This window comes from Fibrella forsythiae (assembly GCF_017353175.1).
GTDB lineage: Bacteria > Bacteroidota > Bacteroidia > Cytophagales > Spirosomataceae > Fibrella > Fibrella forsythiae.
This window is the reverse complement of the sequence record NZ_JAFMYW010000002.1, coordinates 115,344-230,686: the sequence shown is the minus strand read 5'-3', so window position 1 is coordinate 230,686 and position 115,343 is coordinate 115,344. Positions and strand designations below refer to the sequence as shown.

Here is a 115,343-nt window from a genome sequence, read left to right as displayed (position 1 = left end):
GCAGGTCATCGGTCAGGTAATCGTTGGTCACGTAGATATCTTTCCAGCCATCCCGGTTCATATCCACAATATTCAGTCCCAGCCCATAACCATCATGCCGGATTCCCGCCTGCTTTGAGACATCAGTAAACACCGGATGGCCCAGTGCCGGGTTAGGGTCATTGCGGTACAGCCGGTCGGTATTCAGTGAAGAACCATCGTCGACCTTTGCCCGATATACGTTCGGGTAATCGTCGATGCGGTCGGTTAATAAGTAAAGGTCCAGATCGCCATCGTTGTCATAATCGAAAAAGGCGGCGTGCGTAGTATGACTGTTATCGGCGATACCATAGTCATGGGCCATTTCCTTAAATACCGGCTTCCCGTCGCGTACACCCTGATTTACATACAGCAGATTCTCACGCTGTTTGTCGCTCTTGCTCAGCGTGGCGCTCACGTAAATATCCAGCCAGCCATCATTATTGATATCGACCAGCGACGTACCTGAGCACCATTTGCCGTTGCCCGTTACGCCCGCCGACTGGGTAATGTCATCGAACTTCAGGCTACCCTTATTCAGGAAAAGCCGGTTAGCCACCATGTTGCCCGTGAAGAAGACATCGGGCAGGCTATCATTATTGAAATCGCCCAGCGCCACGCCGCCTCCATTGTAGAAATATTCTACATCGAGAATGCTCATCGAGTCAGACTCAGAAATCCGATTGGCAAAGGTGATGCCTGTCTCCTCTGCCGGAAGTAGTGAAAATAAACTGGACGATGAGGACTGACAGGCAGTTAAGAAACCACCGAAGGATAACAGGAAAGCAATTGACAGGGTACGGTGCAACATGGTATATCACAATAATTAAATAACAAAGTACAGTAATTAATTCTTAAAACTCAATTAAAATAATTGAGGTACTCAGTAATTATACAAGAAAATAGATTCAAATAAGGATTTTTCTAAGTATATAATTCTTTTATTGATTAAGTAATAATCTATTATTTTATGAGTAAAAATTTTTTTTGCAAACCAATATAAACCAACAATTTACTTTAAATAAATAAATTTATTTTCACTGACACTAGTTTATCGTAAATACCTGTAATACAGAATGTTACATAAATATTTTCCGAATAATTTTATGTATTTTCAAATTTTAATGTCAGAACTAAGTTAAAAAAAATCAAAATATACTTTAACCTAAAGACGTATCAATATACATTGATTCATTTTCACAATTTAATGGTCTCAACCATATGAACACAAAATTTTACAATACCTTCCGGTATATATTACTGGGGGCATTCGTATTACTCTGGGGCACTAGTGCTATGGCGCAGGACCGGCGGATTACGGGTACGGTTACCAGTAATACCGATCCGGTTCCTGGAGCTACCGTTGTTGTTAAGGGCACAACGATCGGCACAACGACCGATGCCAACGGGGCATTTACACTTACACTTCGCGGTTCAGCTGATGTAATTACGGTATCGGCTATCGGGTATAAGTCGACAGACGTTACGGTAGGCACGCGTACTACTGTTGCGGTTCAACTTCAGGAAGAAGCCTCAACCCTGAACGAGGTGATTGTAACGGGTTACTCGACAGACAGCAAACGCGATAATACGGGTGCTGTATCAACGGTGAAATCACGTGATCTGGCGGCAGTTCCGTCGGCCAACGTTGAAACGCAGTTACAGGGTCGGATTGCCGGGGTAACGGTTATTGCCAGCGGGCAGCCGGGTGCTAACAATACCATTCGGGTACGTGGTTTTGGCGCCTTTGGTGGTAACCAGCCGCTTTATGTTGTCGACGGTGTGCCTACGGGCGGTATCGGTAACCTCAGCCCTGACGATATCGAATCGACGTCGGTTCTGAAAGATGCGGCTGCAGCTTCTATCTATGGAGCGCGGGCGGCCAACGGTGTTATTGTTATTACAACGAAGAAAGGCCAGCGCAAGGCGCAGCGACTAACTGTTTCCTACGACGGTCTGTATGGTATCACCGATCCAGGTGTTGCTCCCGCCGTATTGAATCCGCAGGAACAGGCCGACTGGACCTGGAACGCCGTGCGTAACCGGATTCTGGCCAATGGCGGTACTATTGGACCCAACAGCTTCACGGGTATTGCCAGCGGCCAGTACGGTCAGGGCTTGACACCTGTGCTGCCTGAGTACCTACAGGTTGGTAATCGCTTTGGTGTAACGGGTGGCGTAGACCTCGCCGCAGAACGGGCCAAGTACAACATTGACCCATCGCTGGGTGGCATTTATCAGGTTACGCGCGCCAATCAGGCCGGTACAAACTGGTATAAAGCCATCACCCGGACAGCACCTTTGATGCGCCACACACTGGGTTTCTCGGGCGGTAGCGAAAGCAGCCGGTACTACATCAGCGTTAGCCAGCAAACGCAGGCGGGTATTCTGTTGAACAACAACTTCAGCCGGTACGTATTCCGCGCCAATTCTGAATTTGACATCCTGAAAAGCAAAAAGCTGCGTTTCGGCGAGAACCTACAGGCTACCTACATCGACAACTCTGGTCAGGTAGGTGGTAATGCAGGGCAAAACCTGTCGCAGGAAGAAAGCGAGATCCTGACGGCTTTCCGGATGGCGCCAATCATTCCGGTGTATGATGTATTCGGTGGTTACGCTGGTACGGCGGCAAAAGGGTTTAACAACCCAGCCAACCCGGTTGCCTCACGAGATGGCGCCAAGAACAACCGGAACTTCAACATCGGTTTCTTCGGCAATGCCTACCTGGAGTATGACATCATTCCCGACCTGACTATCCGCAGCAGCATTGGTGGTGCTTTGTCAAACTACTACAACAAAACGACGTCGCGCAATACGTACGAAAACGCCGAAGGTAACAACGGTGGTTTCCGGATCAACGAAGGTGCCGGTTACAGCATCGCCTGGACGTTCACGAACACGGCGCAGTATAAGCGCAAATTTGGTATTCATAGCGTCGACGTGTTAGTGGGTCTGGAGGCCCTGAACACTGGTTTTGGTCGTAACCTGAGCGGTTCGGGCCTGAACCCCTTCTCTACTGATCCGAACTACGCCAACATCACTACATCTTCAGCGTCTGGTCGGCAATCGAACAGTGACCTGTTCAGCGGTGTAAACTTCTATTCGCAGTTTGCCCGGGTCAATTACAGCCTGCTGGATAAGTACATCGTTACCGGTGTGATCCGTCGCGATGGTTCATCGCGGTTTGGTGCTACCAACCGGTATGGCGTATTCCCGGCCATCTCGGCGGCGTGGCGCTTATCGGCCGAGCCGTTCATGAAAGATATTCCGTTTGTTACCGACCTGAAGGTTCGCGGTGGCTGGGGACAGATGGGTAACTCAAACAACGTAGACCCAAACAACCAGTATAGCCTCTACCAGTCGAACGTAGCCAATTCGTATGACATCAGCGGGGGGAACTCGGGCGTAGATCCGGGCTTCTACCGGAGCCGGATTGGTAACCCCAATGCCAAATGGGAAACCAGCACAACAACGAACATCGGTATCGACGGGTCGTTCTTCAACGGTAAGCTCGACGTTGTACTTGATATCTGGCGGAAAGACACCAAAGATCTGTTGTTTCAGGTACCAATTGCCGGTGTAATTGGTCAGCGGGCAACGGCACCATCGGTAAACATTGCCAGCATGCGTAACGAAGGTATTGATCTTCAGATCATTACGCGTGGCAAGGTAGCCAGCAGTGATGTTGGGTATGAAGTAAACGTAACGGGTAGCATTCTGAACAACAAAATTCAGTCATTGGCCCCCGGTGTTCCTTACTTCGACGTAGCCCCGGGAACAAACCGGCTGTCGTTACCAGAAACGCGCAACCAGCCTGGTCAGCCGCTGGCTTCGTTCTTCGGTTATCAGGTAGTGGGTCTGTTCCAGACAAGAGAAGAAGTGACGGCTGCTCCTACGCAGGAAGGCGCAGGTGTAGGTCGGTTCCGCTATGCTGACGTCAATGGTGATGGTCGGATCAACAATGATGACCGCACCTTCATTGGTAGCCCGATTCCGAAATTCACCGGCGGTCTGAATCTCCGGTTCACGTACAAAGGCTTCGACGTGGCAACGTACCTGTATTCATCGCTGGGGAACAAGATCTTCAACATGTCGAAATGGTTCACTGATTTCTATCCATCGTTCTCAGGAGCAGCCATCAGCGCACGGGTGAAAGATTCATGGACGCCTACAAATACGAGCACGATGCAGCCAATTTTTGAAGATGTTGGCAACTTCAGCACTAATACGGTGCCTAACTCATTCTACGTAGAGAACGGCTCGTACCTACGGATGCAGAACGTAACCATCGGATACACACTACCTGCTGAACTAGTTGGCAAATTGGGTCTGAGCCGGGTACGTTTCTCGCTGGCTGCCAACAACGTATTCACCATCACGGGCTACAAAGGCCTCGATCCAGGTGTTGGCGGTGCGGCTGATAGCAACTTCGGTATCGACGTGGGTAACTACCCGATCACACGGAGCTACAACGCTGGCCTGAGCATCGGTTTCTAAACAACCTTTTTGATTGAGAAGCCTGATTATCAAGCTTCTCAATCAAAATACACACGATCTAATCTATTTAAAAATATAGAAAATGAGAAAGACACTCGCAAAAGGGGCCGGTACATTACTACTCCTGACTGTAATTTCAATAGCCTGTAAGGATACGTTTCTCGACGTAACTCCTGCTGGCCAGTTGCTTAATACAGCCCTGACCACGAATAACGGTTTACAGGGACTATTGATCAGTACCTACGCTCAGTTGAATGGCCGTGGCTACTCACAAACGGCCAGCCCCACCAACTGGGTATATGGCAGTATCATGGGAGGCGACGCCAACAAGGGCTCTGACCCGGCTGACTTTAATGCCATTACGCCGTTTGAAACGTACCTGATCAATGCCTCGAGCGCTGAATTAAATTCTCGCTGGCAGGCGCTTTACGAAGGGGTGAGCCGCGCCAACTCGGTACTTCGGCTACTTCCATCAGCCGATCCTACGGTAACAGCCGCCCTCAAGCAGCAGTTATCGGGCGAGTCGCGTTTCCTGCGTGGCCTGTACTATTTCGATCTGAAGCGCACGTTCAACATGGTGCCTTATATCGACGAGACGGTTGATTACGGCTCTGATTTTGGTGCTACGATCAAGGCGATCCCGAACAATACCGATATCTGGCCTAAGATTGAGGCTGATTTCAAGTATGCCTACGACAACCTGGCTGAGACGAACACGCAGGCTGGCCGGGCCAACAAATGGGCGGCGGCGGCTTATCTGGCCAGAACATACATGTATCAAAGGAAGTACGCAGAAGCGAAGGCACTGTATGACCTGATCATTGCCAATGGCAAAACAACCAATGGTAAAAAGTTTGGTCTGGTTCCTCAGTATGCACAGGTATTCAACTCGGCCAACGAGAACAGCGAGGAGGCCATTTTCTCAACGCAGAACGTAGCAAACGCCGGTAGCTCAGACGCAGCCTCAGGTGACCTGAATCTGAACTACCCCTACAGTGCGGGTATCGGTGCCACTTGCTGCGACTTCTTCAAGCCTAGCTTTGACTTGGCTAACTCGTTCCGTACCAACGCCAACGGATTACCAGTAGATAATGCACTTGCCAACGGAGCTTATAATAGCGGCACGAATGAGATAAAAACAGACATGGGCTTGCTACCGGGTGATGCCTTTACACCAGACGCCGGAAACATCGACCCACGTTTAGACCATACGGTTGGCCGTCGAGGTATCCCTTATCTGGATTACGGCGACTTCACCAGCGCCTGGACGCGTAACCAGGCATTTGGCGGCCCTTATTCGACTAAAAAATACGTTTTCTACCTGGCTCAACAAGGCAAAGTAGCTGACGTATCGAACTGGACGAAAGGCTGGTCGGCCACAAACATCGTGTTGATGCGCTATTCTGATGTTCTGTTAATGGCCGCTGAAGCTGAAGTGGAAGTAGGAAGCCTGACTACGGCAATGAGTTACGTGAACCAGGTACGTAACCGGGCGGCCAACCCCGCTGGTTTCGTTCTGACAACGGCTGGTCAGCCAGCGGCGAAGTATGTCATCAGCCCATATCCTGCCTCGGCATTTGCATCGCAGGCGGTGGCTCGTCAAACGGTGCGGTTCGAGCGTAAACTGGAACTGGCCGAAGAAGGCCAACGGTTCTTTGATCTGGTTCGTTGGGGCGTGGCCGAGCCAACACTCAACGCCTTCCTTGCCTACGAGAAGACGAAGTTGTCCAATGCCTACAGTGGTGCTGTGTTTACCGCAAGTAAGAACGAATACCTGCCCCTGCCGCAAACACAGATCGATTTGCAAGGCTCAAGCGTGCTGAAACAGAATCCTGGTTACTAAGCTGTTCAGATATATTAAAAAGGCCAGCCTCGTGAGAGGCTGGCCTTTTTAATTGAGCGATACGTAGCGTCTTTGCCGTGAGTTAAGGCTGAGTGCAACAGCTAACTGTTCTTAGTAAATTGTACGTCAGACTATTCACTGAGCTGTCTGATTTGTGCCCTTTTGGACCAAGGCTAACCGAAAGTGTGAAATTCAATCAGCCTGGTTTTAGTCAACTGGATAAAGACTGTGGTGTAGCAAAGCAGATTATGCTTTAACCATAAGCTTCTGACAAAAAAAGTGGGCTGGTTGTTACACCAGCCCACTTTTTTTGTCACCTTATAGTCGGTCACTGGTTAGTATCCTGCGTTCTGCTTCAGAATATCTTTACCCTGGATATCGATCTGAGCCTGTGGAACAGGCAGGATCTCATCCTGACCAGCTGTAAACGTAGCGCCACCCAGCGTTGTTGGGAGCCGCTCTTTGGCTCCCTCATATTGTAGGTAAGCATTGATTGTTGTTGCGGCAATACCCCAACGAACCAGGTCGAAGAAGCGGTGACCTTCATCACCCAGTTCCAGACGGCGCTCGAAGCGAACCGCTGCTGTAGCTGATGCTTTTGACGCAAACACAGAAGCCGGATATAGGCTGATCGTGTATTTCGCAGCAGGTGCACCAGCTTTGGTTACGAAACCAGCAGGGTTAGCTGCACGGGCACGAACCAGGTTGGTGTATTCCAACGCTTTGGTCAGGCTACCCACTTCGATCTCACACTCAGCCGCCATCAGCAGTACGTCAGCATACCGGATGATAGGCACGTTGAGCGCCGTATAACCAGGTGTCCATGAGCTGTTGTCCTGTAGTGAACCAACGTCCGACTTGTAATACGTGAACTTCTTAGGTGAGTAAGGGCCACCGTTTGGCTGGTTACGAATCCAGTCGGCACCGGGGTGATCCTGCCAGTCGAGGTAAGGAATACCACGACGACCGATCGTGTGGTCTAACCGTGGGTCTACGTTACCAGCATCAGGCGTGAAGTCTGCCTTCGACAGGATACCCATATCCGTCTTCAGGGCGTTGGTTGCTGAGTTATACGAACCATCGAGCAATGGCAGGCCATTCGCATCCGTACGGAATGAGTTAGCGTATTCGAAGCTAGGCTGGTTAAAGCCGCAGCAGTTACCCGGACCATTAGGACCCGTATTATATGGGTAGTTCAGGTCAAATTCAGGGTTAGCGTTGTTCACGTTACCTGTGTTGGCAGCTGCCTGAATGGCGAATATCGACTCTTCATTGTTATCGTTCGATGCTTTGAAGAGATCGGCATATTTCGGTACCAGACCGTATTTCTTGCCGTTTGACGTTTTACCGCTCGCAATGATCAGATCAAACAAGCCTTTTGCTTCCGTGTATTTCTTCTGATAAAGGTACACTTTAGCCAACTGAGCCGCCGCCGCCCATTTGTTTACCCGGCCAGCTGCTGCCTGTGTTTCGGGCAGGTTCTCGTAAGCGAACTTAGCATCAGCCTCGATTTTTGGCCACAGGTTTACACCGTTGGCTACTTTTTCGATGCCAGTACCGTAATCGACCGTTTCGTCGATGTAGGGCGCACCATCACCGTAGATACGCTTCAGGTCGAAATAATATAGCCCACGCAGGAAGCGAGCTTCGGCACCAACACGCTTCCGATCATCGGCCGACATATCAGCCGGTGCGTTTTTCAGCAGATTTAGCGTTGTATTGGCGCGGCTGATACCCTCGTATTTACGCTGCCATGTCTGACCTACCTGGTCGCCCGAGGGTATAGTCTCGAAGCGCTGAATCGGGTTAATTGTCGAGAAGTCACCTGGGTCAGTGCCTTTGTTGGCGTCACCACCACGAATACCACCCCATACCCAGTTGTTGAACGAGGCAAGGCGTTCGCCCCGGCCGTTCAGAATCGAATAAGCGGCAATCAGTGAACCTTCGATACCTGCTTTTGAACTAAGCTGAGCACCAGCCAACTGTCCGGTAACGGGCACCTCCAGGAAAGTGTCTTTACACGAAACAGTCACTAAGCCCAGGGTAGTAGTAACCCCTAGGATTAAGAGTTTTATATTGTTTCTCATTGTATGATTTAGTTTGATCGGGAAAAAGTCCCTTGTTATTAAAATGCCAGCGATACGCCACCCAGTACGCTACGTGTGATGGGGTAGTTACCCACGTCGATACCGAAGTTCGTATCAGCGTTACCACCTACGCTTGGGTCAAGACCCTGGTATTTTGTGATGGTGAACAGGTTGTTCGTAGAAACGAATACGCGCACACGCTGAAGCTTAACCTTGTTCAGCAGGCTGCTTGGCAGGTTATAACCGAATGACAGGTTTTGCATCCGGAAGTAAGAGCCATCTTCTACGTAGTATGAGTTTGACTGCGTGTTGGTACTGAAGTTAGACGCCGATTCGAAAATGGGCACCGTACCACCTGGGTTTTCAGTCGACCACGAGTTTTTCACGCGAGCGCTGATAGCTGCACCGGCAAATGATGGATAGAAATCAGTGAACCACTTCGACACGTTGAAGATCTTGTTACCGATCGACGTGTAACCATACATTTCGATATCAAACGCTTTGTATGTGAACTTCAGGTTCAAACCACCGGTGAATTTTGGAACAGGGCTACCCAGGTACGTCCGGTCATCAGCGTTTATTACCTTATCGCCATTGATGTCGGCATAGCGGAAACGACCCGGAGCAGCACCATCCTGTTTTGGAGCCGCATCTACTTCAGCTTTGTTTTGGAACAGACCTAGTGTCTGGTAACCGTAGAAAGCAGAGAGTGAGTAACCCAGTTGGTTTCGAATTGGGTTGATACCCCGGAAGCCAGGGTTTACCGTTGTCAGGTACGTGATACCAGGAGCCAGCGAAACGATCTTGTTGCTCAGGAAGCTAGCCGTTACGTTGGCTTCGTAACCAATTTCGGAAGCGATTTTGCCGCGACCAATTACCTGAATATCAATACCTTCATTGCGCATTTCGCCGATGTTTACGGCAGGAGCTGAAGCATACGTACCAATTACGTCGGGGATAGGCACCTGGAACAGCAGGTCTTTGGTGTCCTTACGCCATACGTCTAAGATAACTTCCAGGCGGTTGTTGAAGAATGAACCATCGAAACCAATGTTGCTGGTGATCGAGGTCTCCCACTTTGCATCAGGGTTACCGATCCGTGAGCGGTAGTATCCGTCAACAGTGCTTGAGTTAGAGCCATTAATATCATAGGCCGAGTTACCCAGGTTGGCCGCATATAGGCTGTACTGGTTGTTGGGGTCTACGTTGTTCGAGTTACCCATCAGACCATAACCACCACGAATTTTCAGATCAGTTACCCATGGCAGGTTTTTCATGAATGGCTCTGCTGACATACGCCAGGCTACCGATGCAGCTGGGAATACACCATACCGGTTGTTGGCACCGAAGCGTGACGAACCGTCGCGACGAATCACACCCGTAACGATGTACTTGTCATTGTAGACATAGTTCACCCGACCAAACAATGAGTAGAAGTTTACGCCTTTGAACTGACCGCTACCAACTGTACGTCCGGTAGAGGATACCGTGTTCAGCGTGATGTAGTTTGGGTCAATTGAGAAGGGGTTCTGACCATTACCATTGATGTTTCTGCCAGCACCCGTGTTCAACGCTTCCTGACCAACAATTACGTCAACAGCGTGCATACCAAACTTACGTTTGTAGGAAGCCGTGTTGGTCAACGTCCAGCCAAACGAATAGCCTCCTCCTTCAGAATAGCCAAAAGCTGAGTTATTTTCTGAGTTCTCGTACTGTAAGCGGGTAAAGTTGTAGTTGTAGAAGTTATTGTACTGCCCACCAACCGTGCTACGCAGCGTCAAAAACTCAATTGGTTCAACTTCCAGATAGATGTTACCAAACGCGTTGGTGTTGAAACCCCGGTTGTCAGCCTGTCCTGCCCGGTTAGCGACTGGGTTACGTGGGTTGTTGAAGCCTTTTGCCGCAGTACCCGCGTAGCCACCAAATTCATCATATACTGGAATGATCGATGGCATACGGAACGCCTGCAACACGTCATTCTCGTCAGCAGCTACACCTTGACCACCGCTGCCACCACCCTGACCTAATACAGACAGGTACGTTAACTGAATGTTTTCGCCAATCCGCACTTTCTTGCTGAGATCAAACTCCGTGTTTGCCCGGAATGTATACCGCTTGAAATCGTTATTCAGGAGAATACCCTGCTGATCCTGTGCGCTGAAACCAACATAGTAACGAGCTGATTCGCCGCTACCTGAGAAGCCAACACCGTGCCGCTGAACAGGAGCTACACGCGTGATCTCTTTGTACCAGTCTGTGCCCTGCTTATTAGCTTTAACTACCTGATAGATAGAACCGGCACTAGGGTTGATGTTGTATTTCAGTTTAGCAGCAGCCAGGTCAACTGAACCGATTACGCCAGCAGCACCACCTACATTGATATAGTCAGGAATAACGGGTGTTGAGCCTGTTCCAAACTGAGGGTGGCTATAGGCTGGTGTTGTTCCGTTCTGAAACGCCGTGTTTCTGAACTGACGCCAGGTCCAGTCGGCAAATTCAGTTGGGTTTAGCATTTCCTGCCCTTTACCGGGATCAGTCACACCGTATTGGCCATCATATGTGACCTGCATTTTACGAGGTGTCTTCGAGCCTTTACGGGTTGTAATAACGATTACACCGTTGGCAGCACGGGCACCATAAATAGAAGCGGCAGCAGCATCTTTCAGAACAGTCGTTGTTTCAACATCATCAGGAGCTACAATGTTGACCGAACCTACAGGCACCCCATCAACCACATAAAGCGGTTCGTTTCCGCCGAAGGCACCGAAGCCCCGAACACGAACTTGGCTGCTTGTACCAGGTTGGCCGTTCGAAATAACCGTCACACCAGAAACACGTCCCTGCAACTGCTGCTCAACATTACCGGATGGTACCGCCTGAAGAGCCCGCGCCTTTACGGTTGATACAGCACCCGTTACGTTCCGGCGATCATCGGTGGTGTACCCCGTAACAACTACTTCATTAAGTACCGAAGCGTCTTCGGCCAGTGTCACGTCGATAGACGTGCGATTGCCAACAGTCAGCTCCTGCGATTTGAAGCCAATACCTGAATAAATCAGTACATCACTGTTACCACGTAGGTTTAGGGTATACCCGCCGTTTGCATCCGTAGATGTACCGGTTGAGGTTCCTTTGATTACCACGTTAATACCCGGAATCCCGCCATCGGGGCCGGTCACGCGCCCACTGACGCGCCGCGCCTGAGCAAAAGCACCAATCCCAACTAGGAAAAAGGCTATGCTAAGACAAGTAATTTGTAGAAGCTTGCTTCTCATGTAAGTAATAGGTTTAAAAGATTAATGTACATTATGAGTATATCCCTGAAAAAGGCAAAAAATATACTCGGTGCTTTATAGCAGACGTAAGCAAGCCCATACTTCCTTCTACTCTATTTAATTCTTTAATAATACAATTTTGATGCAGCTTGCGATAAAATAAGACGTATAAATGCCTGTTTAAGCCTATTTTTGACAGAAAATAAATGATCAGTATAACGTTTCATCATCTATTCAGAAACAACCCGTGATTACGAAAATAAACCTACGTAATAGCCTTATAGGCCAGGTTATCTGTCTGGGTGTAGGCCTTACCTTTAATGCCTGTCAACTCGGCCAAAAGCCTTTATTTACGTCATTAGCGGCCTCTGATACGGGAATTGACTTCGCTAACCGAATCATCGATAACGATTCGCTCAACATCATCGATTTTGAGTATATCTACAATGGTGGCGGGGTTGCCCTCGGCGATTTTGATAATGACGGGCGGACCGACGTTTTTTTTACCGGTAATCAGGTACCCAACCGACTTTTTCTCAATCAGACGGAGCCCGGTTCACACGATCTGCATTTTCGCGACATAACCACGGCCTCGGGTGTGGATGGCGCCGGTAAATGGTGCTCGGGCGTAGCGATGGTAGACATCAATAACGATGGGCAGATGGATCTGTACGTAGGTGCCACCGTGAGTAAAGACTCGGTGAAGCGGGAAAATCTGCTGTATGTTAACCAGGGGGTACGAAACGGGGTACCCATTTTTAAAGAACTAGCCCGCGAGTATGGTGTCGCTGATAATGGACACACTACCAATGCCGCCTTCTTCGACTATGATAATGATGGCGATCTGGACCTGTATGTGCTGACCAACACAACCGAAGACCGGAGTCCGGGTACGTATCATGACAAAATCGCGAATGGTGCCTCTAAAACAACGGATCGATTATATCGGAACGACTTTAACCCGAAACTGGGCCATCCGGTATTTACGAACGTATCGAAGCAGGAAGGTATTCAGATGGAAGGCTACGGGCTGGGGCTGAATATTACCGACCTGAACCGGGATGGCTGGCGCGATGTGTATGTAACGAATGATTACCTGACCGATGATCTGTTATGGATCAACCAGCACAGCGCCGACAAACACACAGGCTTTCGTGACGAGGCTGGCCAGTATTTCAAGCACACCAGCAGTTCGGCCATGGGTAATGATGTGGCAGACGTAAACAACGACGGACTGTTGGACATCGTGGCCGTTGATATGCTCCCGCGCGATAACTTCCGCAAGAAGATGCTGGTGGGTCCAAACAATTACCAGGCTTACCTGAACAACGATCAGTTTGGGTTCAACTACCAATATGTTCGAAACACACTTCAACTGAACCAAGGGCCACGACTCGGAACGATGGGCCTTTCCAGCAGCCAGCCACGATTGGCCAACGGGCAGTTAGCCCCCGTTCAACGCGTCGAAAAAGGAGCACCCCTGTTTAGTGAGGTAAGTTTACTGGCCGATGTGGCCGAAACAGACTGGAGCTGGTCCCCTTTGCTGGTTGATTTCGACCACGACGGCCACCGGGATTTACTGGTCACCAATGGCTTCCCGAAGGATGTGACCGACCGCGACTTCATTTCATTTCGGGAACAAAGCGCCACCGTAACCACGAAGCGGTTTCTCCTTGACCAGATTCCGGTAGTTAAGATTCCAAACTACGCGTTCCGAAACCTGGGGGGCAACGTACCTACGTTTGCCGATGTAACGGAACAATGGGGCCTGAAAACACCCAGTTTCTCCAATGGCGCCGCCTATGGTGACCTCGACAACGATGGCGATCTGGATTACGTGGTCAGCAACATCAACGATTCGGCCTTTGTTTACCGCAACAACCTGATGGAGCAGAAAGGCGCATCGGCAACGTACCTGCGCCTGCGTTTCGACGGGCCTGCCCGTAATCGAATGGGGCTGGGCGCGTTCGTCACGATCAGGTACGATACCCGCGATGGCCAGAAAAACCAGCAACAGGTTTATGAACATAGTCCTTATCGGGGATATCTATCGACGGTTGAACCGGTTGGCCATTTTGGGTTGGGTGCGGTCGATGTTGTTCAGGAACTACGCGTGGTTTGGCCCGCCCATGACGGCCAGCCCGCCCGGCAGCAGACCATACGCAATGTGAAGCCCAATCAGGTACTAACAGTTCGCCAGGCCGATGCGCAGGAAGAGCTCACCCCAGACAGCTTCGCTCCGCCCCTGCTTCACGACGTGACCGATTCGCTGGGGTTAGCGTTGATGCATACCGAACCGGAATTTATCGACTTCAATTCGCAAAAATTATTACCCCACAAATTATCGCAGTTTGGGCCAGCCGCGTCTGTAGGCGATATCAACGGAGATGGGCTCGACGATGTGTTTGTCGGAGGTTCGCGGAAGCAGCAGGGGCACTTTCTGATTCAGACGAAAACGGGCGCATTCATCGAGAAGGCAGGTTTACCCGTTTTGCCAAACCCGGCCGACAAACAACAGGAAGACATGGGTACGTTGCTCTTCGATGCCGACGCCGACGGAGACCTGGATTTGTATATTGCCAGTGGCAGTGTAGAAAACCCGGCCGATAGCCCCGCTTACCAGGACCGGTTGTATGTAAACGCTGGATCAGGTACGTTCTCGCTCGCTCCGCCAGGTACGTTGCCAGTGAATACAACGAGCAAATCGTGCGTGAAAGCCGCCGACTTTGATCAGGATGGCGACCTGGATCTGTTTGTCGGCGGTCGTGTCATTCCTGATCAATACCCGAAAGCACCATCGAGTCTGTTGCTACGGAATGACAGCAAGCCCGGTCAGCCTCGTTTCACCGACGTAACCGGGCAGGTGGCACCCACACTGAAAGACATTGGCCTGATCTGCGACGCGCTCTGGACCGATCCGGACAATGATGGCGACCCAGACCTGATACTGGCCGGTGAGTGGATGCCTGTAATGCTTCTGGAAAACCGGCAAGGCAAACTGGCCGCTGTACCCACCCAGTTCAGCACAGCACGCGGGTGGTGGAATTCGCTTACACCCGGCGACTTCGATAATGATGGCGATATTGACTATGTAGCGGGCAACCTGGGCTTGAACGCCCGGATGCGGGCTTCTGAGCAGCATCCAGCCCGGCTGTATGCCGGGGATTTCGACAATAACGGCTTCTACGATGCTATTCCTACCATCTATATTCCTGATGAGAAGGGCCAGCAACGGGAATTTACCTTCCACGGGCGCGACGACCTGATTAAGCAGATGATCGTGTTGCGCGGGCGGTTTCAGCAGTACAGCGATTTCACCCAGGCCAGCATCGACAAATTGCTGAAGCCCGACGAAATGAAGCAGGCTACCGTTCTGGAGGTAAACGAACTTCGGTCGATGTACATTGAAAATAAAGGGCCGGGGCCGGGTGGCGTACCGCAGTTTGCGATGCATCCATTACCAATGCAGGCTCAGTTGGCCCCTCTGTTTGGTATGGTGGCCAGCGACGTTGACCTGGATGGCAATCTGGACCTGCTGGCAGTGGGCAACGACTTTAGCGGTGAGGTACACGTTGGCCGTTACGACGCGCTGAATGGTCTTTATCTACGGGGCGATGGAACGGGCAACTTCACCGCTCAGCCCATGCAAAAAAGCGGACTTTGCGTTACGGGCAACGCCAAAGGACTGGTACAACTAACTGGCGCCAGGGGTAACACCCTATTTCTGGCAACTCAGAATCGTGGGCCACTTTGTGTCTTCCAACGCAACGTACCCGGCCGGCAACTCAGGCCCAAAAATACAGACATAGCCGCTCTGGTCACACTTACCAACGGCAAAACGCAGCGGATCGAGCTTCCTTTTGGCAGTTCCTATCTGTCGCAGTCGGGCAGAGCGCTATGGCTGCAACCGGTTGTAAAGTCGGTGGTATGGATCGATTACAAGGGCCACAAACGAGACGAACCGATCCGATCATTGCAGTGATATGCGGTTAAGGAGTCAGGGGTATAGAGCACAGCCGTCGTTCACGCTGTGCTCTTTTTTTAATAGATAAAATCCACGATTCGTCATACTACCAGCTACACCCAATTGCCTGTTATCAAGCTGCTAACAACAATAATCAAGAATGACGGCCCAGTTTCCCCCATTTAACTGATGAATAATTGCTAATCGCCTTTTAATACTGGTAGTCTATCGAGAACTTTGTTAATTCCCGACTTGGGGAAATACCTTTCTCATCTCAAACAATCATTCATCATGGAGCAATCGCTACGTAGATGCCTGTTGTTCTGGTTGTGCCTAAGCCTGTCTATATCGGCAGCTTTGGCACAAAGCCGCGACATCAGAGGAAAAGTAACGTCATCAGAAGACAACAAGCCAATTCCAGGGGCCAGTGTCATTGTGCTCGGCACGGCCCGCGGAACCACTGCCGACGCTGACGGCAATTACCGTATTCAGGCCAATGTGGGCCAAACGCTACGCTTCAGTTTCATTGGCAATAAACTGCGCGATGTCGTTGTTGGCAACGCCGAAGTGATCGACGTAACCATGCAGGCCGATGACAACCAACTCAACGAAGTAGTTGTAACGGCCCTTGGTGTAAAGCAGGAAAAACGGGCGCTGGGCTATTCGGTTCAGGAAGTGAAAGGGAACGTGATTGCTGAAACACAGCGCGACAACTTCCTGAACGCCCTGAACGGACGGGTGGCGGGGGCCTCAATCACACCCACCAGTGGCAACCCCGGGGCGTCGACCTCAATTACCCTGCGCGGTATCAGTTCAATTGGCGGTAATAACCAGCCGCTGTTCGTAGTAGATGGTCTGCCGATCGACAACCGGACGTTCAACCAGGGTGCGTTGGTATCTGACTCGCCAAACCGCAACAACGATTACCAGAACCGGGGCGCCGATATCAATCCAAACGATATTGAAACGCTGACGATCCTGAAAGGGCCGGAAGCATCAGCCCTTTACGGCCTTGATGCCGCCTCGGGTGCAATCGTTATTACGACAAAGAAGGGAAGTGGAGCAGCCGGTCGCGGCCGAATTACCTATGATAATGCCTTCCGTTTTGAAGACGTATATCGCTTTCCGGCTTACCAGAAAACATACGGTCCCGGTGACAATGGCACCTTCAGTACGCCAACCCGCCTGTATTTCGGCCCCAAGTACGCGTCAGACGTACCGCTGTACGACAACCTGAACAACTTTTTCCAGACGGGCTACACCAGCCGCCACAACCTGGGTCTGGAAGGGGGTAACGATAGGTCGTCGTATCGTCTCAGCGTAGGCTACACGGGCCAGCAGGGCGTTGTTCCAACAACCGATTACAAACGGCTATCGGTCCGGCTGGCAGGAAATAGCAAGATCACCAACAAACTGGAAGCCAGCACCACGTTTAACTACATCAACACCAGCAACACAAAAGCGGGTAAGGGTGCGGGTAGCACGTTGCTAGCCCTGCTATCATGGCCTCAGACTGATGATGCGCGTAATTACACGAACAACGATGGAACACGCCGCCGTCTGAACCCAAACAGCGACACACAGGACATTGACAACCCGTTTTTCGACGTTTATAAGAACAAGAACAAAGACCAGACGAACCGCGTGCTGGGCAACGTAACGCTGACGTATGATCCGCTGTCGTGGCTGAAAGTACAGGGCCTTGTTGGCGCCGATATTTACTCGACAACGGGTAACCTGCTGTTCCACCCCCAATCGAACCGGGCTATTGCCACGCGGGGAAGCATTGAAAACTACACCGAGATCAGCCAGTTGCTGAATGGTCAATTGCTGGTTACGGGCAAGAAAGACTTCGGCAAAATCAGCACGTCGTTGCTGCTGGGTACGTCGTTTGATGATCGTCGGTATAATGTTGATGCGGTTCGGGGCGAACAATTCTACGAAGTGGATTTCAACGGTATCAATAACACGCTGCCAACCACACAACGCGCCAAAAACACGCTGAACCTGATTCGTCGTCAGGCGGTGTTCGGTCAGTTTACGGCCAGCTACGAAAGCATGCTGTACCTGACCGTGACGGGCCGCAATGACTGGTCGAGTACGTTGCCCGAGGCAAACAACTCATTCTTTTACCCATCGGTGAGCGGCAGTTTTGTGTTGACTGAACTACCTAACCTGCAAGGTGGCAAGCTGATTTCATTCGCCAAGCTGCGGGCGTCGTATGCCGAAGTAGGTAAAGATGCGCCGGTGCCTTACATCACACAGTCGAACTTGCTGGGTCAGGTAACAACGGGCGGTGGTCTGGCTTACAATGTGACGGGTGGTAACGGTATTCTGGTACCCGAACGTACGTCATCGTATGAAATTGGTGCCGATGTTCGGCTGTTTAACGGACGGCTGGGCATCGATGCGGCCTACTTCAATCGCAAAGCGGAGAATCAGATTTCAGCCCCGCGACTTAGCTATGCCACGGGTTTCATCCTGCAATACATCAACAGCGGCACCATCGAAAGCCGGGGACTTGAACTGCTGTTGACGGGTAACCCAATTCGTAAAGCCAATTTCAACTGGGACGTAACGGTCAACTTTACCCGCAACAACAGTGTAGTACAGAGCCTGCCGGCTGGCCAGTCAGAATTTTACCTGTCAGATACCTGGATGTATGCCAACGTTCGGAACAGCCTGTTCCCCGGTCGGCCAGCCACAGCTTTCGGCGGTAACGACTACCTGCGTAATACCAGGGGTGATATCCTGATCAACCCGGCAAACGGTTATCCTGTGAAGAACACGAGCTTTACCGAGATCGGCGACCGCAACCCGATGTTTACCATGGGTCTAACCAACTCGTTCCGATACAAGAACTTCACACTGTCGGCCCTGCTCGACATTCGTCGTGGTGGAGATGTGTTCAACGCCAACGAGTTATTCTTGTATGCCAACGGCTTAAGCACTAAAACACTTGATCGCGAAACCCCACGGATTGTGAAGGGCGTGTTGCGCGATGGGCTGGAGAACTCGGAGAAACCAACGGTGAATACCATTCAGGTTACGCCCAGCACTCGCAACGACTTCTATAACACGGCTTACGTAGAATCTGACTTTATTGAACATGACATCAACTGGCTGCGGCTACGCGATGTCACACTGCGGTACTCTTTCCCGAAAAGTTTACTGGGCGATAATAAAATTCTGCGCGGTGCCAGCGTTTTCTTCACCGGTACTGATCTGTTTCTGCTGACCAACTACACCGGTGCCGACCCATCAATCAACGGCCTGAACGCCTCAACGGGTGGTAGTGGTGCTGCTGGTTTCGACTACGGTACGGTGGCCGTGCCACGCGGTTATTCGTTCGGCGTTCAGATCCAATTGTAACATCAACAAAACTCATGAAAAGATACCTTTTAATCGTCGCGGCCCTGTTGTTGGGCACGAGCGGCTGTAAAGATTACCTGGACGTCAACACCAACCCGAGTACGCCACAGGTGGCTTCGTCGCCGGTAGTACTCCCGCCTATGTTTGCTCAGATGGCGCGGGGTGAACTGTTCGATAGCCGATATGCCGGTTCGTTCATCCAAAACTGGGCATTCACTACAGCATCAAACGTCTGGGATCGGCAGGGTTACGCCGCCAGTTCGGATGCAGGCGCGGAGAAATGGCGGTCACACTATTTCGGAAATGGGGCCAACCTGTTCCTGATCATGGACGATGCCGCCAAAACCAACCGGCCAACCTACGGTGGCATTGCCAAGGCCATATGGGCCTGGAGCCTGCAGTCAACTACCGACTGGCATGGCGATATGATTGTGAAGCAGGTGTTTGAGTTTGGCCGCTACTCATTCGATTTCGATCCGCAGGAAGTAGCATATGCCGAGGCAGTAACGCAGGCGAATGCCGCCCTGGCCGATCTGGCTAAAGAAGACCCGATTACACCCGGTACTGTTACCCGCGCCGATCTGGTTTACGGCGGCGACCGCGCCAAATGGACCAAGTTTGTGTATGCCGTATTGGCTCGTAATGCCAACCACATCAGCAACAAAGCCAGCTACAAACCCGATGATGTTATTGCGTTCGTGGATAAATCACTGGCCAGCAATGCCGACAACTTCCTGGTGCCGCATAACGGATCAAACTCCGACGACTCGAACTTCTTCGGCCCGTTGCGGAATAACCTCGGTTCTTACCGGCCAGCCCTCTTTGCAATGAACCTGATGAACGGTACGACGATGGGCGCTCCTGACCCTCGTCAGACGTTGCTCTTCAACCCCTCGGCCGATGGCGTCTATCGCGCTATTGCTCCGGGGCAGGGCGACCCGAATGCAGCGAATACGCCAGCCTTCATTCCAACGTTCTGGGGTGGCAACACCGTAGCACTGTCGGGCATTGGCCGGGGTATGTTCCGCGATAACGCCCCTTATCCGCTGATGACTTACGGTGAATTGCAGTTTATCAAAGCCGAAGCGGCTTTCCGAAAAGGTGACCGGGCTACTGCGCTAGTTGCTTATAGAAACGGCATCAATGCCAGCTTCGATCTGTTGAACAGCCTGGAAACAGACGCAACGAAACGTGTAACAGCTGCCCAGCGGGCAACGTACCTGGCCAGTAAAGCAGTGGCTCAAACCGCCGCCGACCTGACGCTGAGCAACATCATGCTCCAGAAATACATCGCCATGTATGGCCACGGTATGCTCGAAACCTGGGTTGATATGCGTCGCTTCCAGTACAGCCCGGACATCTATACCAGCTTTACTCCGCCAGCCAGCCTGTTCCCCGATAACAGTGGCAAAACGGTACAGCGGGTACGTCCCCGGTTCAACTCGGAATACATGTGGAATTCAGCTTCACTGGCCAAGATCGGTGCCGATAAGCCAGACTATCACACAGTTCCGATGTGGTTCTCTCAACCCTAAAAAAGGCAACGCACCGGCTGGCCAACGTACCATGCCGGTGCTGCCTAGTGGTTAAACCTTCTTTTAGAAACTAAGATGTTTAAGATAACAACCATATACCTCCTCGGCGGATTAGGTTTGCTTCTAAGTGCCTGCGGTACGAAAAGCGATATCCAGAGTAACCAGATTCCGGCTACCGGGGCACGGGTAAAATTCGTGCACGCTGTAGTTGACGGGCCAACGGTGAACGTGTTTGCCAACGATACGAAACTAAACGGTACAGCGCTCGCCTACGGCACTTCGTTCCCAACAGAGTATTCGGCGCTTATGCCAGGGCAAACGACCCTGAAAGTGTCAACGGTAGCCTCAGGTACCGTTGCAGAAACGGCTGTTCTGACCGCGCCCGTTGCCCTGGAAGCTGACAAGTACTACTCGGTAGTTGCTGCCGGTACTGCGGCAGCGCCAGTAGGTTTTATCATCGACGATGATCAAACGGTAGCCAACCCGAAGAAAAACTACATTCGGGTGTTGAATCTGCTTAGTACCGGCCAATCGGTAGACCTTGCCATCGCCTCGGGTACACCAGCAACGGTGACCACACCCGTAACCAATCTGGCCTATAAAGGGGTATCAGCCTATGTTGAGGTCGATCCCAACGCAGCTGCATCGCCGTACTCGTTACAGATCCGTAGCACCGGTACAACCACGGCTATCGGAACCGCGCTCAGTTTTAACACGCTGAATCAGGGTCGTAAATACACGTTGGTGGTTCGTGGTGCCGTTGGCCGCACCGGAACAGCCGCCCCTACACTGTTTACGTATACAGTGAAATAGAGTTGACGCTTGAATCAGAAAGGGCGTTGCTCAATCACTTTTAGTGATCGAGCAACGCCCTTTCTGATTTTTTAGGTACGTTGTATGACAGCTGTTACGATTCTGATAAAATGAATGCTTCACCGAAATTAATATACATTCACATTTCTGGTAACGTACCTGGAATTTAAGCCAGCCAGGCCAGCCATTGCATGGCGTTCTCTATCCAAAACAGAAACCGGGTAGCATACTTCGCTGATGGTGCCGCCGACGGGCTAACCGAATAGCTGTTATTTAACACATTCACATCCATAAATAGCTTCTGCTTTGGATCAACCTGTGCCCACACTACGCGGCCCTTTTTAGGTGCAGTAAACGTATGCGTGCGTGCTTTTCCATCCCAGAAAAGCGTTTCCTCCTGGCCATTTTCGTAATGAACCAGAACCTCAACAGGTAATTGCATATCACCCAGCCGATCTATGCGTAGCGTAGCAGGACTGTTGGTGCGGTTGGTTAGGCGGGCCAGTTTGTAGTCGCAGACCTGATCGCCAAAGAGCACCTGGTCAAAGAACCAGTTTAAATTCGGGCCATATTTTGGCCCAAGACGGCGCGGCACCACATCGTTTACTACATCGATAAAACTCTGGGCGTTAGGATGCTTAAACTGCCAGCGGTTAAAGTACGTCTGCATGATCTCATCCATTACCGAACGGCCTACCAGTCCGTCAAGCGTTCGCAGCCAGGTGGCCGTTTTTGAATACGTCAGCTCGCCATAATTGCTCGATGGTAGTTGCCATACATTGCCATACGACGGGCTGATGGCCGGGTTGTCCATATGAACGTACCCATCGCGCGATGCTTCCATATCGCCCATCCGAAAACCAAACCAATCAACCATACCGCGTTGGGGGCCGAACGTGGCATCCATGATCCGGCCTTCGTAATACTGGTTAAACCCTTCATCGAGCCAGGCTTCTTCAAACTCGTTGCTAGCCAAAAGCAGCATAAAATATTGGTGGCCAAACTCATGCACGGTTACCATCTCCGGGAAGCGAAGTCCGTTGGGAATGGCCCAGGACGTGCCTGCGGTAATGAACGTCGGGTACTCCATACCAGCAGCCCCCGAAGCCCGCAGTGGCGGGTCAACGATGGTCAGGGTCGAATACGGATACCGGCCCAGGTACGTGTCGAAATATGCCAACGCTGCTTTGGCCGCATCGAAATGGCGTTGCGCCTGATCGCTGTGTTCAGGCTGCATCATCAACCGAATCTTAACCGGCACGCCTGATTTTCCTTGCCACTGACTGTCAATCAGTTCGTAATGGGGCGATGCTGTCCAGGCGAAATCTATAACATCGTCGGCGTGCCAGCGGGTGGTTCTGTGGCCATCCTTCAGACTGGTTTCACCTGTTTGCCAACCCGTTGCGCCTATTTTAAATGCCTGTGGCGTGGTTATGGCTACGTCGTAGGTGCCATAGTCAGCGTAGAATTCCGAATGTGCATGAAACTGATGGCAGTTCCAACCACCAACGTTGCGCCCACGCATACCGGCCGGTTCGTACACACCGATTTTCGGAAACCACTGCCCGACCAGAAAAAAGTCTTTATCGAAACCAGTACGCGCGAAGATCTTGGGCAACTTGGCCTGAAACGCCATATCGAGCACGATTGTCTCACCGGGTGCAACGGGTCTGCTCAGCGGCACCCGAATCACTGTCCGATCGTCGGGATTGAACGTACCTGCGGCCCGATCATCGGGCTGAATAAACTGAACCTGGCCAATCAGGCTTTCGCCCGTTCGCTGATCGGTCAGCGCCGTCAGCTTTGTCCAGCCGAAATTCTGCGGTTTCGACTTATCCAGCGCATCACCCCGCAACTGCCCGCCCGACTCCCGCATGAACGTGGAATTGGCGTCTTTAAAGGCGTTCAGATACATGTGAAACTGCAACTCCCGAATCTGATCGGGCGATGTATTCCGCCAGGTCAACGTTTGCTTTCCATCCAGCCGCTTCGTATCTGTATTCAGCCGAACATCGATCCGGTAATTGGCATTGCGCGGGCTAAGCGGCGGCGCAAGGGCATTTGCCAGGCCGGGAAGCAGCAGAAGCAGCAAGTAGCATGGTCGCATGGGTGGTGGTAGTTATGTAGAGCCGCAACAGATTACGGTTCCACGTATTTTTCAATAAAGGCCTGCCATTCAGCAATTTGCCCTTTTTTCAACACACGCGGAAATTTGTGCTGGCCGCCCATTTTTCCACGCGCTTCCATCCAGTTGTAGAATGTATGCGTTGGCAACACAGTCAGAAACACATTCTTCAACGCATGTTTTCGTTCGGTAGCGTAGTCATCGTTCAGTTCCGACAGATGTGCATCAATCCGGTTGCGGAGTTGGTCAGCATCTACGTTTCCGTCGGTGCCGATGTACCAGTGATGCGCGAAAAGGGGATCGTGGTTAATTCCGGCCACCGTAAACTCCCGCACATCAACGCTCATCTCCCGCGCCGATAGCTCAACCGCTTTATTCATATTATCGACGGACAAATGCTCACCACACAGGCTCAGGAAAAACTTTGTGCGGCCGGTAATAACGATCTCCGCTTTTCTGACCGAGGTAAACCTGATGGTGTCACCAATCAAATAGCGCCATGTTCCCGCGCAGGTCGACAGCAGCAGGGCGTATTCTTTTCCTTCCTCAACCTCATCAATCATCAGTGTCTCCGGGTTGTCAACCATCACGCCATCAGACGAAAAATTGGTTTCGTTGAAGGGGACAAACTCATGAAAAATCCCGTTGTTCAGGACCAACTGCATCCCTTCAGCCTGCGGGTGGGTTTGGTAGGCAATAAACCCCTCCGACGCCAGGTACGTTTCAATATAGGTTATGGGATGCGCCAGCAGCTTTTCGAACCCTTGTTTGTAGGGTTCGAACGATACGCCACCGTGACAGAATACTTCCAGATTCGGCCAGATATCGTGGATCGTTTTTACCTTGTAATGGGCGATGATCTTCTCCATCAGCAATTGAATCCAGGCGGGCACACCAACCACGTACCCAATGTCCCAATCGGCCGCCTGCTCGGTAATTTCATCAAGTTTAACACCCCAGTCGCGTTCCTGAGCGATTTCGGGACCCGGCTTGTAAAACCGCTGAAACCAGAATGGAATCTTACCAGCCGTAATACCGCTCAGATCACCTTCAAAGTGCCCTTCCCGAGCATTTAGCTTAGTGCTACCGCCCAGCATCAGATAGCCCTTTTCGTAGAGAGACGCTGGCAAATGCTGGTATTTTCCGAGCGTCAGAATCTGGCGGATACTCGTTTTCTGGATAGCCTTACTCATGGCCTTCGTCACCGGAATGTACTTCGAAGCGGCTTCCGACGTACCCGAGCTTAGCGCGAAATAGTTCACACGACCCGGCCAGGTTATATTTTTTTCGCCTGCCAGTGACCGATGCCACCAGGCCCCAAAAAGAGAGTTGTAGTCGTAAACGGGTACATTCCGCTTATAGGCCTCATAGAAAGCCCGTTCACTACCAAAATGCCCCTCACGCAGCACCTCATCGAATTTATACTGCTGCCCAAATTCCGTATAGCGCGCTTTCTCGATCAGCTTTAACAGCGTCTTCTTCTGCGCCCGAAAAGGGTTCAACTTTTTACGACGTTGCACCACATTGGTCAGCCGTATACCGCGTTTCAGTAAGCTTCCAAGAATTGCCATACTATTGAGTTAAGGCGTTTGCTGCCTTCTGCTTCCGGCTGCCGTTTCTCCTGGGAGAAACGGCATTGGCCGGGCAACTGAAAACAAAAGACAGCAGACTGTAAACTTATAAATTCCACTCACTCATTGTTGCCATCGTATCGTAGGCGGTCAGATCGTATTGGCAGGGAACAACCGACACGTAATTCTGCGAGAGTGCATACTCGTCAGTGTCTTTACCAGGGTCGTTATTCACAAATTCGCCAGCCAGCCAGAAATAGCGTCGGCCATTCGGGTCGCGGCGTTCGTCGAAAATCTCCTGCCATTTTGCATCGGCCTGACGGCATATTTTCACCCCGTTCAGTGGTTCCGGGCTCCGCGCCGGGAAGTTTACATTCAGCGCCACACCTTTCTTGATTCCTTTTTCCAGAACGTTTCTGGCGATGGATAGAACGTACTCACGTGTATGCGAAAAATCGGGTTCCCGCGTGTAGTCGGCGAGCGAAAACCCAATTGCCGGAATGCCTTCTATAGCTGCTTCAATAGCCGCAGACATGGTTCCCGAATACAGAATGCTAATGGCTGAATTACTCCCGTGATTGATGCCACTAACCACCAGGTCGGGAGCATTATCTTTCAAAACGTGGTGTTTAGCCAGCTTTACGCAGTCGGCGGGCGTACCTGAACATTCGTAGGCAGGCAACTCAGGAAATACTGTTGTCGGATACAATCGTAACGGATTGGCAATGGTAATGGCGTGGCCCATTCCCGACTGTGGGCTATTGGGAGCCACTACCACCACATTGCCCAGCTCCTGCATGCAGTCGACTAAAAAGGCAATGCCCCTCGAGGTGATGCCATCATCATTGGTTACCAGAATCAGCGGTTTTTTCTCGCTCATAAGTTGCATTGTTTCGTAGGCCAAAGGTACAATGTCAGTGATGACAACAGGCACCCTATAAACAGGCACGCTTATTTCTTAACATCAATCCTGGTGTAAGCCTGTAATGGGCGTTTAGATTAACTGGTTAGAGCGAACAAGCGACAGAGCTTATTCGTTAGAAAAGAAAGGAATTCACCCCATGGAAACGAACGATAAACTTGACCGTATTGTGGAAGCTCGAATGAAGCTGAAACGTCGGTTTGAAGATAAAATAGCCCAAACCCCTTCGGTTGCGGATAGCCTGGAAGGGCCATTCAAACCACGGGGGAAAGGCCCGGCTAATCGGCACGGCATGCCACAGGTACCCATCGGGCAAACGGTTACCACCAAATGGCCTGTACTCGACCTCGGCTATCAGCCGAATATTCCGCTCGACAAATGGCAGTTAAACATAGACGGTGACGTGAACCACCCTGTTCGGCTGAAATGGACTGATTTCATGGAGTTGCCTCAGGTTGAAGATACCAGTGATTTTCATTGTGTTACTACCTGGTCGCGGCTCGATGTTCCCTGGGTTGGCGTTCGCTTCATGGACCTCGCCGCCCTGGTTGACCCTAAAGGTTCGGCAACACACGTGATGTGTTACGGCTACGATGGTTACTCGACCAACATTTCGCTGGAAGAAGCACTGAAGCCAGACGTCTTGTTGGTTCACACCGCCGACGGGCAGCCACTATCGCTTGAACATGGTGGACCAGTTCGTATGATTACGCCGCAGCTATACGCCTGGAAAGGCTCTAAATGGATCAAACGAATTGAATTCATGAATGGTAACCGCCTTGGTTTTTGGGAAGAGCGCGGCTATTCCGATACTGCCTACCCCTGGCGGAATGACCGCTATAGTTGAGCCTGAACTGTCGGGATCAGATAGTGTCCGTTTGCTTCGAGCTCAGGTTTTCACTGATCATGAAACAAACGGACATTTATTTTTCCGGCCTACTCAGCCACAAACGCCCGAATAGGAGCCACCAAGCTTGGTAATTGTCGCTCGATGTAGGCCCGTTCGTTAGGCGACCATTGGCGGGGCACACCAAACACACAGGGCTGAAGAATACCCCAGAGTTGCCCTTCTGCCTGCACATGCGCATGAATGAGGGCCCGATGACCAAACGTCCGCTGCTCAAACTCGCGATTTAGCACCTCAGGGCTGGCTTTATCTACGTCGTCAATATATACTGACGGCTGCATTTCCAGCCCAGCCCGAATGAGGGGATCGTCTTTGGGTAACTGCGTTGTATCAGGTTGCCAATCGGGTTGAATGGTATCGGGAATGGTTTCGTTTCGGCGCCATTGAAAGGCGGTTCGCCCGCGTTGCTGCTCGGGCTGGCGTACATACAGGAAACAGCGGTCGACGCCCAGATAGCGACCAATTTTTTCAACAGCCTTTTGTAACGTAATCTCGGCTGTTGTCTTCGACATGGGTGTATTCATACCCCCATAACGTAATAGGCTTACCAGAGTTGTGTTCACCAGCCCCCTAACTTACCGATTAGCTGGTTGTCGGGGAAAGCTGGTTGGTCAACTAGCACAGTATCAGCCAGCGTGTCAGCATGTCTATTTTATCCATCTTCAGAAGCCAGCCTCTCAGGTACGTTGCTATTTATCGTTGACAGGGCCGCTCTTTTGGGCAGATGCATCGACAACCATGTTTTCTCCTGCCGCTAAAAGCCATTTCCCTGAATCACGCTGTTTTACCAGAACGAGCGTTGCCATATTCTGCCCGGTTGCTATAGGTCGGCCGCCCGGTGTTACGTAAGCGCCTACATTGGTCAGATGATGTACCAAGGCCACATCGGGCGTAAGCGGGAGGATAAAAACGAAAAAACATAGGCTGGGTTACGTCGATATGAGCTCGTTCTACTCTAGCAATTAGAATATACTGATAATCCCTAAAATAGCCTTTATCGTGTTGTTTTAACCGTCTATATGGATTGATTCATCCATTAAAAAGTAGTATCTTGAACGTACCTGAAACCTCTTTTTACCCCCATGAAAACAATCTCGTTGCTGGTCTACGAAGATGCCGTGCTGGCCTCTATTTCCGGCGTTATCGACCTGTTGGCCGCCACAAATGGATACGCGCAACAAATTGGACAGCCAGTACCTTTTCGCCTTGAGTTAGTGAGTGAAAAGCTGAAAAATATTCAACTCAACGTACCTGCGCTGTTCATCTGTGCCAAAACCTTCGACGAAGTTACCGATACAGATTTGATCATCGTACCAGCTTTTTATGTAGAACCCGACGAAGCCATTGCTAAAAACAAGGCGCTGATCAACTGGATTGCCACGAAATATACCAATGGTACAGAGATAGCCAGTTTATGCCTTGGCAGCTATTTTCTGGCCGAAGCAGGCATCTTATCCGGCAAGTCGTGTGCCTCGCACTGGAAAGCGCTCGACGATATGCAGACCCGCTACCCCGACGTGCAGGTACTTACCGATACCGTCATGACCGACAAAGACCGGATTTACACCAGCGGCGGCGCCTTACTCTCCTGGAATCTGATTCTCTACCTGATCGAAAAATTCTGTGGCCGCGACATGTGTATCGGTATCAGCCGGATGTTCAACATCGATCTGGATCGGGTAAGCCAATCATATTTCGCTGTTTTCCAGGGGCAACGACAGCACGACGATCAGGATATTCTGAAAGCGCAGACGTTCATTGAAACGAATTTCCACTTACCCATTTCCGTCGAACAGATTGCTGATCAGGCTAATATGAGCAAGCGCAACTTCATCCGCCGGTTCAAAAGCGCCACCCAGAACACCCCACAGGAATACCTCCAACGCGTAAAGATCGAATCGGCGAAAAAAGCTCTCGAAAAAGACCGCAACGACGTTAGCGCTATCATGTATGATGTGGGCTATAACGACGTGAAGACCTTCCGAAAAGTCTTTAAACAGATTACTGGTCTAACCCCACAAGATTACCGCCGGAAGTACAACCGAGAGCTTGTAATTACCGCATAGCTAAACGCAAAAAGGCCAACCCGTTTCCAAGTTGGCCTTTCCTATTCGCTGATAACGCACCTGAACTAGACCGAGGTATACCACCAACTAGTTAAAATCGTTGAATGACCTCAGAAAGAGTAAGTACCTCGATTTTATCAATGGGGTTAAGTACCAGCAAATCATCATCACCAGTAATGATAAGTTGAGCCTTCGCTTCGATAGCCAAATTGATTATAAAATCATCTTTGGGGTCTCGACAATGCGAGTCAGCACTACTCACCTGAATCAGTTTAGCTTTTAACCAGATTAAATCAAACAGGCTTTGAGTACGTTCCTGAGTAAGGTATTTCTGTAAACGTCGTTTAGCGAGTGTTTCCGTTAGTTCATCGAGCAGTTCAACAGATATGTACAAGTCAATATCAGGCCGTTGAATAATCACCTGCATTTGCTCTGATACTACACGACTCCCCAGGGCCATACTCACCCATATATTCGTGTCGATTACTACGCCAATCGGCTCACTATTTATATCGTTTTGCTCTCACTTCTTTGATTTCCGCTAAAATGTCGGCGTCGGTTAGGTCAGGTTCTGTAAGTGGCAGCGTCTGAAGAAAACGAGCCATTTTAGCCTGAATCTGTTCTTTATCAGATGTGTCATCTATAGGTAATATGATCACCTCAAAACTCTTCTGCCGATACTCTTCGGGAATATCTATTGAAATCCGTCCATTTAACGGACTGACAATCTGACGTATAGCGTTCATAATCAATTCGGTTTATATCAAATATAAGCTTTTAACGTATCTATTTAGTCTGCAGTTTACGCTCGTGTAGGCAACGTACCCGACCAAACGCAAAAAGGCCAACCCGTTTCCGAGTTGGCCTTTTCTATTCGTTGGTAACGTACCTGAACTAGGCCGTTACTTTCTTCTTGCTCCGAGAGAATTGCTCGCGCGATTCGGTGATCGTATCGAGTTCCTCCTGCGAACCGACGATGGTGTTCAGGTACTTGCGTGTACCCGTACCAGCCGGAATCAGGTGACCAACGATTACGTTCTCTTTCAAACCTTCCAGGTTGTCTTGCTTACCCCGAATCGAGGCTTCGCTCAACACCTTGGTCGTTTCCTGGAACGAAGCCGCCGAGATGAAGCTGTCGGTACCCAGCGACGCCTGCGTAATACCTTGCAGGATTGGCTGAGATACGGCAGTCATCGCATCACGAACAGTTACGATCTTCATGTCACGACGTTTCAGGCTTGAGTTCTCATCGCGCAGACGACGGGCCGAAATGATCTGACCAGGCTTCAGGTTCTCTGAATCACCCGCGTCGGTTACCACTTTGGCGTCCATCATCTTGTCGTTTTCCTGACGGAACAACCACTTGTCAACAACCTGATTTTCGAGGAAGTTGGTATCACCCGAGTCAGTGATTTCAACTTTCTGCATCATCTGCCGAACAATCGACTCAATGTGCTTATCGTTGATTTTCACACCCTGCAAGCGGTATACTTCCTGAATCTCGTTCACGAGGTACTCCTGAACAGCCGTCGGGCCTTTGATCGACAGAATATCACTTGGCGTAATGGCTCCGTCAGACAGCGGTGAACCGGCTTTTACGAAGTCATTGTCCTGTACCAGGATAAACTTGGCCAGAGGCACCATGTACTTCTTGCGAGTACCATCTTTCGACTCGATGAAGATTTCGCGGTTACCACGCTTAATGGCACCATAGGTCACAACACCATCGATTTCCGATACAACCGCCGGGTTCGACGGGTTACGGGCTTCAAACAGTTCAGTTACCCGTGGCAGACCACCCGTAATGTCGCGGGTCTTACCCACGTTTCGCGGAATCTTCGCCAGCGGCTGACCAGCCACAATCGACTGACCTGACTTCACAACCAGACGTGAGCCAACGGGCAGGTTATAGCCTTTCTCGGTGGTATCGTCAAGCAGTGTGGTCGTGCCCGTTACGATGATCGACGGGTTTTTCGCTTTATCACGCGTTTCGATGATAACCATTTCCTGGAAGCCGGTTTGCTCATCAAATTCTTCGCGGTAAGTGATCGCCTCTTCAATGGCATCGAATGACACTTTACCAGTCAGTTCAGACAGGATGACGGCGTTGTAGGGGTCCCAGACGCACAACTCGGCGCCCTTCTTCACCACATCACCTTCTTTCACCCGCAGGAAGGCACCATATGGTACGTTGTTGCTGATGAAAACAATGTTCGGGTTGTTCGGATCTACGATTTTCACCTCACCTGAACGTCCCATCACCACCGTCTGCGGATTGCCTTCGTTGTCTTGTGAAGCTACCGTCCGCATTTCCTCAAACTGAACAACACCGTCAAACTTAGCCCGCAACGAGGCATCTACCGCGATGTTCGAAGCCGTACCACCTACGTGGAACGTACGTAGTGTAAGCTGCGTACCTGGCTCACCAATCGACTGAGAGGCAATAACGCCCACTGCTTCACCGATATCAACCATGCGGCCTGTTGCCAGGTTACGGCCATAGCATTTGGCGCAAACGCCCTGCTTGGCCTCACACGTCAATACCGAACGAATTTCTACGGTCTCGATGCTCGTTTCATCAATGATGGCAGCAATCTCTTCCGTGATCAGTTCACCGTTCGCGATAAGCAGCAGCGGTTCGCCATTTTCGTTTTTCTTCAGCGGATCGTAGATATCGTGTACCGAGGTACGTCCCAGAATCCGTTCCGACAGCGGTTCAACAACATCTTCGTTGTCTTTCAGCGCCGACGTTTGAATACCGCGCAGCGTTCCACAGTCAACCTCACTGATGATAACGTCCTGCGCAACGTCGTGCAGGCGACGTGTCAGATAGCCGGCATCAGCCGTTTTCAAGGCGGTATCGGCCAGACCTTTACGAGCACCGTGCGTTGAGATAAAGTACTCCAATACGTCGAGACCTTCTTTGAAGTTCGACAGAATCGGGTTTTCAATGATCTCACCAACTGAACCCTGCAGGTTTTTCTGTGGCTTGGCCATCAGACCCCGCATACCACCCAGCTGACGAATCTGCTCGCGAGAACCACGGGCTCCCGAGTGCATCATCATGTAAATAGAGTTGAAGCCCTGCTGATCTGCTTCCAATTGCTTCATCAGCGTCTCGGTCACGCGTGAGTTCACACGTGTCCAGATGTCGATGACCTGGTTGTAACGCTCATTTTCCGTGATCAGACCCATCAGGTAGTTATCCCAAACGGCCTGTACGTCTTTCTTCGCGTCATCAACAAGCGCCTGCTTTTCGTCAGGAATCTTGATGTCGCTCAAACCGATTGACAGACCACCTTTAAAGGCTTGCTGGAAACCAAGTTCTTTGATGTTATCAAGGAATTCTGCGGTTTTGGCAACACCCGAGATCTTGAAGATCAGGGCGATGATTTGCTGCAGTTTCTTCTTAGTCAGGAGTTCGTTGATGAACCCAACTTCAGTTGGTACAAACTGGTTGAAAATTACGCGACCCGCTACCGTTTCGATAATCTTCGATTCGAGTTCGCCCTCTTCGGTCCGTACGCTTACCCGGCACTTGATGTTGGCGTGCTTCGACAGCTTGCCTTCATTTACCGCGATAACAACTTCTTCAGCGCCATAGAAGGTCATGCCCTCGCCAGCAATCGGATAGTCTTCGGTGGTTTTCCGACCTTTTGTTACGTAATACAGACCCAATACCATGTCTTGCGACGGTACCGTAATCGGGGCGCCGTTGGCAGGGTTAAGGATATTGTGCGAGGCCAGCATCAGCAGCGAAGCTTCCAGAACAGCTTCCTGTCCCAGTGGAACGTGAACGGCCATTTGGTCACCGTCAAAGTCAGCGTTAAAGGCCGTCGTTACCAAGGGGTGCAACTGAATGGCTTTCCCTTCGATCAGCTTCGGCTGGAACGCCTGGATACCCAGACGGTGTAGCGTTGGAGCCCGGTTCAGCAGTACAGGGTGCCCTTTCAATACGTTTTCCAGAATATCCCAGATAACAGGGTCTTTCCGGTCAACGATCTTCTTGGCCGACTTCACCGTTTTCACGATACCGCGCTCGATGAGCTTACGGATAATGAACGGTTTGAATAGCTCAGCAGCCATGTCTTTCGGCAGACCACACTCGTGCATCTTCAGTTCAGGGCCTACCACGATCACCGAACGACCTGAATAGTCGACACGCTTACCAAGTAGGTTCTGACGGAAACGTCCCTGCTTGCCTTTCAGCATGTCAGAGAGTGATTTCAGCGCCCGGTTACCTTCTGAACGCACCGCGTTTACTTTACGCGAGTTATCGAACAGCGAGTCGACGGCTTCCTGAAGCATACGCTTCTCGTTACGCAGGATTACTTCTGGCGCTTTGATCTCTATCAGACGCTTCAGACGGTTATTCCGAATGATAACGCGACGATACAGATCGTTCAGGTCAGATGTTGCGAAACGACCGCCATCAAGGGGTACAAGCGGACGAAGTTCGGGTGGAATCACCGGTACCATGCGAATCACCATCCACTCGGGACGGTTCTCTACACGACCATTTGCCTCACGGAACGCCTCAACCACCTTCAACCGCTTCAGCGCTTCAGCCTTACGCTGTTGCGATGTATCGGTTGCGGCTGAGTGACGCAGGCTGAACGAAAGCTCATCCAACTGCACGCGTGAAAGCAGCATCTCCAGCGCATCAGCCCCCATCTTAGCGATGAACTTATTAGGGTCCTTATCGTCGAGGTGCTGGTTCGTTGCGGGCAATTTGTCGATGATATCGAGGTACTCATCTTCCGTTAAGAAGTCGAGTTCGTTGATACCGTCAGCAGCTTTTACGCCAGATTGAACAACAACGTACCGTTCGTAATAGATGATTTGATCCAGCTTCTTGGTCGACAGGCCAAGCAGGTAACCGATTTTGTTTGGAAGGCTACGGAAGTACCAGATGTGCGCTACAGGAACCACCAGTTCGATGTGCCCCATACGCTCACGACGTACCTTTTTCTCCGTTACTTCTACACCGCAACGATCGCAGATGATGCCTTTATAGCGAATCCGCTTGTATTTACCGCAGTGGCACTCCCAGTCTTTCACCGGACCGAAGATCCGCTCGCAGAACAACCCGCCCATTTCAGGCTTGTAGGTCCGGTAGTTGATCGTCTCAGGTTGGGTGACCTCACCGTATGAACTCTCCAGAATTGACTCGGGCGATGCCAGGCTGATCGTTACGCTCTGGAAGTCGCTGTTGAGTTTCTTGTTCTTCTTAAAAGACATCTGTTGGAGATTATATAGTTGAAAAGAGTTTCAAGAGTCAAGTTTCAAGTTTCAGGTTTCGAGGGCCGCTATCAACCTTTGATCAGCGAGCAGCGCCCCTTGAAACCTGAGACCTGAAACTTGAAACTGTCAACTTTACTCTAAAGTAATTTCAAGTGCCAGACCACGTAGTTCGTGGACGAGTACGTTGAATGATTCAGGAATATTCGGCTTCGGCATATTTTCGCCTTTTACAATAGCCTCGTATGCTTTAGCACGGCCTACCACGTCATCCGATTTAACGGTCAGGATCTCTTGCAGGATATTCGACGCCCCGAAGGCTTCCAACGCCCACACTTCCATCTCGCCAAACCGCTGACCACCGAACTGTGCTTTACCACCCAGCGGCTGCTGCGTAATAAGTGAGTAGGGGCCGATTGAACGGGCGTGCATCTTGTCATCAACAAGGTGACCGAGTTTCAGCATATAGATGATACCCACTGTTACTTTCTGGTCGAAACGCTCACCTGACAGACCATTGTATAGGTACGTCCGGCCAAACTCAGGCAGACCTGCCTCCGTCAGTTCGTCAGATACCTGCTGCTCTGTAGCACCGTCGAAAATCGGCGTTGCATACTTACGGTTCAGTTTCTGACCAGCCCAGGCCAATACTGTTTCATAGATCTGACCAATGTTCATCCGGGATGGTACACCCAGTGGGTTCAGAACGATGTCAACCGGCGTACCATCTTCAAGGAACGGCATGTCTTCATCACGAACGATTCGGGCAACTACCCCTTTGTTTCCGTGACGACCGGCCATCTTATCCCCTACTTTCAGCTTACGCTTCTTGGCGATATAGACTTTAGCCAGTTTGACGATGCCTGCTGGCAATTCATCGCCTACTTCAAGCGTGAAACGTTCCCGCTTGAAACGGCCAGAAATTTCGTTCCGGCGGGTGTTGTAGTTCTTGACCAGTTTCACCAGCAACGCGTTGGTTGCTTCGTCTTCTGTCCAGTTCTCCAACACCAGGTCAGCCATCAAGTTCACCTCTTCCGGTACCGAATAGCCACTTTCGTCGCGATACGGGTTTTTGTCCGGGAACAGGTTGTCCGTGATGTTTTTCCGATTGAACTTCGTACCCTTACTGATGATCTCATCACCAAACCGGTGCTTGACGCCCTGACTGGTTTTGCCATCCAGCAGTTCAACCAACTTGTCAATGCCGCGAGCACGGAACGCAACCAGGTCGCGACCATACTTCTTCATCAGCACTTTCAATTCCTCTTTGTGCTTACCACGATCTTCTTTCGAAGGACGTGAGAACAATTTGGTATCGATAACAACGCCTTTCAATGAAGGTGGTGCCTTTTTAGAAGCATCTTTCACATCACCAGCCTTGTCGCCGAAGATAGCGCGAAGCAGTTTTTCCTCCGGTGTCGGATCGCTTTCTCCTTTCGGTGTGATCTTACCGATCAGGATATCGCCTTCTTTCACCTCAGTACCAACTCGCACGATACCATTCTCATCAAGGTTACGAACAGTCTCTTCCGACACGTTCGGAATTTCTGAGGTCAATTCCTCTTCACCCCGTTTTGTATCACGTACTTCCAGTTCAAACTCTTCAATGTGGATCGACGTGAAGATATCTTCGCGCACAACACGCTCAGAGATCACGATGGCATCTTCGAAGTTATACCCCTGCCACGGCATGAAGGCAACCTTCATGTTACGACCCAGCGCCAGTTCACCTTTCTGCGTAGCATAGCCTTCGCAAAGCACATCACCTTTCTTCACCTTCTGGTTTTTCAACACAACAGGCTTAAGGTTGATGCAGGTATCCTGGTTAGTCCGGCGGAACTTGATCAGGTTGTACGTTTTAACGTCTTCGTCAAACGTTACCAGACCAGTGTCTTTATCCAGGTTATAGCGAACAATGATTTTGGTTGAATCAACAAAGTCGATTACACCATCTGTTTCGGCAATAACCAGGGCACGTGAGTCAACCGCAACACGCCCTTCCAGACCAGTACCCACGATTGGGGCTTCCGGACGAAGAAGTGGTACCGCCTGACGTTGCATGTTCGATCCCATCAGGGCCCGGTTAGCATCATCATGTTCCAGGAACGGAATCATCGACGCAGCCACCGATACGATCTGGTTAGGCGCAATATCCATGAACGACACGCTCGATGGCTCCGAAATTGGGAAGTCTCCTTCGAAACGGGCTTTCAGACGGTCTACTTTGAAATTACCCTTTGGATCAAGCGCCGAACTAGCCTGCGCGATGTAATGGGTATCTTCTTCTTCAGCCGTCAAATACATTACTGGCTTATCGGGCACCTTTCCGTTTTCTACAATCCGGTATGGTGTTTCGATGAAGCCCATGCTATTCACTTTCGCGAATACGCAAAGCGACGAGATCAGACCAATGTTAGGTCCTTCAGGGGTCTCAATCGTGCACAACCGACCGTAGTGCGTGTAGTGTACGTCACGTACTTCGAAACCTGCCCGTTCCCGCGACAGACCACCTGGCCCGAGTGCCGACATGCGACGCTTGTGCGTCACTTCGGCCAGCGGATTGGTCTGGTCCATGAACTGCGACAGCTGGTTCGTACCGAAGAACGAGTTGATTACCGAAGATAGCGTACGTGCGTTGATCAGATCAACAGGCTTGAAGTCTTCATTATCCCGTACATTCATCCGTTCTTTGATAGTCCGGGCCATACGAGCCAAACCAACGCCGAACTGGGCATATAACTGCTCACCTACGGTACGTACCCGACGGTTACTCAAATGGTCAATATCATCGACAACCGCCTTCGCATTGATCAGACCGATCAGGTATTTCACGATCGACACAATGTCCTGAGTGGTCAGTACTTTCGTATCGAGGGCTACGTCAAGGCCTAGCTTCTTGTTGATCCGATACCGACCTACGTCGCCGAGGTCATACCGTTTGTCAGAGAAGAACAGGCTTTGGATTACTTCACGGGCCGATTGCTCATCAGGCGCCTCAGTGTTCCGAAGCTGGCGATAAATCTGTTCTACGGCCTCCTTCTCTGAGTTCGAGCTATCTTTCTGAAGTGTATTGTAGATGATGTTGTAATCAGCCACGTTCATGTCTTCCTTATGCAGGATGACTGACTTCTGGCCCGATTCTGTGATCGTATCAATATCGTCGGCACCAATTACCGAATCCCGTTCCAGTAACACTTCGTTCCGGCTGATAGAAACCACCTCACCGGTATCTTCATCAACGAAATCTTCTGTCCAGGTACGTAACACCCGTGCTGCTAACCGGCGTCCAATCGCTTTTTTCAAGCTGGCGGGCGTCGCATTTATCTCTTCTGATAAACCGAACAAGTCGAGAATATCTTTATCAGAGCCAAAGCCAATTGCCCGCAACAGCGTAGTGACCGGGAATTTCTTCTTCCGGTCAATATACGCATACATGACATTGTTAACGTCCGTCGAAAACTCGATCCATGAGCCCTTAAACGGAATGATCCGAGCAGAATACAACTTCGTACCGTTCGTGTGCTTGCTCATTGAGAAGAACACACCCGGAGACCGGTGCAACTGCGAAACAATGACACGTTCAGCCCCGTTTATTACAAACGATGCTTTAGCGGTCATATATGGGATGTTCCCCAAAAACACTTCCTGCTCGATTGTCTCGAAATCCTCATTGTCGGGATCACTGTTCGACAGGCGCAGTTTAGCTTTAAGGGGCACTGAATAAGTTAATCCCCGATCTATACATTCATCAACCGAATATTTTGGGGGATCAACTGAATAATCAATAAATTCCAGCTTGAAATTCTCGCGGGAGTCAGAAATCGGGAAGTTCTCCTGAAACACCTTGTACAGACCTTCTTGCGAACGGCTGTCTGAAGGAGTATCCAACTGGAAAAAGTCGCGGAATGATTTCAGCTGAATATCCAGAAAATCGGGATAGTCAACTACGGGCTGAATCGTCGCAAAGTTTTTGCGTGTGTTGGTGTTTTTAGCGTTTGTAGCCAAGGCTCTTCTGCGTTTAGTTGAGCGACTGATTCTATACTAAAACACCCTTCTGCCTTACGAAATTTTGTAACGTAGTTAAAAGGGCGTAAAAAAGCAACACCGTCCGGTAAAAAATAGTTTTTACGGTCCGATGTATATAGATAAAAAGTCTCCAAGCGGAAAAAGACCTGACATGCAGCCAGGCCTCTTTCCGCTTGGAGTATCGTAGAACGACAGTATGCTTACTTAACTTCTACTTCAGCACCAGCTTCTTCCAGCTGCTTACGCAGGGCTTCAGCTTCGTCTTTGGCTACACCTTCTTTAACAGGCTTAGGAGCACCGTCTACCAGTTCTTTAGCTTCTTTCAAGCCAAGACCAGTCAGGTCTTTAACCAGTTTCACAACGGCCAGCTTGCTTGCACCTGCCGACTTAAGAATAACGTCGAACGACGTTTTCTCAACAGGAGCTGCAGCAGCTTCGCCACCACCGCCACCAGCTACCATTACTGGAGCTGCAGCAGCAGGTTCGATGCCGTACTCATCTTTCAGGATAGCAGCCAGCTCGTTTACTTCTTTAACCGTCAGGTTTACAAGCTGCTCAGCGAACGCTTTCAAATCTGCCATTTTTGTATTGGAAATTAAGTTGTTACAAGATTGATTGAAAAAATGATTGTCGGGCTTAGTTTTCTTCGCGCTCCGACAGCGTTTTCAGGATACCAGCCAGTTTGCCACCACCACTTGTGAGCGCAGATACCACGTTCTTGGCAGGGGATTGCAACAGACCAATAATATCGCCGATGAGTTCAGTACGGCTCTTCAGGTTGATGAGCGTATCTAGTTGATCAGCACCAACGAATAAGCTGTAGTCAACCGAAGCACCCTTCAATTGCAGTTTCTTGTTGGTTTTACGGAAATCTTTAATCAGTTGAGCTGCTGCTTTACCGTTCTCTGGGTGAAACATTACACCTGAGAATCCTTTAAGCACTTCATCAAATGACGTGTAATCCGCGTTTTCTACCGTTTCGAGCGCCTTTTTGATCAAGGTGTTCTTCACTACTACGTATTCAATTCCCCGCTCGAAGCAAAGGCGACGTAAATCGTTCGTCTCTGCTACCGACATGCCACTGGCATCGGTAATATAGAAATACGGAATAGACTGGAACTTCTGACTCAGGTCGTCAATGATCGCGCCTTTTTCTTCTCTTGTCATCGTTTACAGTCCGGCAACGGTTGCTTTATCAATACTAACACTAGGGCTCATTGTGCTTGACAAATAAATTGTCTGCACGTAAGTTCCTTTTGATGAAGAAGGCTTCAGACGTACCAACGTAGAAATTACTTCCTGCGCATTCTCAGCCAGTTTCTCCGGGCTGAATGATACTTTACCAATGCTGGTGTGAATGATACCGGTCTTATCGACTTTAAAATCGATTTTACCAGCTTTCACTTCCTTCACGGCTTTACCCACTTCCAGCGTAACCGTACCCGATTTTGGGTTCGGCATCAGACCACGTGGCCCCAGAACGCGACCCAGACGACCTACTTTAGCCATTACTGTCGGCATCGTGATAATCACGTCTACGTCAGTCCAGCCTTGTTCGATCTTCTGAATGTAATCGTCTAAGCCTACATAATCTGCACCGGCTTCTTTTGCTTCTGCTTCCTTGTCAGGAGAGCAAAGCACCAGAACCCGTACCGTTTTGCCTGTGCCGTGGGGTAGTGTTGCCACACCCCGAACCATTTGATCTGCTTTACGCGGATCAACGCCCAGACGAACGTCGATGTCTACAGAAGCGTCGAATTTGGTGTATGAAATCTCTTTCAGAATTTCAGCTGCCTTTTCGAGTGAATACACCTGCGTAGCATCATACTTCGCCTGCGCTTCTTTTTGTTTCTTTGTCAACTTTGCCATGATGTCGTTAAGATGCCTAAGGCAAGTTTGCTAATTATCCCAAGGGGCTACACCTGAAACTGTGATACCCATGCTGCGAGCCGTACCGGCGATCATCTTCATGGCTGATTCAACCGTGAAGCAATTCAGATCGGGCATTTTCGTCTCAGCGATGGTTTTCACCTGATTCCAGCTAACCGAACCAACTTTGTTCCGGTTTGGCTGTGCTGATCCACCTTTCAGTTTAGCAGCTTCCATCAGCATAATAGGTGCAGGCGGGGTCTTGATGACAAAGTCGAACGACTTGTCTTTGTAGTACGTAATCAGTACCGGCAAGACCATGCCCATCTTATCCTGCGTACGGCCATTAAACTGCTTGCAGAATTCCATGATATTCAAACCTTTGGAACCCAGCGCAGGACCGATCGGAGGTGATGGATTGGCTTGGCCACCCTTTACCTGCAACTTAACGTAGCCAGCTACTTCTTTTGCCATTGTTAATACTTATTTACAAGTCATTTGTAGTTAATTCCCTGCTAGATCAGTGTCATACCTGACGTATCTTTCATTAACTACCAGCGGACTGGTTGGGGTACCCGGTGTCTCGATGGGAAGCATCGACCCATGGGCATGAGCACTAACGATTTGTTAGTTCTCTTTATCTACTTGTGCGTAACTCAATTCAACAGGTGTACTCCGACCAAAAATCTTAACAACGACGTTAAGTTTCTTTCGATCATCAAATACCTCCTCCACTGTACCGATGAAACCACTGAATGGCCCATCAACTACTTTTACTGATTCGCCTTTCAGGTACGCGATGGTAGGCGTTGCTGCTTCCTGCGTTTCTTCTTCTACTTTACCTAAAATGCGGTTTACTTCGGCTTCCCGTAGTGGAACGGGAATCTTTGAGTTTCCAGAGCCAGTATTGCCCAAAAAACCAATTACGCCCGGCATAGTAGTAATAAGTGCCAGAGCGCGAGCATTAGATAGATCAGCTGATATCAGGATGTAGCCTGGGAAAAACGACTTCTCGCGAATCCGCTTTTTTCCGTTCCGCATCTCATACACCTTCTCAGATGGAATCAATACCTGGGGTATGATTTCCATGAGTTGTTGCCGATGGATTTCGTTATCCAGATACGATTTTATTTTTTTTTCCTGCCCTGAAACGGCTCGGATAACGTACCAATTGATACCGTTGACCATACGTAATAGCTGTTTGTCTGTTTGCTTATTTGTTTGTTCAACCTATCACAAACAAACGGCCAAACAACGAGTTAGAATGACTGGTAGAACAAATTCAGGCCGTTCTCGAACAAATAGTCGATTAAACCGACCATAAGCGCAAAGATCAGTGAAGCAATCAGCACCAGTGACGAACTGCCCTGCAAGTCGTTGAACTTAGGCCAAGTCACATTATGCTGAACTTCTTCCCAGGAATGCTTGAGGAAAGTGGTTACCTTTTCCATCGTTTGTTAAGATTGGCACGGGTGGAGAGATTCGAACTCCCATCAACGGTTTTGGAGACCGCTATTCTACCCTTGAACTACACCCGTGTATGTGTTTTGACGTTAGGCAACATGTATTAGATTCGACCTGTATGCTGACTCCTCTAATACTCCAAATTCAGCGCCCCTGTTTTCGGACTGCAAAGATCGTAAAAAGAGATCAAAAAACAAGTGCATCCCTTCGCAGAGATGCACTTGTTTAAAAATCAATCAATTAGTCAAGGATTTCAGTCACCTGACCGGCACCTACTGTACGACCACCTTCACGGATAGCGAAGCGAAGACCTTTCTCCATAGCAATTTTGCTGATCAGGGTCACCTCGATAGTGATGTTATCACCAGGCATTACCATCTCAACACCAGCTGGCAGAACGATTTCACCCGTTACGTCTGTGGTACGGAAGTAGAACTGAGGACGGTACTTGTTAAAGAATGGCGTATGACGGCCACCTTCTTCTTTCGACAGTACGTAAACCTCGGCTTTGAATTTAGCGTGTGGGGTTACTGAACCTGGCTTGCAAATAACCATACCACGACGGATATCAGTTTTTTCAATACCACGGAGCAGCAGACCTACGTTGTCACCAGCTTCGCCACGGTCCAGAATTTTCCGGAACATTTCAACACCAGTTACAACTGATTTCAGGTTTTCAGCACCCATACCCAGGATCTCAACAGGCTCGCCTGAGTTGATTACGCCACGCTCGATACGACCTGTAGCTACTGTGCCACGACCTGTGATCGAGAAAACGTCTTCCACCGGCATTAGGAATGGAAGATCCGTCATGCGAGGAGGCAGGGGAATGAATGAGTCAACGGCATCCATCAATTCTTCGATGGTACCAACCCATTTAGCGTCGCCATTCAAACCACCCAGAGCAGAACCCTGAATAACTGGGATATTGTCGCCATCAAATTGATAGAAGCTTAACAGTTCGCGGATCTCCATCTCAACGAGCTCAAGCAGTTCTGGGTCATCCACCATGTCGACTTTGTTCATAAAGACAACAAGTTGGGGTACGCCTACCTGACGAGCCAGCAGGATGTGCTCACGTGTCTGTGGCATTGGGCCATCAGTTGCAGCAACTACCAGGATAGCACCGTCCATCTGAGCGGCACCCGTTACCATGTTCTTCACATAGTCAGCGTGGCCTGGGCAGTCAACGTGTGCATAGTGACGGTTAGCCGTCGCATATTCTACGTGTGAGGTGTTGATCGTGATACCACGCTCTTTTTCCTCTGGGGCATTATCGATCGACGAGAAGTCCCGCATTGCAGCCAGACCTTTCCCGGCGAGTACTTTCGTAATTGCTGCCGTCAGCGTCGTCTTGCCGTGGTCAACGTGACCAATCGTACCGATGTTGACGTGCGGTTTCGAGCGGTCAAAATTCTCCTTTGCCATGTCTAAAAACGCTTTAGTTAACTATAGTTAGTGTAAGTTGATTTGCCCTTACGCAAAAAGTGCTCTTTGCAGAGCACCTTATCAAAGCCGCCTCAACAGAGCAACATCTGGCAGCTTAGAGCCTTCTATCGGATTTGAACCGACGGCCTCTTCCTTACCAAGGAAGTGCTCTACCACTGAGCTAAGAAGGCAAGTACAGTGTAATCGAATAAGAAATAGGTTTGGATCTGATTAACTGTATCAAACACAAGCCTATTTCCAGGTACGTCGTTGAGCGGGAGACGAGGTTCGAACTCGCGACCTATAGCTTGGAAGGCTATCGCTCTACCAGCTGAGCTACTCCCGCTTACTTTACTTAAATGGTGGGGAGTGGAGGATTCGAACCTCCGAAGGCGTACGCCAGCAGATTTACAGTCTGATCCATTTGGCCACTCTGGAAACTCCCCAAGTCAATCTAAAAAGAACAATTCCCGCCCTGCTTCTCAGTTTGGAGTTGCAAAATTACAAGGTTTTTGCGCGTTGTCAACAGTGTGGCTAAAAAATCTTTTCTCTTTCTCACGAGTAAGCCCCGTCAGGGACTTCTAACGGGGCTTACTCGTGAGCAGTTTTCCAAGCTAAATCGTTATCCCAAAGCTTAATGGATGTACAGCTGGCCCCCTCCCATCCTGAAAACTAGTGTTCAGATTATATTTTACAAAAAAGTTAAAATTTGCCAGACCTACAGTTCCCTGAACGCCGTATTGAAGATTATTCAGATAAAAGCCAGCGTGATCGTGGAATTTATCACCGTTATCCTGCTTGATCTTCGTATAGCTGTCAAGTCGGTACCCGACGAATCCACCTACCCCGATATTGAACGCTCGCTTTCTGCTGCTATTATAGAATGCAAACTGCGGCATGAGTGGCACTTCTATGTTACAAACAGTAAGCTTGCTCTTTGTAAGGTGGGTAGCGGAAGGATTAAACTGAATGCCATCTGGCCCCCGTTGCGCTATTACGCTTTCCTGAAACATGAAGTTATTCCAGGCAACCTGCAGTCCGTAACGCACACTCAGCTTAAATTTGCTGGTTTTAACGATAGCTGGGTTCTGAGTAGCACTTATTGCAAAGTAGCGTGAACCTAAGGGGTCAAGTTCATAGGAGTTTCCACCATACGTTTGTACACCCGGACCACCTGTCCAGGTATTTAGACCAATATGAAAATCGGTGCTGACTTTCCAATTGTTACGATTGCTGTTCGTTTCCCGTTTATTAATTCTAACGCGTCGTTCAGATTGGTAGGTCGTATCCGAATCATTACCCCTTACGGTAACAGTGATGGTACCCTTTGACTTTTGTACAACCACAAGTGTGTCTTTCAAATAGCGCTGGCCATTTGCGGCATCGATGGCATACACCTGACCCTCGGGTACAGAATCCAGTTTTGTAACCATGTCGCGCACTATGCGGTTAAGGTCATATTTGGTTATGCCCTTCAGTTGGTCTTTTGTGGGTGCATAGACCGCTATTTTCCCCTTTGAGCCGAATCGAATGATAAGTGAATCAGCTGGCGCACTCAGCGCAAACAACGAATTCAGTAGGAGGCAGATGGATAGGCTGAGCGTTTTCATTATTCTAGCGTTGTTTCATTTTTCAAACTTTCTTTCACTTCCGTGAAAACACGCCCAAGCCGTTTTTTCTGGGTCGAGTTGCTTTCACTAACCGGTGTGGCCTTAGCCATTACTTCGCCATTCTTTAATTGCTTAAGCTTACCAAATAGACCTGATAAGCCATTTGGTTGGTTTTGCGTATCTGGCTTTTGATAGTTGTTATTCGACGCTGCCAGTTCATTTTTGGTCTGAGGTTCATTAATGGTTAATAAGATTGTCCGCTCTGTAATCTGTTTTGGTTTAACAGTTGCCTGCTCAACCCGCTCAATACCAGGTTGAGATATAGCTAACTGTGGTGCCGCAGGAACAGACTTCTCGTTCTCGTTTGCTTTAATTACAGCAATTTGTTCTTCAACTTGTTGGGTCAAAACCAGTCTATGCTCTCTGGCAGATAGCTGGCTTTTAGGATTAGTAGGTTTTAGATCTGGGTACGTTGCCTTTGCAAGTTGCCCAGGCTTCCTGTGCTCCTTTGTAACCTTTTCAGTCTCTTCATCTATTGTCTGTAACCTAGTGGCAGACCCATTGAACCTATCTCTCCGTTTAGTTACTACCCTATTAACATCTGATTGCTCTGGCAATCGCTTTTGTGCGAAAGACTCTAATAGTTGTTTCTCAGGTTTGTTTGTCAGGTACAAGAAGCAGACAGCTACTAGTGCACAGGCTGCGCTAGCTACGTACCACCAAGCTCCTATTTTTCGACGAACAGGGAGTGGTTTAGTGCCCATTCGTTGTTGCATCCGATTAAACAAATCCGAGCTGACTGGTGCTTCAGCATCGTGTAGCTTACGAGCAAAGAGATCATCAACTGGCTGCTTTTCCATATTCCGGTGCCGACTTTACATCGGTTTCAAGCGTTTTAATTCTTTGTTGAAGTAATGCCCGGGCCCTTGACAATTGCGATTTTGACGTTCCCTCGCTAATGCCTGTCAGGCTGGCTATTTCAGCATGACTATACCCTTCGATTGCATACAGGTTGAAAATAGTCCGATACCCATCCGGTAATTGAGCTACCAACCGTAGCAGGTCATTAGCCTGTAGCGCTTCGTCGGCCCATTGATAGTCAGGCTCCTCTGTTACGCTTTCCAGGGATATTTCCTGCCGGAGCGATTTGTTCTTACGCAGAAACATCAAGGATTCGGTAACCATAATTCGTCTGATCCATCCTTCAAAGCTTCCCTCACTTCTGAACTGATTTACCCGTTCGAACACGCGCATAAATGATTCAATCAATACGTCTTCAGCATCGGCCTGATTGGCAACGTACCTGAGGCAGATTGCCATCATTCGGTTAGCATAACGCTCGTAGACAATCTTTTGAGCGCGCGCTTCTCCCCGTTGCAACGCAACTACCAACTGACTTTCCGACAGGTAGTATGGTATTGAGAGAGCCATTTTTTAGGTCATTTGATAGCAAGATGCAGCCATCTTTCAGGAGGTTGCATGTAAACTAAAAAATCCCGACCTGTTGAGATCGGGATTTTGTCAGACAACTATCTTACAAAGCTGGATTATACTGAATACCAGCCACGTAGTGTAGCCATATCACTCTCGATAAACGGAAATTTATAGCTGAAATAAGGATGACGGCTATTGAGATAATCAATGAATATACCCATCCTGGCGGATTATTAGCCAAATAGAACAGGGCAAATCCCAATATAAGTGCCAGACCACCTGAGAATGCATAGCTCACGTACATTGCGCCAATGAAATAGCCTGGTTCAACTTCAAAGCGCATGCCACAGTGCGGGCAGTACTCGTTCATTTTACCGAAACCAAGGGGACTATATAGCGGTGTACTGAAGATCTTACCCTGCCTACATTTAGGACATAGCCCCTCGGACACGGCTTGAAATTTTGATACGTTGGGCATGTTCTTTTTTACTGGCACGATACCAGAGATAACTGATTGTAGCCACGATTAAGTAGGGGGCTGCCAGGAGATATAAAATACCAAAATTCAAATCGGAAGCTACCACGCTACGCCCATTACTAACAGTGCTTTCCACCGTGGCGCGGCACATTGCACATTGGGCCAATACGTCTGTTCCGGCGCAGATGTACAACACCGCAACAAAAATCCATGTCCATTTATTCATGTATCATTTCCCTGTTTTAATGCGTGTAATACGGTTTGATCAGCAAATAAACAATTACCCCCGTAGTACTTACGTACAACCAGATGGGGAATGCCCAGCGTGTCATTTTCTTGTGCAACTCGAATTGCTTGGTTAACGCAAAATAGACAGCCCGTAAGACAAACCACAACACAACCACCGACAAGGCAATGTGCGAGATTAATAAAAAATAATATACGGGCCTAATCCACCCCTCGCCCCCAAATGAAGTCGATTCATTTGAAATATGGTAGAGGACATAACCAATCAGAAAAAGTGATCCCAGGGTGAAAGCGGCCAACATCACAGCTCGATGTGCGGCCACGTTCTTTTGACGAATGAAGTAATAACCAACTAACAATAATACTGAGGTCAGTGAATTTATAACACCGTTAATGTGCGGCAGGTACGTTGTCCAACTGCCTAGATCGAACTTCTGGCGTATGCCTAGTATCAAAGCCACAACAACCGGGATGACTATTGACACAACATTGATGACCCGGTTGGCATTCTTCTCTTTCCCAACAAGTGTGGTGACTTCCATCTGTTACGTTTGCTTGCTATAGATATCCAGTAATACCCGTATTTCAACAATGAGGCGTTCAACGTCTTTCTTGTCCGTTCCGTCATAGAATCCCCGGATAATTCCTTCCTTATCTACTAAAACCAACTTTTCGCTATGGATAAAAGTTTCGTCAGGCGCACCGTAGCTAACACCGTGATCAACAACGGGTAAAAAATAGCCCCGTTGTGCCAACTTATAAATCTGAGCCTTGTCGCCTGTCAGAAAATACCACATATCCGCCTTAGCTCCCACTTTGTTGGCATAGGCTTTCAGTTTCGCCGGCGTATCATTTTCCGGATCAACTGAATAAGACAGGAAGATCAGGTCATTGCGCTCTTTAAATATTTCCTGAACACGGCTAAGGCTTAGCTGTATCTTAGGGCATATCGTTCCACATCGGGTAAAGAAGAAGTCAGCAACATGGATTTTCCCCTTTATGATTGCCTGATCAACTGCCTGGCTATCCTGATCGATTAAGGAAAAGCCAGGTACGTGTCTGAACAATGTATCTTCTCTTTTCTGACCATTTTTATCTATTATAGTCTTCATAACTGGTTCGCCCCGTGTTGAGTCGATAACAGGGATATAACGTGGCAGCGCGTAATGGTTTTGCGTACAGGCTCTAAGCATTATGTACGCAAAAGCCGGGACTATCAACGTTAAGAGGAGAGTCCCGGCCTTGCGGTATGTATTCATTTGTTATCTCAATTGGAAAATCGAGCCACCTTCGTACATAAGGGCGATGAGTAACCAGATTATAAAAATGATTGGTAGCAAAATGGCCCAAATCAGGCTTTTCACTTCGTGTTTCAAGTGCATGAACTCAGCCACGATGTAGAATGCCTTGACGATTGTCATACCTACGAAAATAGCAACTCGTAGGTGGCCGGCAGGCATAGTGAAAGCAATTAAAAACTCAAATGCAGTTATGACGCAGAGAATGATGAATGTGCGCCAGATAAGTTTGGTATTGGCAGGTGGTGGAGCTACATCGGTTCCGCCGTGATTGTCGGTGTATGGTGTATTTGCCATTGTCGAAAGAGGAAAGAGCGATTAAACGAGGTAGAAGAATGTGAATACGAATACCCAGACCAGATCTACAAAGTGCCAGTAAAGACCTACTTTTTCTACCATTTCATAATGACCACGACGGTCATACATGCCCGTTGCCGTCCGATAAAATATGAGGATGTTCAATATCACCCCTGAGAATACGTGCGTTCCGTGGAAACCAGTAATGAAGAAGAACAAGTCAGCGAAAGCGGGTGGACCATACTGATTCTCTGTCAAGTTTGCCCCGAAGATAGTACGTTCCAGCCATTGACCTCCAACCAGTTCACGTACCGTATTTCCTTCCTCGGTGCCGTGAATAAAGTGTGACCATTCCCATGCTTGACTACTTAAGAAAGCTAACCCTCCCAAGATTGTCCATAGCATGTATTTCTCTACGTCCCGGCGGTCGCGGCGGTGTCCAGCTTCTACAGCTAATACCATCGTTACCGACGAAAATATCAGAATAAAGGTCATCAGCCCCACAAAGATCAGGGGCAGGTTAGAGCCGTGGAAAAAGGGAAAAGCGTTGAATACATGGTCTGGAATAGGCCAATATATATTTGAGAAGTGGAACGGAGTACCATGAATAGCTGGATCATACGCTGGATAGCTGTAGCGGATCAGGCCATACGTGACTAATAATGCAGAAAAGGTAAATGTATCTGAGATGAGGAAAAACCACATCATCAGTTTACCATAGCTGACATTCATGGGTTCGACGCCACCCATCCAGGCTTTCTTATCAAATACTACTGACTCGTCAGTTGTTGCTGTAGCCGCCATGCGTCCGTGAGCTGATTAATGGAAATAAAGTAAAAAGAAATACAGGTAGATCCAGAGTACGTCCAGAAAATGCCAATATGTCGATGCCACCTGAACCTGCTCAAGTGATTTCGCATGTATTCGTAATTTAAAAGCTGCCACAAGGGCAAACACTAACACTATTAAGCCAGAAATAAGGTGGAATGCATGCATGCCTGTGAAAACATATATGAACGATCCAGCTGGGTTACCAACGAAGTAGACGTTGTTTCGCACTAGCTCAACCCATCCCTGAAACTGCATGTACAGGAATATCATCCCAAGTGCAAAAGTAATAGATATAGCTATCCTTAGCGCGTTGAAATTGTCTTTTTTAGCAGCCAAGTAAGCCCAGTGCATTGTTAGACTACTCACAACTAACACAACTGTACTGTATCCGAAAATTGCCGGAACCGTAAACTCAAGCCAGTTACCTTCTGCACGCCGCACAAGGTATGCACTTGTGAATGAGGCAAACAGCATCAGAATACTTACAATAAACAGCCAGAGAATGAATTTCCGTGGATTTACGGATAGTGTCTCTTCAGGCTCCTCTTCGAGCCATTTTATTTCTTCGGTTTCTTCTTTCATGCTAAACACGATCTAAAACAAACGCGATTTGTACAACTGGTAGGTAGGCAAACGCGGCAAACATGAGACGTTTCGCCGTGGCTATCTCAGGCTTTCTGACTAAGCCTATATTGAGCCACAATAAGAGAAGCGCTGATACTACAGCAACACACGCTGATATGCTACCGATGTATCCCCAATAAAAAGGCATCGCTCCAAGTGGTAGTAGCCATACTGTGAAGCTCAAAATAACTAAAGCAGTCTGTGCCGTGGCAGGCCGTTTTAGAGGTAATAATTTGAATCCCGCCTTTGCATAATCATCATCCAGCACCCAGGCTACGGCCCAAAAATGAGTGAACTGCCAGATAAACTGAACAGCGAATAGCCATAAGGCTTCATTTGTAATGGTTCCCGTAACGGCTACCCAGCCAATTAGTGGTGGAAGTCCACCAGGTAAGGCGCCAACATAAACGGCGATTGACCCAACACGTTTCAAAGGAGTATATACGAATCCATAAAGCAGGAAAGAAACAAATGAGATGCCTGCCGTCAATGGATTAAACCAAAGTGTTTGAATAAATAGCCCTAGAAACAAGAGAACCGCAACGAAAAGAATAGCACGTTCTTTACTGATTCGTCCCGTTGGAAGCGGCCTGCTACCCGTACGCTTCATCAACCGGTCGAACTCGACCTCAAGAACTTGATTGACTGCATTTGCTGCCCCTGTTATAAATAGGCCACTCACAGTGAATAAAACAATCTGGCTAATTGAGTAAGGACGACTTGCTGCCATTAAATAGCCAAGTACAGCCGAGAACCCAACAAGTAATGATAATCTCAACTTGGTCAGAGCAAGATAGTCTCGCCATGACGCCCTATTGGGTTTACTGGCGGGCGTTGTAATAGGCTGCTCTATGGATGAATTCATAATGTGGTTACTGAACCAGACTTATCAAAAGGTAATGGTGATAGTTCCGGTATGCCTTTCATGAGCATATCCTTATATGAGAACAGGATTACTACAAATTGAATTCCTAATGACACTACTGCCAACGTAAGGTGAACAGGTTGCGCCCATGCTGGTATTGCAAAATAAGCCATGATAACCCCCGTAGCTATTTCAACCAGCAACAGACAACCTATTGCTGTTGCCAATCGCTTAACAAGTAAACTATTACCTGCCGCTTTCGCTATTGGTACAATCCATGCTAGTTGACTGACTAATACAACTAATGAAAAGCTGCGATGGATATAAAATCGAAGATCCAGTTGCGATACCCAGCGGAGTCTTTGTACATCACCAAGCCGGTCAGCAACCTCATCCACTGTCTCTCTTACTTGCGTTCCTAGAAGAATTTGAACGAGCAATAATCCTGAGCTTATCAGTAACCACCTGCTAGTGGCTTTAGATAACCGAAAAGGCTGGATTTTTTTTGATTGCACTTGGGTACGTGCCACTATATATAGTAACACGCCAACGATAACAATTGCCAGCAGCATATGCAATGTAATCAGCCAAGCAGCTAAAACGCTGGACACCACTTTTGCGCCTAACCAGCCCTGAAAACCAACAAGCAGTAGCGTTAAAAAACTATAGCCTACAATGGCGCGGTCACGCTGCCAGTAGGCTATAGCAGATGCTACAAATGTGAAGAATATGAGTACTCCTATTAAAGCCCCTAACAATCTGTTTAAGTACTCAGTCCAAGTTTTAACTACGTTGAACTCTGTATTAGCGTACCCACGATGACTATATATTTCCTGATAGTTCGCTGGCAGCTGAGATACATCAGTAGGCGGTACCCATTGTCCAAAACACTTCGGCCAATCTGGGCATCCCATCCCGGCGCCGGTACTCCTAACCACGCCTCCCACCAGTATCAGGAGAAAGACGGCAATAACTGTTAGAAGTGCCAGACGCCGAAATGAGCGCTCATTAATGAGGTTGCTTGAACTGATCATTGAAGTTTTGTGCTTCAATCGCTTGCTCCAGCGAAATCAACTCTTTCTCATGCGGAAGGTTGGATTCAGGAGTTTGCGAATAAGGTACGTTCTGTGGAATAAAATCGTCCTTGGCACCTGGCTTGCTGTAATCGTACGGCCAACGGTATACAGCAGGAATCTCACCCGGCCAGTTACCATGCCCCGGAATAACAGGCGTTGTCCATTCCAGTGTGTTCGACTGCCATGGATTTACAGTAGCGCGCTTACCCTTAATCAAACTGTGAATAAAGTTGTACAGGAATAAGAATTGAGCGGAGAACGTCACAATAGCAGCAAGACTAATGAACGCGTTCATGTCTTGAAAAATGTTGCTTGTGAAATCGTTACTTGTAAAGCTATAGTAACGACGAGGGAATCCAGCGATTCCAATGTAGTGCATTGGGAAGAACACCGAATAGATACCGATGAATGTTAGCCAGAAGTGAACGTACCCAAGCTTATCATTCATCATTCGGCCGAACATTTTGGGGAACCAGTGATAAACACCCGCTAATAATCCAAATGCTGAAGAAGCACCCATCACTAGGTGGAAGTGAGCTACAACGAAATAGGTATCATGTAGCTGAATATCAAGAGCAGCGTTGCCAAGGATCAAACCCGTTACGCCACCTGATATAAAAAATGACACAAGACCAATTGAGAACAACATGGCTGGTGTGAACCGGATGTTGCCACGCCAGAGCGTTGTAATGTAGTTGAACGCCTTCACCGCCGACGGTACAGCAATAATAAGCGTCAAGAACATAAATACGGACCCAAGGAATGGATTCATACCTGTTACAAACATGTGGTGGGCCCACACGATGAACGCCAAGAAAGCAATACCCATCATTGATGCAATCATAGCACGGTAACCAAAAATGGGCTTCCGTGAATTGGTTGCAATAATCTCTGAAGTAATACCCAAGGCAGGCAGCATCACGATATATACTTCAGGGTGGCCAAGGAACCAGAACAAGTGCTGGAAAAGAATGGGGCTACCACCTACGTTAGGTAGTGCCTCTCCAGCAATGTATATGTCTGATAAGAAGAAGCTGGTGCCGAAGCTCCGGTCAAATATCAGTAGAAGGGCTGCAGATAACAGAACCGGGAAAGAAATCAGGCCTAGTACTGCTGTCAGAAAGAACGCCCAAATCGTCAGTGGTAATTTACTAAATGACATACCACGTGTACGCAGATTGATTACTGTAGTGATATAGTTAATGCCACCCAATAATTGCGACACAATGAATAATGCCATGCTGCTCAACCATAGCGTCATTCCCAATTCTGACCCTTTGTGCGCCTGTGGCAAAGCACTAAGTGGCGGGTATACAACCCATCCACCTGCAGCTGGACCTGTTTCAAGGAAAATTGAAACGAACATGAGCAAGCTGGCCATAAAAAAGAACCAGTATGACAACATGTTCATGAAGCCGGATGCCATATCACGTGCTCCAACCTGAAGAGGGATAAGAAAATTACTAAATGTTCCGCTCAGACCAGCTGTTAATACAAAGAATACCATTATGGTACCATGCATTGTTACAAGGGCCAGATAAAAATCTGGGCTAAGTTTCCCACTTTCCTCAATCCAATTCCCGATGATCGGACGTAACCACTCAAGCTTCATTTGTGGGAAACCCAACTGAAGTCTGAAGATTACGGAGAAACTGATACCAATGATTGCCCAGAAAATACCTGTAATCAGATACTGCTTAGCAATGGTTTTGTGATCTTCTGCGAAAACATATTTCCGCCAGAAATTCAATTCATAATGCTCATGGTGATCATGCTCAGCCACATGAACACTAGCAGTTGAAGTTGCGTCTGTAGTTGCCATTATTAGCGATTTGTTGATCTAAAGGATTAACGTAATGAAGCACTACCTGAACTAGCAACCCCACCTGTTGATGCAGTTGACGTAGTATCTGCGCCAACGGTTGGCAGGTATTTTGCCGCTTTGGCTTTCAAGCTTGCAGGAATACGCGAGGCATATTCAGGAAATGATGAGAGCAACGGTTTTTGCTCTGCACACCACTTGTTCCAAGATTCCTGATCCTCCACAACGAGATTCATCTTCATTGAGAAGTGGCCACGACCGCAAATCTCAGTACAAGCAATTTCGTATTTAAAATTCTGATTGCCTGTCTCATTACGCATCTGCTCAGTCGTTTTATCCGGATGAAACCAAAAACGAGTTGGCATGCCCGGTACGGCATCCATTTTCACGCGCATGTGAGGAATAAAAACGCTGTGAAGTACATCACGAGCCCTGATCCGAATCAGTACGGGTTTGCCCACTGGAATGTGAAGTTCTGGAGCTGTAAAATCGTCAAACGCTGCTTCATCTGAATAATCGATACCAACCTCATTATTGTTATCGATCAACTTGTAATTGAAAGCACCCAGCTTATTATTATCAACTCCTGGATAACGAGCAATCCAGTTGAACTGCTTACCTACCAACTCCACTTCCTGTGCCCCCTCGGGCGCTTCAGACATGATGTCTCTCCATGCTTTCCAACCCGTGAATACCATGATAGCCATAACAACTGCTGGCACCACTGTCCAGAGTAATTCCAGCTTATGATTCTCAGGGTAATAGGTAGCACGTTTTCCGTCCTTATACTGATACTTATAAGCGAAGTAGAACAACAAAATATTTGTCAATAGAGCAGAGGCTGTAACAATAGCCATAGATCCCCAAAACAACCCGTCTGTACGGCGACCGTGAATTGACGATGCCTCCGGAAGGAAGTACTGAGTTGAGTGAATGAATGACCAGGTTGCAGCGATGGTACCTAAGATTAAGAACACCATAAACATGGCACCATTAATCTTGTTACTGGTACCTCCGTATGTTTCTTGCTCCCCTGACGTACCTACACTTTTCATCACGCTGGTCAGACGACCGAAAACCATAAAGGCAAGCGCGAGGAAAACGAGCGACAATAATCCTACGATGTAAACCATACTTGTGTGATTTAGATAAAGTCTAAATGTCGTGATGCAATGCTTCTTCTAATAATGGGTGATTCTTGGCAATCAAATTGGCTTTCGTCAATTGAGTCGACACCGACCAGATAAACGCACAGGCGAAAATCAAAATCATACCAAACTCAATAGGTCCGAAACCAGCATGATCACCTACTGTACCTGGCATGATGTTCATATAAAAATCGAAGTAATGACCGATCAGAACACCCCAACAGGCGACCTTCAACAAGATAGTTGTACGCTTCGCATCCCGTGTCATTAGAACGAGGAACGGGAAGACAAAGTTTAATACAACATTCACCCAAAATGGGGCTAAGAATATTCCACCATGACCACTGAAACGCTCGCGGTAATAAATCGTTTCTTCGGGAAGGTTTGCATAATAAATCAGCATAAACTGAGCAAACCATACATACGTCCAGAAAATGCTGAATGCAAAAACAAATTTACCAAGATCGTGCAAGTGACTGTGATTCACAGCTTTCAAGTAACCCTGCTCTTTGAGCATTACAACCGTTAGTGTCATCGTAGCCAGACCGGCAACATGCCAGCTAGCCAAGGTATACCAGCCAAACATGGTGCTAAACCAATGTGTATCGATTGACATGATCAGGTCCCAAGCGGCGGTTGACGAGGTAACAGCAAACACAATCAGGAAAGCTGTACCATATTTCATGCTTTTATAGTAATACTCGGTACCACCATATAAGTCTTCCTGAAGTGACAGATTCCGAAGTACACGCCAGAGCATGTACCACGATATAAAATAGAAAGCCATCCGAACCAGGAAAAATGGGGTATTCAGAAAGCTGTGCTTGCCCGCAATGATCGGATCATATTCAGGACTAGCCTTATCGTAAAGTCCTTCGTGCGTCCAGTGAAATAAATCATGACCAGCGATTAAGAAGACACCCAACATGATGATGCCCGTTACAGGCAAGAAAGCTGGCATTGCCTCAGGTACACGTTTAATTACTGACGACCAGCCAGCTTGAGCCAAATAGTTGTACGACATGAAAAACATGCCTGCCACAGCGATACCCGTAAAGTAAATGCTGTTAACCCAAATATTAGCCCATAACCGGGTAGTCCATTTGTAGTGTTCATGGGCACCTTCATGCCCTTCACTTAAGCCATGGCCCTGAACTGCTTCATGTGCGTGTTCGCCGACACCCGCTGATAGCAGAACGGCGCCGAGAACAACTAACGCTACGCCAACGGCTCCGCCGATGAGCAAACGCCGTTTTGACTCTGCAGTAAATTCGAACTGCTCATCCAGGGAAGGTATTGCGTGTACTGATGCCATTATTAACTCTATTATTGGTATAACCACTATGCCCGTTTATGAACATGGTAGCTTATCTGATTCAGAATTATCCTTGCTGAAGTTTATGAACATACATGACAATTTTCCAGCGTTCTTCTGGTGTCATCTGTGAACCATGTGGCCACATTCGTCCCTTACCATGAGTGATGACATGGAAAATATGTCCGTCGTTCATCGTTTGATAAGCGCCCGACGAATAGTTAGGCACGCCTTTATATTCTTTGCCAACTAATCCATCGCCTTTACCACCCTCACCATGGCAGTGCGTACAGTAGCGACCATACAAAACTTCGCCTTCTTTCAGACTAGCCTCTGTTTTAGGAATTGGATTTAGTAAAGTTCGCTCAGCAATGCCGATACTGTCCTTCGGTATATTATACACCATTAGGTCCGTTACTGCACTATCGCCTTTTCCAAAAGTGGTATGATAATTCCGGCGAGATACGGTCCCCCGGGCAGGGTCACGCATATTTAGGCCGTTTGCAGTAAATGGGTTGGCTTTAGTCTGCTTGTAAGGCTCATAACCAACGGGCTCATACATCTGAGGTGCAAATTGAGTTCCAGTACTGTTTCGGCTATCGCCACAGGAACTCAAGAAGAACACAGATGCAAGTCCAATTGATGAAAGCACTATATGCTTAAATTTCATAATCGGTCTATTAGAACTGCTTAACATTTACTTCAGCTGCCCCTGACTTTCGCAGGATAGTCTCAATCTCTGACTCTTGAAGCTTGTTGTTTTCCATGTCGATTGCCATAGCAAACTTATTGTCAGTTGTCCGTAGATCGAACATAAGAGGCTTCACCGTTGGTCCGAGTCCATTAGAGATAATGAACGTCGAAACCATGCCGAGCGCAGTGAAAAGTACTGTTAACTCAAATGCGATTGGAACATAGATTGGGTAAGAGAATGAGTCTTTACCACCCACAATCATTGGCCAGTCAAACTTCTCAGTATACGACATCAGTGAAGCTGCAGTCAGAAGGCCGGTTAGGCCAAACAAGAATGCAGCAATACCTAACCGTGACCGAGGATGTCCCAACGCAACATCAAGGCCGTGCACCGGAAACGGCGTATATACCTCGTGAATACGTACACCTGATTCACGGACTTCTCTTACGGCTTTCATCACGACGTCATCGTCATCAAAAATGCCTACTAAAAATCGACTGTTAACTGGCGAAGCCATACAGATACTTATAAAGGTGAATTAGTCAGCGTTCTTATTAAAAGTAGGCGCAGTAACACGCTCCCCTTTCGCAACGCCCGAAACTGATTTTGGTAACTGAGCTGATGATGACTTGATGATCGCTTTTACTTCAGCCATGTTAACAACCGGCAGGAATTTGGCAAACAACAGAAACAACGTAAAAAACAGACCAAATGAGAAGAGGTAATCACTGATGTCAAACAGAGTTGGGTGAAACATCGCCCAGCTTGATGGCAAGTAGTCGCGGTGTAAAGATGTTACAATGATCACAAAGCGCTCAAACCACATACCAATGTTCACGATTACTGACAGAACAAATGTCCAGACAACAGAAGTGCGTATGGTTTTAGACCAGAATAACTGAGGTGAAATTACGTTACAGGTCATCATAGCCCAGTAAGCCCACCAATATGGACCAGTGCCCCGGTTAATGAAGGCGTAACTTTCAAATTCAACACCTGAATACCAAGCAATGAAAAACTCCGTGATGTATGCTACACCTACAATTGAACCTGTAAGTGTAATAATTTTATTCATCGACTCGATATGCTCAACCGTAATGTAATCTTCCAGTTTGAATACCACACGGATGATCAGCATCAGGTTTTGCACCATAGCAAAACCTGAAAAGATAGCTCCTGCTACGAAATAAGGAGGGAAGATAGTTGTATGCCAGCCAGGAATAACTGACGTTGCAAAGTCCATACTCACGATTGTGTGTACTGACAAAACAAGTGGCGTAGAGATACCAGCCAAAATAAGGCTCATGTATTCATAACGAGCCCATGTTTTTGCTGAGCCGTTCCATCCAAGAGAGAATGCACCGTATACATAGCGGCTCACTTTGCTACGAGCTCGGTCACGAATTGTAGCCAAATCAGGAACCAGACCCATATACCAGAATACAAGCGATACGGTAAAGTAGGTGCTGATGGCAAACACGTCCCACACGAGGGGCGATTTGAAGTTTACCCAAAGTGAACCAAATGTATTCGGTAATGGTAAAGCCCAATATGCCAACCATGGACGACCCATGTGCATAAAAATGAAGGTGGCAGCGCAGATTACGGCGAAAATTGTCATTGCTTCCGCTGCTCTGTTGATTGATGTCCGCCATTTCTGACGGAACAGCAGCAGAATGGCTGAAATCAACGTACCTGCGTGGCCAATACCTACCCACCATACGAAGTTGGTAATATCCCAGGCCCAGCCTACAGTTTTATTAAGACCCCAAACGCCCAGACCTTCCCACCATGTGTAGAATACACAGGCTGTTCCATAGACCAAAACTAGGGCAGAGATCGTAAATGCAATCGTCCATTCACGGGTTGGACGGCCTTCTACCTGCTTACAAACGTCTTCCGTAACGTCTGCGTAGGTTTTTCCATTAGATACTAATGGCGTGCGTACGGCTGAAGTGATATGCATCGTTTTTAAATTTTCAATTAGTACGTTGACCTACGCGTGTGTTTCTTGTGTAGTTTCCTGCTTAGGACCTTCTTCTTTATTCCGGATTTTGGTCAGGTAAGCAATTTGCGGGCGAACGTTAATCTCTTCCAGAACGTGGAAAGCGCGTTCATTCAACTCAGTTGACAGTACCTTCGAAATAGTGCTTTCTGGGTTGTTCATATCGCCGAAGATAATAGCATCCGTTGGGCAGGCCTGAGCACAAGCGGATTGAATTTCATCAGGCAATGGTCGACGGCGTTCTTTTTTAGCTGTCAACTTACCCTCCTGGATACGCTGAACGCAGAATGAACACTTCTCGATGACCCCACGCGCACGAACTGTAACGTCAGGGTTAATGACCATTTTACCGAGGTCATTGTTGAATTGGTAGTCAAATTTGTCCTCGTCGTGATACTTGAACCAGTTGAAACGACGCACTTTGTATGGGCAGTTGTTAGCGCAGTAACGTGTGCCAATGCAACGGTTATACGTCATTTGATTCAAGCCTTCTGTGCTGTGAGTCGTCGCTAACACTGGGCAAACGGTCTCACAAGGCGCATTGCTACAGTGCTGGCACAACATTGGCTGGAACGTTACCTCGGGATTTGCAGACGCTACTTCCAACGCACGATAACCTTCAATAGCACCCATGCTTTCAAAGTCGGCGTCGCTGCTATAATAGCGGTCGATCCGCATCCAGTGCATCTCACGACGAGCCAATACTTCATCGCGGCCTACTGTTGGCGTGTTATTTTCGGAAATACAGCCTACTACGCAAGCACCACAACCAATACATGAATTCAGGTCAATAACCATACCCCACGAATGGTTAGGCTTACCATAGCCATGCCACAACGTGATATCTGTTGGCGTTACAGCACCTTCTGAAGTTTCCACCTTCGGTTCGTAGCGGCCTTCTTTCGGATTTTTCTTGTAACGAGCTAGAATGCCTTCCTGTAACACGGCCCGACGACCCATCACAGTCTCGTGTGTTTGCGTTTGGGCAATTTCATGACGGCCACCTGCCTTAGAGACGGCGGCATTTACGGCAGCCATACTTACAGTGCCCCCTATTACGGAAGCTAACGGATAAGCATTTTGGCCAACACCGTTAGCGCATTTACCTGACTTAGACCGGCCATAACCGATAGCAATAGCCACTGTCTGGTCTGCCTGCCCTGGTTGAACTAATACAGGAAGCTCAACCGATTTACCAGCAACTTCAATCTTAAGTGTTTCGTTTTGTTCAACACCAAGATCAGTCGCTGTTTTCTGAGAGACAGCAGCGTAGTTATCCCAACAAGCTTTCGATACAGGATCTGGAAACTCCTGTATCCATGGATTATTAGCTTGTGAGCCAGTACCCATACCTACTTTCTCGTAGAGAGCAACTTCAATACCGGTCGTTGGCTTATAGCGTTGGCTGATACCTGTAGAAGCAGCGGCGACATTACCAGCAAACGTAGCACCGCCAGCAGCTACTGTTGCTGAAGCTGGTTCGAATACGCCGTCATGCAATGACTTGATCCAAAACTCATCAAACGTTGTAAAGCCAGTTGCCTTCGGGAATAGATTGGTGCGCCAGTAACTGCGAACATATTCCTGGAAATCGTTGCTTTTACCTGCCCATGTCAACAAGCTCGACTGCATCTGACGAGTTTTGAAGATGTGTGTAATGGCAGGTTGGGTTAAGCTGTAGAAGCCAGCCTTAGGTTCAGTATCATTCCAGCACTCCAAGAAGTGAGGGGCTGGGGTCATATACTTGACAAGTGAACCAGTTTCATCAGCACGATCACCAAATGATAACGACAAGCCAACTTTAGGCAGTGCATCAGCAATTTCAGCGCCACGAGGATGATCATACACAGGATTCGCCATGTAGAACATAACTGCCTGTACGCGACCACCTTTCAGCTCATCAATGAAGGCATTCATCTGCTGATCATTCCCCTGGCGATAATTTACCGGCACATTGAGGTTGATCGTTGATGAATAGCTCCCTAGTAAGCTGTTTAGCGCATTGACAAGAATCTGAACGTTCGGATCGTTTGAGCCAGAAACAACCACTGCCGCGCCACGTGAAGCAATCAGATCGGCGGCAGCCTTATCAAGATACTGTACTGTTACGGGAGAAACGTTGACTGCAGTACCTCCCAGTTTAGCGGCCACCTTATTATATAGGTTAGCAACTACAAGTCCTTCCTGGGATGGCTTGTATGTACCCCGGTAATCAGCGTTGGCACCAGTCATCGACAGAATAGTCTCAAACTGGTAATGACGAGACATTTCCTTGTTTCCACCGCCTACAGCACCAATCTTACGCGTTTTAGCATAAGGTTTCGCGTGATCAAGAGGCGCAACCCACGTACCCAGAAAATCAGCTCCAATACTGACAATTGTTTTGGCTTTGCTGAAATCGTAAGAAGGAACGACAGCTTTTCCAAAAGAGGCTTGGTTTGCCTGAATAATACCTGATGCAGAATTAGCATCGTATACAATATGACGAGCGGAAGGGTACTTAGCCACGAAATCAGCAATAACTGCTTTTGTGGATGGGCTGGCAATTGTCGACGAAACAATTCGAATAGCCCCTCCACGAGCAGCGATTGTCGACAATTGACTGATGATCTCCTTATCTGCAGTTGCCCAATCAATATCCGTCTCACCTCTCTTCGGCCCTTTCAGTTTCTCGTTGTCATATAACGATAACAAAGACGCCTGAACCCGTGCAGTAGTGCCACCTCTTGATAAGCTTGAGAGGGGATTCCCCTCTATTTTAATGGGTCGGCCTTCACGCGTTTCTACTATAATGCTGGCGTGATCACCACCATCTGTAAATGTTGATGCATAATAGTCAGAAATAGTAGGGAATGTGCCTTCGGGTTTATTCAGGTACGGAATTGCTTTCCGTACAGGTGCTTCGCAGGCTGCCAGTGACACGGCTGCCATACCAAAACCCAATGTTTTTAAGAAATCGCGGCGGGGAGCATTCGTACCATCGATCAGACTTTGCAGATCGCTTCCTGATGGCTCGGCAAATTCAGATTGTGCGTTCTTAACGTATGTAGCGTCATTACGCAATTCCTCAACACCCTTCCAATACCGTTTGGTTACTTGTTCCATATACTTAATCCAGTCAGAGATGCTCTGTTTGGCTGAGTTGAGAAATTAATAGTGGCACTTTGAACATTCTAAGCCACCAATATTGGCAACTTTCAATGGCTCTTTAGTCTCTTTACGGTGCAATGCAACTAGTTTGTCATAGTAAGCATTGTCTTTCGTATTTACCTCTGTCTTCCGGTGACAGTCGATACACCAGCCCATCGTTAATGATGAACGCTGCTCAACTACCTCCATCTTCTGGATTTCACCGTGGCAGGTCTGGCATTGTACATTACCCACATTTACGTGTTGTGAATGATTGAAATAGGCCAGATCAGGCAGGTTATGTACCCGAATCCATTCAATTGGCTTATTCTGCTCAATAGCAGCGTAAATTTTCTGAATCTCTGGTGACTCCTTCTTGATGACACCATGACAGTTCATACAGATGTTGGCTGAAGGAATATGAGCAGACTTGCCTTTATTCACACCTGTATGGCAGTAGTTACAATCTATTTTGTATTGACCTGCATGCAATTTGTGTGAGTAAGCGATAGGTTGCTTCGGCGCATAACCCTGTTGAATACCGATTGAGTATAATCCATCGATCGACATTTTCGTAGCCACGAACAAGAATAGCCAGATAGCTACTGTACGAACAGTTGAGTTATTTACCGTGCCAACTAATCCATTACGAATGCGCTGTACAAGCGGTGTAGTTTGTGTACCAACAAGGGCATCGCCTGTTTGGGGGGCAACTGCTTTAGATAGAATAGTTACGATAACAAGCAGAACGCCTAATACCAGCAACATAACGACCAAAAGAGCAACCAATACGAAAGTGAACAGTTCCGATGGACCAGATGAAGCAGCGGTTGTTGCTACATTTCCTCCACCTGCCGGAGCTGGCGTGCCAGGTACTGCAGCAGCTTTGGGCGCACTTTCAGAATCAATGTAATCCAGAATGCTTTTAATATCACCATCTGACAGATTGGTGAATGAGGTCATCTGGGTCTTATTAAACTGGTTAAAGATCTTAACAGCATAAGCATCGCCTGTAGCGATCAACGCTGATGAGTTCTTTATCCACTTCTGCAACCAAGCATCACCAGGGGTACGTTGCCGAACGCCCGCCAGACCAGGACCAACTAATGCTTCGGCAGTTACATTGTGGCAAGTTTTACAGTTGTTCTCGAACAACTCCTTGCCCTTAGCTACATCTCCACCTCCTCCAGCAGCGGCTGCTGGAGTTGCTGCTGCAGGGCCACCGCCCCCTTGAGCTGCTGTAGAGTCCTGCGCGTTCATCTGCCCACCGTGAAATAACAGTAAAGCTGCCAGTGTCAACGCTCCGCAAAACCTAGATAAACGGCTCATAACGACTAATTTATAATCAAATTTCACCTTCATAATTGACCTATGTACATCATCGGCCCACAAAAGTAAGCCACGATTGCCAGAATACAAAAGTCGATTCCAAGCTATTTGAGGCCACTTTTTCTACTTAGATTCAATCTATACTAGTCCCACCAAAAGTCTACCTTTTCTGTAGCCTTAACGGTTTGACTAAAAAGCCCGCAAATAAAAATAGCCGCTAAGTATTAGCTACTTAGCGGCTACACCATAGTGAGGTTCCGAGCGGATTCGAACCGCTGTACGAGGTTTTGCAGACCTCTGCCTAGCCACTCGGCCACGGAACCTTATCGGTTTGGGAATGCAAACGTACGGTTTTAGCCTCAAATAACAAAAGGCGCCCTTCAACATTTCTGTGAAAGACGCCTTTTGAGAGCTAATCCGCTCAAATTATAAAGCGATTAGTTTTTGCTTTCCATCTGCTCTTTCAGAGCAGCAAGCGAGCTAAGGTCACCCAATGTAGCACCACGCTCAGGCTGGGCCGAAGTAGATGGCGTAGTTTTGGCAGCTTTTGGCTTCGCTTCTTTAGCTGGCTCACTCTTCTCCTGCCAGGTACGTGTATGCGACAGCATGATGCGCTTATCTTCTTTCGAGAATTCGGTTACGCGGAAGTCAAGTGACTCACCTACTTCAGCGATTGTACCGTCTTCTTTCGCAAGGTTACGCAGTGTGCAGAAGCCTTCAATACCGTAAGGCAGTTCGAGTGTTGCCATCTTGTCGTTTTTAGACAGGATCGTGCAACGGTGAACCGAGCCAAGGGTGAACGTATCTTCAAACGTATCCCATGGGTTCTCTTCGAGTTGTTTGTGACCAAGAGCCAGACGACGGTTGTCGACATCCAGTTCAAGAACAACTACGTCAAGGTTCTCACCAGCTTTGGTGAAATCTGATGGGTGCTTGATCTTCTTAGTCCACGAGAGATCTGATACGTGTACCAGACCGTCGATGCCCTCTTCCAGTTCCAGGAACAGGCCAAAGTTAGTCAGGTTACGAACGATACCTGTGTGACGTGTGCCAACAGCGTATTTCGACGTCAGGTCTGGACGAGTCCATGGGTCGGCTGAAAGTTGCTTAATGCCAAGTGACATCTTACGATCCTGACGGTCAAGTGTCAGCACAACGGCTTCAACTTCGTCATTCACTTTCAGGAATTCCTGTGGGTTACGCAGGTGCTGTGACCACGACATTTCTGATACGTGGATGAGCCCTTCTACGCCTGGCATAATTTCGAGGAACGCACCGTAGTCGGCAACATTCACAATCCGGCCTTTTACTTTCGAGCCAACCTGAATGTCTTCGGTCAAAGCATCCCAAGGGTGAGCTTGGAGTTGCTTCATGCCCAGTGAAATACGCTTCTTCTCTTCGTCGAAGTCAAGAACAACAACGTTTACGCGCTGATCGAGCGTAAGCACCTCTGATGGGTGGCTGATACGGCCCCACGAAATATCAGTGATGTGCAGCAGACCATCAACACCACCCAGATCGATGAAGACACCGAAGTTGGTCATGTTTTTGATCACGCCTTCCAGTACTTGACCTTTCTCGAGGTTGTTCAGAATTTGAGCGCGTTGAGCTTCCAGATCTTTTTCGATCAGGACTTTGTGCGAAACCACTACGTTATCATTAGCGTAGTTGATTTTCACCACTTTCACTTCCATCTTCTTACCGACATAAATGTCGAAATCACGAATCGGCTTAACGTCGATCTGTGAACCTGGCAGGAAGGCTTCAATGCTATAGATATCTACGATCAAACCACCTTTGGTACGACGCTTCACAAAGCCATCAATGATGAGGTCTTCGTCAAGTGCTTTCTGGATATTTTTCCAGGCGGTGATAACTTTGGCTTTCTTACGCGACAAAACCAGCTGACCATTCGTGTCTTCCTGATTTTCGATGTACACGTCAATCTGATCGCCAACTTTCAGGTCAGGCAGATCCCGAAATTCGGATGATGGCACCAGGCCGTCCGATTTAAAGCCGATGTTCAACAGAATTTCACGGTCAGTAATCCCTACGACCGTGCCCGTTACTACATCCTTTTCGTTTACTTCGGTGAGTGTATCTCCATACATCTCCTCCATACGTGACCGCTCGTCGGCCGAATAGCCGCTACCGAATCCTTTGTTGTCTGCCCGATCCCAATCAAATTCGGGCAAGTTTGCAGTTTGCTGCGATTTGCTCATACAACTAGTTTAACGCGACCCAATGTTACGTCAGCCTGCAGGGTCAGCGCGGGCTGAATTTTGATTAAACATGACCAAGCGCTTAGTATGGCTTTTCATGGCCTAAACGCTCCCTTTATGAAAAGGACTGCAAAGATAGCAAGTGTAGTTCAGAAAAGGTTCAGTCAGCTTAATTTGTTAACTTATTAAGGGTCAACAAAAAACCCGGCTTCAGGCCGGGTTTTCCAGTTAGTCATACATTCGCTCTCGCTTGTTGCTTAAAAAAGGCATCCAGCTGTCATCCAGAACACCAGAAAATTCTCGCAGGAAAACAATGAAAGAAGGTTTGAACGGTTTGTGACGCATTCGCATATTCGCTTCTTCCGGCGTAAAATCACCTTTGCGGGAATTACAGCGCTTACAGGCTGTTAATAGGTTATCCCAGTTCGTCTTACCTCCCCTCGATTTTGGAATAACGTGATCAAGAGTGAGATCATCGGTAGTACCGCAGTATTGGCACAAGTGACCGTCACGTCTAAAAATATTCTGCCGGGTCAGCATAACACCTTTATAAGGGAGGTGTACATAACGATGTAGTCGAATAACAGTTGGCATCGGAAACTCTTTGTCAACGGTTCGGAGAAATAAGGCCTCCGATTCAGCAACAAGTTCAGCTTTGCTCAGATAAACCAGCAAAAATGCTTTAGGTACGGAACAGATGCTAAGCGCACTGTAATCTTGATTTAAGACTAAAACTTTCCTGCCCATGTGTCGGTTGTAAGTCCTCTGTTTCGTAGCAATTTACATACTTATCCACATTTCCCCAAGTCCGACGCGCCGTTAAATTTCGTGTTGCCTTCAGCCCTGTTTATCCATCATACTCACCACGTTGTATGTTTCGTGTAACGTCGCGCTCTTTGATGCTGTCTCGCTTATCGAACATCTTTTTGCCTTTTGCCAGCGCAATATCCAGTTTGGCAAAACCTCTTGGATTAGTATACAAGCGTACAGGCACAATTGTTAGGCCCTGATCTTTTAACTTTTCGGCAAGCTTACGGAGTTCACGCTTGGTTAACAGTAATTTACGATCACGCAGAGGCTCATGATTATTATATGTTCCTTCCGTATAAGATGATACACTCATCTGCCTCACATATAATTCGTCGTTTAAAAACAGACAATACGCATCTTGGAGATTTACTTTCCCCTGCCGGATCGACTTTATCTCGGTACCCGTAAGGACTAACCCGGCAGAATACGTCTCTATAAAAGCGTATTCAAACGAGGCCCTGCGGTTTCGAATGTCAACTTGTTTAACAATTGCTGTACTGGCCATTCAAGAAAGGGCATTAGGTGGTTACAAAGTGATCGGTCCATTCTAGGTCTGGGGATTCCAGCCAATAACGTACCTGATTTCGTGATACTGTGTAAACAAGAAAACCCCGGTCGTGAGACCAGGGTTCGGAAAGTTTACCAAATACTCGCTAAACCGTTAGAAAGTCGCCCGGCTGGCCAACGTTTCATGTAAAAGCTCGCGCTTACACATGGCATTGAAGCCACAGCCTCAGGACCCAATACGGCATCGACCAGCCAGAGCGATGTAGACGTCGGCCTTGTGCAGGCACCAACGTGAGGCACTTATTTTAGGGCAAAAACAATGCCGGACCGATTAAAGACCGGCCTAATTTTAATGTAAAAGGTCATAATTCGCCTTTTCGTCACAGAAAACAATCTTGCTTACATCTTTCGCCCATACCGGTAACATATCACAAAATTTATGCCACAAAAAAGCCAACTTACCTGTAAGTTGGCTTTTTTGTCAAATTAATTAAAAATCTATTTTTTGGCAGCAGCCTGTTTCTCTTTATACTCTTTGTTGAGGCCATCAATGATACGCTTCGTGGCATCGCTGCCACCATCAGCGAAAAGGATGTTTCCTCCTTTCTGGTAGCCCAGCACCATTTCATACTTGTTTTGGCCATTTACCTTCTTCAGGTAATCGAAGATTTGGTTATACAGCTCTTCATCTTTTTTGGCTTTTTCCATAGCTAAACCTTGGGCAGCCTGCTCACGATAAGCCATCAGATCCTGGTTTTTCTTCTCTAAAGATGCCTGGGCAGCACGACCCTGCTCCTGCGTCATGGTTTGTGCCCGTTGCTGAAAGAAGGCCACTTCGTTTTGTAACGACCGACCCCGCGTCTGAATATCATTCTCTAACTGATATTGTTTGCTTTCGAGCACCTTCCGGGTGTCTTTGAAATAGTCGTAATTAGAAGCCAACGAGTCGATGTTCACATAGACCAGTTTACGGCCTTCAACAAGTTTAGGAGTTTCTTTTACGTCAGCATCTGACTTATGTTCCTTGAAATGGAGATAGTACAGTACGGCTACGGCGATGGCGAGCACTATATTGATCGCCAGAGATGCATTCTTCACGAGCTAAATGATTATAAATTGGTTTGTATGACAAAGCTACGATTTTACGGCTACGGTCGGTAATACGGTTTGCCGAACCCAATAACCTGACAGTCCAGCAAATCCGGCCACTAAACCAGCAAGCAGCGGAGTAATTACGAGTAAATAGATAGGCGTTGGCGGCAATTTTATCACCTCACTCATACGGCTGGTCAGAATTCCTCCCGACTGACTATGCTGCAGCAGTGCATAGCCTAGCCAAACCAGACCAACACCTAGAAAACTGTATAAAAACGAACGGCCACCACTTACAGGTCGGCCAAAGCAAAAAGCAAACGCAACCAGTGCGACGCTCCACCAGGGTAATACGAGTTGGGCCAGCAGACTCAGCAACGCGATTAAAAGGATAGGGACCATAAATTATGTATGTAGCACCGAAGCATCAACTTCGGGAGTTCAATGAATACCTGTTTATTACTGAAGCTGAAGCTTCGGCGCTCCACGCTTATTTGAGTTGCCAGTGAACAGACGTACCCGCTGCGGTTGGACTAGTCATGAATTGGAGGGGTGTAAGCTGCCCACGACGCCAGGGCTCCAGCATGTTCAGGTAATAATGACTACCCGGATTGCCAGATTGCCCGCCCGGCAACGCAGCGTACCCTTTTGGAGTTGGTCCTAAAGCCACTACAAGTCGCCAGGAAGGACCGGTTCGGGTTGTAGTCGCGTTGACAACGGACGTACCCCCTCCTACCTGTACATTCATCGCACTGAGTGCATCGAGGCGAGCCAGATGAGCAATACGCGTGGCCTTTGTGGTAGCCCATTGCCATGCATTACCCTGTGGTCCATGCCGTTTCGTAAGGGTGTCAACCGTTATCTGAAAACTACGGGTAACAATATCGGCCAATGTTTCGCGGGCAGGCGTACGGCTATCATCTACCCAGCGAGCCGCTGGGTTTTCGTCGATCATGCGCATTGTTCTGTCGGCAGAGGGCATTTTCATAGGGAGTGTATCAGCATCGGGCATATCATCGGCCCAGAGTGCATCCATAAACCGCTTTTCCCATTCAACGAAGATGGTGGCTCCTACTTCGGCAATATCATTATTGAAACGCCATTGCTGAACCGTCTTCAATGCCTGCTGTTGCGGTGCTGATAACGTACCTGAACGTACCTGAACCAGCAGCTTTGGCAATAGATTAGCCGCCCGCAGGTTGTAGTTATCGTATTGCAGCTTCGCCATGCTATCAACTGTGGCTTTTCCCATTGCCGTAAGGCGCTGGTTAATACGCATGCCGCGCTCAGGTGGCGCAAACTGCCAGTTCAAGTAGTACGGGTACGTTGGATCGGTTGACGATTGGTTTGCCGACGAAACAAAACCGCGCGTTGGATTCTTTACATGCGGATTATGAACAGCTGGAATATAAGCCAGCCAATCATCAGCGGGGTTCGTGCCATCGAGCAGAAATTTGCCCTGCTCTTTCTTTTTCAGCGGAAAACGGCCGTTCGGCGAAATGGCGATGTCTTTATGTACGTCAGCAAACACGAAATTCTGTGCAGGCGAACCATACGACAGCATGGCTTCCCGATAATCATCATGGTTTTTGGCCCGATTGAGCAGGTAAAAGCAAAGTAGCTCATTGGCGGCATCATGGGCCACCCAACGCACGGCATACCCAACCGGAAAATTTCTGGCGAATGACTTTTGGCCCTGCGTATACATAACCGGCCCGTGGTGCGTGTATAATACGGTATCAATCACGTCGGGTTTACCTTTCACCTTCACCGTTTCAATTCGGCGGGTAACGGGTTTCCACTTATTGTCGTACCAATATTCTTGCCGGCTGTTGTCTTTGAACTTGATCTTGTAAAAATCAAGAACGTCAGAGCCCACGTTGGTTTCCCCCCACGCAATGTTCTCGTTGAACCCACCAATAACGCCAGGTGAACCGGGCATTGATGCTCCCATAACATTCATGGTTGGTGTATGAAGCTGAATCAGATACCAAATAGAAGGTAAACTAAGCGACAGATGTGGGTCATTGGCCAGTATTGGGTAGCCAGTAGCCGACTTCTCAGCGCCAACAGCCCAGTTATTTGAGCCAATAGCCGGATCATGCCTCGGCCAGTTCATGGCAAAATCACCTTTACCTGGCTTTGGGTTTTTAGGCGACTTAAGGTAATAAACCGGTAGAAAATCCCACTTTGTCCCAACTGGAATAATCGGGTCTTCTTTGTGCGGGTAATCAGGAAAAAGATCACGGGTAACGTCGGGGCCGAACTTAGCCAGAATATTGGTCATGGCTACATCATCAGCACCCAACGCCAACACACCCGACATGTATTTAAGGAAATAAGCACACTTGATCGGTTGCCAGGGCTCTGGTGCATAACCAAGCAACTTGTATTCCAGCGGGTAATCAGCGGGCTTTAGTTGCGCGATGTATGCATTAATTCCGGCCGTATAGGCATCAACCGTTTCCCTGGTCCGCGGATCGTCCATCATGAACGCGACTGACTTTTCGGCGGCGAACCCCATACCAAGGCGACGGTTGTATCGATCAAGTTCAATGGCACGATCCCCCACAATTTCACTCAGGCGACCAGCCGCGGCATGAGTCTGAAATTCCATTTGCCATAGCCGGTCACGAGCCGTCAGATAGCCTTGTGCAAAGTAGGCGTCATAGTCGTTCCTGGCAAAAACGTGCGGAATATGCAGGCTGTCGAACACAACCTCAACGGGCTCACGAGTACCGTCAAGGTCTATCTCCTTCGCCTGAAGCTGGTCTGGTTTTTCTGCGTTCTGCCAGAATCCGGTAAACGGACTAAGTAACGGCCCAACTGCCGGAACAGCCCCCCAACTGCGGTTCAGGGCATAGATGAGCGCAACGGCAATGAAGGTAGAGAGAGCAGCTTTTAGAATACGCATAGAAAGTGACCTATTTGGGCCAAAATTGCGCAATTCCGATCAGTTATCAATAATGAGAGATCAGTTATCATTTAACACTGAACAGCAGCAGTGCGCATGCCTCTCAATTGCGCCGGTGAGGAACGTACCTGGGTACCTATACCAGCCAATACCTACCCATTGATAACTGCATCAAGCTGTCTGAACGCGGCCGGTCCGTTGCGACTGACCAGTCTTTTGCGGGTTGGCAGCCCGGCTTAGCGACGCCAGAAATAAGCCACTAACCCGACTTTGCCATTGACGAAATCGTTTGTTGGCCTTCGTATCATGTTCAGATAGATAACCAATCAATCGGGGTAAATCGAACGTATCGGAAGCAATACCAGCGCCCGCCCGCTGCCCGTCGAGGGCGTTACAGGCCTGTTCGTAGTGATTCGGCTGTGGCATCATCAACACTGGTTTACCCAGATACATCGCCTCACAAACTGATTCGAACCCCGCCGTTGTAATCACGGCATTACAACGAGCCATATCAGTCAAATACCGCTGTCCGTCGAGTTTGCACTCCGTCAACGTATCGTCAACCTGTTCTTCCGGGTTACCTACACCGGCGTGGTAGTAGCGAAGCGATTGCCCGGGTTGCTGATGATGTGCCCCATACACCACAGAACGCAAGCCAGCTTGTGTGGTATAGGCCAGAAAAAACGATTCGTTGGTTGGCTTGAGCGTCATGACTTCACTTCGCAACAAGGGCGGTACTACCCGTAACCGCCGCTCAGGTACATCAGACTGCTGATCGAATGATAGACCAAGCAATTCCGAAGAGCCAATGGCATTAAGCCGAACCAACGCCAGAAACGACGCTTTATCGAGCCTTTTCTTTGCAGGAAAAAGAAAATCGGGGTGCAGCGCCATAAACTGATGCGCCACGCTGATCACAGGAACCGCTGGCTTATGAAAGGCATACGTCAGGCCGCATAAGAGTTCAAAAAAATTGATCACCACATCCGGGCGTTCCTGCTCGATAACCTGGTTCAACTGCCGCATACTGCTCCGGAACGTACCCAGTTGTGTAACCGCCCGCCGTAGCGTAGCGCCTAGATTCAGACAGTTTGTGGTGGGGCAGTAAACCAGTTCGGGCGTAGTCAGGGGCGTGTACGGGGCTGGAAACTGTTCGGCAAAAAAGGCAGGAATCGGCCGACGGTCAGCCAGCCCGACCATGGCCCGAACTACGCTGTGTCCGGCGGCCTGAAGAATCTGCGCCAGCGATATAGCCTGGGTCAGATGCCCTCGGCCTTCACCCTGAATAACAAATAGGAAGCGCATAGTTGGTTAGCGTTTTGCGAAAACGTCGTTTAAAATCACCTGTTGAATCGATTCCGTATCATCTGGTTGAATTCCTTCGTCAGCATCGTCAGGTACGTTACCGGCACTCGCGGCCATATCGGATGAGTAGTACAGCAGATTCCAGTTACCGTCGTGATCTTCAATCAGGGCACTGAGCGACTCAACCCAGTCGCCGGAGTTCATGTAAATGAGGCCGTTGATTTGCCGAATGGCTGGCTGGTGAATATGGCCGCAGATAATTCCATCGCAGTGGCGGGCGCGGGCCAGTTCGGTCAGCTTTTCCTCGAAATCAGAGATGTAGCTCACCGCCGATTTGATGCGCTGTTTCACCGTTTGCGACAGCGAATAATAAGGCAACCCTCGCCACGCGCGATATTGATTATAGAGTTTGTTGACCCAAAGCAGGAACGTATAGCCTATATCGCCCAGGTAGGCCAGCCATTTCATGTGCGAGGTGATCGAATCGAACACGTCGCCATGGGTAACGTAGAAGCTGCGCTCGCCGGCGGGGTTAACCGATTTGAGGAGATAATCGCGCTGGATACGAAAATTGCGGCCGACCTGTAGCGGCAGTACCTGATCCAGAAAGTCATCATGATTACCACGGAGATAGATGACTTTGGTATCGTGATGAACGATTTGCTTTAAAACGACCTTAAAAAAAGCAGTGTGTTTTTTCTTCCAGACACCGTGCTGGCGAAGCTGCCAGCCGTCGATAATGTCGCCGTTGAGGATAAGCTTCTGACACGAATGGTATTTCAGAAAATCCGTTGCCTCTTTAGCCTTCGATCCGGCTGTGCCGAGATGCAGGTCGGATAACACAATGGTCCTGAACAGCGTTGCCTGTTTCATGACCCAAACTTACCCGCTACATATGAACTGGTTTTTATCGACTGATTACCAAATCAAGACGATATATACCTCAATATTGCCTACTTATTACGAATGGAAAATCCCGTATTGATTTTTGGTGCCGGTAACCTCGGCCTCACCGCCTTAGACATCTTTCAGCGCAATTCTGTTGTTGTCTACGGCTTTCTTGATGATGATAAAGCCCTGCATGGACAGGAATTTGGCGTAGTGCCTGTTCTGGGCGACACCGACGATGATGGTTTTCTGAAACTGATTGGTCAGAAGACCGAATCGTTCGTAGCCATTAGCGACGGGCGGGTGCGTAAGAAACTGGTGAAGCTGTTGAATGAACGTCGCAAGACCCAGCCCGTTAATGCTATTCACGATACGGCCATAATCTCATCGCTGGCCACCATTGGCCACGGTAACCTGATTGCCGCACGCGTGACCGTAAACCCAATGGCCATCGTTGGGCAGCATTGCGTACTTCTGGCCGGAGCGATTATCGATACCCGGGCAGCGATTGGTGACTATGTACAGGTGGGTCCCGGCGCGGTGATCAACAGCGGCGTAACACTGGAGGAAGGGGCCTATATCGGCACTGGCGCCGTTTTGGTGGCGGGTGTCACCGTGGGCAAAGGGGCCCGCGTGGGCGCCGGTTCGGTAGTTGTTGAGAACGTACCTGCAAACGCTACCATATTCGGCAACCCGGCAAAGGGGTTGTAAAAAGTATTCCCCCAACGTCTTCAGTAGACCTTGGGGGAATAGTAAGTCTGGCCGAAGCTAACTAGCCTACATACACTTCCTCATTCTTGAGAAAATCCTGGTACGTCTTTTCAAGCCCTTCCGGCAGATCAATTTTGTGTTTGTACCCCATTGCGTGCAGACGGGATACGTCCATTAGTTTGCGGGGGGTACCATCGGGCTTTTCGGTATTCCAGCGGAGTTCGCCGTCGAAACCAACAACATCTTTCACCATCTCGGCCAACGCGCGGATGGTCAGGTCTTCACCCGTACCCACGTTGACAAATTGTTCACCGTCGTAGTTGTTCATCAGAAAGACGCAAGCCTCGGCCAGATCGTCGGCGTGCATAAACTCGCGCAGTGGCGAACCTGTACCCCACACTTCAACAAACGGCTGGCCGTTTACTTTAGCCTCATGAAACTTCCGGATCAATGCGGGCAATACGTGCGAGCCCTGTAAATCGTAGTTGTCATTGGGTCCATACAGATTGGTCGGCATGGCCGAAATGAAGTTGGCACCATACTGGCTGCGATACGATTCGCATAGTTTGATACCGGCAATTTTGGCAATAGCATACGGCTCATTTGTTTGCTCCAGGAAACCACTCAGTAGTGAGTCTTCTTTCAGTGGCTGTGGAGCCATTTTGGGATAAATGCAGGACGAGCCAAGAAACAGCAATTTAGTTACCCCGTGCTGAAACGCACTATGAATGATATTGGCCTCGATCATCAGATTCTCGTACAGAAAATCGGCCCGATAAATGTTGTTGGCTAGAATACCGCCTACCTTAGCCGCCGCCAGAAACACATACTCAGGTTTTTGCTCCGCAAAAAAGTCGGCCACAGCCGCCTGATTACGAAGATCTAACTCCGACGAAGTGCGGGAAATGATGTTTGTGTAACCGCCAGCTTCCAATTGCCGAACAATAGCCGAACCTACCATACCCCGGTGACCAGCAACATAAATTTTAGCCTGTTTTTCCACTGTGAATGAATCCGTGGCCTATTCTATAGAGTTAGGCCCTTTTTTGTGAAATAATCGTTACCCTAACGCGTTGCATCCATAATGGTGTAGCCGCGACGGTGTAAAGTTAACACCTTCAACTGCCCAACGATTCCCGTCTGCTCATAAACCAGTTGGCCGATTCTTAAACCAGCTTAAAATCTCCATGTTTCGTTGCTTTTCGCTCTTTTTGATCATACTGTCTGCCAGTTCCTTCGTGCTGGCGCAAACGGCTCCATCAGCTCTGACTACAGCGGCTGGGCCGCCCGTAGCCGTTCCGAAGAAGCAAAAAGGTAGTTTTCTAAAAAAAATAGCCGAACAGGCTGGTGTACCCTCAGCAATAGCCGATAACCCGCTGTCTACTACGGCCTATGGCTTACCGGCCAGCGTTTCGAATAAAGATTCAGCAGGCAACAGGCTGAGCGATATGCTTGGCAGTAGTATACCAGACTTAGGCCTGAAGCTCAGTTCGTTTAAAAAGAACAAAGGCGAGAAGCGGGAAAAGAAAAAAGTATCGAAAACAGACTATGAAGGGCTACCCATGATTCGGCAGTTCATCAAAATTGGCTCTGGCGATCGAACGATTATTGAAGAATTTCATGTGCTCAAAACCTGGCAAGACCCCAGCCCTTATGTGCGCGAAAACTTCGGCTTCAATGCTAAAGAAGCCAAAATCAGGGCGTTAACAAAAGATATGACGGGCGTTTATTTGATGCATGGCCCTTATAAACGGTATCAGAACGGGGATCTGGTTGAAGAAGGGTTCTACTATATGGGGGCTAAAGACGGCCGCTGGGAAAAGTACGACGCCAAGTTCATGTTAACCGATAAAGTGCGGTATCATCGTGGCTTTCCGGCCGATGCTTATATCGCTTATTATGATTCGGCCCATACCAAAGTGAAAGAAGTGATGCCTTACGAATATGGCAAACTGAAAGGAACGTACCTGGCCTACCACCCCAATGGGCAATTGGCCGAAGAAGGCAAATATGATAACGGAGTGAAAGTAGGCCGCTGGACAGAGTATTACGCATCTACTACCCGCCGGTTCCGGCGCCGGGTTACGCAATACGCTCGCGACCGGTGGGAGGGCGATACTGAGCCCGTCGTTCTATCAGAGTGGGATGAAAAAGGCAAAATCACCTACGAACGGCCGAAAGAAACAAGCACTGGGTCTGAAGAAGAAGAAAATCAGTGAATTGGGGGAGTTGTCTTTGAGTGGATATGCACTGCTTACAGCCAGCCCTTCAACAGGGTGGGTGCCCCCGGCTTAGGGCGACAACTCCTTCAAGATGAAGCGATTTCAAGAACCACTACAAAGAAGAAGGCCCCGTGAAATCAACTTCACGGGGCCTTATCTATAAAACAGGTACGCTACTTAAATACGCCTAACGGATCAGGCTGCTTGGCAAGTAGCTCTTGCAGGTACGTCAGATCAAGGCTAGAAATCTCGATCTTATAGGCTTTGTGCAAGTACATCCAGGCCGACCGGTAATCGGCCTGAAGGTAGCTGGCAATTGATAACTTGGAATAAGCCGTTGCATGATCCGGGCGCAGGAAGAGGGCTTTCTGCAGGTGCTCACGAGCATCGTCTAAACTAGCCGTATCCGATTTAGCCTGATATTGCTCTAATTCAACCGTTGCCAGATCGGTCAGCATTACGGCGTTTGTGTCTGACAAGGCAACGCCCCGCTTCAACATCCGAACAGCATCAGTTAACTGGTTGCGCTGGTAGGAAACAACGCCGAGCCCCCAATACACATCGGGGTTTTTGTCGTTCAGAATATAGGCCAGATTGAACCGGTAAGCCGCCGTATCCAGTTGCGCTTCTCCGATATACTCCCAACCTCGCGACGAGAAGAACTGGCTGGCCTCTTCCCTCGACGTGAAGCTCTGATCACAATCATTCAGGAAATGGATTTCTTCTTCAATCTGTGTAGGCGATTTCGACCGCTCTCCGAACAAAGGAAGTATCCGGGCGTCAATGATGCGCTCGGCCAGCACAGGCTTCTTAGCAACGTCGGTAGCTGCCGACGCGATAACCCTTGTTGAGGATAGATCGGCCGTATGGCTGTCTGGCGTATGTACGTCTGATGCCTTCACGGGCGCCTGTTTGGTTGCTTTAACCATAACAGGTGTCCGGGCCTGCCCTAAAGCAAGGCCTGGTAACAGCAATAACAATAGGGCGGTTGCCTCCCAAACACGCAGGGACGTACCTGACGTATAGGGCTGATAGACTGATCCTGATTGCTTACGATGATATTGCATAGCTACCGTAGAACGACGGGGCATTGAAGTTAGTACATAGTTGCTAATTACCGGCGACCAGCACCCGGTTTTTTTGGCCCTCGCGACGCTGATCCTGAGCGTCCTGGCGGTCTGCCACCTGGCCGCGGCGACGATTTTTTTAATGCGCTGGCTGGGCGTCCAACCCCCGGCGTCTTGCTTTTCGATGCTGCCTTTTGCTTTCGGTCACGGCCCGGGTGCTCTTTCTTCTCATGAAATGCTCCTTTGAAAGTAGGATCTTCTTTCCTTCGTTGCTCATCCACCTCGCGCAACATATCCTGTTGCTCTTCAAACGGCGTTTCTACCTGCATCACCTGCTCAGGAATCGCTTGACGGGGCACTTTCATCTTGATGATCTTTTCGATCTTCTCAACATGGTACAGTTCGGCCATCGTCACAAACGTGATAGCCTCCCCTGTATGGTTGGCTCGTCCGGTGCGTCCAATCCGGTGTACGTAATCTTCATAGATGATAGGTACGTCGAAATTGATCACGTGCGACACTTCGGCAACGTCTATTCCGCGTGCGGCAACGTCTGTAGCAACCAACACCCGAACGTTTCCCTCTTTGAACGCCTCCATCGAGTTGATCCGCGTATTCTGTCCTTTGTTAGCGTGAATGACCCGCACCTCTCCAGCCTCAAACACTTTTCGGGCGAGAAATTTATAAATATTCTCGACGTTGGTTTTCGTACGGGCAAAGACAATTACGCGCTGAAATGTATCCTGTGTGATCAGGAAGTTGAGCAGATTTATTTTCGTACGGAAGTTGGGCACTTCGTAGATCACCTGATCAACCATTTTTGCCGTCATCGTCTCTGGCGTTACTTCTAGCCTGATAGGCGCTTCGAGAAACTCAGACGATAACCGCTCAACCCGGTCGGGGAATGTGGCAGAGAAAAGAAGGTTTTGCCGCTTGCGGGGAATCACCTCCAAAATAGCCCGGATCTGGGGCATGAAGCCCATATCCATCATCTTATCGGCTTCATCGAGAACCATCGTTTTCAGATCTTTCGTCACCACTTCGCCCGCCCGATACAGATCGTTGAAACGGCCTGGTGTAGCTACGATGATATCGACGCCTGCCTGCAACTGCTCAATTTGTTTCTTAGGGCCTAAACCGCCATACAGGGCAACATGACGTATATCTGTGTATTTGGCAAGCTCAGTTATGGTCTGATCGATCTGCATGGCCAACTCACGGGTGGGTGCCAGAATAAGCACACGTGGCGTAGTGCCCTGCGCGTATTTGATCCGCATCAGTACAGGGAGCAGGTAGGCGGCCGTTTTTCCCGTTCCTGTTTGCGCAATGCCCAATACGTCGTGGTTACCCAGAATCGTTGGAATAGCTTTTAACTGAATGGGCGTAGGTTCAGTATAGCCGGCATCGGCTATGGCGTTGAGTAACTGACGATTGAGCGCAAAGTCATCAAACGACGGCGTTTTCTCTGGCGTTGGCTCACTTGTTGTTGAATTCATACCACAAAGGTACGAAAGTCAGCAGTCTGGATGGCCGTAAGTAGGTAAGTCAATAGTCGTAAGAGCTCCGCTTATCGCAGGTACGTTCCAAAGCAGGGCGACTTACGACTACCGACTCCCAACTATTAAAATTTAAACCCCATCTCAACAGCTACTGTGTTATTACGCGACTCAAGCGCATCGTTGCGGAAAGCATTCAGCAGACCGCGCTGGTAACTTAAGCCCAGATTTACGGCATTAACGCTGTTGATTTTATACTGAATGCCCGCGCCAAGTAACACCCCTACGTCGGCGAATCCATACTGACGTTGATAACTACCGCCCGACGTGGCATACTTATACAACGGATTAGTGGTCTGATACAACGCCTTTTCAGCCAGCTTGATGTCTAGCAAGCCGCCACACTGGATGTAGCCACGGATACTAGGGCCAAGTTCGTTGGCATACATCTTCACTGTCAACGGAATTTGCAGGTACTGTAAATTATACACCGATTCGCCCGGCGACTGGCCCGGCCGGAATACATCCTGCCCGAACGACCCCGGAATGACAAACGATGACCGCTTGATAGTGTACCATAATCCGGAGCTAAAGGCGTAACGATCTCTGAAGAAAAAGTAATCGAGCGATGGCCCTACGCTCATGCGTACGCCAACGCCGTTGGTTTGAAACTGGCTGTATGCCCCCGCTCCCTCGGCTGTGTTGTATGAAAAGCTGGGAGCAAACCGAAAGCTCATTTCAATTAAACGCGCAGGTCGAGTAAAATCATCAAACTGGTTGCGCTTCCGTTCGTTTCGTTCGATCTCGTAGTCACGCGAAATCACCACCGCCGGGCGTTTGGTTGATACTGCACCTGAGCGACGTACCTGCGCTTGTGCAGGCGATACAAGCAGCAATGCCGCTACTGCGCTAAGAAGCAGGCCGGAGGCTGCAACTTTTTCCATAATTTTGCACGTTTCAAAGACAGCTAAAAATGCCATCTCATATGGGAGTTAGGGTCAGCTCACGCCGGTTTTTCAGTTTATTGATAACCAGCTTGAGCCTTATTTTGTCTATAGTAGTCAATTCTTGTACCAAACCCGAGTTGGTCTCTATCGAACGGCTCGATCAGGCCCTCTTCTCGAGCAAGTCGCCCGCTGATATAAAAGCCTTTTTAGCAAAACACAAGAACGAAGTTCAATTGTACTTTAACGCGACGGACCCCGTTTCTGATACAGCTCTGATCGAAGAACTTACCGCACGGATCAGCAACCCGGAACTAAAAGTACTTTACGAACAAACGCAGACCGAGTTTGGCAACGCCGACCAGTTGGCTGGTGAGCTTTCAGAGGCCTTTGCCAATATTAAACGTGACTTCCCCGATTTCAGGCCTCCCCGCGTAGCCACCCTCATTACCGGATTCCTGGGACCAGACCTTGTTGTTACTGATAGCCTGATCATCATTGGCCTGGATTACTTCGCGGGCCCAAAAGCCAAATACCGGCCCCGTGGCGAGGAGTTTCCGCAATATATTCTCCGTCGCTACGCCCAGCCTTATATCGTACCCACTATTGTTCGCCTCTTATCCGACCGATTTAATACGCAAGATCGGGCTGATCAGTCGCTTCTGGCCGACATGGTTTATAACGGAAAAAGCTTGGTTTTCACGCGCACCATGTTGCCCGAAATCCCTGATAGTCTGATCATCGGTTATTCAGACCGCCAACTGACCGAAACGTTTAATGCTCAGGATCAGGTTTGGGCACATTTTATCGATAATCAACTGCTTTACCAGACCAACGCGGATATAAAGAAACGATACATGGGCGAGCGGCCCTTTACCGTTGAAATCGGCAACCGCTGTCCGGGTCGTATTGGCGACTGGCTGGGCTGGCGAATTGCCAGTCGTTATTATGACGAGAAAAAAGTCTCTATTCCAGACCTAATGAAGACCGCAGATGCGCGACGAATTTTTCAGGAGTCTGGTTATAAGGGACAGAAAGACGAATTATAAAGGACGTTGGTTACTGGACACAAGACGATAGAGTTACTATCAATATCCATTATTTACTGTTCAGTAGCCAGCATTTGTTTAACCTATGGCAAAACGAGGTAAAAATTTCGGCGAAGAAGCCTCCGAAGAAGATAAAAAAAAGATTAGCGGCGCAGGCCTCCGCCGTGCAGCACGGTTGTTTTCGTTTGTAAAACCCTATCGTGCTCAATACGTGATCGGGTTTGTATTCCTGCTGCTCTCTACAGCCACCACGCTAAGCTTCAGCCTGATCATCCGTGAAGTGACAAATGTGCTCGACGGAAAATCGTCGTTTACACTGAATCAGATTATCCTTTTTTTCGTACTGGTGCTGATCGGGCAAGCTGTGTTCTCGTTCTTTCGCATTTACTTCTTTGCGCAGGTGAGCGAACGGTCAATGGCCGATATCCGTCGGGCGGTGTATAACCGAATGGTTACGCTGCCAATTCCGTTCTTCGAGCAACGGCGCGTAGGTGAACTGACCAGTCGATTGTCATCCGATGTGTCGCAACTTCAGGACGTGTTGTCGCTCACACTGGCCGAATTCTTCCGCCAGATTGCCACGCTCATTTTCGGTACTGTAGCCATCCTTTACCTCTCCTGGAAACTGACCCTGTTCATGCTGGCTACGTTTCCATTACTGATCGTTGCGGCCATGTTTTTTGGTCGTTTCATCCGGAAAATGTCAAAGCAGGCCCAGGACGAGTTGGCCAATGCGAGTGTGATCGTTGAAGAAACCCTTCAGGCCATCAACGTCGTCAAAGCGTTTACGAACGAGCGATACGAAGCACAGCGCTACGGTGCAGCCCTCAGCCGTGTGGTAGGTATTGCCTTACGATCGGCGAAATATCGGGGGGCGTTTGTCTCGTTTGTTATCTCAGCGCTGTTTGGCAGCATCGTGGGCGTGCTCTGGTATGGCGGCAATCTGGTTATCAGCCACGAAATGGTGTTGGCCGATCTGATCACCTTTCTATTCCTTATGGCCTTCATTGGTGGTTCGGTAGCGGGTATGGGCGATCTATACGCTCAGATTCAGCGCACCATTGGAGCCTCAGAACGTATTCTGGATTTGTTACACGAAAATGCCGAAGTAGATATTGTCTCGCCGCCATCAACACTGGCCGTACCCATCGCGGGCGCTGTAGCTTTCAATAATGTTCGTTTCTCTTACCCCTCTCGCCCTGATATCGACGTACTGAAAGGTATATCGTTGCGGGTTGATGCCGGACAGAAAATTGCGCTGGTTGGCCAGAGCGGCGCGGGTAAATCAACAATTGCTCAACTATTGATGCGGTATTACCCATTAGTAAGCGGTCAAATTACCGTTGATGGACGATCAACTACCGAGTACGATGTCACGAACCTTCGTCAGCACATTGCTATTGTGCCACAGGAGGTTATGCTGTTTGGCGGTACCATTGAAGAGAATATTCGGTATGGCAAACCGGATGCCACAGCAACTGAAATCGCAGAAGCGGCTCGCCGGGCCAACGCGCTTGGTTTTATCGAGTCATTTCCGGAAGGGCTCAAAACAATGGTTGGTGAACGGGGCGTAAAATTATCGGGCGGGCAGCGGCAACGAATCGCCATTGCCCGTGCCATTCTGAAAGACCCGGCCATTCTCATTCTCGATGAAGCAACATCCTCGCTCGACGCGGAGTCGGAACGGCTGGTACAGGAAGCCCTGGACGAACTGATGCAGAACCGAACTACCCTGATCATTGCACACCGGCTGGCTACCATTCGTAAAGTCGATCAAATCTACGTGCTTCGCGATGGGCTGATTGCCGAGCAGGGAACACACGACGAACTAGCTGCCCTGGACGAAGGTCTCTACGCCAATCTGGTTAAATTGCAGTTCGAAACCTCCGACAATACCTTATAACTTACGACGGTCGAAACACGACGAATGGCAACTGTTTCCGGCAACGGCCTAAGCCATAAATCGTAGAGCGTCTTTCGTAAAGTACAAACAGCACTGCCATGAACCCCGCACAGACGTTAAAAGACCATGATCTGCGGCATACCAGCAACCGACTGGAGATGCTCGATTTATTTCTGCAAACCGACCATGCGTTGGCGCATGGCGACATTGAAGCCCGCCTCGGCCCGGATTATGACCGGGTAACCATCTATCGAACTTTGCGTACGTTTCTCGACAAAGGAATTGTGCATAAAGTGCTCGACGATGCGGGCGACCCAAAATATGCCCTTTGTCGTACCACCTGCGGTAAAGGCGATCATCATCACGACCATGTTCATTTCAAATGTCAACAATGTGGTCAGACTACCTGTTTAGATGATGTTCAGATTCCAGCTATCGCCCTGCCCAATGGCTACAGTCGGCAGGAGACGAATCTGCTTATTCAGGGTACCTGCCCTGAATGCGTGTAGCCCTGTATACCCACACGAATGACTTCTTTTTCTGACCGCCAGCGCGATTTTCAACAAAAAGCCGACGCTGATCAGCAGCGACATAACCAACTGGCCATCTGGCGTTTAGTCTGGTTTAGCGTTTCGGTGGCCACCATCTGGCAACTACTGGCAAATAAACAAACGTTCTGGGCCCTGTTGGCTAGCCTTATTGGATTGGTCGTCTTTGCCCGAATAATGACCTGGCACCGCGCCGTGCGTCGGCAGCGCGATCTGAATCGAAATCTGGTTGACATTAATCTTGATGAACAACAGCGGCTGAATCGGACATTTTCCCGACCGGAAACGGGTGTGGCCTACGCTCCCGCCGACCATGCCTACGCACATGACCTGGACGTGTTTGGTAAGCATTCGCTGTTTCGGCTCCTTAACCGGACACGTACCCACGATGGTGCCGCCCGGTTGGCCCAGTACCTGCTGCAGCCCGCCCTGCATCACACCATTTTTCTTCGTCAGCAGGCTGTAGATGCTCTAAAACCCCATATCAACTGGCGGCAGGATATAGAGGCTACTGCCATGCTGAATGAGAAAATCAGCTTACCAACCGAAGGGCTACGTACCTGGGCAACAGGCACAACACCCCTGCCTACCTGGCTCAATCTGGCGCGGTTTGTACTGCCAGTATTAACCCTGGGGGTGTTTATCAGTTGGGTAATGGGATACGTACCTGGCTGGTCGGTATTCGCCGCTATTGGGTTGCATGGCGTTGTGCTCAACCCCGTGCAGGCCACAACCAAACAAGCAAGTGAACAGACGCACGACATAGCGAAGGCCCTGGCCGACTTTGCTGATCTTTTCCGATTTGTTGAAAGCCTGCCCGGCGAAGCACTACTGCTCACTAACCTTCGCAAGCGGTTGCAGTCTGGTTCTGTAATGGCATCAACAGCAGTGGGGCACCTTGCTCGGCTGGTCGAAAATTTCAATTTCCGTCGGAATCCGTATTTCTATCTCTTTATCGGCCTTCCCTCACTCTGGGACGCGCATTATCTGTTCGCTCTGAACCGTTGGCGGGCACAACATGGCCCTGCTCTGGCCGATTGGTTCTCGGCTCTGGCCGAAACCGAAGCGTTAAACAGTCTCGCGGGTTTTGCCTATGCTCATCCCGACTACGCGCAGCCCGATCTCCTTGATGAGCACAACGTACATATTGATGCTCAACAGGTGGCGCATCCGCTAATTCCGCCAGCCAGAGCAATTGCTAACTCATTGGCGTTCGATGGGTCTGGAAAAACAATTCTGATCACCGGCTCTAACATGTCTGGAAAAAGTACGTTTCTACGCACGGTTGGCCTTAACGTCGTGTTGGCGCAGGCAGGGGCCGTTGTAGCTGCGCGCCGATTTGTGTGTTCGCCCGTTCAGGTTTATACCAGCATGCGCACGCAGGATTCGCTCGAAGAAAACACGTCGTCATTCTATGCCGAATTGAAACGACTACGCACCCTGATTCAGCACACACAGAACGTACCCAGCCTGCCTGCTGACTCTGCGCCGACCGTTAACTTGCCTATTCTGTATTTTCTGGATGAAATTCTGAAAGGAACCAACTCAGCCGACCGCCATAAAGGAGCTGAAGCGTTGATTCGCCAACTGCACCGCACGAAAGCATCGGGCTTCGTATCGACCCACGATCTGGAATTAGGGCAGCTTGGCGAGTCTGTCGATTTCGTACAGAACTATCATTTCCGGTCCGACATCCATGAGGGTGAAGTTACTTTCGATTATACACTTCGCCCCGGCGTTTGCCAAAGTTTCAATGCCAGTCAGTTAATGAAAGCAATAGGAATTGATCTGTAAACAGGGCTACTTTTTAAACTCGCCTTTGTATGTATCAAATACAAGCGCGTTGATCCAGTAGGCGTCGCGGGTGAAGTAGAACGTTTTTGTTGTCAGATTACCAATCTCACGGAAAATCTGCTGGGCCAGCAACGTACCCGCCAAACACCCTTCCCGGTTATATACCCGCTTGGTTGCCTTAGCGTGATCGCGCTCAACTAGTTCGCGCAGTTTTGGATCTTCGATCATAGAAAACGAACGGCTTTGCCAGTCAATCCAACCGGTTGGTGAGTGGAGCATTTCTATAAACTGGCCGAAATCGTCAAGCGTAAATTCAACAATTTCCTCCTGCACTTTCTCCGGGTAGCGCCAGGTTATAAACTGGTATGCGGCCCCGCCCGTCAGATACACCATTGACCGACTGATGTCTTTTATAGCCGGATTGTCATTCAACGACATCCGAATCATCGGCGCAATGGAATCCTCAACCATTGATTTCAATACGGTAGCGTACTCACTCGACGAAGGGTTGCGCAGCAGTATGCGTTCGGCCAGGCGGCGGGCACCCAGTTCTATAGTGTACGATTTAAACGTATATCGAGTTGTACCTGAAGCACTTACGTAAGGCTGCAAAATACCGCCTTTCAGATTACCGCCGCCTACATCAACCAGAATAGCCCGATCAAAATCTTCGCGGGCCAATCCGGCCCGTACACTATATGTGGCTTCAATTTTTGTAGGCGTATCTACTACCGTTGGCATACCCAGAAGCTTCTGGGTTTGTACGTTCACCTCGGCAACGTTACTGGCCATATTCACGCCCGACGATGTGTAAATGACAAAATCACGGTTAGTTAAACCGTAAGTTTCGCTGGCATCGTGCATCATTTCCTGTACAGTGGCCACGGTTTCCTGGATATCAGCTGAGCGCAGTTTTCCATTGTTAAGCTCCATACCTTTCACCAAGCCAACGGTCTCCTGCCGATCGTAAACCAGTTTGTATTTCAGTTTACCATCCTGATGGTAGAAACCAATTACGGATAGTTTAACCCCTTGTGAGCCAATATCAAACCCAGCCCTGAAACCATCATATTTGATTGAAGGAGGAGCTTCCTGTGCATTAACCATGCCAATTGCCCATGAGCAAACTAGCAGTAACAGACAGATACAACGACGCAGGTGGATGTACTTCATTGAGGGGCAAAAGCTAAAACAGTAAAGCGACGCTGATAGGCGGAGTTAGAAGTATATAGGGGTCGCTGCTCCATTATTTTCTGACTGTCAAAAATAATTGACCAAAGTATGACCAAATAGCAAGAGTGCCAAGTCTATCAGATTAATACTCGACAAAGCCTATGCCAATTGAGTACTACTACCAGATATCTATTCCTTAAACTTTCACGAAAGCTAAAAAGAGGCTCTGGAATCAACCAGAGCCTCTTTTCATTAAACAATTACTGCTATATGGTTTACAGGTGGATGGCTTCGCCGTAAGCTGCTTCCGTAGCATCTTTGATAGCTTCCGACATCGTCGGGTGTGGATGCACAGCTTTCAATATTTCGTGACCCGTAGTTTCCAGGCGCCGGGCAGCTACCACCTCAGCAATCATTTCGGTAACATTATTACCAATGAAGTGTGCGCCAAGAAACTCTCCGTATTTAGCGTCGAATATAACTTTAACGAAACCTTCAGGTGTGCCTGACGCTTTCGCTTTACCAGACGCCGAGAAAGGAAACTTGCCCACTTTCAGCTCATAGCCAGCTTCGCGGGCTGCTTTCTCTGTGTAACCCACCGACGCGATCTCGGGCGTGCAATATGTACAGCCCGGAATATTGTTGTAGTTCAACGGCTCAACGTGGGGCAGGCCGGCAATCTTTTCTACGCAGATAATGGCTTCAGCCGAGGCTACATGGGCCAGCGCCTGCCCTTTCGTAACATCGCCAATAGCGAAATAACCATCAACGTTCGTTTTGTAATAATCGTCGGTCAGGATTTTGCCCCGGTCGGTTTTGATCCCTGTTTCTTCAAGACCAATATTCTCGATGTTGGCTACAACACCCGCTGCCGACAGCACGATGTCTGCTTCAAACGTCTTTTCTCCGTCAGGAGTTTTCACCGATACTTTGCAGCCTTTGCCGCTTGTGTCAACCTTCGTAACCTCCGAGCTGGTGTAGATATCGACGCCCATTTTCTTATACTGGCGAAGCAGCTCTTTCGAGATGTCTTCGTCTTCAACGGGTACGATATTGGGCAGGAATTCGATGATGGTCACTTTCGTGCCCATGCTGGCGTACACATATGCAAACTCAACGCCAATAGCACCAGAGCCAATAACGAGCATACTATCGGGCCGATTTTCGAGCGTCATCGCCTTCCGGTACTCAATCACCTTCACGCCGTCGAGCGGAACAGACGGCAACTGGCGGGCACGACCACCCGTGGCGATGATAATGCTTTTGGCTTCGTACTCCGTGGTTTTTCCGTCCTGGGCCGTCACTTCCACTTTCTTGCCGGGTTTCACCTTGCCATTGCCGCTGATGATGTCGATTTTGTTTTTCTTCATCAAAAACGCCACGCCTTTGCTCATGCTGTCGGCTACGCCCCGGCTGCGTTTGATCACGGCACTGAAATCAGCCGATGAATCGCCAACGGTGATACCGTAGTCTTTCGAGTGCTTGATATATTCAAAAACCTGCGCACTCTTCAGCAGGGCTTTGGTGGGTATACACCCCCAGTTGAGGCAGATCCCGCCCAGGCTTTCGCGTTCAACAACGGCTGTTTTCAAGCCCAATTGCGAAGCCCGGATAGCTGCTACGTAGCCGCCGGGTCCGCTTCCTACCACGATTACATCGTACTGTGAAGCCATTATAAAACTTGTTCGAAGTTGATGTCTGACGTTAAACTAAACGTCGATTTCAAAACGTAAAGGTAGGTTGAAAAGTTGACGGCTGATGACCCTATACCAAAACCAAACCCGCCCACTGCTTTGTTGTATCTTTGCTGAACCATATGGAACACAGATCAGGCAGATTCGACTGATCCAGGCTACCGTTTGAAGCGAGCCGGGGATCTCTATGAATCAAATCTGTCCGCGACGTCTGCGTTCCAATCTCTTGCCCGTAAGCGCGGGTTATTTGCCGATATGACTACTGAACAAGTACAGGAAATCCGGGGCCGGGTTGAGGCCTTACGGGGGTATTTAGATTACGACAGCAAGAAACAACAGCTCGCCGAGTTGGAACAACAGACGTTTCAGCCTGAATTCTGGACCGATGCTCCCCGCGCTGAAGGGGTGATGAAGCAGGTACGTGGCCTGAAAGGCTGGATCAACGGCTACGAAAAGTTACTGGGCGAATTCGGCGATCTCGAAACATTATACGAGTTCTACGAAGCAGGCGATGTAACTGAAGAAGAGGTCGATGTCGAAGGGCGTAAACTGCAGGTTACTCTCGACGAGCTTGAGCTGAAAAAGATGCTCAGTAATGAAGAGGATCAATTGTCAGCCGTGCTGGAAATAAATTCCGGGGCTGGCGGCACAGAAAGCCAGGACTGGGCCGATATGCTCTACCGGATGTACATGCGATGGGCCGAAAAACACGGTTACGGCGTAAAACAGGTCGACTATCAGGATGGCGATACAGCTGGCATAAAGTCGGCCACCATTGAAATTGACGGCCCGCTGGCCTATGGTTACCTGAAATCAGAAAACGGCGTTCATCGACTGGTCCGCATTTCTCCGTTTGATTCAAATGCCCGCCGCCACACGTCATTCGCTTCGGTGTATGCCTATCCGCTCGTTGATGATTCAATTGAGATTGACGTGAACCCCGCCGACATTACGTGGGACACCTTCCGGTCGGGTGGTGCTGGTGGTCAGAACGTAAACAAAGTTGAAACGGCGGTACGCCTCAAACACAAGCCATCTGGCCTGATCATCGAATGCCAGCAGGAACGTAGTCAGTTGATGAACAAAGAGGTGGCTATTCGTCTGTTAAAATCGAAACTGTATCAGATTGAAGTAGAGAAACGTAACGCCGCCCGTGCTGAGATTGAAGCCAGCAAACAGAAAATTGAGTGGGGTTCGCAGATTCGTTCCTACGTTCTGGACGATCGACGCGTAAAGGATCACCGCACGGGCTACCAAACATCCAACACCGAAGCCGTTCTGGACGGTGACATTGATGGGTTTATTAAAGCGTATCTGCTGGAACAGTGAACGTCGGCAGCTTTATTCCGAGACAGAAAATGGTATGAATCAGTACTAAATGCGACCTCGTAGGAGAGTCAGAATTTCCTGTTGCGTGTTTTCCATCCGTTCCTGACCGGCCTTTAGCTGGTCAACCTGCTTAAAGCCTTCGCGGAATTCAACTTTTAACTCCTGCACTTCGACAGTCAGGTTGGCTACTGCTTTGGCAGTCAACGTTAGATTGTGCTCAATTCCAGCAATCTTGACGACCTCTTTCTCAATTCCAGCAATCTTAGCAACCTCTTTCTCGATACCGGCAATCTTAGCAACCTCTTTCTCGATACCGGCAATCTTAGCGACTTCTCTTTCTATCGTGGAGATCTTGGCGACTTCAACTTCCATACGTTGAACCCGCCTATCAATACCTGCAATTTTGGCCACTTCAATCTCGATACCAGAAATCTTAGCCACTTCAGTCTCAATACCAGAAATCTTGGCCACTTCGGTCTCAATACCAGAAATCTTGGCCACTTCGGTCTCGATACCAGAAATCTTGGCCACTTCGGTCTCGATACCAGAAATCTTGGCCACTTCAGTCTCGATACCAGAAATCTTGGCCACTTCGGTCTCTATGCCTTTGATTTTAGCTACTTCATCCAAAATTCGTCCTTGACCGTCAATTAAACGGTCAACTTTCTGAAGGACTTCAGCGATGATAGGCTCTATCTGATCCAGACGTTGTTCAGGTCTCATGAAGGCAAAAATAAATATGATTTTAGTGCGGTGAAAATGATGTAATGATCACCTGTTACACTACTATCAGTGCTTTCCCCATAACCCGCCTGCCCAGCATATCGTTTAGCGCATTGGCGGCTTGTTCAAGTGGGTACGTGGCGTGAATGTGCGGAATGAGTTGACCTCGCTGCCAGAACTGAAGCAATTCCTGCACATTCTGCTGATTGTCTTTGGGCTGGCGTTCGGCGAAGGCGCCCCAGAACACACCCACAACCGAGCAGCCTTTTAGCAATGGCAAATTGAAAGGCAAACTTGGAATGGACCCGGCCGCAAAGCCAACTACCAGATACCGGCCACCCCAGGCCATTGATCGAAGAGCCGGTTCGGCTAGCTCACCACCCACAGGATCATACACCACATCGACGCCTTTTTTACCAACCAGTTCAAGCAGGCGATCACGCAACGGTTGGGAGGTGTAATTGATAAGTTCATCAGCACCGTACTGGCGGCAAAGGGCCAGTTTCTCGTCGGTCGAGGCGGCAGCTATAACACGGGCGCCCATTAGTTTTCCAAGCGTAACGGCGGCTAATCCTACACCACCTGCGGCTCCCAGCACCAGTAGCGTTTCCGAATCGCCGGACCGGCCGGAACGTAACTGAGCGCGTTGCTTCAGAGCATGATACGACGTTCCGTACGTATACATGAGCGAAGCGGCTGTGGTGTATTCCATCTTATCCGGCATCAGGAACGTCTTGAACGCATCGGCCAGTACACTTTCTGCAAAGCCACCCCAGCCAGTCAGCGCAAATACATTGTCACCGGGTTTTACGTGACTCACACCCTCCCCTACTTCACGAACAATGCCCGCCACTTCGCCACCCGGCGAAAACGGAAAGTCGGGCCTGAACTGATACTTCCCTTCAATGATCAATGTATCTGGGAAGTTAACCCCACAGGCTTTCACGTCGATAACGACCGTTCCGGGAGTTGCTTGTGGCCGGGCGACCTCGTCAACGGTCAATGAGTCGGGCGGGCCAAATTGGCGGCAAAGTACAGCTTTCATAGAATGACAATCACAGACCAGAAAATGATAAGTCTGTAAAAACGCTTACGATCTGGCTGACAGTAGGCGTCTTTACAGACTTATCATTTTCTGGTTTTCAGGCTTTAATTCCGGGCGTACATCAGCACGTCGTCGAGTGTGATCGAGTCGCCGCACATGATAACCAGTCGCTCAATGACGTTGCGTAATTCCCGAACGTTACCCGTCCAAGGCATTGACTGCAACTGGGCCATTGCCGCCGGTTCAATTTCTTTCACGGGCGCATTGTATTCACTACTGATATCCTGCAAAAACTTATCGGCCAGTAGCGGTATATCTTCTTTTCGGTCGGCCAGTGCAGGTACGTGAATAACAATCACACTTAGGCGGTGGAATAAGTCTTCACGGAAATTACCGTCGGCAATTTCCTTGCGCAGGTCTTTGTTCGTTGCCGCAATGACCCGGACATTCACCTTGATTTCCTTATCACCACCCACGCGGGTGATTTTACTCTCCTGTAGGGCACGTAACACTTTCGCCTGAGCCGACAAACTCATATCCCCAATCTCATCGAGGAACAACGTGCCGCCATCAGCCTGTTCAAACTTACCGATGCGCTTCGACGCGGCTCCCGTAAACGCACCACGCTCATGACCAAACAACTCACTTTCGATCAGTTCGCCCGGAATAGCAGCGCAGTTTACTTCAACCAGCGACATGCCCGCCCGGTTTCCCTTTTCGTGGATGCCCTTGGCCACCATCTCTTTACCTGACCCGTTAGGGCCAGTTACCAATACGCGCGCTTCAGTGGCCGCTACCCGGTTGATGGTTTCCTTTACCTTCCTGATCGGATCCGAATCGCCAACGATCTCGTTGATCTTGTAAATCCGCTTCTTCAGGGTCTTGGTTTCTGCCACCAGCTTCGATTTCTCGATGGCATTTCGAACGGTAACCAGGAGACGATTCAGATCGGGTGGTTTCGTGATGAAATCGAAGGCACCGCGCTTAGTTGCTTCTACGGCGTTTTCGACGTTACCAAAGGCCGAAATCATAACGAACTGCGTGCCCCGTTCGGCCTCTGTGGCTTTCTGTAGCATTTCCAGCCCATCCATTTTAGGCATTTTGATGTCGCACAAAGCAACATCATACCGCGATTTAAGAACCATGTCAAGGCCCTCTTCGCCGTCTTTGGCCTCGTCGACCTCGTAGCCCTCGTATTCTAAAATATCACGCAGGGCTGCCCGGATGCTCTTTTCGTCATCAATGATGATGAGTTTGGCCATAAATTATGTAAAAAACGTAGTCGATAAATGTATGTTACCTGCTTGGCCAATAGGTTCCAAATGAGCCTATTGGTTGCTTTACAAATCGAAGTAAGGTCATTACACATAAGGAAACAACATCCGCTTGTTATTTATACCCTTCTGTCCCGAATCCTGAAGCTACAATCGGTAAGTATTGGTTGCAAGTAGTAAATAAAAAAGCCAACCTGAGAAGTTGGCTTTTTTATTTTATCGAGCAATTTCCTTTATTGGCCACTGTTCATTGCCTTTCCGCTTTTCAATTTTGAATTCAGTTCACGAGCCACTTTCAAGTGTGTTTTAACGAGTGGATGAGCAGCGTTGGCCACCGCCAACAGATTCGAATCCTGACCTTTGCTCTCCACCTTCGACAGGGTCTTATCGAGTAGTTCGTGGCCTTTCACCGCGTGTTCGCGCACGTAATGACGATCAAGCTCAACACCCGACATTCCCTGCATTTGTGACACCATAGCCTGTGTTTTTGCATCCGGCGTTGTAGGTAAGGTTATTCCTTTAGCCGCAGCAATCGCGGTTAACTTAGCGGATAAGCCCGTCTGCTCCTCCACCTCGGCCTGCGCCATTTCACGAACCTCCGGATTGGTTGATTTCTGAACAGCCACTTTACTGGTTTCCAATTGCATCAGCCCACCCATGGCAACCTGCCTCATCAGGTGGTCATCAGCCTTTGATAGTGCCGAGTTCGCAGGTGTTATGGCGGCCACTGTGGCCGCCCCTTCTTTGTTCATGCGGTCGAACTCAATCTTGCTGGTTCGCCCAACCAGGTCACTGTCCATCCGGCCGGTCTGAGCAACGGTTATTTCTGCAGCAAGCAGCAAAGCCATCAGGCTCAGGCCTGTAATGAGTGAGTTTTTCATAATACGTTGTATGATCTGCCGTTTAGTGAATCCTTTTGATAACCGTGCGGGCGGAGTAGTGTTTTTTACAGCCAGGAACAGGCTCTCTACGGTATGTTAGCAACAGTGAAGCGCTGAATGGTAACACCTTTGTCCCTTACAACGCAGCCAACAGGTTACAGCCCCGCACGTCCGAATTATCAAAACGGCCCATAATTCGGAACGTACCTGAGCCGGTTTCATACTGGCCCAGATCCTGTGTTTCGATAAAGGCACATGAATCCAGATTGGCCAGATCGATGACATTTACTCCGCCCGTTTGCTTACCTGTCGTCTGGCCGGGTACGTAGCTGTGAAATGGATCATTCAGATCGCGGAGACGTACCTGGATGGTAGCACCCGGGCCAAAAACGCCTGCTCCTGTTGAATAGGCCTGCGATAGCAATTCCGTCATTCCGTATTCAGAATGGATAGCCGACACGCCCAGCTTCCCGATCAACTCGGCGTGCACTTCTTCACGAAGCATCTCGTGGCGACGACCTTTCATACCGCCAGTTTCCATGACGATCAGATCGGGGTATTTACCGACCCAGGTCAGCGATTCAGGCGTTTCGTCGACCCAATCGAGCAGGCCAAAGGTTACCCCGATCAACAATATCTTTTTAGCTGGCTGGGTACGTTGCCGCGCCTGCGTGGTGAGCAGACGTAGACGGCTGGTTAACTCGGCATAGTTGTTTAGAAAAAAACCGGACTGATCAGAACCCGACAGCGTCATAAATCGCTGAACCATATATACCAGCGACGAGTTATTTCGTTCCAGATACGACGGTAACAAACCCAGAATATGAAACTGGTTGAGCGGTCCGTAGGTGTTCTCGAAGAGCCGCTGGCATACCGCGTCATACAGCGGCAGGTCGGGCACCAGATGCCTGCTTGTTGTGGCACCGGTGGTACCACTGCTGGCAAACTCCGTGGCGACAGGCACGTCTGGAATCAGTATACGGTGGGTCTTGAAAAAGCTGATCGGTAAGAACGGCACATCGGCCAGCGACTCTATTGAGTTGGGCTGGCAGCGAAGGTGACGGAGGTATTCGGCATAAACGGCATTATACCGAGCCTGATACCGGAACAGATCGAGGCCCAGTGCATCGAAATCGGGGGGCGTTACGTTTAGAATACGTTGCCGGAGCGAAGAACGCCAGTCGGATTGGGATAAAAACACAGTAGCTTGCAAAAATTCAGTACGTTAACAGCATGCGCAAACAACTAATTCATCAGGGAATGTTGGCGGTGGCCCTTGCGGTGACTCTTACAGCCTGTTTTACGGAACCCAATTACAGTGATACACCTCAGATCCAACGGGTTGGCCAACCGGTAAAGGTTACGCTGGCTGCTGGTTCGGGCGTAGGTCAGGCTGCACGCGATTCCGTCATTATAACGATCCGCCTGCAGGATGGTAACGGCGACATTGGTGAAGACACGCGCGATACTACAAGACAGCGTATTGTTTTCAGTAAAGAAACCTGGGGAAACTACGAAATCAAGACGTTTGAGTTTGTCAACGGTACCTATAAAGAAATTCCGCCTGGAGATAACAGCAAACTCTTTTTCCCGCGATCTCCCCTTAATGCGCCAAACGGTGCGGTTGAAGGCGACATTGATTTCAGCCAGGTTTTCTTCTATCAACGGCCCTACAGGCTGGCTCCCGTACGGTTCCAGGTACGTATCCGGGACCGAGCGCTGAACGTTAGTAATACTATCCTGACCGATACGATTTCGGTGCCGCTAAACGGACGCTAGTTAACAGCGGTCTGGCTTCAGCTCATCTTCTTTGGCCCTCGCAGCGTAAGCAGTGAGGGCCTTTTTTTGCGCACCACAGGTACGTCGGGCAGGGCACCAGGCTCGCGGTTGAGCACAATACGAAACGTAGTGCCTTTCCCTATCTCCGACGATTTCACGTACAAGCGCCCATTGTGGTACTCCTCAACGATTCGCTTTGCCAGGGTCAGGCCCAGCCCCCAGCCCCTTTTCTTGGTACTATAACCCGGCGAAAAGACCTTCGACATACTCGATTTGCTCATGCCTTTACCTGTGTCGGTGATATCTATTGCCACTTCATCATTCGGTAATGGCAGAAGCCGAAGCCGTAACTCACCCACCCCGGCCATGGCGTCAACGGCATTCTTACAGATGTTCTCGATCACCCATTCAAACAGCAACCTGTTTATACGCACCATCAATGTGGTAGGCAGGTTGCTTTCCACGCTCATCTTCACTTTGGTAGAAATTCGCCGCGCCAGGTAATTGGTAAATTGTGTCACCACTTCATCGAGGTTTTCGTCTGTCAACGTGGGAATAGAGCCAATGCTGGAGAAACGGGCTGTAATGGTTTCCAGTCGCTGCACATCCTTCTCGATTTCGTCTGTCACCTCAGCTTCGTAATGGTCGGGATCTGTACGCATATAATCGACCCAGGCCAGCAACGAGGAAAGCGGAGTTCCCAGTTGGTGCGCCGTTTCTTTGGCCAGCCCCACCCACACCCGGTTCTGCTCGGCGCGGCGCGATGAGCTAAACGATAGATACGCCAATACTGCCAACGCAGACAAAATGGCCAGTAACGCAAAAGGGAAATAACTAAGCTGCTTAAGCAACAGCGAGTTATTGTAATAAATAAGTCCTTTCTCGCCGTCTTTCAGATCAACAACAATCGGCGGGTGGTTCTTACGCATTTCCTGAATCTGCTCTTTCAGGTACGTATGCTTCTCCTCTCCGGTCATATTATCCGGAAACTCGATGTTTCTGCACTGTGCCGGCTCAAGATGCTCGTCGGCATAGATCGCAGGTATTGCATTATTTTCATTTGTTTCAATGATGCCGGTGACGATGAAGTTCAGGTTCTCGTTGTTATCGGCCGTTTCGATCGCGTATGCCAATGCCTTGGCGTAAAGCCGCATATACTGCTCTTCACGTGCTTCAAGTCTGTTGATAATTCGTTTAGTAAACAGCAATGACCCCGTTCCCACCAGAAGCAGGTTTAGCGCCACTACAATTTTCATTACGTTATTCTGACTATATATATCAAACGACTTCAGCATGAACCTCCCTCTTTATCCTTACAAGGTAACGAATCAAAGAACCTGAACGTACATATAGGTGTTTCTTCAATGAACACGTGAGTAGGATTTTAGTAAGAATTGAGCACAATTATTTATATCAATTCTAAATAACCTATCCGCCCATTTCATCGCCTCAGCAGACTGTTTTGTACTGTAATTTTGCACTTCGTTTAGCTGTTGACTAAGCGTAATCGCTATGTTTGACGTTTTTAAATCAATAAGTTTATCGCACAAAACGGCCCCTTTGGCGGTACGTGAGTTAATTGCACTCAACGAAGACGAAGCCAAACGGCTAATGCTTCGGTTGCGCGATGTTTTAGGCCTTTCTGAACTACTGGTTGTATCAACCTGTAACCGAACGGAAGTGTATTATACGGCCTCTGAAGACCACAACATCACCATTGCGCGGCTGTTGCTGATCGAAAAAGGCCTTACTGATACAGACGCTTATCTCCCCTATTTCCAGCAGATTCCGAACCACTCCGAAGCGGTTCGGCATTTGTTTGAAGTGTGTGTGGGCTTGCACTCGCAGGTAATCGGCGATATGCAGATTCCCAACCAGGTGAAGCAGTCGTATCAATGGTCGGCAGATCTTGATCTGGCCGGTCCATTTCTACATCGGCTAATGCACACGATCTTTTTTACCAACAAGCGTGTGGCCCAGGAAACCTCGTTCCGCGATGGAGCGGCGTCGGTATCATATGCAGCCGTTGAATTGATTGATGAACTACTGGGCGAGCGGAGCAATCCGACCGTATTAGTGGTTGGCCTTGGCGAAATTGGAGCCGATGTGTGCCGGAACCTGACGAACCGGGGCGTTACCAACATCACACTCTGCAACCGAACTCGCTCGAAAGCGGAAGAACTGGCCAATGAACTACAGGTACGTTTCGCCGACTTTGACCAGCTAGCTACCGAGATTCAGCAGGCCGACGTAATCATTTCAGCCGTTCAGCGCGACGAACCCCTGTTTACACCTGCCCTGTTGCAGAACGTGACCGTACTGACCTACAAATATTTCATTGATTTGTCGGTGCCCCGCAGCGTTGATGCGGCGGTCGAGCAGATTCCGGGCGTACTGGTTTATAACATTGATCATATTCGTACCCGCGCCGACGAAGCGTTGAACCGGCGTCTGGCGTCGATTCCTCAGGTGGAGGGAATCATTGCTCAGGCAACAGCCGAATTTGGCGACTGGTCGAAAGAGATGATGGTATCGCCTACGATCAATAAACTGAAGAACGCGCTGGAGCAGATTCGGAAAGAGGAGATTGCCCGCCATCTGAAACACCTTGGCCCCGACGAATCGGAGCGGATGGATAAGATCACGAAGGGGATTATGCAGAAGGTGCTGAAATTACCCGTGTTACAGTTGAAAGCAGCTTGTAAGCGAGGCGAAGCCGAAACCCTAATCGACGTGCTGAATGATCTGTTCAATCTGGATAATCAGCCCGTAGATGCCGGTGACTCATCGAGCCATTACTAACCTGTGATTATATACTTGACGCCCCGACTGTAGCCAGCCGGGGCTTTTTTGTGTGCATTCAGGCAACGTACCGGCTTAGTATAAATAAGTCGTTGACCGCTTATCTGGTCAGCAAGTTGTTGAACTCTCCTAATTGCCTGACTCGTGAACATCCCAACCTTACTACTTCCCGCTGCCCTGTCTATCGGTATCTCCATCACAGCCTATGCTCAGGTGGGAGTTGGCACAAAAGCCCCCAAAGGGGCTACTGTTTATTTCGATGGAACTCAAAAAATGCGCGATGCCAAATGGACTTACTGGGATGGGCCCGGGCGTGTAGCTACGCTACCGATCAAATGGCCTATGGCAACCGACCCTGTTGATGGTGGCCCGGTCATGACCAGCAACGACCCGGCTTCGGCAGGGGGTAAATATGGGTCGGCTGATCTGGTAACGAAAGACACCTTCAAAGATGCCCGCATTCACGTTGAGTTTCTGATTCCTACGGCCGGTGGCAATAGTGGTGTATACCTCCAGAACCGGTATGAAATTCAGGTGCTCGATGGTGATTCCACTGCCCACGGTATGGCGGCGGTCATTAACGAAGAAGCAGCGCCCTACAGCGCCTACAACGGTTTGGGTAAATGGAACGCCTACGATATCATTTTCAGGGCGGCGCGCTTCACCAACGGCAAACTTACCGAACAGCCCATGGTAACGATGTACTTCAACGGCAAGAAAGTACACACCAACAAATCGATTAGTCAGGTTTGGGGCGGCCCTAAATCGGGCATCGACGGGGGCAATGATGGCGGTAAAGGTATTACCGACACGCCGGGTGGTTTGAAACTACAAGCCGAGGGCCATAACGTGATGTACCGCAACGTCTGGATCAAACCCCTTAGCCTAACAACGGCGTCGACTGATTTCTGAGGTTATTGATTGGTTGAGTAGTTAATTGGTTGACTGGTTAGCTGGTTGCTCTGCGAGAGCCGTTGCTCGTCAGCCAGCAAACCAATTAACTACTCAACCAATCAACCAATTATCCAGCCAACCAACTACTCCCCTCGCAGGGCATCGACTGGGTCGGTCAGGGCTGCGCGGAAGCTTTGGTAAGAGACGGTAAATAACGCTACTACGATGGCTAATAAACCGGCACTCAGAAATATCCAGCCGTCGAGTACCACGCGGTATGAGTACGTACTCAACCACTCGTTCATGCCCCACCACGCCAGCGGAACCGCCAGCAGGATAGCCACAACAACTAATTTCAGGAAGTCTTTCGATAACAGTGCTACAACACTCGGCACACTGGCTCCCAGCACTTTACGGACACCAATTTCTTTAGTCCGCTGCTCGGCCATGAAAGTGGCCAGCCCAAACAGACCCAGGCAGGCAATGATAACGGCCAGCACGGCAAACACGTCGGCCATTGCCCCAATGGGCCGGATCTGGTCGAATTTGCGCTGATATTCCTGATCAACAAACGTGACTTCGAAGGGAAAAGCGGGGTTATACTGCGTAAAAATCTGCGCTGCTTTTTTCAGTGCCGTTTCTGTTGGCACAGCCGGATTGAGCCGGTAGTTGATGGCGCCCGACCAGTTTTGACCTTTTACAAACATGGGCGGCACTTTATCGAACGGAGACCCCCAGATAAAATCGGCGAAGACCCCAACGATACGAAAATCGGTTCCATCGTTTTTAATGATCTGGCCAACAGGGTCCTTAAAACCCAGGATCTTGGCGGCAGTAGCATTGACCAGACAAGCACTGGTATCGGATGGGTACGTCTGATGATTAAGGTCTCGCCCGGCCAGTAGTTTAACGCCCATCGTTTTTACGAAATCGCCGCTGCCACTGGTCATCTGATCGAACGTGATTTTAGACCCTGGGGGTTTGCCTTTCCAATCAAGACCCCATGTATTGCTATACGACTCAGTGATCGGGTTATTAGTTTTACAAACGGCCGTTGCCACCCCCTGCGTCAGTAACTCATTACGGATGAGGTTGTAATTCTTATCAATGTCGCCCGAGAAACGACTAAATACCAGGTTCGTCCGGCTGTAGCCCATGTCGCGCTCTTGCGTGTGTGATAACTGTCGTTTCACCACCAGCGTGCAAATCAGTAATACAACCGTGATCAGAAACTGAAAAACAACCAGCACCTGCCGGGGAGCAAGCCGCCCCCGCACGGCCATCAGCTTACCTTTCAACACCCGAATCGGCTCCATAGCCGACAGGAAGAACGCCGGATAGCTACCTGCCAACGTACCTGTAACGAGAATCAGCATCAGGCAGGCGAGCCAGAAACGGACATCCGCATAAGGGACAGACAGTTGCTTTTCCAGCAATTTGTTCAGCGCAGGCAGAGCCAGTTGCGTAAAGAGCAAAGCCAGCAGAAACGAAAGTGTTGTCAGTAAAAGCGATTCGCCCAGAAACTGCCGTACCAATGACCAGCGCCCGGCACCCACTACTTTGCGAATGCCCACTTCACGCCCCCGTTTTTCTGACCGGGCTGTGCTCAGATTCATAAAGTTGATACAGGCCAGCAACAGAATAAAACCAGCAATGTAACCCGCCATACGAACATAGGTGATGGCACCACCACTTTCGACACCATTCTCGAACCGGCCGTGCAAATGCCATTTCGCTGATGGGTACAGAAACACTTCGTTGTCTTCTGTGCCTTTCGAATTGCGCTTGGTGATATCGCTCACTTTGGCATTTACCGCCGCCAGATTTGCCGTAGGGGCCAATTCCACAAACGTGCGTACGTAGTTGTTTCCCCAATACCCGTAATCATCACCATTTTTGGTTTGATAGGCCCAGGGCATCAGCATCTCAAACTCAAACTCGGTGTTTTCCGGCAGATTTTTCATTACCCCCGACACCACGAAACTGGCTTTGTTGTCGATACGCACCACCTTGCCCATTGGGTCGGCAGCGCCAAAGAGTTTAGTGGCTGCCGATTGCGTAAGCACAACCGAATTGGTGCCGTTCAGCGCCGTTTTCGGGTTGCCCTGTAGCAATGGAAAGCTGAACATGGTCAGAAAACCGGGATCGGCAAAGCTTCCATCCAAGTTGATCCGCGTTGTGCCGGATGTGGTTAGAAAAGGCTGTTTCCACAGGAATCGGGTCGATTCGACGATCTCAGGAAACTCAGCTTTTAACGCAGGAGCCAACGGACTGGGAGTCGACTGCCAGCAATGGACACTTCCTTCGAACGTATTCCTGTTATAGGCTTTAAAGAGTTGAGGGCCTTTCGTGTGAAACCGGTCGAAGCCCAGTTCGTCAGCAATATTGATACCGATCAACAACGCGCAGGCCATGCCGAGGGCCAACCCCACTACGTTGATTAGACTTTGCGTACGGTTACGCCAGAGCGTACGGAAGGAAACGAGCAGATAATTACGAAACATAACATCGTCAAATTATAGTCTACATCTCTACCCACAAACTACCAGCCATTTCCTAACGAGCTTAATAACCAAAGGGTTGGCTTTTCGTGATTGTCCGTTTTTGGACAGTACTGGACTGGATGGCAACGCTATTTCGGCAGAAAGACCGAAAAGGTAGCACCTTCGCCCAGTTTGCTTGTGGCACAAATGGTCCCACCATGGGTTTGGGCTACCCGACGGCATACAGCCAAGCCCACACCGGTACCGGCAAATTTATTCTTGCCATGGAGACGCTGAAATACCTCGAAAATCCGATCTGTATACTGTTGATGAAAGCCTATCCCATTATCGCGCACATCAATCTGCCAGTAGGTACGTTTATGCGGCAGATCAGCGGGCAAATTGGCGGGATTGGCCGGTTGGCAGGTTACGGCAATCATGGGCTGCTGGCCCGGTGGCTGAAACTTGAGCGCATTACCCAGCAGGTTTTGAAACAACTGACGCAGTTGTACCGCCCGCCCGTGCACAATTGGTAAGGAATCGATCTGAATGGTGGGTTGGGTTTCCTGAATACGAACGTCAAGATCGGTTAGCGACTCGCCTATAATTGTGTTCAGATCAACAGCAACAGGAGGTTCTTTTTCGGTGGTCAGGCGAGCATAGTTGAGCAGGTCACGGATCAGTTCAGACATACGCCGGGCCGACGATTGTACCCGGGCAAGCATATCGATGCCGTTGCCTTCCAGTTGGTCAGCATACTGTTCGGCAAGCATTTTACTGAATGACTGCACCTTGCGTAACGGCTCCTGCAAATCGTGGCTGGCGATGTAGGCAAACTGCTGAAGGCTCTCGTTCGAGTGTAGCAGTTCGCGGTTCATCTGCGTCAGTAATTGTTGCTGTTCCGACAAGCGAGTTACATTCACAAATGTGAACAGCACCCCGTCGCCCTGCCGAATGTAGTACCCATCAAACGTACCTTTCACGCCATAGCGGTCGTAATTGAATGAGTTTTCGATCGTTTCACCCGATTCAACTACGTGAACAAGGGTCTCGAACAAATCAAGTGTTTGGTAGCCCGGAAACAGTGCAGAAATGGTGCTGCCCGTCATATCTTCGACGGTGTAGCCGGTCATCTTCGCATTTAGCTCATTCGTGATCAGGTACTTAAAATCAACAACCACGTTGTTCTCATCCCGAATGGCTTCCAGCAGCATCATTCCCGACGGTGAGTGGTTCACAACCCGTTGAAGAAGTTCGGCCTGTTGCTGCAAACGCAGGCTCGCTTCATACCGGTCGTGGATATCGTAGAACGACATCAGCAGCACATCGCCAACCCGCGATACCGACATGTCGATCCAGCGGTATCTGGACGGATGGAGTATCTCCTGGCGTATGGCAACTCCGGTCGTGTACACGTTGGCAAACATGGCAGCGTGCCCCGACTCGTGAAAGGCGGCGTTAAAACTACTCACCAATTGGCCGGCCAGTTCTTCATTTGTATGATTGAGGTAACGGGCCGCCGCCGGATTGACGTATAAGTACCGAAAATCGATCAGCACGCCTTCCTTGTTCCAGACAGGAGCCCACAACGAATTAGCCGAAGCGGTATGTTCGGCTACAGCGCGAAGCATATCTGCCTGAAAATCAGTGATCGATGACGGAATCGCCGAAGACGCCTGCGGAGGCGCATGAGGCAGGGAGGCCATGATTAAGTCTTTTTGTTACGGAGCTAATAAGTAAAGATACGGCAATTATCTACAGAGCGATTTCATTATTTGCCAGATGAAATATTGATTCTTCGAAACATCTTTTTTTTACCCGGAAGACTCGGAAAACTGGTTATTATTTTGCTAAAAACTAGTCAGTCAGTAGTGAAAAAAGGGTCATGAAGATGACAATCACCTTCATGACCCTTTAGCAGAACAATTCGTTTAAGCGAGCTAAAAATTACTCAGATCGTAGGCTCGTTACCGGATCGGCCAGGGCGGCACGAACGCTTTGAAACGAGACTGTTAGCAAGGCGATAAGGGAGACGAATGTACCTGCCCCCGCAAATAGCCACCAATGCAGGGGCGTTTTTTCCGCGAAATCACGCAACCAATAGTCCATTGCCCACCAGGCTAGCGGAACAGCCAATACGAACGCAGCCCCAACCAGCTTCAGAAAATCGCCTGACAATAACGCCACAATACTGACGACACTGGCTCCCAGCACTTTTCGAACGCCAATCTCTTTCGTGCGCCGTTGCGCCGTGAAGGCGGCCAGTCCGAACAGACCCAGGCAGGCGATAAAAATGGCCAGCGCCGACGCTGCGCTGAACAATTGACCGTATCGCTGCTCGGTCTGGTATTGTTCATTGTATTTCTGTTCTACAAAAAAGTAGTCGAACGGATTACCGGGGTAGCTGGCCTTGTAGAGGTGTGAGAGGTCAGCCAGTTGTTCAGAAACGTTACCCGGCGCGAGGCGTATCGTGAGGTAACCGTTGTAGGCACGGGGAATAATGATCACCGGTTCTACGGACTGTTTAGGCGACTGGTGCCGGTAATTGCTCACTACACCAACCACGTTAAACGTACTACCCCACAACACGACTTTACCAATGGCCTCTTTAGCAGATGAAAAGCCCATATCCAGAGCCGCCCGTTCGTTCAGGATGAGCGCTCCCCCTTTTTCATAAGCCACTTCGGTTTGTGCCTGCGTAAAGTTCTGCCCCGCCAACAGCCTGATACCAAACGTAGGAATGAACTCATCGTCGGCAAAAATCATGTTGTACGTCCGCTTCTGTTCCTCAGGCGTGGGATTCTGACGAGTTATACCAGTTGAACTGAAATTATAAAAATTACCAGGTACGCTTCCCGTGTAGCATTTTTCCTGCACATATGAGCGTTGGGCTACCTGCTGAACGAACGCAGCCCGCCGGGAAGCGAAGTCGGTTTGTTGCTTACCCACTTCCGGACTTTTGATTGCCAGCAGGCGGTCCATGGTAAGCCCCAGCGGACGGTTACGAAGAAACTGAACCTGCTGAAACATGACCACCGTAGCCACGATCAATACCAGGGCGATACCAAACTGCACCACTACCAGCGATTGACGCAGCCAGGTAGCCCGCCCGTGGCTACCAACACCGCCGCGCATCATATCTACCGACCGAACACGGGTGAGGGCGTAGGCCACGTAACAGCCCGACACCAGCGATCCGACCAATAAGGTCAATAACCCCCAGAACCAAAGGCCCAGTTCGCCGGGACGCCCTACCAGCAACGTACCTATACTGAGTTGTTTACCCACAAACTGATTGAATACGGGTTGTATCAGACTAATCAATAACAAGCCCAGCATAAATCCCAGTGCATTGATCAACACCGATTCGCCCAGCAACTGACCGACCAGTTGGCTTTGTGTTGCCCCCACTACCTTCCGAACGCCTAACTCTTTAGCTCGCGTCAATGCCGTGGCCGTGCTCAGATTGACATAGTTGAGCCAGGCGATCAGCACAATTAGTAACGCCAGGGCGCTGAGCAGATACACGAACGCCAGGCTACCCACCGTAATAAACGGATCATCCAACGACTGGCCGAGGTGGCTGTATTTGGCAGCCTGTAGCCGTACTGTAGTATTGGTTTCGTCTGGCTTTTTAGCACGGTAAAAGGTCGTTAGCTTACGGGCCAGGGCATCAGCGTCGGTACCGGGCCTGAGCAATAGGCTGGCCTGGAGGAAATTGCTGTTGTAGCTGGCTAGGCTAGCCCAGCCATTTCCGTTGAGGTTAGCCGGATTCGCCAACGTTTCGAGCGAATAGAGCAGATCAAACCGAACATCCGAATTCTCGGGCATGTCGGCATATACGCCCCCGACCGTGTATAACTGTTGCCCAAACTGGCCGTTCACGGTAATCGGTTTACCCACTGCAGCCTGGTCATCGAAATACCGACGGGCCGTACTTGCTGATAGAAACACGGTGTTGGGTTGTTTCAGGCTAGCTGGGTTGCCACTCACCAGCGGAAACGTAAACATCGAAAAAAAGCTGCCATCTGCCAGTGCGGCATTGGTTTCGCGAAATGTTTTCGCGCCGCCGTTTGCCTGAGGTACGCTGACGATCGCCTGCGCAGCGCCCGTCACGAGCCGACAAAAAGCATCGATTTCAGGAAAGGCGGCCTGCGCCTCCGGGGCAAGGGCTGAAGGACCAAATTCGCCGGTTTCACCCGATTTATCTTCCAGCAAAACGCGGTAGAGATTGGGTAGCTTCTGATGAAACTGATTTACGCTTCGCTCAAAAGCGATGTACTCCCAGATGAGACCGAAAGCGGCAATACCCAACCCTAACCCAACAATGTTGATCAGCGTAAACACCTGGTTCTTACGCAGGCTCCGGAAAGAAATGATGAAGTAATGACGAAACATAGCAAAAGGCCTGTTTAATAGACAAATACGACCGGTCAAGAGCCGTGCCAACTCGCTCAACAGGCCCTATAAGCTAGTCTCATGCACTACCGACACGTATCACTGTCCGAAACCGGACGGCGGCTGTCCGGTGATCCTGAACCCATAGGGTCACCGGACAGCCGCCGTCCGGCTTTCCCAAACTGTACCCGGCCTCCTTCCCGCTTACTAATTTGCCGGTGCCAGGCCTATCAGCAACCTGGTTTACACTCTATGAAAACGATTATTATCACCGGCGCGGGGCAAGGAATTGGCCGCGCCACGGCTGAATTTCTGCTCAATCACGATTACGCCGTGTCGCTTTGGGAAGCCGACCCCGAAGCCCTTGCCGAGGCTAGCGATGAATTAAGTGCCGCGCATCCCAACGCGCAGTTTGTTCAATGCGACGTATCGGATGAACAGTCGGTACAGCAGGCGATAAAAAAGACAGTGAAGCAGTTTGGCCGTATCGATGCGCTGATCAACAACGCCGCCGTGATGCAGTACAAATCCATCGATGACCTGTCATTTGAAGAATGGAATCGGGCGATCGGCGTGAACCTGTCGGGCCTGTTCCTCTGCGCTAAATACACCGCGCCGCATCTCCGCGAACAACGGGGTACAATCATCAGCCTGTGTTCAACGCGGGCTTTCCAGTCAGAACCTGATACGTTTGGCTACTCAGCCAGTAAAGGCGGGATTTTTGCGCTGACTCATTCGCTGGCCATGAGCCTCGGCCCGCAGGTACGTGCCAACTGCATTAGCCCCGGCTGGATTGATGTATCAGGACTCAAGAAAGGACATCCTGACCCCGAAAAGATACGCCCTGCCGATCACAGTCAGCACCCCGCCGGTCGCGTTGGCCGCCCCGACGATATTGCCCGGATGATCCTGTTCCTGCTCGACGACGCCAACGATTTCATTACCGGCCAAAACTTTGTGGTAGACGGTGGTATGACCCGCAAAATGATCTATGTGTAGCGGGCAACGTACCTGAGCCAACGCTACGGCTGAAACTTGAATTCGACCCGCCGGTTTTGTTCCCGACCAGCCTCCGTTTCGTTGGAAGCCAGGGGGTACGACCCGCCAAAAGCCACGATCGTGAGCCTATGCTCGGCAATTCCTTGTCGGACCAGGTAAAAGCGCACAACCTTGGCCCGGTGTTCCGATAAAGTCAGATTCAGCCGGGGATCACCAATGTTGTCGGTATGGCCAGCAATGGTAAGCCGGATGGTCGTGTCGCGACGCATGGTTGTTGCCAGTTCATTCAGCGCCTCATACGATGAAGGCAGCAGTTGATAATCGCTCTGCGCAAATGCGATCTGTTTTACCACGGGTAAGCTGGTAGTGGCAGTAACGAGTTGTCTAGTCGGTTCACTGACTGATGTCGTTACCGGCGCAGAGAGCGTAGGCACTTGTGCGGTTACCGCCCGGGGCGGCACCGGCTTGACACCGGCGAGGGTTGACTTAGACGCGTCTGATTTGGAGTCGACCGATGATTTTTTAACAGCAACGGGTAGCACTTTTTTCGGAACTACCGCCGGTACAGGCTTTGGTTTAGGTGTAACGGCGGGCGGCAGGGTGGTCTTTTGCGGGGTGCCGTTATACAGGAATTGACCTGATATTTTCTGTTGTGGTGCATTCTCGAACGCGGGCGATTTACCTGCCTCATTCACCAAATTCCAGTTCAACTGTACATACCCACCGTTTTTGGCATTGTAGTACTCAATTTTCAGATCATAAAATTTTCCAGCCTGTAGGGTTACCGACTGTCCGGCCAGTTTCTGTCGGCGGTAGCGCCATTCGTCCATCGCCAACTTGCCATCTACCCATATTCGGATGCCATCATCAACTACCGCCGTGAATTTGTAAGGGCCGGTTACGGGCGCGTATACCTTCCCTGTCCAGCGAACAGAAAACGAGTTAGGGGTTACGCCGGGAGCGGGCAACGTGTAACCATCCCAGCTAAAATCAATCTGTGGGTCGGTACGTACTAACACTTTTCGGTTGAAAGTCGCCCCTGCGTAATACTCACCTACCAGACCATTGCCAGCTGCAGATGCGCTTTTTGCAGCCTGCCCCCAACAAGTAATGACCGATAGCCATCCACCCACCACCAACAGCCCTCGTAACATACCAATAGCGTCATTTAGCCCTGTTTCAATGGATTCAGTTGGGCCTGAAATTCCATAAAGTGAACCGCAATCGTGAGCCATCGGGCTGGTGGAGGAATAGAGTATGTAGGGGTTACAAATAATCTGGTTTACCGTAGCTAAAAAGGTACTTTCACCAGATGTATGTCAGTTTATTGCTACTATCACCGGGTGCACCTATAGATGACGGAGCAAATGAAAAGCCCTACCAGTAACTGATTGATCAGTAAGTCATACCGCCTTTTAGATACTCGATGTGGTGGCTAGGCAACAGTCAACCAGATGTTGTCCTTCTGGCATTCCTGAATCAGCTACACAAGTAACATTCGTGTCGATAGTAGCGATAGAAAGGGTTATTTTTCTTTGATCGATATCCAGATCTCTTCCTCTGATTCCGGGTGATTATTCTTGTACCTATCGCCCAGCACTTCGAAATTTGGTCTGTTGTCTACGACGTAGTCTGAGTTGGGTAGCCACGTTTCGAAAATGTACGTGAAGATAGACTTATCGGTACTCAACCCTTTATAGTCAAAAATGGCATAGAGGCCGCCGGGTAAGACATACGATGCCATACCGTTGGGTACGTTGGCAATGTCGGTGACTTCAACCGCTGCCCACTTCTCAAACTCGTTGGTCGGTTTGAAATTGGTAAAGTACGTCGGTTGATACACCTGCATTGATATCAGATCATTGGTCAGCTTATTTTTCAGTTCGTTACGTCTCGGCATAAATGCACTCCAAAGTTCGCCTGTCCTGTCGTTGACTAAACTCATGGTCATTCGGATGCCAACTACCTTCTTCTCAACTAGTCGTTCAATTCTAGGCTTCATTTCGATCTGGTGATTCCAAGCATTAGTCAGTAGTTATCAGCTCCGGGAAAATCAGGGCGGATCTTTAGGTCGATTCTGTCTGACTGATTTAGCGTTTATCAACTTTCCAGCCATCTACTGGCCTGGAAGTTCCTCCAATGGGGCGGCTAGTCTTCTTGTTAGTACCATAGATAGTGGCTACAAGAGACCGTTCTCCTACAGCTTCGCTACCAAGCTCGTCAGACATATTGAGAAGAGGAACTTTAAGGCGTCCGCTGAAAGGAGCGTTTTCCTGGCCGGCATAGCTCCCAATTCCAGATAGATGAACCGTTCATGCGGCGGCCCCTGACAAAGAGGACCGTACAGAACCAGGTTTCCTTCTTTGTTTCTCTTTGCTGGAAGGGCAATATTGAAGATGAGAGCAGCGGAACCAGCTGTCTGCTTTTGCAGCGTTTCGTATTTGCTCCCGCTCCCTTGTTGTACGCCATAAACGGCACCGACAACGGGCTTTTCAACAATAAGTCTGAACTCAACTATCGATTCGGTCATCTGGTTTTTCAAGAAATTTACGCCATACGATACATTACCACGTAAGCGCATACGATCACTCACTCCGCAGACTGTCAACCGGGTTGGCCACCGCAGCGCGGATGCTTTGGGAAGATACAGTCAGTATGGCAACCAGCAGTGCCAACGTACCTGAACAGGCCACTACCCACCACGGAAAGGCGATGTGTAACACAAAGGTGTTGAGCCACTGATTCATCATCCACCAGGCTGCTGGCATGGCAATCACCACGGCAATACCAACCAGCCGCACCGTCCGTTGCGACAGCAGCCAGACAACACTGCCTATACTAGCGCCCAGCACCTTCCGAATGCCAATCTCGCGGGTACGTTGCCGGATACTGAACAGCGACAAGCCGAAAATACCCGCGCAGGCCAGCAAGACCGTGATCAGGGCCATCCCCGTCAGGAACGTCTGCGACTGCGCCATTACGGTATATACCTGGTTATAATCGTCGCTCAGATACACATACCGGAATGGTTTCCGGGCAGGTATCGCCTGAAACTGTCGCTCCAGATCAGCCAGCAACATTGGAGCAGTGCCGGGCTTTACCCGAATGCTAAGCCAGTTATTGTTTTGTAGCCGAGCCGGCCCACCAGACCAAAAAAGCATTGGCTCTATAGCATGGTGTACACCCCGCTTGTAATAATCACGAAAGACACCCACGATCGTAAAGGGACTACCGCCCCCGTGCGGCTTCAGCACTTTGCCAACCGCTTCGCCTACGGTTTTATAGCCTAGCCTTTGGGCACCCGTTTCATTGACTACTACATTATTAACCGCCGTGTCGGCCGCCAGCAGCGAGCGGCCCGCAAGGAGGGGGATGCCAAACGTAGACAGGTACGTTTCATCAACGGCCTGCTGCTCAAACAGCACATCCCGGTTGGCGGTCAGGTCTGAGTACGTGTTCTTGTTCAGCCAGTATTTACCCGGAATAGTTGCCGTGGCGCTCAGATCCAGCACCGCCGGATTTTGCCGTAATTGGCCAATCAGGTTATCAACGGCGGGCTCAGCACCGGCGGGGTTTCGGTACGAGCGGTCCAGGTCAACCACCACGATATCATCCTGCCTGAATCCGGTCTGCTGATCCCTGATAAAAGCGTTCTGCGTGATCATCACGCCGGTACAGGTGATCATAATGGTAGCCAGGGTGAATTGCACCACTACCAGCGTCGACCGGAACGGGGTACGTTTGTTTACGGTTGTCTTTCCCTGCAAGGCCGTTACTACGTTCTGCCGAATCAGGTAACGGCTCGGCAACCAGCCAGCCAATGTGCCCAGCAACAACACAACACCCGCCAGAAACAGACTGGTACTCAATGGCAACTGCGGCGAAAACATGGTGTCAATATCGAAGAAGTCGATGTAGACGGGGAGTAATGCCTTGAGCAGCAACGTACCCAGTAGTGCCCCGGCCGCGGCGACTAACACGGCTTCCAGCACAAACTGACTTACAATCTGACCAGCCCCGGCACCCAGCGTTGTGCGCAGGGCTACCTCGCCCGAACGGGTCAGCGACAAGGCTGATGACAGGTTCAGAAAGTTAATAGCGACGATGAGCAGGATAAAGGCCGCAATGAATCCCAAACCGTAGATAATGACCGTCAGCAACGCACCCGCGTCTTTCCGAAGGAGTTGGCGAACAGGCAGCAGGGTCAACTTACGATCACGGCCTTCACCCGCGTAATGCGTTGCCACAAACGCCTTCATCGACTGTTCAAACACCACCGGGTCAGCATCTGGCCGCAGCCGCACATACGTTTGGCAATTGCCGTTATACCAGTTCCCGGTAGCAGCCTGATTCGTGGCCAGCAGATCGGCGAACGGGAGCAGCACCTCGGCCCGAATGGCTGAATTGGCCGGGCGGGGGGCCATAACGCCACGAATCACATAGGCGCGGCCGTTATCGAGGGTAACCGTTTTGTTCATCGGATCTTCGCCGGGAAACAGCTTGTCGGCCACTTTCTCCGAAATCACCATCGCGTTGGGATCGGTCAGGGCCGTTCGGGGGTTGCCGAGCTTGAGCGGGAAATGCAATACGGAAAATACGCTGGTGTCAGCGTGGAAAATCGTCTGCTGCTCATCGCGATTCAGGTACGTTATCCAGTTGGTTTGCCAGCTAAACAGCCGTGTACCCGTTTCAACGGCCGGACTCTCGCGCAGCAGCGTAGGCAGCAAGGGCGTGACCGTCGACGTGCCCGGTTCATGGTTGGGCGGCAGGGTTTCGCTAAGGCGATACAGGCGATCTGCGTGGGGGTGTTGGCTATCGAAGCCGTTGATCTGACTAACCTGCCAGTAGATCAGCGTTACGGCGGCCAGACCAACAGCTATACCGCTGACGTTCAATAGCGTATACACCTTATTGCGCCACAGTGAACGCAGCGCAAGGGTCAGGTAGGAATGCAGCATAGGGTCAGGTGTTTTGGCTATATTTGAGGGGTAAAGTACTACTACTATGCACACTATCCAGATAGTTTCATTCCAGCTTCGTTGGTGAATGATGATAGAGCCAATGCACCAATGCGGCACCAACAGATTATTTCCAGACTACATGTAGGCTTGGGAATCCTGTATTATAAAGATCGGACGCTCATCTACGAACCGCTTGCTGAGACGATGCTTGCCGAGGGATATGGCAATCCGTTGCCAGATGTATTGCTCTTCGATCACGCGACAGAACAGACTCGGTTGATCGTTGAAGTATGCCAAACCAATGGACAAAAAAAACGATCTTAAAAAAATAATCCGGTTAATCGAGAACGACGATTACGACGTTCTTGAAGGCCTCGTGTATAACTACCAAGCCAACGAATGGCTACGGTATTGCAAAGGCGATGGTGGTGTGGCAACGGCTACCTCCTTCGCAGAATTGCCGGGGCTGGACCTGGCGCAGTTTTTAAACCTATAAGGCCTCCAAAAGACCTTATAGGTTTAGTTCGTCATTCGCTCCGCAGGCTATCGACCGGGTTGGCCACGGCAGCGCGAACACTCTGAACGCTGATCGTTAGCAGGGCAACGAGCATGGCCCCAACACCCGCCGCTGCGAAGACCCACCACTCGATGGTGATGTGGTAGGCAAAGTCGGCCAGCCATTTATTCATCGCCCACCACGCCAGCGGACTGGCAATCAACACGGCAACGGCAACCAACGCTATCAGTTCACGGCTCAATAAGCCGACAATACCGGCAACACTGGCTCCCAGCACTTTTCGTATGCCAATTTCTTTCGTGCGGGCTTCGACCGTAAACGTCATCAGACCCAGTAAGCCAAGGCAGGCAACCAGCAGGGTGAGCACCGTGAATCCATTGACAAGGGTAGCCAGTTGTTGCTCTTTTTCGTAGAGCTTGTTGTAGGCATCATCCAGGAAATAATAGTCAAAGGGAGCGGGAGGGTTAGCCTGTTCATACAAGAGTTTAAGCTGCCCCAGCGCCACAGGTACGTCCTGATTCCCATTCAGCTTGACCAGCAAATAACCGCCATTCCCAACTACGGCCCGGCTGGTATCACTCACCACCGAAAGCATCACCGGCGACTGTTCGCGTTTCAACCCGAAAAGTTTAAAGTCTGCCGTAACGCCTTGCAGACCCTGATTATTAAACCCGAATGGGTCGGGATGCGGCACTACGCGAACCGTTTCGCTTGCCTCTTTCATCGCCTGTTTATTATATACTTGCAGTTCCTTCGTAATGGCTTTGTCGTTCCAACCAACGGGCGGCACACTCCAGCCAATTCCGAGCGTTTTAAAAAACGACTTATCGACCGTCAACACGTTGACCATCGACTGCTTTTTGGTCTTTTTCACCGTCAAAAAATAGGTAGCCACAAACGGGGTAAACAGGCGCGTATTGGTAGCGGCCACATGGTCGGCACCAGTCCACTGGCGAACCGCATCGCGGAACGCCGCATACTGCGGAGCCATCTCTTTATCAATCGCAATAGCTACGACCTTCGCCCGGTCGAGGCCAATATTTTTTGTCCGCAGGAAGCGCATCTGCGCGAAAAAGATCAGACTGCACATCAGCAAACCAGCCGACGCCGCAAACTGACCTGTAGTGAGCACGCGCCGCATACTCACTCCCCGCTTGCCGCCCGAAACGGTGCTTTTAAGCGCATCCTGCGGTCGAAAACCTGACAGCAAAAAGGCGGGATAACTACCGGCCAGCAGCGAGCAGCCAAGCCACAGGCCAGCGAGTAACAGCCAGTAGCTGGCGTCGTCGAAAACACGACCATCCATACGGATACCTAGCAGCTGATTTATCCACGGAAACAACATCGCCAGCAGGCCAAGCCCTAGCCCAACGGCCAGCGTAGTCGTCAGAAACGATTCGGTATAGAATTGCGTAACCAGCTCGCGACGGTGCCCACCGATGGCTTTCCGAACGCCCACTTCACGGGCACGTTGCGTGGCGCGTGCGGTTGTCAGGCTGACGTAATTGGTGGTGGCTAAGACCAGAATCAGTAAGGCAATCCCCAGGAAGATGTACAGGTTCTGGCGTGTGTCGGGCGAAACCGAATGACTGTGCAGATGAAGTTCAGGCAGTGCTTCGAGCAGGAAAGACGCTTTGGCGTCCATGAATTTCACGCCTTTATTCACCGACTTCAGCTTTTCAGCAGTTTTAGCCTCATCTGTTCCAGATCGTAGTACCAGATAAGTGTCCAGGAAACCGGCATACTCCCAACTCTGCTTTTTTTGATCGCCCAGTGTAGGCATAGATGCCAGCGATACCAGGGCATCAAACTGGAAAATGGTGCTGGTGGGCAAATTGGAAAACACACCGCTGACTATTAGCGGATAATTCTTGTCGTACGTAATTGTTTTGCCTACCGGGTTTTGGCTACCAAACAGTTTCTCGGCCAACGGCTTTGTCAGCACAATCTTCCCCGGCTCGGTCAGGGCCGTTCGTGGGTCACCCTCGGCCAGACTGAAGCCCATGACGCTCAGCAGCGACGGATCGGCAAAGCCCACGTTGGCCGGTTTCTGCCTATGGTCAGCATCAGCCTGTACCCATACTGGACCCATTCCTGCCGAAAAACGCACGATCTGCTCCACCTCGGGCAGTTGCCGTTTTGCCTCCCGACCAAACGACTCGTGCATGTTGGTCATGGTCACTTCCTGCCCGTCGTACTTCGACACAGACAGCGCCCGGTAGGTACGTTCGGCCAGTGGATGAAACCGGTCATAATGAAACTCGTGCCAGACATATAGTCCAATATACGCGCTGACAGCCAGCCCTACGGCTAGACCGCCGATGTTCAGGGCCGAATACAGCCGGTTACGCCCTAGTTGGCGCAAAGCGAGAATAAGGTAGGTACGTAGCATAATCGATGAGTTTATAGTACCGAAATGGTCCGCCGCAGCTCCAGCTTCGGTAGTCAAGGTTAGTTTTACACCACCGAAGCTGGAGCTGCGGCGCTACAGAATCACTCACTTCGCAAGCTATCGACGGGGTTGGCGATGGCGGCGCGGATGCTTTGGAAGGCCACCGTGGCCAGGGCGATAATCAGGGCTAGCGCAGCAGCACCGGCAAAGAGCCACCATGTCAGGTCGATCTGGTACGCGTAGTTATTGAGCCATTGCTTCATGCCCCAGCCTGCCAGCGGTGTGGCAACAACGATGGCAATGCCTACCAGCCCCACGAATTCGCGGCTGAGTAAGGCCACCACGCTGGCTACCGATGCGCCCAGCACCTTCCGAATGCCAATTTCTTTAGTCCGCTGAAAAGCCGTCAGTGTTGCCAGCCCGAATAGGCCGAGGCACGAAATCAGAATAGCGACGGCCGTAGCGAGGTTGACAATTCGCGACAGGGTTCGTTCTTCCTGATACAGGTGTTGCATAGAGTCATCATAGAACTCGTACTTGAACGCATCATCCGGGTACGCTTTTTTCCAGGCCTGTTCCATGGCGGCCAACGTACCTGGCCAGTCGGCGGGGTTGGTTGACGCGAGCTTGATGTTGAACGTATTGTTAGTACGGGTTTCGGTCATTAGGGCCACCGGGTTAATCTTCCGCGAAATACCCAGCGTATTAAAGTCCCTTACGACACCTACCACCGGATACGGCTTTTTACCTTCATACAGCACCTTGCCAATAGCCTGCTGAGGCGTTCCAAGGTCGAAAGTCTTCAGGGCCGTTTCGTTGATGACCCATTCGCGGGCGGTATCGGATGGGTACAGGTTGCGACCTGCCAGCAACTTCATGGCATACAGGTTCAACCAGGTTGTATCAATATGTTTTCGCTGAATGGAAGCCAGAATCTCCTGCCCTTTCCGGCCCTTGATTCGGGCTTCGCCGGTAGAATAGGAACCCGTCAGCGGAGCATCGCCGAGGCTCACCGCTGCTACGCCGGGAAGCTCCCGATAGGCCTCGCGGAGGGGTAGATGCCGGGTGCGTAACGGCGAATTCACGTTCCAGACATATTTCATCGGTGCTTTCACCAGCACTACAGCCTGCCGGGCAAATCCCAGCTCTTTGGTGAAGGCAAACCGTAGCTGTTGCCCCACAATTATGGCCCCGACAATGAACACATGGGCAATAATGAATTGAAAGACAATCAGGCTTTTCCGCAACGTGATCCGTCCGGAGTGACCCGCCAGCATACCGTTTTTGCCTGATCGCAACACCT

86 protein-coding genes, 5 tRNA genes and 1 pseudogene (2 of these 92 cut by a window edge) are annotated in these 115,343 nt (G+C 49.6%); 20 read left to right on the top strand and 72 right to left on the bottom strand.

The window, feature by feature from the left end:
- On the bottom strand, nucleotides 1–829 hold the 5' portion of the coding sequence (locus tag J2I46_RS07055) for a CRTAC1 family protein (protein ID WP_207328308.1). It extends 2,768 nt beyond the left edge of the window; the window shows 829 of its 3,597 coding nt (coding positions 1–829); it begins with the start codon at nucleotides 827–829; its stop codon lies beyond the left edge, outside the window.
- 410 nt (nucleotides 830–1,239) lie between these two features.
- Between J2I46_RS07055 and J2I46_RS07050 the strand changes: the two genes are divergently transcribed.
- Nucleotides 1,240–4,515, top strand: coding sequence for a SusC/RagA family TonB-linked outer membrane protein (locus tag J2I46_RS07050; RefSeq protein ID WP_207328307.1), 3,276 nt, complete (start codon nucleotides 1,240–1,242; stop codon nucleotides 4,513–4,515).
- 82 nt (nucleotides 4,516–4,597) lie between these two features.
- Nucleotides 4,598–6,358: a RagB/SusD family nutrient uptake outer membrane protein gene (locus J2I46_RS07045; protein ID WP_207328306.1), complete on the top strand. Its 1,761-nt coding sequence runs from the start codon at nucleotides 4,598–4,600 to the stop codon at nucleotides 6,356–6,358.
- Between the two features lie 335 nt (nucleotides 6,359–6,693).
- On the opposite strand, the gene J2I46_RS07040 is transcribed toward J2I46_RS07045, so the two are convergent.
- Entirely contained in the window at nucleotides 6,694–8,445 is a 1,752-nt protein-coding gene (locus J2I46_RS07040) for a RagB/SusD family nutrient uptake outer membrane protein (protein ID WP_207328305.1), read from the bottom strand.
- Nucleotides 8,446–8,483: 38 nt separating this feature from the next.
- Nucleotides 8,484–11,720, bottom strand: a complete 3,237-nt coding sequence (locus J2I46_RS07035) for a SusC/RagA family TonB-linked outer membrane protein (RefSeq protein ID WP_207328304.1) — start codon at nucleotides 11,718–11,720, stop codon at nucleotides 8,484–8,486.
- Between the two features lie 247 nt (nucleotides 11,721–11,967).
- Here J2I46_RS07035 and J2I46_RS07030 point away from each other — a divergent pair, with 247 nt between their 5' ends.
- The 4 genes from J2I46_RS07030 (at nucleotide 11,968) to J2I46_RS07015 (ending at nucleotide 21,404) form a co-directional block, all read left to right on the top strand.
- Nucleotides 11,968–15,702, top strand: coding sequence for a CRTAC1 family protein (locus J2I46_RS07030; protein WP_310589000.1), 3,735 nt, complete (start codon nucleotides 11,968–11,970; stop codon nucleotides 15,700–15,702).
- Nucleotides 15,703–15,975: 273 nt separating this feature from the next.
- Complete coding sequence (locus tag J2I46_RS07025; protein ID WP_207328303.1) at nucleotides 15,976–19,056, top strand: SusC/RagA family TonB-linked outer membrane protein; 3,081 nt, start codon at nucleotides 15,976–15,978, stop codon at nucleotides 19,054–19,056.
- A 14-nt stretch (nucleotides 19,057–19,070) separates the two neighbouring features.
- Nucleotides 19,071–20,591 (top strand): SusD/RagB family nutrient-binding outer membrane lipoprotein, encoded by a 1,521-nt coding sequence (locus J2I46_RS07020; RefSeq protein ID WP_207328302.1) that lies wholly within the window; start codon nucleotides 19,071–19,073, stop codon nucleotides 20,589–20,591.
- A 75-nt stretch (nucleotides 20,592–20,666) separates the two neighbouring features.
- On the top strand, nucleotides 20,667–21,404 hold the full coding sequence (locus tag J2I46_RS07015) for a DUF4397 domain-containing protein (protein ID WP_207328301.1): 738 nt from the start codon (nucleotides 20,667–20,669) through the stop codon (nucleotides 21,402–21,404).
- A 166-nt stretch (nucleotides 21,405–21,570) separates the two neighbouring features.
- On the opposite strand, the gene J2I46_RS07010 is transcribed toward J2I46_RS07015, so the two are convergent.
- From J2I46_RS07010 to surE, 3 genes are all read right to left on the bottom strand, one after another.
- Nucleotides 21,571–23,511: a M1 family metallopeptidase gene (locus J2I46_RS07010; RefSeq protein ID WP_207328300.1), complete on the bottom strand. Its 1,941-nt coding sequence runs from the start codon at nucleotides 23,509–23,511 to the stop codon at nucleotides 21,571–21,573.
- A gap of 32 nt (nucleotides 23,512–23,543) precedes the next feature.
- Nucleotides 23,544–25,100, bottom strand: coding sequence for a GH3 family acyl-acid amido synthetase (locus tag J2I46_RS07005; protein WP_207328299.1), 1,557 nt, complete (start codon nucleotides 25,098–25,100; stop codon nucleotides 23,544–23,546).
- A gap of 106 nt (nucleotides 25,101–25,206) precedes the next feature.
- Nucleotides 25,207–25,980, bottom strand: coding sequence for a 5'/3'-nucleotidase SurE (gene surE, locus J2I46_RS07000; RefSeq protein WP_207328298.1), 774 nt, complete (start codon nucleotides 25,978–25,980; stop codon nucleotides 25,207–25,209).
- A gap of 181 nt (nucleotides 25,981–26,161) precedes the next feature.
- On the opposite strand from surE, the gene J2I46_RS06995 reads away from it, so the two are divergent.
- A complete protein-coding gene (locus J2I46_RS06995; protein WP_207328297.1) occupies nucleotides 26,162–26,869 on the top strand; it encodes a molybdopterin-dependent oxidoreductase in 708 nt (235 codons plus the stop codon).
- Nucleotides 26,870–26,958: 89 nt separating this feature from the next.
- Here the strand turns inward: J2I46_RS06995 and J2I46_RS06990 are convergent, their stop codons facing one another.
- The gene (locus tag J2I46_RS06990) at nucleotides 26,959–27,441 is read right to left on the bottom strand and encodes a GAF domain-containing protein (protein ID WP_207328296.1); all 483 of its coding nucleotides are present in this window, start codon (nucleotides 27,439–27,441) and stop codon (nucleotides 26,959–26,961) included.
- A gap of 570 nt (nucleotides 27,442–28,011) precedes the next feature.
- On the opposite strand from J2I46_RS06990, the gene J2I46_RS06985 reads away from it, so the two are divergent.
- Complete coding sequence (locus J2I46_RS06985) at nucleotides 28,012–28,995, top strand: GlxA family transcriptional regulator (protein WP_207328295.1); 984 nt, start codon at nucleotides 28,012–28,014, stop codon at nucleotides 28,993–28,995.
- Nucleotides 28,996–29,086: 91 nt separating this feature from the next.
- Here the strand turns inward: J2I46_RS06985 and J2I46_RS06980 are convergent, their stop codons facing one another.
- The 44 genes from J2I46_RS06980 to J2I46_RS06765 all read right to left on the bottom strand — a co-directional run bounded on the left by J2I46_RS06980 (nucleotide 29,087) and on the right by J2I46_RS06765 (nucleotide 72,947).
- Nucleotides 29,087–29,479: a putative toxin-antitoxin system toxin component, PIN family gene (locus J2I46_RS06980; RefSeq protein WP_310589013.1), complete on the bottom strand. Its 393-nt coding sequence runs from the start codon at nucleotides 29,477–29,479 to the stop codon at nucleotides 29,087–29,089.
- A 19-nt stretch (nucleotides 29,480–29,498) separates the two neighbouring features.
- Nucleotides 29,499–29,741 (bottom strand): hypothetical protein, encoded by a 243-nt coding sequence (locus tag J2I46_RS06975; protein ID WP_207328293.1) that lies wholly within the window; start codon nucleotides 29,739–29,741, stop codon nucleotides 29,499–29,501.
- Between the two features lie 148 nt (nucleotides 29,742–29,889).
- Complete coding sequence (rpoC, locus tag J2I46_RS06970; protein ID WP_207328292.1) at nucleotides 29,890–34,236, bottom strand: DNA-directed RNA polymerase subunit beta'; 4,347 nt, start codon at nucleotides 34,234–34,236, stop codon at nucleotides 29,890–29,892.
- A gap of 135 nt (nucleotides 34,237–34,371) precedes the next feature.
- Nucleotides 34,372–38,241 (bottom strand): DNA-directed RNA polymerase subunit beta, encoded by a 3,870-nt coding sequence (rpoB, locus tag J2I46_RS06965; RefSeq protein ID WP_207328291.1) that lies wholly within the window; start codon nucleotides 38,239–38,241, stop codon nucleotides 34,372–34,374.
- A 221-nt stretch (nucleotides 38,242–38,462) separates the two neighbouring features.
- Nucleotides 38,463–38,843, bottom strand: coding sequence for a 50S ribosomal protein L7/L12 (gene rplL, locus J2I46_RS06960; RefSeq protein ID WP_085410811.1), 381 nt, complete (start codon nucleotides 38,841–38,843; stop codon nucleotides 38,463–38,465).
- A 55-nt stretch (nucleotides 38,844–38,898) separates the two neighbouring features.
- The gene (gene rplJ, locus J2I46_RS06955) at nucleotides 38,899–39,429 is read right to left on the bottom strand and encodes a 50S ribosomal protein L10 (protein ID WP_207328290.1); all 531 of its coding nucleotides are present in this window, start codon (nucleotides 39,427–39,429) and stop codon (nucleotides 38,899–38,901) included.
- A 3-nt stretch (nucleotides 39,430–39,432) separates the two neighbouring features.
- On the bottom strand, nucleotides 39,433–40,131 hold the full coding sequence (gene rplA / locus J2I46_RS06950) for a 50S ribosomal protein L1 (RefSeq protein WP_085410813.1): 699 nt from the start codon (nucleotides 40,129–40,131) through the stop codon (nucleotides 39,433–39,435).
- A 30-nt stretch (nucleotides 40,132–40,161) separates the two neighbouring features.
- On the bottom strand, nucleotides 40,162–40,605 hold the full coding sequence (gene rplK / locus J2I46_RS06945) for a 50S ribosomal protein L11 (RefSeq protein ID WP_207328289.1): 444 nt from the start codon (nucleotides 40,603–40,605) through the stop codon (nucleotides 40,162–40,164).
- A 153-nt stretch (nucleotides 40,606–40,758) separates the two neighbouring features.
- On the bottom strand, nucleotides 40,759–41,319 hold the full coding sequence (gene nusG, locus J2I46_RS06940) for a transcription termination/antitermination protein NusG (protein ID WP_085410815.1): 561 nt from the start codon (nucleotides 41,317–41,319) through the stop codon (nucleotides 40,759–40,761).
- Nucleotides 41,320–41,390: 71 nt separating this feature from the next.
- Nucleotides 41,391–41,582 carry a preprotein translocase subunit SecE gene (gene secE / locus J2I46_RS06935; protein ID WP_207328288.1) on the bottom strand — a complete coding sequence of 64 codons (192 nt, stop codon included), beginning with the start codon at nucleotides 41,580–41,582 and terminating at the stop codon, nucleotides 41,391–41,393.
- Nucleotides 41,583–41,595: 13 nt separating this feature from the next.
- A tRNA-Trp gene (locus J2I46_RS06930) sits at nucleotides 41,596–41,669 on the bottom strand.
- A gap of 166 nt (nucleotides 41,670–41,835) precedes the next feature.
- Entirely contained in the window at nucleotides 41,836–43,023 is a 1,188-nt protein-coding gene (gene tuf, locus J2I46_RS06925; RefSeq protein WP_085410817.1) for an elongation factor Tu, read from the bottom strand.
- 119 nt (nucleotides 43,024–43,142) lie between these two features.
- Nucleotides 43,143–43,214: transfer RNA gene (locus tag J2I46_RS06920), tRNA-Thr, on the bottom strand.
- An 82-nt stretch (nucleotides 43,215–43,296) separates the two neighbouring features.
- Nucleotides 43,297–43,369, bottom strand: a tRNA-Gly gene (locus tag J2I46_RS06915).
- Nucleotides 43,370–43,383: 14 nt separating this feature from the next.
- Nucleotides 43,384–43,469: transfer RNA gene (locus tag J2I46_RS06910), tRNA-Tyr, on the bottom strand.
- 168 nt (nucleotides 43,470–43,637) lie between these two features.
- Nucleotides 43,638–44,633 (bottom strand): porin family protein, encoded by a 996-nt coding sequence (locus tag J2I46_RS06905; protein ID WP_207328287.1) that lies wholly within the window; start codon nucleotides 44,631–44,633, stop codon nucleotides 43,638–43,640.
- On the bottom strand, nucleotides 44,633–45,493 hold the full coding sequence (locus tag J2I46_RS06900) for a hypothetical protein (RefSeq protein WP_207328286.1): 861 nt from the start codon (nucleotides 45,491–45,493) through the stop codon (nucleotides 44,633–44,635). The genes J2I46_RS06905 and J2I46_RS06900 overlap by 1 nt, the downstream gene beginning before the upstream one ends.
- The gene (locus J2I46_RS06895; protein WP_207328285.1) at nucleotides 45,474–46,064 is read right to left on the bottom strand and encodes an RNA polymerase sigma factor; all 591 of its coding nucleotides are present in this window, start codon (nucleotides 46,062–46,064) and stop codon (nucleotides 45,474–45,476) included. The genes J2I46_RS06900 and J2I46_RS06895 overlap by 20 nt, the downstream gene beginning before the upstream one ends.
- Before the next feature lie 103 nt (nucleotides 46,065–46,167).
- The gene (locus J2I46_RS32805; protein ID WP_262898009.1) at nucleotides 46,168–46,437 is read right to left on the bottom strand and encodes a DUF983 domain-containing protein; all 270 of its coding nucleotides are present in this window, start codon (nucleotides 46,435–46,437) and stop codon (nucleotides 46,168–46,170) included.
- A 58-nt stretch (nucleotides 46,438–46,495) separates the two neighbouring features.
- A complete protein-coding gene (locus tag J2I46_RS06885) occupies nucleotides 46,496–46,771 on the bottom strand; it encodes a CAMCR motif-containing small membrane protein (RefSeq protein WP_207328283.1) in 276 nt (91 codons plus the stop codon).
- A 16-nt stretch (nucleotides 46,772–46,787) separates the two neighbouring features.
- The gene (locus tag J2I46_RS06880) at nucleotides 46,788–47,333 is read right to left on the bottom strand and encodes a DUF420 domain-containing protein (protein ID WP_207328282.1); all 546 of its coding nucleotides are present in this window, start codon (nucleotides 47,331–47,333) and stop codon (nucleotides 46,788–46,790) included.
- Nucleotides 47,334–47,336: 3 nt separating this feature from the next.
- Complete coding sequence (locus tag J2I46_RS06875) at nucleotides 47,337–47,903, bottom strand: SCO family protein (RefSeq protein WP_229379642.1); 567 nt, start codon at nucleotides 47,901–47,903, stop codon at nucleotides 47,337–47,339.
- Between the two features lie 150 nt (nucleotides 47,904–48,053).
- The gene (locus tag J2I46_RS06870; protein WP_207328280.1) at nucleotides 48,054–48,386 is read right to left on the bottom strand and encodes a cytochrome C oxidase subunit IV family protein; all 333 of its coding nucleotides are present in this window, start codon (nucleotides 48,384–48,386) and stop codon (nucleotides 48,054–48,056) included.
- Between the two features lie 21 nt (nucleotides 48,387–48,407).
- Nucleotides 48,408–49,190, bottom strand: a complete 783-nt coding sequence (locus J2I46_RS06865; RefSeq protein WP_207328279.1) for a cytochrome c oxidase subunit 3 — start codon at nucleotides 49,188–49,190, stop codon at nucleotides 48,408–48,410.
- A 15-nt stretch (nucleotides 49,191–49,205) separates the two neighbouring features.
- Nucleotides 49,206–49,799 (bottom strand): cytochrome c oxidase subunit 3, encoded by a 594-nt coding sequence (locus tag J2I46_RS06860; protein ID WP_207328278.1) that lies wholly within the window; start codon nucleotides 49,797–49,799, stop codon nucleotides 49,206–49,208.
- Between the two features lies 1 nt (nucleotide 49,800).
- Nucleotides 49,801–50,706 carry a heme o synthase gene (gene cyoE, locus J2I46_RS06855; protein WP_207328277.1) on the bottom strand — a complete coding sequence of 302 codons (906 nt, stop codon included), beginning with the start codon at nucleotides 50,704–50,706 and terminating at the stop codon, nucleotides 49,801–49,803.
- A complete protein-coding gene (locus J2I46_RS06850; protein WP_207328276.1) occupies nucleotides 50,703–51,740 on the bottom strand; it encodes a COX15/CtaA family protein in 1,038 nt (345 codons plus the stop codon). The genes cyoE and J2I46_RS06850 overlap by 4 nt, the downstream gene beginning before the upstream one ends.
- On the bottom strand, nucleotides 51,715–53,604 hold the full coding sequence (locus J2I46_RS06845; protein ID WP_207328275.1) for a cytochrome c oxidase subunit I: 1,890 nt from the start codon (nucleotides 53,602–53,604) through the stop codon (nucleotides 51,715–51,717). Before J2I46_RS06845 ends, J2I46_RS06850 begins: the two co-directional genes overlap by 26 nt.
- Nucleotides 53,605–53,630: 26 nt before the next feature.
- Nucleotides 53,631–54,737, bottom strand: a complete 1,107-nt coding sequence (locus J2I46_RS06840) for a cytochrome c oxidase subunit II (RefSeq protein ID WP_207328274.1) — start codon at nucleotides 54,735–54,737, stop codon at nucleotides 53,631–53,633.
- Nucleotides 54,738–54,759: 22 nt separating this feature from the next.
- Nucleotides 54,760–56,067: a quinol:cytochrome C oxidoreductase gene (locus J2I46_RS06835; protein ID WP_207328273.1), complete on the bottom strand. Its 1,308-nt coding sequence runs from the start codon at nucleotides 56,065–56,067 to the stop codon at nucleotides 54,760–54,762.
- A gap of 67 nt (nucleotides 56,068–56,134) precedes the next feature.
- Nucleotides 56,135–56,737 carry a c-type cytochrome gene (locus J2I46_RS06830; RefSeq protein ID WP_207328272.1) on the bottom strand — a complete coding sequence of 201 codons (603 nt, stop codon included), beginning with the start codon at nucleotides 56,735–56,737 and terminating at the stop codon, nucleotides 56,135–56,137.
- A 10-nt stretch (nucleotides 56,738–56,747) separates the two neighbouring features.
- Nucleotides 56,748–57,278 carry a DUF3341 domain-containing protein gene (locus J2I46_RS06825; RefSeq protein ID WP_207328271.1) on the bottom strand — a complete coding sequence of 177 codons (531 nt, stop codon included), beginning with the start codon at nucleotides 57,276–57,278 and terminating at the stop codon, nucleotides 56,748–56,750.
- Between the two features lie 21 nt (nucleotides 57,279–57,299).
- Nucleotides 57,300–58,727: an NrfD/PsrC family molybdoenzyme membrane anchor subunit gene (nrfD, locus tag J2I46_RS06820; RefSeq protein WP_207328270.1), complete on the bottom strand. Its 1,428-nt coding sequence runs from the start codon at nucleotides 58,725–58,727 to the stop codon at nucleotides 57,300–57,302.
- Nucleotides 58,728–58,757: 30 nt separating this feature from the next.
- Nucleotides 58,758–61,871: a TAT-variant-translocated molybdopterin oxidoreductase gene (locus J2I46_RS06815; RefSeq protein WP_207328269.1), complete on the bottom strand. Its 3,114-nt coding sequence runs from the start codon at nucleotides 61,869–61,871 to the stop codon at nucleotides 58,758–58,760.
- 45 nt (nucleotides 61,872–61,916) lie between these two features.
- The gene (locus tag J2I46_RS06810; RefSeq protein ID WP_229379641.1) at nucleotides 61,917–63,257 is read right to left on the bottom strand and encodes a c-type cytochrome; all 1,341 of its coding nucleotides are present in this window, start codon (nucleotides 63,255–63,257) and stop codon (nucleotides 61,917–61,919) included.
- Between the two features lie 219 nt (nucleotides 63,258–63,476).
- A tRNA-Cys gene (locus J2I46_RS06805) sits at nucleotides 63,477–63,547 on the bottom strand.
- A 114-nt stretch (nucleotides 63,548–63,661) separates the two neighbouring features.
- Complete coding sequence (gene rpsA, locus J2I46_RS06800) at nucleotides 63,662–65,446, bottom strand: 30S ribosomal protein S1 (protein ID WP_207328268.1); 1,785 nt, start codon at nucleotides 65,444–65,446, stop codon at nucleotides 63,662–63,664.
- A 228-nt stretch (nucleotides 65,447–65,674) separates the two neighbouring features.
- A complete protein-coding gene (locus J2I46_RS06795; protein WP_207328267.1) occupies nucleotides 65,675–66,193 on the bottom strand; it encodes an HNH endonuclease in 519 nt (172 codons plus the stop codon).
- Nucleotides 66,194–66,293: 100 nt separating this feature from the next.
- On the bottom strand, nucleotides 66,294–66,761 hold the full coding sequence (gene smpB / locus J2I46_RS06790) for an SsrA-binding protein SmpB (RefSeq protein WP_207328266.1): 468 nt from the start codon (nucleotides 66,759–66,761) through the stop codon (nucleotides 66,294–66,296).
- 500 nt (nucleotides 66,762–67,261) lie between these two features.
- A complete protein-coding gene (locus J2I46_RS06785) occupies nucleotides 67,262–67,861 on the bottom strand; it encodes an OmpH/Skp family outer membrane protein (RefSeq protein ID WP_207328265.1) in 600 nt (199 codons plus the stop codon).
- 36 nt (nucleotides 67,862–67,897) lie between these two features.
- The gene (locus tag J2I46_RS06780; RefSeq protein WP_207328264.1) at nucleotides 67,898–68,257 is read right to left on the bottom strand and encodes a hypothetical protein; all 360 of its coding nucleotides are present in this window, start codon (nucleotides 68,255–68,257) and stop codon (nucleotides 67,898–67,900) included.
- Between the two features lie 88 nt (nucleotides 68,258–68,345).
- Nucleotides 68,346–70,769 (bottom strand): penicillin acylase family protein, encoded by a 2,424-nt coding sequence (locus J2I46_RS06775; protein WP_207328263.1) that lies wholly within the window; start codon nucleotides 70,767–70,769, stop codon nucleotides 68,346–68,348.
- A 171-nt stretch (nucleotides 70,770–70,940) separates the two neighbouring features.
- Nucleotides 70,941–72,074 (bottom strand): glycosyltransferase family protein, encoded by a 1,134-nt coding sequence (locus tag J2I46_RS06770; protein WP_207328262.1) that lies wholly within the window; start codon nucleotides 72,072–72,074, stop codon nucleotides 70,941–70,943.
- Nucleotides 72,075–72,080: 6 nt separating this feature from the next.
- Nucleotides 72,081–72,947, bottom strand: coding sequence for a UDP-2,3-diacylglucosamine diphosphatase (locus J2I46_RS06765; RefSeq protein ID WP_207328261.1), 867 nt, complete (start codon nucleotides 72,945–72,947; stop codon nucleotides 72,081–72,083).
- A gap of 93 nt (nucleotides 72,948–73,040) precedes the next feature.
- On the opposite strand from J2I46_RS06765, the gene J2I46_RS06760 reads away from it, so the two are divergent.
- Nucleotides 73,041–73,673, top strand: coding sequence for an acetyltransferase (locus J2I46_RS06760; RefSeq protein WP_207328260.1), 633 nt, complete (start codon nucleotides 73,041–73,043; stop codon nucleotides 73,671–73,673).
- A gap of 61 nt (nucleotides 73,674–73,734) precedes the next feature.
- Here J2I46_RS06760 and fcl read toward each other — a convergent pair whose 3' ends face one another.
- Nucleotides 73,735–74,676, bottom strand: a complete 942-nt coding sequence (gene fcl / locus J2I46_RS06755) for a GDP-L-fucose synthase (protein WP_207328259.1) — start codon at nucleotides 74,674–74,676, stop codon at nucleotides 73,735–73,737.
- Nucleotides 74,677–74,860: 184 nt separating this feature from the next.
- On the opposite strand from fcl, the gene J2I46_RS06750 reads away from it, so the two are divergent.
- On the top strand, nucleotides 74,861–75,892 hold the full coding sequence (locus J2I46_RS06750) for a toxin-antitoxin system YwqK family antitoxin (protein ID WP_207328258.1): 1,032 nt from the start codon (nucleotides 74,861–74,863) through the stop codon (nucleotides 75,890–75,892).
- A gap of 176 nt (nucleotides 75,893–76,068) precedes the next feature.
- Here the strand turns inward: J2I46_RS06750 and J2I46_RS06745 are convergent, their stop codons facing one another.
- From J2I46_RS06745 to J2I46_RS06735, 3 genes are all read right to left on the bottom strand, one after another.
- Nucleotides 76,069–76,986, bottom strand: a complete 918-nt coding sequence (locus tag J2I46_RS06745; RefSeq protein ID WP_229379640.1) for a tetratricopeptide repeat protein — start codon at nucleotides 76,984–76,986, stop codon at nucleotides 76,069–76,071.
- Between the two features lie 23 nt (nucleotides 76,987–77,009).
- Entirely contained in the window at nucleotides 77,010–78,458 is a 1,449-nt protein-coding gene (locus J2I46_RS06740) for a DEAD/DEAH box helicase (RefSeq protein ID WP_207328257.1), read from the bottom strand.
- Nucleotides 78,459–78,583: 125 nt separating this feature from the next.
- Complete coding sequence (locus tag J2I46_RS06735) at nucleotides 78,584–79,402, bottom strand: outer membrane beta-barrel protein (RefSeq protein WP_207328256.1); 819 nt, start codon at nucleotides 79,400–79,402, stop codon at nucleotides 78,584–78,586.
- 41 nt (nucleotides 79,403–79,443) lie between these two features.
- Between J2I46_RS06735 and gldB the strand changes: the two genes are divergently transcribed.
- From gldB to J2I46_RS06715, 4 genes are all read left to right on the top strand, one after another.
- The gene (gldB, locus tag J2I46_RS06730) at nucleotides 79,444–80,451 is read left to right on the top strand and encodes a gliding motility lipoprotein GldB (RefSeq protein ID WP_207328255.1); all 1,008 of its coding nucleotides are present in this window, start codon (nucleotides 79,444–79,446) and stop codon (nucleotides 80,449–80,451) included.
- A gap of 85 nt (nucleotides 80,452–80,536) precedes the next feature.
- On the top strand, nucleotides 80,537–82,354 hold the full coding sequence (locus J2I46_RS06725) for an ABC transporter ATP-binding protein (RefSeq protein ID WP_207328254.1): 1,818 nt from the start codon (nucleotides 80,537–80,539) through the stop codon (nucleotides 82,352–82,354).
- Between the two features lie 98 nt (nucleotides 82,355–82,452).
- Nucleotides 82,453–82,863: a Fur family transcriptional regulator gene (locus J2I46_RS06720; protein WP_207328253.1), complete on the top strand. Its 411-nt coding sequence runs from the start codon at nucleotides 82,453–82,455 to the stop codon at nucleotides 82,861–82,863.
- Between the two features lie 18 nt (nucleotides 82,864–82,881).
- The gene (locus J2I46_RS06715) at nucleotides 82,882–84,696 is read left to right on the top strand and encodes a MutS family DNA mismatch repair protein (protein WP_207328252.1); all 1,815 of its coding nucleotides are present in this window, start codon (nucleotides 82,882–82,884) and stop codon (nucleotides 84,694–84,696) included.
- Nucleotides 84,697–84,702: 6 nt separating this feature from the next.
- Here J2I46_RS06715 and J2I46_RS06710 read toward each other — a convergent pair whose 3' ends face one another.
- Nucleotides 84,703–85,869: a hypothetical protein gene (locus tag J2I46_RS06710; protein ID WP_207328251.1), complete on the bottom strand. Its 1,167-nt coding sequence runs from the start codon at nucleotides 85,867–85,869 to the stop codon at nucleotides 84,703–84,705.
- Between the two features lie 275 nt (nucleotides 85,870–86,144).
- On the bottom strand, nucleotides 86,145–87,542 hold the full coding sequence (gene lpdA, locus J2I46_RS06705) for a dihydrolipoyl dehydrogenase (RefSeq protein ID WP_207328250.1): 1,398 nt from the start codon (nucleotides 87,540–87,542) through the stop codon (nucleotides 86,145–86,147).
- A 276-nt stretch (nucleotides 87,543–87,818) separates the two neighbouring features.
- Here lpdA and prfB point away from each other — a divergent pair, with 276 nt between their 5' ends.
- Complete coding sequence (prfB, locus tag J2I46_RS06700; RefSeq protein WP_207328249.1) at nucleotides 87,819–88,892, top strand: peptide chain release factor 2; 1,074 nt, start codon at nucleotides 87,819–87,821, stop codon at nucleotides 88,890–88,892.
- A 45-nt stretch (nucleotides 88,893–88,937) separates the two neighbouring features.
- On the opposite strand, the gene J2I46_RS06695 is transcribed toward prfB, so the two are convergent.
- The 5 genes from J2I46_RS06695 to J2I46_RS06675 form a co-directional block, all read right to left on the bottom strand.
- On the bottom strand, nucleotides 88,938–89,615 hold the full coding sequence (locus J2I46_RS06695) for a hypothetical protein (RefSeq protein WP_207328248.1): 678 nt from the start codon (nucleotides 89,613–89,615) through the stop codon (nucleotides 88,938–88,940).
- A 55-nt stretch (nucleotides 89,616–89,670) separates the two neighbouring features.
- Entirely contained in the window at nucleotides 89,671–90,660 is a 990-nt protein-coding gene (locus J2I46_RS06690) for an NADPH:quinone oxidoreductase family protein (RefSeq protein ID WP_207328247.1), read from the bottom strand.
- Nucleotides 90,661–90,764: 104 nt separating this feature from the next.
- Nucleotides 90,765–91,922: a sigma-54-dependent transcriptional regulator gene (locus J2I46_RS06685; protein WP_207328246.1), complete on the bottom strand. Its 1,158-nt coding sequence runs from the start codon at nucleotides 91,920–91,922 to the stop codon at nucleotides 90,765–90,767.
- Nucleotides 91,923–92,167: 245 nt separating this feature from the next.
- Nucleotides 92,168–92,815: a DUF4142 domain-containing protein gene (locus tag J2I46_RS06680; protein WP_207328245.1), complete on the bottom strand. Its 648-nt coding sequence runs from the start codon at nucleotides 92,813–92,815 to the stop codon at nucleotides 92,168–92,170.
- Nucleotides 92,816–92,951: 136 nt separating this feature from the next.
- Nucleotides 92,952–94,016: a LuxE/PaaK family acyltransferase gene (locus tag J2I46_RS06675; protein ID WP_207328244.1), complete on the bottom strand. Its 1,065-nt coding sequence runs from the start codon at nucleotides 94,014–94,016 to the stop codon at nucleotides 92,952–92,954.
- Between the two features lie 32 nt (nucleotides 94,017–94,048).
- On the opposite strand from J2I46_RS06675, the gene J2I46_RS06670 reads away from it, so the two are divergent.
- The gene (locus J2I46_RS06670) at nucleotides 94,049–94,594 is read left to right on the top strand and encodes a hypothetical protein (protein WP_207328243.1); all 546 of its coding nucleotides are present in this window, start codon (nucleotides 94,049–94,051) and stop codon (nucleotides 94,592–94,594) included.
- 17 nt (nucleotides 94,595–94,611) lie between these two features.
- On the opposite strand, the gene J2I46_RS06665 is transcribed toward J2I46_RS06670, so the two are convergent.
- Nucleotides 94,612–95,889, bottom strand: a complete 1,278-nt coding sequence (locus tag J2I46_RS06665; RefSeq protein ID WP_207328242.1) for a sensor histidine kinase — start codon at nucleotides 95,887–95,889, stop codon at nucleotides 94,612–94,614.
- Between the two features lie 217 nt (nucleotides 95,890–96,106).
- Between J2I46_RS06665 and hemA the strand changes: the two genes are divergently transcribed.
- Together hemA and J2I46_RS06655 are read left to right on the top strand one after the other, a co-directional pair.
- Nucleotides 96,107–97,396, top strand: coding sequence for a glutamyl-tRNA reductase (gene hemA, locus J2I46_RS06660; RefSeq protein WP_207328241.1), 1,290 nt, complete (start codon nucleotides 96,107–96,109; stop codon nucleotides 97,394–97,396).
- A gap of 150 nt (nucleotides 97,397–97,546) precedes the next feature.
- Nucleotides 97,547–98,308 (top strand): 3-keto-disaccharide hydrolase, encoded by a 762-nt coding sequence (locus J2I46_RS06655; protein ID WP_374758079.1) that lies wholly within the window; start codon nucleotides 97,547–97,549, stop codon nucleotides 98,306–98,308.
- A 125-nt stretch (nucleotides 98,309–98,433) separates the two neighbouring features.
- Here the strand turns inward: J2I46_RS06655 and J2I46_RS06650 are convergent, their stop codons facing one another.
- From J2I46_RS06650 to J2I46_RS06640, 3 genes are all read right to left on the bottom strand, one after another.
- Entirely contained in the window at nucleotides 98,434–100,794 is a 2,361-nt protein-coding gene (locus J2I46_RS06650) for an ABC transporter permease (protein ID WP_207328239.1), read from the bottom strand.
- A 128-nt stretch (nucleotides 100,795–100,922) separates the two neighbouring features.
- Complete coding sequence (locus tag J2I46_RS06645) at nucleotides 100,923–102,479, bottom strand: sensor histidine kinase (RefSeq protein WP_207328238.1); 1,557 nt, start codon at nucleotides 102,477–102,479, stop codon at nucleotides 100,923–100,925.
- A 241-nt stretch (nucleotides 102,480–102,720) separates the two neighbouring features.
- Entirely contained in the window at nucleotides 102,721–105,171 is a 2,451-nt protein-coding gene (locus J2I46_RS06640) for an ABC transporter permease (protein WP_207328237.1), read from the bottom strand.
- Nucleotides 105,172–105,423: 252 nt separating this feature from the next.
- Here J2I46_RS06640 and J2I46_RS06635 point away from each other — a divergent pair, with 252 nt between their 5' ends.
- Nucleotides 105,424–106,170 carry an SDR family oxidoreductase gene (locus J2I46_RS06635; protein ID WP_207328236.1) on the top strand — a complete coding sequence of 249 codons (747 nt, stop codon included), beginning with the start codon at nucleotides 105,424–105,426 and terminating at the stop codon, nucleotides 106,168–106,170.
- A gap of 23 nt (nucleotides 106,171–106,193) precedes the next feature.
- Here J2I46_RS06635 and J2I46_RS06630 read toward each other — a convergent pair whose 3' ends face one another.
- The 4 genes and pseudogenes from J2I46_RS06630 to J2I46_RS06615 form a co-directional block, all read right to left on the bottom strand.
- Nucleotides 106,194–107,405 carry a PA14 domain-containing protein gene (locus tag J2I46_RS06630; protein WP_207328235.1) on the bottom strand — a complete coding sequence of 404 codons (1,212 nt, stop codon included), beginning with the start codon at nucleotides 107,403–107,405 and terminating at the stop codon, nucleotides 106,194–106,196.
- A 290-nt stretch (nucleotides 107,406–107,695) separates the two neighbouring features.
- The gene (locus tag J2I46_RS06625) at nucleotides 107,696–108,172 is read right to left on the bottom strand and encodes a GyrI-like domain-containing protein (RefSeq protein ID WP_207328234.1); all 477 of its coding nucleotides are present in this window, start codon (nucleotides 108,170–108,172) and stop codon (nucleotides 107,696–107,698) included.
- Nucleotides 108,173–108,260: 88 nt separating this feature from the next.
- A pseudogene (locus J2I46_RS06620) lies at nucleotides 108,261–108,700 on the bottom strand (DUF5990 family protein).
- A 55-nt stretch (nucleotides 108,701–108,755) separates the two neighbouring features.
- Nucleotides 108,756–111,128 (bottom strand): ABC transporter permease, encoded by a 2,373-nt coding sequence (locus tag J2I46_RS06615; protein ID WP_207328232.1) that lies wholly within the window; start codon nucleotides 111,126–111,128, stop codon nucleotides 108,756–108,758.
- A gap of 304 nt (nucleotides 111,129–111,432) precedes the next feature.
- Between J2I46_RS06615 and J2I46_RS33325 the strand changes: the two genes are divergently transcribed.
- Nucleotides 111,433–111,627 (top strand): hypothetical protein, encoded by a 195-nt coding sequence (locus J2I46_RS33325; RefSeq protein WP_310588997.1) that lies wholly within the window; start codon nucleotides 111,433–111,435, stop codon nucleotides 111,625–111,627.
- 31 nt (nucleotides 111,628–111,658) lie between these two features.
- Here the strand turns inward: J2I46_RS33325 and J2I46_RS06605 are convergent, their stop codons facing one another.
- Complete coding sequence (locus J2I46_RS06605; RefSeq protein WP_207328231.1) at nucleotides 111,659–114,040, bottom strand: FtsX-like permease family protein; 2,382 nt, start codon at nucleotides 114,038–114,040, stop codon at nucleotides 111,659–111,661.
- A gap of 101 nt (nucleotides 114,041–114,141) precedes the next feature.
- A protein-coding gene (locus J2I46_RS06600; protein WP_207328230.1) for an ABC transporter permease crosses the window boundary here: on the bottom strand, nucleotides 114,142–115,343 show its 3' end. 1,261 nt of this gene lie beyond the right edge of the window; only the last 1,202 of its 2,463 coding nucleotides appear in the window; its start codon lies beyond the right edge, outside the window — the gene reads right to left on this strand; it ends in the stop codon at nucleotides 114,142–114,144.

Bases quoted from the DNA above. Each gene is read 5' to 3' on its own strand.
- J2I46_RS07050 (WP_207328307.1), top strand. From the start codon at position 1,240: ATGAACACAAAATTTTACAATACCTTCCGGTATATATTACTGGGGGCA.
- J2I46_RS07045 (WP_207328306.1), top strand. From the start codon at position 4,598: ATGAGAAAGACACTCGCAAAAGGGGCCGGTACATTACTACTCCTGACT.
- J2I46_RS07040 (WP_207328305.1), bottom strand. From the start codon at position 8,445: ATGAGAAACAATATAAAACTCTTAATCCTAGGGGTTACTACTACCCTG.
- J2I46_RS07035 (WP_207328304.1), bottom strand. From the start codon at position 11,720: ATGAGAAGCAAGCTTCTACAAATTACTTGTCTTAGCATAGCCTTTTTC.
- J2I46_RS07025 (WP_207328303.1), top strand. From the start codon at position 15,976: ATGGAGCAATCGCTACGTAGATGCCTGTTGTTCTGGTTGTGCCTAAGC.
- J2I46_RS07020 (WP_207328302.1), top strand. From the start codon at position 19,071: ATGAAAAGATACCTTTTAATCGTCGCGGCCCTGTTGTTGGGCACGAGC.
- J2I46_RS07015 (WP_207328301.1), top strand. From the start codon at position 20,667: ATGTTTAAGATAACAACCATATACCTCCTCGGCGGATTAGGTTTGCTT.
- J2I46_RS07010 (WP_207328300.1), bottom strand. From the start codon at position 23,511: ATGCGACCATGCTACTTGCTGCTTCTGCTGCTTCCCGGCCTGGCAAAT.
- J2I46_RS07005 (WP_207328299.1), bottom strand. From the start codon at position 25,100: ATGGCAATTCTTGGAAGCTTACTGAAACGCGGTATACGGCTGACCAAT.
- surE (WP_207328298.1), bottom strand. From the start codon at position 25,980: ATGAGCGAGAAAAAACCGCTGATTCTGGTAACCAATGATGATGGCATC.
- J2I46_RS06995 (WP_207328297.1), top strand. From the start codon at position 26,162: ATGGAAACGAACGATAAACTTGACCGTATTGTGGAAGCTCGAATGAAG.
- J2I46_RS06990 (WP_207328296.1), bottom strand. From the start codon at position 27,441: ATGTCGAAGACAACAGCCGAGATTACGTTACAAAAGGCTGTTGAAAAA.
- J2I46_RS06985 (WP_207328295.1), top strand. From the start codon at position 28,012: ATGAAAACAATCTCGTTGCTGGTCTACGAAGATGCCGTGCTGGCCTCT.
- J2I46_RS06975 (WP_207328293.1), bottom strand. From the start codon at position 29,741: ATGAACGCTATACGTCAGATTGTCAGTCCGTTAAATGGACGGATTTCA.
- rpoC (WP_207328292.1), bottom strand. From the start codon at position 34,236: ATGTCTTTTAAGAAGAACAAGAAACTCAACAGCGACTTCCAGAGCGTA.
- rplL (WP_085410811.1), bottom strand. From the start codon at position 38,843: ATGGCAGATTTGAAAGCGTTCGCTGAGCAGCTTGTAAACCTGACGGTT.
- rplJ (WP_207328290.1), bottom strand. From the start codon at position 39,429: ATGACAAGAGAAGAAAAAGGCGCGATCATTGACGACCTGAGTCAGAAG.
- rplA (WP_085410813.1), bottom strand. From the start codon at position 40,131: ATGGCAAAGTTGACAAAGAAACAAAAAGAAGCGCAGGCGAAGTATGAT.
- rplK (WP_207328289.1), bottom strand. From the start codon at position 40,605: ATGGCAAAAGAAGTAGCTGGCTACGTTAAGTTGCAGGTAAAGGGTGGC.
- nusG (WP_085410815.1), bottom strand. From the start codon at position 41,319: ATGGTCAACGGTATCAATTGGTACGTTATCCGAGCCGTTTCAGGGCAG.
- secE (WP_207328288.1), bottom strand. From the start codon at position 41,582: ATGGAAAAGGTAACCACTTTCCTCAAGCATTCCTGGGAAGAAGTTCAG.
- tuf (WP_085410817.1), bottom strand. From the start codon at position 43,023: ATGGCAAAGGAGAATTTTGACCGCTCGAAACCGCACGTCAACATCGGT.
- J2I46_RS06905 (WP_207328287.1), bottom strand. From the start codon at position 44,633: ATGAAAACGCTCAGCCTATCCATCTGCCTCCTACTGAATTCGTTGTTT.
- J2I46_RS06900 (WP_207328286.1), bottom strand. From the start codon at position 45,493: ATGGAAAAGCAGCCAGTTGATGATCTCTTTGCTCGTAAGCTACACGAT.
- J2I46_RS06895 (WP_207328285.1), bottom strand. From the start codon at position 46,064: ATGGCTCTCTCAATACCATACTACCTGTCGGAAAGTCAGTTGGTAGTT.
- J2I46_RS32805 (WP_262898009.1), bottom strand. From the start codon at position 46,437: ATGAACGAGTACTGCCCGCACTGTGGCATGCGCTTTGAAGTTGAACCA.
- J2I46_RS06885 (WP_207328283.1), bottom strand. From the start codon at position 46,771: ATGAATAAATGGACATGGATTTTTGTTGCGGTGTTGTACATCTGCGCC.
- J2I46_RS06880 (WP_207328282.1), bottom strand. From the start codon at position 47,333: ATGGAAGTCACCACACTTGTTGGGAAAGAGAAGAATGCCAACCGGGTC.
- J2I46_RS06875 (WP_229379642.1), bottom strand. From the start codon at position 47,903: ATGAAGACTATAATAGATAAAAATGGTCAGAAAAGAGAAGATACATTG.
- J2I46_RS06870 (WP_207328280.1), bottom strand. From the start codon at position 48,386: ATGGCAAATACACCATACACCGACAATCACGGCGGAACCGATGTAGCT.
- J2I46_RS06865 (WP_207328279.1), bottom strand. From the start codon at position 49,190: ATGGCGGCTACAGCAACAACTGACGAGTCAGTAGTATTTGATAAGAAA.
- J2I46_RS06860 (WP_207328278.1), bottom strand. From the start codon at position 49,799: ATGAAAGAAGAAACCGAAGAAATAAAATGGCTCGAAGAGGAGCCTGAA.
- cyoE (WP_207328277.1), bottom strand. From the start codon at position 50,706: ATGAATTCATCCATAGAGCAGCCTATTACAACGCCCGCCAGTAAACCC.
- J2I46_RS06850 (WP_207328276.1), bottom strand. From the start codon at position 51,740: ATGATCAGTTCAAGCAACCTCATTAATGAGCGCTCATTTCGGCGTCTG.
- J2I46_RS06845 (WP_207328275.1), bottom strand. From the start codon at position 53,604: ATGGCAACTACAGACGCAACTTCAACTGCTAGTGTTCATGTGGCTGAG.
- J2I46_RS06840 (WP_207328274.1), bottom strand. From the start codon at position 54,737: ATGGTTTACATCGTAGGATTATTGTCGCTCGTTTTCCTCGCGCTTGCC.
- J2I46_RS06835 (WP_207328273.1), bottom strand. From the start codon at position 56,067: ATGGCATCAGTACACGCAATACCTTCCCTGGATGAGCAGTTCGAATTT.
- J2I46_RS06830 (WP_207328272.1), bottom strand. From the start codon at position 56,737: ATGAAATTTAAGCATATAGTGCTTTCATCAATTGGACTTGCATCTGTG.
- J2I46_RS06825 (WP_207328271.1), bottom strand. From the start codon at position 57,278: ATGGCTTCGCCAGTTAACAGTCGATTTTTAGTAGGCATTTTTGATGAC.
- nrfD (WP_207328270.1), bottom strand. From the start codon at position 58,727: ATGCATATCACTTCAGCCGTACGCACGCCATTAGTATCTAATGGAAAA.
- J2I46_RS06815 (WP_207328269.1), bottom strand. From the start codon at position 61,871: ATGGAACAAGTAACCAAACGGTATTGGAAGGGTGTTGAGGAATTGCGT.
- J2I46_RS06810 (WP_229379641.1), bottom strand. From the start codon at position 63,257: ATGAAGGTGAAATTTGATTATAAATTAGTCGTTATGAGCCGTTTATCT.
- rpsA (WP_207328268.1), bottom strand. From the start codon at position 65,446: ATGAGCAAATCGCAGCAAACTGCAAACTTGCCCGAATTTGATTGGGAT.
- J2I46_RS06795 (WP_207328267.1), bottom strand. From the start codon at position 66,193: ATGGGCAGGAAAGTTTTAGTCTTAAATCAAGATTACAGTGCGCTTAGC.
- smpB (WP_207328266.1), bottom strand. From the start codon at position 66,761: ATGGCCAGTACAGCAATTGTTAAACAAGTTGACATTCGAAACCGCAGG.
- J2I46_RS06780 (WP_207328264.1), bottom strand. From the start codon at position 68,257: ATGGTCCCTATCCTTTTAATCGCGTTGCTGAGTCTGCTGGCCCAACTC.
- J2I46_RS06775 (WP_207328263.1), bottom strand. From the start codon at position 70,769: ATGCGTATTCTAAAAGCTGCTCTCTCTACCTTCATTGCCGTTGCGCTC.
- J2I46_RS06770 (WP_207328262.1), bottom strand. From the start codon at position 72,074: ATGCGCTTCCTATTTGTTATTCAGGGTGAAGGCCGAGGGCATCTGACC.
- J2I46_RS06765 (WP_207328261.1), bottom strand. From the start codon at position 72,947: ATGAAACAGGCAACGCTGTTCAGGACCATTGTGTTATCCGACCTGCAT.
- J2I46_RS06760 (WP_207328260.1), top strand. From the start codon at position 73,041: ATGGAAAATCCCGTATTGATTTTTGGTGCCGGTAACCTCGGCCTCACC.
- J2I46_RS06750 (WP_207328258.1), top strand. From the start codon at position 74,861: ATGTTTCGTTGCTTTTCGCTCTTTTTGATCATACTGTCTGCCAGTTCC.
- J2I46_RS06745 (WP_229379640.1), bottom strand. From the start codon at position 76,986: ATGCCCCGTCGTTCTACGGTAGCTATGCAATATCATCGTAAGCAATCA.
- J2I46_RS06740 (WP_207328257.1), bottom strand. From the start codon at position 78,458: ATGAATTCAACAACAAGTGAGCCAACGCCAGAGAAAACGCCGTCGTTT.
- J2I46_RS06735 (WP_207328256.1), bottom strand. From the start codon at position 79,402: ATGGAAAAAGTTGCAGCCTCCGGCCTGCTTCTTAGCGCAGTAGCGGCA.
- gldB (WP_207328255.1), top strand. From the start codon at position 79,444: ATGGGAGTTAGGGTCAGCTCACGCCGGTTTTTCAGTTTATTGATAACC.
- J2I46_RS06725 (WP_207328254.1), top strand. From the start codon at position 80,537: ATGGCAAAACGAGGTAAAAATTTCGGCGAAGAAGCCTCCGAAGAAGAT.
- J2I46_RS06720 (WP_207328253.1), top strand. From the start codon at position 82,453: ATGAACCCCGCACAGACGTTAAAAGACCATGATCTGCGGCATACCAGC.
- J2I46_RS06715 (WP_207328252.1), top strand. From the start codon at position 82,882: ATGACTTCTTTTTCTGACCGCCAGCGCGATTTTCAACAAAAAGCCGAC.
- J2I46_RS06710 (WP_207328251.1), bottom strand. From the start codon at position 85,869: ATGAAGTACATCCACCTGCGTCGTTGTATCTGTCTGTTACTGCTAGTT.
- lpdA (WP_207328250.1), bottom strand. From the start codon at position 87,542: ATGGCTTCACAGTACGATGTAATCGTGGTAGGAAGCGGACCCGGCGGC.
- prfB (WP_207328249.1), top strand. From the start codon at position 87,819: ATGACTACTGAACAAGTACAGGAAATCCGGGGCCGGGTTGAGGCCTTA.
- J2I46_RS06695 (WP_207328248.1), bottom strand. From the start codon at position 89,615: ATGAGACCTGAACAACGTCTGGATCAGATAGAGCCTATCATCGCTGAA.
- J2I46_RS06690 (WP_207328247.1), bottom strand. From the start codon at position 90,660: ATGAAAGCTGTACTTTGCCGCCAATTTGGCCCGCCCGACTCATTGACC.
- J2I46_RS06685 (WP_207328246.1), bottom strand. From the start codon at position 91,922: ATGGCCAAACTCATCATCATTGATGACGAAAAGAGCATCCGGGCAGCC.
- J2I46_RS06680 (WP_207328245.1), bottom strand. From the start codon at position 92,815: ATGAAAAACTCACTCATTACAGGCCTGAGCCTGATGGCTTTGCTGCTT.
- J2I46_RS06670 (WP_207328243.1), top strand. From the start codon at position 94,049: ATGCGCAAACAACTAATTCATCAGGGAATGTTGGCGGTGGCCCTTGCG.
- J2I46_RS06665 (WP_207328242.1), bottom strand. From the start codon at position 95,889: ATGCTGAAGTCGTTTGATATATATAGTCAGAATAACGTAATGAAAATT.
- hemA (WP_207328241.1), top strand. From the start codon at position 96,107: ATGTTTGACGTTTTTAAATCAATAAGTTTATCGCACAAAACGGCCCCT.
- J2I46_RS06650 (WP_207328239.1), bottom strand. From the start codon at position 100,794: ATGTTTCGTAATTATCTGCTCGTTTCCTTCCGTACGCTCTGGCGTAAC.
- J2I46_RS06645 (WP_207328238.1), bottom strand. From the start codon at position 102,479: ATGGCCTCCCTGCCTCATGCGCCTCCGCAGGCGTCTTCGGCGATTCCG.
- J2I46_RS06640 (WP_207328237.1), bottom strand. From the start codon at position 105,171: ATGTTTCGTCATTACTTCATCATTTCTTTCCGGAGCCTGCGTAAGAAC.
- J2I46_RS06635 (WP_207328236.1), top strand. From the start codon at position 105,424: ATGAAAACGATTATTATCACCGGCGCGGGGCAAGGAATTGGCCGCGCC.
- J2I46_RS06630 (WP_207328235.1), bottom strand. From the start codon at position 107,405: ATGGCTCACGATTGCGGTTCACTTTATGGAATTTCAGGCCCAACTGAA.
- J2I46_RS06625 (WP_207328234.1), bottom strand. From the start codon at position 108,172: ATGAAGCCTAGAATTGAACGACTAGTTGAGAAGAAGGTAGTTGGCATC.
- J2I46_RS06615 (WP_207328232.1), bottom strand. From the start codon at position 111,128: ATGCTGCATTCCTACCTGACCCTTGCGCTGCGTTCACTGTGGCGCAAT.
- J2I46_RS33325 (WP_310588997.1), top strand. From the start codon at position 111,433: ATGGACAAAAAAAACGATCTTAAAAAAATAATCCGGTTAATCGAGAAC.
- J2I46_RS06605 (WP_207328231.1), bottom strand. From the start codon at position 114,040: ATGCTACGTACCTACCTTATTCTCGCTTTGCGCCAACTAGGGCGTAAC.